General features: G+C 65.2%; 106 protein-coding genes (2 of these 106 cut by a window edge). 41 read left to right on the top strand and 65 right to left on the bottom strand.

Translation table 11 applies throughout. From position 1 onward, the window contains the following. Positions 1-37, bottom strand: partial view of a large conductance mechanosensitive channel protein MscL gene (gene mscL, locus ABIC78_RS13985; protein WP_062788302.1) — the start only. Its footprint begins 404 nt before the window's first position; 37 of the gene's 441 nt are visible here — the first part of the coding sequence; it begins with the start codon at positions 35-37; its stop codon lies beyond the left edge, outside the window. 169 nt (positions 38-206) lie between these two features. Here mscL and ABIC78_RS13980 point away from each other — a divergent pair, with 169 nt between their 5' ends. Genes ABIC78_RS13980 through ABIC78_RS13965 form a run of 4 tightly spaced genes read left to right on the top strand, consistent with a single transcriptional unit; the run spans position 207 to position 2,820 of the window. Further along, on the top strand, positions 207-812 hold the full coding sequence (locus ABIC78_RS13980) for a LemA family protein (protein WP_043609664.1): 606 nt from the start codon (positions 207-209) through the stop codon (positions 810-812). 4 nt (positions 813-816) lie between these two features. Beyond that, entirely contained in the window at positions 817-1,605 is a 789-nt protein-coding gene (locus ABIC78_RS13975; RefSeq protein ID WP_354490323.1) for a TPM domain-containing protein, read from the top strand. Position 1,606: 1 nt separating this feature from the next. Next, entirely contained in the window at positions 1,607-2,278 is a 672-nt protein-coding gene (locus tag ABIC78_RS13970) for a TPM domain-containing protein (protein WP_354490321.1), read from the top strand. Then, positions 2,275-2,820, top strand: a complete 546-nt coding sequence (locus tag ABIC78_RS13965; RefSeq protein ID WP_354490319.1) for an NUDIX hydrolase — start codon at positions 2,275-2,277, stop codon at positions 2,818-2,820. Before ABIC78_RS13970 ends, ABIC78_RS13965 begins: the two co-directional genes overlap by 4 nt. A 49-nt stretch (positions 2,821-2,869) precedes the next feature. Here ABIC78_RS13965 and ABIC78_RS13960 read toward each other — a convergent pair whose 3' ends face one another. Next, positions 2,870-4,174: an MFS transporter gene (locus ABIC78_RS13960; protein ID WP_354490317.1), complete on the bottom strand. Its 1,305-nt coding sequence runs from the start codon at positions 4,172-4,174 to the stop codon at positions 2,870-2,872. Between the two features lie 69 nt (positions 4,175-4,243). Next, complete coding sequence (locus ABIC78_RS13955) at positions 4,244-4,714, bottom strand: Saro_0803 family transcriptional regulator (protein ID WP_022676914.1); 471 nt, start codon at positions 4,712-4,714, stop codon at positions 4,244-4,246. A gap of 77 nt (positions 4,715-4,791) precedes the next feature. Here ABIC78_RS13955 and ABIC78_RS13950 point away from each other — a divergent pair, with 77 nt between their 5' ends. Together ABIC78_RS13950 and ABIC78_RS13945 are read left to right on the top strand one after the other, a co-directional pair. Continuing rightward, positions 4,792-6,261, top strand: a complete 1,470-nt coding sequence (locus ABIC78_RS13950; protein ID WP_354490315.1) for a lignostilbene-alpha,beta-dioxygenase — start codon at positions 4,792-4,794, stop codon at positions 6,259-6,261. 48 nt (positions 6,262-6,309) lie between these two features. Next, on the top strand, positions 6,310-6,771 hold the full coding sequence (locus ABIC78_RS13945) for a DUF3237 domain-containing protein (protein ID WP_354490313.1): 462 nt from the start codon (positions 6,310-6,312) through the stop codon (positions 6,769-6,771). 122 nt (positions 6,772-6,893) lie between these two features. Here the strand turns inward: ABIC78_RS13945 and ABIC78_RS13940 are convergent, their stop codons facing one another. The 7 genes from ABIC78_RS13940 to ABIC78_RS13910 all read right to left on the bottom strand — a co-directional run bounded on the left by ABIC78_RS13940 (position 6,894) and on the right by ABIC78_RS13910 (position 14,941). Next, entirely contained in the window at positions 6,894-8,513 is a 1,620-nt protein-coding gene (locus ABIC78_RS13940; RefSeq protein ID WP_354490311.1) for an MFS transporter, read from the bottom strand. A 2-nt stretch (positions 8,514-8,515) separates the two neighbouring features. Continuing rightward, positions 8,516-9,355, bottom strand: a complete 840-nt coding sequence (locus ABIC78_RS13935) for an NAD(P)H-binding protein (protein ID WP_354490309.1) — start codon at positions 9,353-9,355, stop codon at positions 8,516-8,518. 34 nt (positions 9,356-9,389) lie between these two features. Continuing rightward, a complete protein-coding gene (locus ABIC78_RS13930; protein WP_354490307.1) occupies positions 9,390-10,445 on the bottom strand; it encodes an amidohydrolase family protein in 1,056 nt (351 codons plus the stop codon). Between the two features lie 37 nt (positions 10,446-10,482). Next, positions 10,483-11,169: a DUF2490 domain-containing protein gene (locus ABIC78_RS13925; RefSeq protein WP_354490304.1), complete on the bottom strand. Its 687-nt coding sequence runs from the start codon at positions 11,167-11,169 to the stop codon at positions 10,483-10,485. Between the two features lie 84 nt (positions 11,170-11,253). After that, on the bottom strand, positions 11,254-12,690 hold the full coding sequence (locus tag ABIC78_RS13920) for an NAD-dependent succinate-semialdehyde dehydrogenase (RefSeq protein WP_354490302.1): 1,437 nt from the start codon (positions 12,688-12,690) through the stop codon (positions 11,254-11,256). 10 nt (positions 12,691-12,700) lie between these two features. Then, positions 12,701-13,456, bottom strand: coding sequence for a nuclear transport factor 2 family protein (locus ABIC78_RS13915; RefSeq protein ID WP_022676907.1), 756 nt, complete (start codon positions 13,454-13,456; stop codon positions 12,701-12,703). A gap of 54 nt (positions 13,457-13,510) precedes the next feature. Continuing rightward, positions 13,511-14,941 (bottom strand): MFS transporter, encoded by a 1,431-nt coding sequence (locus tag ABIC78_RS13910; protein ID WP_354490300.1) that lies wholly within the window; start codon positions 14,939-14,941, stop codon positions 13,511-13,513. A 189-nt stretch (positions 14,942-15,130) separates the two neighbouring features. Here ABIC78_RS13910 and ABIC78_RS13905 point away from each other — a divergent pair, with 189 nt between their 5' ends. Together ABIC78_RS13905 and ABIC78_RS13900 are read left to right on the top strand one after the other, a co-directional pair. Continuing rightward, positions 15,131-16,075, top strand: coding sequence for an SDR family NAD(P)-dependent oxidoreductase (locus ABIC78_RS13905; protein ID WP_054132670.1), 945 nt, complete (start codon positions 15,131-15,133; stop codon positions 16,073-16,075). After that, positions 16,072-16,992, top strand: coding sequence for an SDR family NAD(P)-dependent oxidoreductase (locus tag ABIC78_RS13900; RefSeq protein WP_354490298.1), 921 nt, complete (start codon positions 16,072-16,074; stop codon positions 16,990-16,992). Before ABIC78_RS13905 ends, ABIC78_RS13900 begins: the two co-directional genes overlap by 4 nt. Positions 16,993-17,027: 35 nt before the next feature. Here the strand turns inward: ABIC78_RS13900 and ABIC78_RS13895 are convergent, their stop codons facing one another. From ABIC78_RS13895 to ABIC78_RS13885, 3 genes are read right to left on the bottom strand one after another with little or no spacing between them, the layout of a single operon-like run. Continuing rightward, the gene (locus tag ABIC78_RS13895) at positions 17,028-18,338 is read right to left on the bottom strand and encodes a dihydrolipoamide acetyltransferase family protein (RefSeq protein WP_168352544.1); all 1,311 of its coding nucleotides are present in this window, start codon (positions 18,336-18,338) and stop codon (positions 17,028-17,030) included. 4 nt (positions 18,339-18,342) lie between these two features. Continuing rightward, positions 18,343-19,374, bottom strand: coding sequence for an alpha-ketoacid dehydrogenase subunit beta (locus tag ABIC78_RS13890; RefSeq protein ID WP_233251071.1), 1,032 nt, complete (start codon positions 19,372-19,374; stop codon positions 18,343-18,345). Then, positions 19,371-20,666, bottom strand: a complete 1,296-nt coding sequence (locus ABIC78_RS13885) for a thiamine pyrophosphate-dependent enzyme (protein WP_231627797.1) — start codon at positions 20,664-20,666, stop codon at positions 19,371-19,373. Before ABIC78_RS13885 ends, ABIC78_RS13890 begins: the two co-directional genes overlap by 4 nt. A gap of 143 nt (positions 20,667-20,809) precedes the next feature. On the opposite strand from ABIC78_RS13885, the gene ABIC78_RS13880 reads away from it, so the two are divergent. After that, complete coding sequence (locus tag ABIC78_RS13880) at positions 20,810-21,313, top strand: Lrp/AsnC family transcriptional regulator (protein WP_022676900.1); 504 nt, start codon at positions 20,810-20,812, stop codon at positions 21,311-21,313. Beyond that, positions 21,310-21,906 carry an NTP transferase domain-containing protein gene (locus ABIC78_RS13875; RefSeq protein WP_354490295.1) on the top strand — a complete coding sequence of 199 codons (597 nt, stop codon included), beginning with the start codon at positions 21,310-21,312 and terminating at the stop codon, positions 21,904-21,906. Before ABIC78_RS13880 ends, ABIC78_RS13875 begins: the two co-directional genes overlap by 4 nt. A gap of 75 nt (positions 21,907-21,981) precedes the next feature. Here the strand turns inward: ABIC78_RS13875 and ABIC78_RS13870 are convergent, their stop codons facing one another. From ABIC78_RS13870 to gabT, 5 genes are all read right to left on the bottom strand, one after another. Then, entirely contained in the window at positions 21,982-22,953 is a 972-nt protein-coding gene (locus tag ABIC78_RS13870; RefSeq protein ID WP_354490293.1) for a nucleoside hydrolase, read from the bottom strand. A gap of 99 nt (positions 22,954-23,052) precedes the next feature. Next, entirely contained in the window at positions 23,053-23,931 is an 879-nt protein-coding gene (locus tag ABIC78_RS13865) for an XdhC family protein (RefSeq protein WP_354490290.1), read from the bottom strand. Positions 23,932-23,954: 23 nt separating this feature from the next. Next, entirely contained in the window at positions 23,955-25,070 is a 1,116-nt protein-coding gene (gene ald / locus ABIC78_RS13860) for an alanine dehydrogenase (RefSeq protein ID WP_022676896.1), read from the bottom strand. A 135-nt stretch (positions 25,071-25,205) separates the two neighbouring features. Next, positions 25,206-26,687 carry an NAD-dependent succinate-semialdehyde dehydrogenase gene (locus ABIC78_RS13855; protein WP_354490287.1) on the bottom strand — a complete coding sequence of 494 codons (1,482 nt, stop codon included), beginning with the start codon at positions 26,685-26,687 and terminating at the stop codon, positions 25,206-25,208. Continuing rightward, positions 26,684-27,970, bottom strand: coding sequence for a 4-aminobutyrate--2-oxoglutarate transaminase (gene gabT, locus ABIC78_RS13850; protein WP_354490285.1), 1,287 nt, complete (start codon positions 27,968-27,970; stop codon positions 26,684-26,686). Before gabT ends, ABIC78_RS13855 begins: the two co-directional genes overlap by 4 nt. A gap of 110 nt (positions 27,971-28,080) precedes the next feature. Here gabT and ABIC78_RS13845 point away from each other — a divergent pair, with 110 nt between their 5' ends. Then, positions 28,081-29,019, top strand: coding sequence for a LysR substrate-binding domain-containing protein (locus ABIC78_RS13845; RefSeq protein ID WP_354490283.1), 939 nt, complete (start codon positions 28,081-28,083; stop codon positions 29,017-29,019). On the opposite strand, the gene ABIC78_RS13840 is transcribed toward ABIC78_RS13845, so the two are convergent. The 3 genes from ABIC78_RS13840 to ABIC78_RS13830 all read right to left on the bottom strand — a co-directional run bounded on the left by ABIC78_RS13840 (position 28,996) and on the right by ABIC78_RS13830 (position 32,362). Beyond that, positions 28,996-29,907, bottom strand: coding sequence for a LysR family transcriptional regulator (locus ABIC78_RS13840; protein WP_354490281.1), 912 nt, complete (start codon positions 29,905-29,907; stop codon positions 28,996-28,998). The genes ABIC78_RS13845 and ABIC78_RS13840 overlap by 24 nt on opposite strands. Before the next feature lie 6 nt (positions 29,908-29,913). Further along, positions 29,914-31,278, bottom strand: coding sequence for an omega-aminotransferase AptA (aptA, locus tag ABIC78_RS13835; RefSeq protein WP_354490279.1), 1,365 nt, complete (start codon positions 31,276-31,278; stop codon positions 29,914-29,916). Between the two features lie 121 nt (positions 31,279-31,399). Continuing rightward, positions 31,400-32,362, bottom strand: coding sequence for a LysR substrate-binding domain-containing protein (locus tag ABIC78_RS13830; RefSeq protein WP_354490277.1), 963 nt, complete (start codon positions 32,360-32,362; stop codon positions 31,400-31,402). Positions 32,363-32,520: 158 nt separating this feature from the next. Between ABIC78_RS13830 and ABIC78_RS13825 the strand changes: the two genes are divergently transcribed. Then, positions 32,521-32,997: a cupin domain-containing protein gene (locus tag ABIC78_RS13825; RefSeq protein ID WP_022675409.1), complete on the top strand. Its 477-nt coding sequence runs from the start codon at positions 32,521-32,523 to the stop codon at positions 32,995-32,997. A 143-nt stretch (positions 32,998-33,140) separates the two neighbouring features. Here ABIC78_RS13825 and ABIC78_RS13820 read toward each other — a convergent pair whose 3' ends face one another. Further along, positions 33,141-34,208, bottom strand: coding sequence for an ABC transporter substrate-binding protein (locus ABIC78_RS13820; RefSeq protein ID WP_022675408.1), 1,068 nt, complete (start codon positions 34,206-34,208; stop codon positions 33,141-33,143). 103 nt (positions 34,209-34,311) lie between these two features. Between ABIC78_RS13820 and ABIC78_RS13815 the strand changes: the two genes are divergently transcribed. Further along, positions 34,312-36,258, top strand: coding sequence for an NAD(P)-binding protein (locus ABIC78_RS13815; RefSeq protein WP_354490274.1), 1,947 nt, complete (start codon positions 34,312-34,314; stop codon positions 36,256-36,258). A 114-nt stretch (positions 36,259-36,372) separates the two neighbouring features. Here ABIC78_RS13815 and ABIC78_RS13810 read toward each other — a convergent pair whose 3' ends face one another. The 3 genes from ABIC78_RS13810 to ABIC78_RS13800 form a co-directional block, all read right to left on the bottom strand. Continuing rightward, on the bottom strand, positions 36,373-37,776 hold the full coding sequence (locus tag ABIC78_RS13810; protein WP_354490272.1) for a hypothetical protein: 1,404 nt from the start codon (positions 37,774-37,776) through the stop codon (positions 36,373-36,375). A gap of 357 nt (positions 37,777-38,133) precedes the next feature. After that, positions 38,134-38,478: a hypothetical protein gene (locus tag ABIC78_RS13805; protein WP_354490270.1), complete on the bottom strand. Its 345-nt coding sequence runs from the start codon at positions 38,476-38,478 to the stop codon at positions 38,134-38,136. Then, positions 38,478-39,287 (bottom strand): GntR family transcriptional regulator, encoded by an 810-nt coding sequence (locus ABIC78_RS13800; RefSeq protein ID WP_022677634.1) that lies wholly within the window; start codon positions 39,285-39,287, stop codon positions 38,478-38,480. The genes ABIC78_RS13805 and ABIC78_RS13800 overlap by 1 nt, the downstream gene beginning before the upstream one ends. Before the next feature lie 160 nt (positions 39,288-39,447). Here ABIC78_RS13800 and ABIC78_RS13795 point away from each other — a divergent pair, with 160 nt between their 5' ends. Further along, positions 39,448-40,830: an aminotransferase gene (locus tag ABIC78_RS13795; protein WP_354490267.1), complete on the top strand. Its 1,383-nt coding sequence runs from the start codon at positions 39,448-39,450 to the stop codon at positions 40,828-40,830. A 27-nt stretch (positions 40,831-40,857) separates the two neighbouring features. Here the strand turns inward: ABIC78_RS13795 and ABIC78_RS13790 are convergent, their stop codons facing one another. The 3 genes from ABIC78_RS13790 to ligM form a co-directional block, all read right to left on the bottom strand. Then, positions 40,858-41,529, bottom strand: coding sequence for an alpha/beta fold hydrolase (locus ABIC78_RS13790; protein ID WP_354490265.1), 672 nt, complete (start codon positions 41,527-41,529; stop codon positions 40,858-40,860). Positions 41,530-41,541: 12 nt separating this feature from the next. Continuing rightward, positions 41,542-42,417 (bottom strand): methylenetetrahydrofolate reductase, encoded by an 876-nt coding sequence (locus tag ABIC78_RS13785; RefSeq protein WP_054132650.1) that lies wholly within the window; start codon positions 42,415-42,417, stop codon positions 41,542-41,544. Between the two features lie 225 nt (positions 42,418-42,642). Beyond that, positions 42,643-44,043, bottom strand: coding sequence for a vanillate/3-O-methylgallate O-demethylase (ligM, locus tag ABIC78_RS13780; protein WP_171793710.1), 1,401 nt, complete (start codon positions 44,041-44,043; stop codon positions 42,643-42,645). Between the two features lie 124 nt (positions 44,044-44,167). Between ligM and purU the strand changes: the two genes are divergently transcribed. Both purU and ABIC78_RS13770 read left to right on the top strand, forming a co-directional pair. Continuing rightward, on the top strand, positions 44,168-45,022 hold the full coding sequence (gene purU / locus ABIC78_RS13775) for a formyltetrahydrofolate deformylase (protein ID WP_062787543.1): 855 nt from the start codon (positions 44,168-44,170) through the stop codon (positions 45,020-45,022). A 16-nt stretch (positions 45,023-45,038) separates the two neighbouring features. Further along, entirely contained in the window at positions 45,039-45,440 is a 402-nt protein-coding gene (locus ABIC78_RS13770; protein ID WP_022677627.1) for a VOC family protein, read from the top strand. A 129-nt stretch (positions 45,441-45,569) separates the two neighbouring features. Here ABIC78_RS13770 and ABIC78_RS13765 read toward each other — a convergent pair whose 3' ends face one another. From ABIC78_RS13765 to ABIC78_RS13715, 11 genes are all read right to left on the bottom strand, one after another. Beyond that, on the bottom strand, positions 45,570-46,307 hold the full coding sequence (locus tag ABIC78_RS13765; protein WP_022677626.1) for an alpha/beta fold hydrolase: 738 nt from the start codon (positions 46,305-46,307) through the stop codon (positions 45,570-45,572). Positions 46,308-46,324: 17 nt separating this feature from the next. Next, complete coding sequence (locus tag ABIC78_RS13760; protein ID WP_168352526.1) at positions 46,325-47,101, bottom strand: glutathione S-transferase family protein; 777 nt, start codon at positions 47,099-47,101, stop codon at positions 46,325-46,327. 12 nt (positions 47,102-47,113) lie between these two features. After that, positions 47,114-47,863, bottom strand: coding sequence for an SDR family NAD(P)-dependent oxidoreductase (locus ABIC78_RS13755; protein WP_171799589.1), 750 nt, complete (start codon positions 47,861-47,863; stop codon positions 47,114-47,116). Continuing rightward, a complete protein-coding gene (locus tag ABIC78_RS13750; RefSeq protein WP_309806265.1) occupies positions 47,860-48,324 on the bottom strand; it encodes a protein tyrosine phosphatase family protein in 465 nt (154 codons plus the stop codon). Before ABIC78_RS13750 ends, ABIC78_RS13755 begins: the two co-directional genes overlap by 4 nt. After that, complete coding sequence (locus tag ABIC78_RS13745; protein ID WP_022677623.1) at positions 48,321-49,193, bottom strand: amidohydrolase family protein; 873 nt, start codon at positions 49,191-49,193, stop codon at positions 48,321-48,323. Before ABIC78_RS13745 ends, ABIC78_RS13750 begins: the two co-directional genes overlap by 4 nt. Positions 49,194-49,350: 157 nt before the next feature. After that, on the bottom strand, positions 49,351-50,865 hold the full coding sequence (locus tag ABIC78_RS13740; RefSeq protein WP_054132645.1) for an aldehyde dehydrogenase family protein: 1,515 nt from the start codon (positions 50,863-50,865) through the stop codon (positions 49,351-49,353). A 60-nt stretch (positions 50,866-50,925) separates the two neighbouring features. Then, complete coding sequence (locus ABIC78_RS13735; protein ID WP_354490260.1) at positions 50,926-53,085, bottom strand: PQQ-dependent dehydrogenase, methanol/ethanol family; 2,160 nt, start codon at positions 53,083-53,085, stop codon at positions 50,926-50,928. Positions 53,086-53,142: 57 nt separating this feature from the next. Further along, positions 53,143-54,708 (bottom strand): AMP-binding protein, encoded by a 1,566-nt coding sequence (locus ABIC78_RS13730; protein WP_354490258.1) that lies wholly within the window; start codon positions 54,706-54,708, stop codon positions 53,143-53,145. Positions 54,709-54,909: 201 nt separating this feature from the next. Next, positions 54,910-55,293, bottom strand: coding sequence for a hypothetical protein (locus ABIC78_RS13725; protein ID WP_107716971.1), 384 nt, complete (start codon positions 55,291-55,293; stop codon positions 54,910-54,912). Next, positions 55,293-55,718, bottom strand: coding sequence for a c-type cytochrome (locus ABIC78_RS13720; RefSeq protein WP_054132641.1), 426 nt, complete (start codon positions 55,716-55,718; stop codon positions 55,293-55,295). Before ABIC78_RS13720 ends, ABIC78_RS13725 begins: the two co-directional genes overlap by 1 nt. Next, positions 55,715-57,319: an FAD-binding oxidoreductase gene (locus ABIC78_RS13715; protein WP_054132640.1), complete on the bottom strand. Its 1,605-nt coding sequence runs from the start codon at positions 57,317-57,319 to the stop codon at positions 55,715-55,717. Before ABIC78_RS13715 ends, ABIC78_RS13720 begins: the two co-directional genes overlap by 4 nt. Positions 57,320-57,500: 181 nt before the next feature. Between ABIC78_RS13715 and ABIC78_RS13710 the strand changes: the two genes are divergently transcribed. Together ABIC78_RS13710 and ABIC78_RS13705 are read left to right on the top strand one after the other, a co-directional pair. Further along, entirely contained in the window at positions 57,501-58,106 is a 606-nt protein-coding gene (locus tag ABIC78_RS13710) for a hypothetical protein (protein ID WP_354490255.1), read from the top strand. A gap of 328 nt (positions 58,107-58,434) precedes the next feature. Further along, positions 58,435-58,902, top strand: coding sequence for a hypothetical protein (locus tag ABIC78_RS13705; RefSeq protein ID WP_354490253.1), 468 nt, complete (start codon positions 58,435-58,437; stop codon positions 58,900-58,902). Positions 58,903-59,178: 276 nt separating this feature from the next. Here the strand turns inward: ABIC78_RS13705 and ABIC78_RS13700 are convergent, their stop codons facing one another. The 4 genes from ABIC78_RS13700 to ABIC78_RS13685 form a co-directional block, all read right to left on the bottom strand. Then, on the bottom strand, positions 59,179-59,937 hold the full coding sequence (locus ABIC78_RS13700) for a hypothetical protein (RefSeq protein WP_354490252.1): 759 nt from the start codon (positions 59,935-59,937) through the stop codon (positions 59,179-59,181). 145 nt (positions 59,938-60,082) lie between these two features. Next, entirely contained in the window at positions 60,083-60,580 is a 498-nt protein-coding gene (locus ABIC78_RS13695) for a DUF3237 domain-containing protein (RefSeq protein ID WP_022677395.1), read from the bottom strand. 20 nt (positions 60,581-60,600) lie between these two features. Further along, positions 60,601-62,763 (bottom strand): PQQ-dependent dehydrogenase, methanol/ethanol family, encoded by a 2,163-nt coding sequence (locus ABIC78_RS13690; protein WP_354490250.1) that lies wholly within the window; start codon positions 62,761-62,763, stop codon positions 60,601-60,603. A 317-nt stretch (positions 62,764-63,080) separates the two neighbouring features. Continuing rightward, on the bottom strand, positions 63,081-63,938 hold the full coding sequence (locus tag ABIC78_RS13685; protein WP_354490248.1) for a DUF8021 domain-containing protein: 858 nt from the start codon (positions 63,936-63,938) through the stop codon (positions 63,081-63,083). 132 nt (positions 63,939-64,070) lie between these two features. Here ABIC78_RS13685 and ABIC78_RS13680 point away from each other — a divergent pair, with 132 nt between their 5' ends. The 3 genes from ABIC78_RS13680 to ABIC78_RS13670 are packed head-to-tail and all read left to right on the top strand — an operon-like array spanning position 64,071 to position 65,862. After that, complete coding sequence (locus ABIC78_RS13680) at positions 64,071-64,460, top strand: nuclear transport factor 2 family protein (protein WP_022677398.1); 390 nt, start codon at positions 64,071-64,073, stop codon at positions 64,458-64,460. Between the two features lie 11 nt (positions 64,461-64,471). Then, the gene (locus ABIC78_RS13675) at positions 64,472-65,212 is read left to right on the top strand and encodes an SDR family oxidoreductase (RefSeq protein WP_022677399.1); all 741 of its coding nucleotides are present in this window, start codon (positions 64,472-64,474) and stop codon (positions 65,210-65,212) included. 53 nt (positions 65,213-65,265) lie between these two features. Further along, positions 65,266-65,862, top strand: a complete 597-nt coding sequence (locus ABIC78_RS13670) for a GxxExxY protein (protein WP_354490245.1) — start codon at positions 65,266-65,268, stop codon at positions 65,860-65,862. Between the two features lie 3 nt (positions 65,863-65,865). On the opposite strand, the gene ABIC78_RS13665 is transcribed toward ABIC78_RS13670, so the two are convergent. The 3 genes from ABIC78_RS13665 to ABIC78_RS13655 all read right to left on the bottom strand — a co-directional run bounded on the left by ABIC78_RS13665 (position 65,866) and on the right by ABIC78_RS13655 (position 70,371). After that, positions 65,866-67,338 carry an aldehyde dehydrogenase gene (locus ABIC78_RS13665; protein ID WP_370525450.1) on the bottom strand — a complete coding sequence of 491 codons (1,473 nt, stop codon included), beginning with the start codon at positions 67,336-67,338 and terminating at the stop codon, positions 65,866-65,868. 38 nt (positions 67,339-67,376) lie between these two features. After that, complete coding sequence (locus ABIC78_RS13660; RefSeq protein WP_062787565.1) at positions 67,377-67,787, bottom strand: nuclear transport factor 2 family protein; 411 nt, start codon at positions 67,785-67,787, stop codon at positions 67,377-67,379. A 151-nt stretch (positions 67,788-67,938) separates the two neighbouring features. Then, complete coding sequence (locus ABIC78_RS13655) at positions 67,939-70,371, bottom strand: TonB-dependent receptor (protein ID WP_157089016.1); 2,433 nt, start codon at positions 70,369-70,371, stop codon at positions 67,939-67,941. Between the two features lie 245 nt (positions 70,372-70,616). On the opposite strand from ABIC78_RS13655, the gene ABIC78_RS13650 reads away from it, so the two are divergent. Beyond that, a complete protein-coding gene (locus ABIC78_RS13650; RefSeq protein WP_168352514.1) occupies positions 70,617-71,126 on the top strand; it encodes a MarR family winged helix-turn-helix transcriptional regulator in 510 nt (169 codons plus the stop codon). A 130-nt stretch (positions 71,127-71,256) separates the two neighbouring features. Here the strand turns inward: ABIC78_RS13650 and ABIC78_RS13645 are convergent, their stop codons facing one another. Continuing rightward, on the bottom strand, positions 71,257-71,976 hold the full coding sequence (locus tag ABIC78_RS13645) for a nuclear transport factor 2 family protein (protein ID WP_179562271.1): 720 nt from the start codon (positions 71,974-71,976) through the stop codon (positions 71,257-71,259). A 73-nt stretch (positions 71,977-72,049) separates the two neighbouring features. Between ABIC78_RS13645 and ABIC78_RS13640 the strand changes: the two genes are divergently transcribed. Together ABIC78_RS13640 and ABIC78_RS13635 are read left to right on the top strand one after the other, a co-directional pair. Then, positions 72,050-73,009 carry an SDR family oxidoreductase gene (locus ABIC78_RS13640; RefSeq protein ID WP_354490243.1) on the top strand — a complete coding sequence of 320 codons (960 nt, stop codon included), beginning with the start codon at positions 72,050-72,052 and terminating at the stop codon, positions 73,007-73,009. 79 nt (positions 73,010-73,088) lie between these two features. Further along, positions 73,089-73,961 carry a dienelactone hydrolase family protein gene (locus ABIC78_RS13635; protein WP_171797243.1) on the top strand — a complete coding sequence of 291 codons (873 nt, stop codon included), beginning with the start codon at positions 73,089-73,091 and terminating at the stop codon, positions 73,959-73,961. A 135-nt stretch (positions 73,962-74,096) separates the two neighbouring features. On the opposite strand, the gene ABIC78_RS13630 is transcribed toward ABIC78_RS13635, so the two are convergent. From ABIC78_RS13630 to ligR, 10 genes are all read right to left on the bottom strand, one after another. Then, positions 74,097-75,023 carry an NAD(P)H-binding protein gene (locus ABIC78_RS13630; protein ID WP_171793724.1) on the bottom strand — a complete coding sequence of 309 codons (927 nt, stop codon included), beginning with the start codon at positions 75,021-75,023 and terminating at the stop codon, positions 74,097-74,099. Further along, positions 75,020-76,516: a lignostilbene-alpha,beta-dioxygenase NOV2 gene (nov2, locus tag ABIC78_RS13625; protein WP_354490241.1), complete on the bottom strand. Its 1,497-nt coding sequence runs from the start codon at positions 76,514-76,516 to the stop codon at positions 75,020-75,022. The genes ABIC78_RS13630 and nov2 overlap by 4 nt, the downstream gene beginning before the upstream one ends. A 147-nt stretch (positions 76,517-76,663) precedes the next feature. Further along, positions 76,664-79,177, bottom strand: coding sequence for a TonB-dependent receptor (locus ABIC78_RS13620; protein WP_354490239.1), 2,514 nt, complete (start codon positions 79,175-79,177; stop codon positions 76,664-76,666). A 134-nt stretch (positions 79,178-79,311) separates the two neighbouring features. After that, complete coding sequence (locus ABIC78_RS13615; RefSeq protein WP_354490237.1) at positions 79,312-80,103, bottom strand: CmcJ/NvfI family oxidoreductase; 792 nt, start codon at positions 80,101-80,103, stop codon at positions 79,312-79,314. Between the two features lie 91 nt (positions 80,104-80,194). Then, positions 80,195-81,139 carry a Gfo/Idh/MocA family oxidoreductase gene (locus tag ABIC78_RS13610; protein ID WP_022677412.1) on the bottom strand — a complete coding sequence of 315 codons (945 nt, stop codon included), beginning with the start codon at positions 81,137-81,139 and terminating at the stop codon, positions 80,195-80,197. Between the two features lie 184 nt (positions 81,140-81,323). Beyond that, entirely contained in the window at positions 81,324-82,184 is an 861-nt protein-coding gene (locus ABIC78_RS13605; RefSeq protein ID WP_169048868.1) for a class III extradiol dioxygenase subunit beta, read from the bottom strand. A 2-nt stretch (positions 82,185-82,186) separates the two neighbouring features. Further along, positions 82,187-82,660, bottom strand: a complete 474-nt coding sequence (ligA, locus tag ABIC78_RS13600; protein WP_022677414.1) for a protocatechuate 4,5-dioxygenase subunit alpha — start codon at positions 82,658-82,660, stop codon at positions 82,187-82,189. Next, entirely contained in the window at positions 82,657-83,682 is a 1,026-nt protein-coding gene (locus tag ABIC78_RS13595) for an amidohydrolase family protein (protein WP_022677415.1), read from the bottom strand. Before ABIC78_RS13595 ends, ligA begins: the two co-directional genes overlap by 4 nt. Next, positions 83,679-84,521, bottom strand: coding sequence for an NAD(P)-dependent oxidoreductase (locus ABIC78_RS13590; protein WP_354490234.1), 843 nt, complete (start codon positions 84,519-84,521; stop codon positions 83,679-83,681). The genes ABIC78_RS13595 and ABIC78_RS13590 overlap by 4 nt, the downstream gene beginning before the upstream one ends. Positions 84,522-84,583: 62 nt before the next feature. Next, positions 84,584-85,750 (bottom strand): aromatic metabolism transcription factor LigR, encoded by a 1,167-nt coding sequence (ligR, locus tag ABIC78_RS13585; RefSeq protein ID WP_354490232.1) that lies wholly within the window; start codon positions 85,748-85,750, stop codon positions 84,584-84,586. A gap of 123 nt (positions 85,751-85,873) precedes the next feature. Here ligR and ligK point away from each other — a divergent pair, with 123 nt between their 5' ends. The 3 genes from ligK to ABIC78_RS13570 all read left to right on the top strand — a co-directional run bounded on the left by ligK (position 85,874) and on the right by ABIC78_RS13570 (position 88,723). Further along, on the top strand, positions 85,874-86,548 hold the full coding sequence (gene ligK, locus ABIC78_RS13580; protein WP_028657528.1) for a 4-carboxy-4-hydroxy-2-oxoadipate aldolase/oxaloacetate decarboxylase: 675 nt from the start codon (positions 85,874-85,876) through the stop codon (positions 86,546-86,548). Between the two features lie 134 nt (positions 86,549-86,682). Next, entirely contained in the window at positions 86,683-87,744 is a 1,062-nt protein-coding gene (locus ABIC78_RS13575; RefSeq protein ID WP_354490230.1) for a 4-oxalomesaconate tautomerase, read from the top strand. Between the two features lie 109 nt (positions 87,745-87,853). Next, the gene (locus ABIC78_RS13570; protein ID WP_171793729.1) at positions 87,854-88,723 is read left to right on the top strand and encodes an amidohydrolase family protein; all 870 of its coding nucleotides are present in this window, start codon (positions 87,854-87,856) and stop codon (positions 88,721-88,723) included. Between the two features lie 40 nt (positions 88,724-88,763). Here the strand turns inward: ABIC78_RS13570 and ABIC78_RS13565 are convergent, their stop codons facing one another. Further along, a complete protein-coding gene (locus tag ABIC78_RS13565; RefSeq protein WP_354490350.1) occupies positions 88,764-91,037 on the bottom strand; it encodes a TonB-dependent receptor in 2,274 nt (757 codons plus the stop codon). A 334-nt stretch (positions 91,038-91,371) separates the two neighbouring features. On the opposite strand from ABIC78_RS13565, the gene ABIC78_RS13560 reads away from it, so the two are divergent. The 4 genes from ABIC78_RS13560 (at position 91,372) to ABIC78_RS13545 (ending at position 94,669) form a co-directional block, all read left to right on the top strand. After that, a complete protein-coding gene (locus tag ABIC78_RS13560) occupies positions 91,372-91,788 on the top strand; it encodes a secondary thiamine-phosphate synthase enzyme YjbQ (RefSeq protein WP_354490348.1) in 417 nt (138 codons plus the stop codon). A gap of 2 nt (positions 91,789-91,790) precedes the next feature. Continuing rightward, a complete protein-coding gene (locus tag ABIC78_RS13555; protein ID WP_062787589.1) occupies positions 91,791-92,192 on the top strand; it encodes an acyl-CoA thioesterase in 402 nt (133 codons plus the stop codon). A gap of 137 nt (positions 92,193-92,329) precedes the next feature. Further along, on the top strand, positions 92,330-94,093 hold the full coding sequence (locus ABIC78_RS13550; protein WP_354490227.1) for a transferrin-binding protein-like solute binding protein: 1,764 nt from the start codon (positions 92,330-92,332) through the stop codon (positions 94,091-94,093). Positions 94,094-94,141: 48 nt separating this feature from the next. Then, a complete protein-coding gene (locus ABIC78_RS13545) occupies positions 94,142-94,669 on the top strand; it encodes a hypothetical protein (RefSeq protein ID WP_354490225.1) in 528 nt (175 codons plus the stop codon). A gap of 172 nt (positions 94,670-94,841) precedes the next feature. Here the strand turns inward: ABIC78_RS13545 and ABIC78_RS13540 are convergent, their stop codons facing one another. Together ABIC78_RS13540 and ABIC78_RS13535 are read right to left on the bottom strand one after the other, a co-directional pair. Continuing rightward, entirely contained in the window at positions 94,842-97,304 is a 2,463-nt protein-coding gene (locus ABIC78_RS13540) for an FtsK/SpoIIIE family DNA translocase (RefSeq protein WP_054132398.1), read from the bottom strand. 92 nt (positions 97,305-97,396) lie between these two features. Beyond that, on the bottom strand, positions 97,397-97,930 hold the full coding sequence (locus ABIC78_RS13535) for a thiamine phosphate synthase (RefSeq protein WP_179562247.1): 534 nt from the start codon (positions 97,928-97,930) through the stop codon (positions 97,397-97,399). 22 nt (positions 97,931-97,952) lie between these two features. Here ABIC78_RS13535 and ABIC78_RS13530 point away from each other — a divergent pair, with 22 nt between their 5' ends. Together ABIC78_RS13530 and ABIC78_RS13525 are read left to right on the top strand one after the other, a co-directional pair. Continuing rightward, on the top strand, positions 97,953-98,618 hold the full coding sequence (locus tag ABIC78_RS13530; protein WP_054132399.1) for a YggS family pyridoxal phosphate-dependent enzyme: 666 nt from the start codon (positions 97,953-97,955) through the stop codon (positions 98,616-98,618). Positions 98,619-98,762: 144 nt separating this feature from the next. After that, a complete protein-coding gene (locus tag ABIC78_RS13525; protein ID WP_108338589.1) occupies positions 98,763-100,085 on the top strand; it encodes a GGDEF domain-containing protein in 1,323 nt (440 codons plus the stop codon). Between the two features lie 25 nt (positions 100,086-100,110). Here ABIC78_RS13525 and pyk read toward each other — a convergent pair whose 3' ends face one another. Beyond that, complete coding sequence (gene pyk, locus ABIC78_RS13520) at positions 100,111-101,568, bottom strand: pyruvate kinase (protein WP_354490222.1); 1,458 nt, start codon at positions 101,566-101,568, stop codon at positions 100,111-100,113. Between the two features lie 95 nt (positions 101,569-101,663). Between pyk and ABIC78_RS13515 the strand changes: the two genes are divergently transcribed. After that, a complete protein-coding gene (locus tag ABIC78_RS13515) occupies positions 101,664-102,002 on the top strand; it encodes a DUF1244 domain-containing protein (protein WP_169048857.1) in 339 nt (112 codons plus the stop codon). Positions 102,003-102,153: 151 nt separating this feature from the next. After that, positions 102,154-102,390, top strand: coding sequence for a DUF2312 domain-containing protein (locus ABIC78_RS13510; RefSeq protein ID WP_022675853.1), 237 nt, complete (start codon positions 102,154-102,156; stop codon positions 102,388-102,390). A 39-nt stretch (positions 102,391-102,429) separates the two neighbouring features. Here the strand turns inward: ABIC78_RS13510 and ABIC78_RS13505 are convergent, their stop codons facing one another. Further along, positions 102,430-103,125, bottom strand: coding sequence for a CPBP family glutamic-type intramembrane protease (locus ABIC78_RS13505; protein ID WP_158271913.1), 696 nt, complete (start codon positions 103,123-103,125; stop codon positions 102,430-102,432). Between the two features lie 164 nt (positions 103,126-103,289). Here ABIC78_RS13505 and ABIC78_RS13500 point away from each other — a divergent pair, with 164 nt between their 5' ends. The 4 genes from ABIC78_RS13500 to ruvA all read left to right on the top strand — a co-directional run bounded on the left by ABIC78_RS13500 (position 103,290) and on the right by ruvA (position 105,874). Continuing rightward, positions 103,290-104,033 (top strand): YebC/PmpR family DNA-binding transcriptional regulator, encoded by a 744-nt coding sequence (locus ABIC78_RS13500; protein ID WP_022675855.1) that lies wholly within the window; start codon positions 103,290-103,292, stop codon positions 104,031-104,033. A 151-nt stretch (positions 104,034-104,184) separates the two neighbouring features. Then, complete coding sequence (ruvC, locus tag ABIC78_RS13495) at positions 104,185-104,661, top strand: crossover junction endodeoxyribonuclease RuvC (protein WP_062787601.1); 477 nt, start codon at positions 104,185-104,187, stop codon at positions 104,659-104,661. A gap of 49 nt (positions 104,662-104,710) precedes the next feature. Continuing rightward, complete coding sequence (locus tag ABIC78_RS13490) at positions 104,711-105,211, top strand: nucleoside deaminase (protein ID WP_354490346.1); 501 nt, start codon at positions 104,711-104,713, stop codon at positions 105,209-105,211. 45 nt (positions 105,212-105,256) lie between these two features. Then, positions 105,257-105,874 (top strand): Holliday junction branch migration protein RuvA, encoded by a 618-nt coding sequence (ruvA, locus tag ABIC78_RS13485; protein ID WP_062787604.1) that lies wholly within the window; start codon positions 105,257-105,259, stop codon positions 105,872-105,874. Positions 105,875-105,984: 110 nt separating this feature from the next. Here ruvA and ABIC78_RS13480 read toward each other — a convergent pair whose 3' ends face one another. Further along, positions 105,985-106,320, bottom strand: a complete 336-nt coding sequence (locus ABIC78_RS13480; RefSeq protein ID WP_107716998.1) for a GIY-YIG nuclease family protein — start codon at positions 106,318-106,320, stop codon at positions 105,985-105,987. Positions 106,321-106,394: 74 nt separating this feature from the next. Here ABIC78_RS13480 and ruvB point away from each other — a divergent pair, with 74 nt between their 5' ends. Further along, the gene (ruvB, locus tag ABIC78_RS13475) at positions 106,395-107,453 is read left to right on the top strand and encodes a Holliday junction branch migration DNA helicase RuvB (protein ID WP_107716999.1); all 1,059 of its coding nucleotides are present in this window, start codon (positions 106,395-106,397) and stop codon (positions 107,451-107,453) included. A gap of 236 nt (positions 107,454-107,689) precedes the next feature. Continuing rightward, positions 107,690-108,658 carry a PEP-CTERM sorting domain-containing protein gene (locus tag ABIC78_RS13470; protein ID WP_148291674.1) on the top strand — a complete coding sequence of 323 codons (969 nt, stop codon included), beginning with the start codon at positions 107,690-107,692 and terminating at the stop codon, positions 108,656-108,658. Positions 108,659-108,942: 284 nt separating this feature from the next. Here ABIC78_RS13470 and acnA read toward each other — a convergent pair whose 3' ends face one another. Beyond that, positions 108,943-111,612, bottom strand: a complete 2,670-nt coding sequence (acnA, locus tag ABIC78_RS13465; protein WP_022675863.1) for an aconitate hydratase AcnA — start codon at positions 111,610-111,612, stop codon at positions 108,943-108,945. Between the two features lie 376 nt (positions 111,613-111,988). Then, positions 111,989-113,129 carry the 3' portion of a reverse transcriptase domain-containing protein gene (locus tag ABIC78_RS13460; protein ID WP_354490216.1) on the bottom strand. Its footprint extends 179 nt past the window's final position, so only the last 1,141 of its 1,320 coding nucleotides appear in the window; its start codon lies beyond the right edge, outside the window; it ends in the stop codon at positions 111,989-111,991.

Genomic DNA, 113,129 nt, shown 5'->3' with positions numbered 1-113,129 from the left:
GCGCGATGAATGTCTTGAACTCTTCGAGAATGGCCACGGCGCATTTCCCCTCTTTAACCAAACAATCGCGAATGATTGCCACCACCGCCAGCCGGCGGCAAGCGCGCAGGCAAATCGTTTACAGTTCGATCAACGACAAGGCACTGCCCTTGATCCGCAACCATGCCGCGCTATGTCTCTTGCGCATCTGCAACGAGGATCGATCCATGTCCCGCGCTTTCAACCGCTTCCTGCCCCGCTTTGCCTTGGTCGCCGTGGCGGCCGGCAGCCTTGCCGGCTGCGGCGTCAACACGATCCCCACGGCCGAGGAAAACGCCAAGGCCAAGTGGGCCGAAGTGCAGAACCAGTACCAGCGCCGCGCCGATCTGGTGCCCAACCTGGTTGCCACGGTCAAAGGCTATGCCAAGCAGGAACAGGATACCCTGGTCAAGGTGACCGAGGCCCGCGCCAAGGCCACCTCGGTCCAGATCACCGCAGCCGATCTTACCGATCCGGCCAAGGTGGCCGCCTACCAGAACGCCCAGGGCCAGCTGTCGCAGGGCCTGGGCCGGTTGATGGCCAATGTCGAAGCCTATCCCGACCTCAAGTCGAACGAAAACTTCCTGGCCCTGCAAAGCCAACTGGAAGGTACGGAAAACCGTATCGCCGTGGCCCGCCGCGATTACAACGACGCGGTACAGTCCTACAACACCACGATCCGCACGTTCCCGGCAGTGATCGGGGCCAAGGTGATCTATGGTGCCAAGCCGATGGTGCCGTTCCAGGCGACGACGCCGGGCGCCGATACCGCGCCCAAGGTCAATTTCAATTAAGCCGATGAAACAGAGCGCGGCGCAGCGGCTGGCCGCCCTTGCCCTGCTGGTGCTGGCGATCTTCGCCACGCCAGCCTGGGCGCAGACGTTTCCGCAACTGACCGGGCGCGTGGTGGATGATGCCCATCTGCTCAACCCGCAGCAGGTTCAGGCCCTTGATGCCAAGCTGGCCGCGCTGGAACAGCAATCCCAGCGCCAGCTGGTAGTGGCCACCGTGCCCGATCTTCAAGGGTACGAGATAGAGGATTATGGCTATCGCCTGGGCCGCGCCTGGGGTCTGGGTGACAAGCAGCGCAACGACGGCGCGATTCTGCTGGTTGCCCCCAAAGAGCGCAAGGTGCGGATCGAGGTCGGCTATGGCCTGGAGGGTATCCTGACCGATGCCTTGTCTGAAATCATCATCCAGCGCGAGATCGTGCCCCGCTTCAAGGCCGGCGATTATGCCGGTGGCATCAACGCCGCCACCGATCAGTTGATCGCCCAGCTCAAGCTGCCCGAAGACCAGGCCCGCCAGGTAGCGGCGAAGGCCGAGCAGGCGCAGAAACAGGCGCGCGAACCGCATTTCGATGCCGGCACCGTGGTATTCCTGGTGATCTTCGGCCTGTTCTTCGTCCTGCCGTTCATCCGCGCCATGCGCGGCGGCGGTCGCCGCTATGGCGGTGGTGGGCCAGGCGTGTTCATCTTCCCCAGCGGTGGCTGGGGCGGCGGCTCCGACTGGGGCGGCGGCGGTGGCGGCGGATTTTCCGGCGGCGGTGGCAGCTTTGGCGGCGGTGGCGCCTCGGGGAGTTGGTGACATGATCCTGACCGAGGCGGAACAGGCCCGCATTGCCGCAGCCGTGGCCCGGGCCGAGGCTGAGACCGCCGGCGAGATCGTCCCGGTGATCACGCCGGCGTCCGATCCCTATGCCGATGTTGCGCTAGCCTGGGCGGTGTTCATCGCGTTCCTCGCCCTCGCCGCGCTGGAAACAGCCCCGGCATTCTATGTCGCGCTGGTCGATCGCGTGCTGGGCCTGTGGGCCACGCAATGGACCGCGCGCGCCTATTTCGGCCTGGCGCTGAGCGTCGCCCTGCTCAAGTTCACCGCCATGCTGGCGCTGCTGCAATGGCGCGCCTTGCGCCTGTGGCTCACCCCGGCGCCGATCAAGCGGGCACGGGTCCATGCCCGCGCGCTGACCGCCTTCCGCCTGAGCGCGGAAAGCCGCACCACCGGGCGCACCGGCGTGGTGCTCTATGTCTCGCTGGCCGAACGCAAGGCCGAAATCATTGCCGACAGCGCCATCGCCGATCGCGTCAGCCCCGATGTCTGGGGCGAGGCGATGGCCGCGCTGCTCGGCCCCTTGCGCGAAGGGAACCTCGCCGAAGGCATGGAGGCCGCCCTCGCCCAGATCGGCGCCGTGCTGCGCCAAGCCTCCCCGGCGCGGGCGCACGATCACAATGAACTGCCCGACGGACCTATCCTGCTATGAGTCTCGAAGACGAATACCGCGACAATCCCGAAGAAACCCGCTGGGAAGGCCGCTTCATCACCGCCAAGACGCGCGGCCGCTGGGAATATGTCGGCCGGGCGCGCAACATTCGCGCCGCCGTGATCCTGGCGATCACCGACGCGCGCGAGATTATCCTGGTCGAACAGTTCCGCGTGCCGCTGGGCCGCCCGTGCATCGAATTGCCCGCCGGCCTGATCGGCGACGATGACAGCAGCGCCGGCGAAGATGCTGGCTTGGCCGCCCTGCGTGAACTAGAAGAGGAAACCGGCTATCGCGCCACGCGCATGGAACCGCTGGGCGAGTTCTGGTCCAGCCCCGGCATGGTCTCGGAAAGCTTCACCCTGTTCCGCGCCCATGGCCTGGCGCGCGTTTCGGCCGGCGGCGGGGTGGAGGGCGAAGGCATTACCGTGCACCACGTGCCGCTGGATGGCATGGCCGACTATATCGCCGCGCGCCGGGCCGAGGGCATGGCGGTGGACGTGAAGATTCTCACCCTTCTGGGGCCGGGTATCCTGGGCTGAACACGGCAGGCGCGGCACCCCGGGTGCCACGCCCGCGCGCTCACTCCCATCAATCCGCCGCGCGCAGCCGCAGCGCCAGCAAAGTGGCGGCCGCGCCAAGCGACCCCAACGCCATGATGACCGATACGGTCAGCAGCGGCAGGCCGGCGGTGTGGAACAACTCGCCCGCCAGGATCGGTGAACCGGCCGCGCCGATGCGGCCCGCACCGATGGCAAAGCCGGTGCCGGTGGCGCGCACCTTGGCCGGAAAGCCATGGGCAAAGGCCGAATAGAACCCGACAATCGCAGCATTGGTGGTGAACCCGGTGAAGAACACCGCCAGGCGCCAACCTGCCAGGCTCTGCGCCCCCAGCCCGAACAGCGACACCGCCACGGTGCCGGCCACCAGCATGGCGATCGTGGGCCACTTGATGCCAAAGCGGTGCATCAGGAAGCCAAACATCCCGCCGCCGATCGCCCCGCCGATGTTGGCCCAGACCAGCACGCTGGCCGCCTGCGGCTGGGTATAGCCGAAATCGGCCACGATCTTGGGGCTCCACTTGAGGATGTAGTAGAACGTGATGCAATGCAGCGAATAGCCCAGCGTCAGCTGCAGCGTGGTGCCAACCAGGCCGGGCCGCAGGATATCGAGCAGGCTGGCCCGCGGCGCACCTGGCTCCACCGGAGGCAGCGCCTGGGCCGTGGGCAAGCGCAGCGCGGCGAGCGAGCGGTTGGCCCGCGCCAGGGCGTCGGCCGGGCGGCTGACCAGGAACCAGGCCGGCGTTTCGGGCACCAGGAAATAGACCAGCGGAATGAACACCAGGGTGGCGATGGCGCCGAATTCGAACACCACGCGCCAGTCCCCGCTTTTCAGCAGCAGCGCCGCGATCGTGCCACCCACCGTGGCGCCGATGGGATAGCCGATCACCATCAACGACATCGCCAAGCTGCGGCCCTTGTTGCTGCAGATTTCGGCCGTGACCGCGTTGATCGCCGCCAGCATGCCGCCGATGCCCAAACCGGTGAGCAGGCGCCACAAGCCCAGCGTGTAGGGATTGGCCGCCGTCGTGGCCAAGCCCATCCCGATCGCCATGACAACCAGGCAGCCCAGCACAGTGGGACGCCGGCCGAACCGGTCTGCCGCGCCGCCCAGCAGGATCGAGCCAAAGCCCATGCCGATCAGTTCCATCGACAGGACCACGCCTAGCGCATCGCGCCCGATGCCCCATTCCTTGGAAATGCCCGGCGCGGCAAACGCGCTCGACAGCACGTCGAACCCATCGAGCGCGTTGAGGGCGATCATCAGCGCCACGGCGATCCACTGCCGCGTTCCCATCGGGGATTGGCGAATCACCTCGCGCGGATCGTGCAACATCGTATCTCTCCCGTCCGCGCCCGGCTGACGCGTTATTGCTATGGTTTATAACATGCCGGAGCGATCTGGCTACTCGTGAATGCGCGCCAGCAATTCCAGCAGCAGTTTCACTTCCTTGTCGGAAAAGTGGCGCTTCACCCAGGCCTCGTGCTCGCCAATCGCGAACTTGGCGCGCGAGAGCATGGCCTGGCCTTCAGGTTCCAGGAACAGCGCCTGCTTGCGCCCGTCCTCGGCCGATCGGTCGCGCCGCAGATAGTGCTTGGCCTGAAGGCGGTTGATGATCGCCATGGTGGTGGCGCGGTCCATCCGCAGGCGCTGGGCCAGGTCGGTCTGGGCAATGCCGGGGTGATCGTCGACCAGCCACAGCACCGAAACCTGCTTCTGCGTCAGGTCCAGCTCGGTGAAGGTCTCGGTAAAATGGCGCAGGCAGGCGCCATGGGCCAGGCGGATATGGAAGCCCAGGATGCCGTTGATTTCGCCGATATCGGCCTCTTCGCCCGGTGGCGGGGTCACCACATCGGCAAACTTGTCCTTGATCAATGCCTGCTCCCCATTGCCTTGCGCATCAGATAAGCGCAATTGTTAGCCAACCATACAAAACTAGCAGGAGGATGCCAGTGTCTCACTTTCCCGCCTCGCCCAGCTTTACCGGCTTCAACACCCCGTCGCGGGTCGAGGCCGACATTGCCGACCTGGCCCACGATGGGGAAATTCCCCGCGAACTGAACGGGGCGTTTTACCGCGTTCAGCCAGACCCGCAATTCCCCCCGCGCCTGGGTGACGATATTGCCTTCAACGGCGATGGCATGATCACCCGGTTCCACATCCACGATGGGCAGGTGGATTTCCGCCAGCGCTGGGCCCACACCGACAAGTGGAAACTGGAAAAGGCCGCCGGCAAGGGCCTGTTCGGCGCCTATCGCAACCCGCTGACCGATGACGAGAGCGTGCAAGGGCAAATCCGCTCCACCGCCAATACCAACGCCTTCATCCACGCTGGCAAGCTGTGGGCAATGAAGGAAGACAGCCCCGCCCTGCTGATGGACCCGGCCAGCATGGAAACCATCGGTTTTGAAAAGTTCGGTGGCCGCATGACCGGCCAAACCTTTACCGCCCATCCCAAGGTCGATCCGGCCTCCGGCAACATGGTGGCGATCGGCTATGCCGCCAGCGGCCTGTGCACCGATGACGTGACCTACATGGAAGTAAGCCCGACCGGCGAACTGGTGCGCGAGGTGTGGTTCAAGGTGCCCTATTACTGCATGATGCACGACTTCGGCATCACGCAGGACTATCTCGTGCTGCACATCGTGCCCTCGATCGGCAGTTGGGAGCGGCTGGAGGCAGGCCTGCCACACTTCGGCTTTGACACTACCAAGCCCGTCCACCTGGGCGTGATACCCCGGCGCGATGGCGTGACCCAGGAAGACATTCGCTGGTTCACGCGCGATAACTGCTTTGCCAGCCACGTGCTGAACGCCTGGCAAGAGGGCAGCAAGATCCACTTCGTCACCTGCGAGGCGAAGAACAACATGTTCCCGTTCTTCCCCGATGTGCACGGCGCCCCGTTCAACGGACGCGAAGCGATGAGCTATCCCACCGATTGGGTGGTGGACATGGCCAGCAACGGCGATGCCTTTACCGCGATCGAGCGCCTGTCGAACACCGCCTGCGAATTTCCGCGCATCGACGATCGCTTTGCTGGGCGGCACACGCACCACGGCTGGTTCCTGGAAATGGACATGCAGCGCCCGGTCGAACTGCGCGGCGGCAGCGCCGGCGGGTTGTTGATGAACTGCCTGTTCCACAAGAACTTTGCCACAGGCGAAGAACAGCACTGGTGGTGCGGCCCGGTCAGCAGCCTGCAAGAGCCGTGCTTCATCCCGCGCAGCAAGGACGCGCCCGAAGGCGATGGCTGGATCGTGCAGGTGTGCAACCGCCTGGAAGAGGCCCGCAGCGACCTGTTGATCTTCGATGCGCAGGCGATCGCCCAGGGGCCGCTTGCCACCGTGCACATCCCCATTCGCCTGCGCTTTGGCCTGCACGGCAACTGGGCCGATGCGGCCGACATCGGCCTGGCGGCATGACCACACCATGCTATGACGCATAACGATCTGGCCGATGGGAGAGCATGCATGATCAAGCCCGAACTGGAATTCGTCTATGAGGCGAGCGGCGACCTGGAGCCGCCGCGCCAGATCGGCCAGACCTATGACGGCACCCGCCGCATCATTCCCATCGTCGGCGGCGGGCGTGTCGAAGGACCGCTGATCAAGGGACAACTGGTCGGCAATTCCGCCGATTGGCAGCTCACCCGCGCCGACGGGGTAACCGTGGCCGATGCGCTCTATGCGATCGAAACCGACGATGGCGTGCTGATCCAGATCCGCAACAAGGGCCTGCGCCACGGCCCGCCCGGTGTCATGGCCCGGCTTGCCGCCGGCGAGGAAGTCGATCCGGCCGAATACTATTTCCGCACCGTACCCGAATTCATCGCGCCGGTGGGCAAGTATGAATGGATGAACCGCTCGATCTTCGTGTGCAGCGGCGCGCGCTATCCCCTGGGCATCAAGCTGTGGGTGTGGCGCGTACTGTAAGGTTGCTTGTGGTTCCCCCCCTCTGAAGAGGAGGGGGCTTTTCCATCAATGCCTTAACTCCCCCTCCTCTTCAGAGGAGGGGGTCGGGGGGTGGTGGAGGTACGGCACCGACGCTTCAGGTCTTACGCCCGCGCACGCAACCCGGCCTCGTCCCGCGCGCTGCGCCGTGCGATCAGCAGCATCAGCACCACGATGGGAATGGCCACGGCATTCATCGTCAGCATGGCGTGGGTCAGATTGCCCGTGGCATCGGAAATCAGGCCCACGGCATAGGGGCCGATGCCCATGCCCACGATGGTCATCGTCAGCAGATAGAGGCTGGCAGTGATCCCCCGCATGCGCGGCAGCACTTGGTCATACATGATGGCATAGAGCGGTGGCATCCACCCCGTCAGCACCAGGCTGTAGATCGCAAAGTGCCAATAGAACGTGGTCGGATCGGGCGAAAGGTACGTCCAGAACGACAGCAGCGGCGAAACCCCCATGGCAAACAGCGCCACCAGTGCCCGGCCCGAAGACGGCAGGCGGCGGTGCAGCAGATCGGCCAGCGGCCCCCAGATCAGCGGGCCGACAATGCCCATCGCCGCTGACAGCAGCCCGAACTGCAGCGCGGTGTCCTTCATCGAAAGGTGATAGGTCTTGATCAGGAAGCTGGGGTTGAACGCCATCATCCCATAGTTGATCGCCGATTGCAGTGTGCCCACCGCGATCGCCATGATCAGCGTGGGCGATCCGGCAATCACGCGAAAGGCCTGGGCATCATCGGCGCGCATGCGCTGCATCAGGTTGACCAGCACGAACAGGCCAAAACCGATCACGCCCCATTGCAGGCTATGCGCATCGACCGTGACTGGCCCCAGCGGCAGCGGCGGCCGGGCCGACAGGCCCCGGCAGATCACCGCCAGCACGGCCATGACCGCGGCGATCCCGGCCAGCGCCGCCAGGTTGGTGGCAAAGGCCGCCGCCTTGGCCCGACGCAGCGCCATGGCGATCCAGTGCAACCCCGGCGTGACCCCGCCCAAGAGCGCGATGCTGGCGCGAAACGGGTGCGGATCGGCTGGCGCGGGCATGCCATCCATCGCCCCGCGTGCCGGTTCCTTCATCGTACCAACGAATGCGGCAAGGACGAAACCAGGCGCTGCCGCCACCAGAAACGCAAACTGCCAGCCTTTGAGGCCGAGCGGCGCGCTGCCCCCCGCCCAATGCTCGGTCCAGGCTTGCGCGGCAACGCCACCCAGGATCAAAGAGCCGCCCAGCCCCAGCGCAATCGCCGAGGCCATCACCGCCATGACGAAACCGCGCCGATGCTTGGGCCAGAAATCATAGATCAGCGACGTGCCCGCCGGCTGGGTTGCCGCCTCGCCGATGCCCACGCCCAGCCGCGACAGCGCCAGCAGGCCAAAGCTGGTGGCGAGGCCCCCCAGCCCGGTCGCCGCCGACCACAGCACCAGGCTGATGCCCAGCAGCCTGGTGCGCGTCCAGCCATCGGCCAGGCGCCCTACCGGCAGCGAGAACAAGGCATAGAACAGCGCAAAGACAGTGCCATAGAGCAGCCCCATCTCGGCATCGCCCACGCCCAGGTCGTGCTTGATCGCCGGGGCCAGGATCGCCAGGATCTGGCGATCGAGCAGGCTCATCGCATTGGTCAGCGCCACCAGCACCAGGGCATACCAGCCCCCGCACGCGATCGTGCGCGATGGGCCGGCAGCCCCTTCACCAGCCGCGCTATTGCTCTCTGTCATGCTCAGGCCAATGCCGCAGCGATGGTCTGGGCGATCGGTGTGGTGGGCCGGCCGATCAGCGCGCTCAACGTGCGGCTGTCGTCAAACAGCTGGTCCTTGCTCGATTCAAAGCTGGAATTGGCCAGCATCTGCGCCAGGAAGCCGGGCAATCCCACCCCTTCGAGGGCGGCGGCATAGTCGGCCTTGGACATATCGACATAAGCCACCGGCTTGCCCGCCTGCCGCGCCACTTCGGCCGCGAATTCCACCATGGTAAAGGCGGTATCGCCCGCCAGTTCATAGACTTCGCCGCCCTTGGCACCGATCAGCGCCTGGGCCGCAGCCGCGGCATAATCGGCCCGGGTGGCGCTGGCGATGCGGCCCTGCCCGGCCGCGCCCAGAATGGCGCCGTGGGCAATCGCCGGCGCCAGGGCGCCGGTGTAGTTTTCATTGTACCAGCCATTGCGCAGCAGCACGAAAGGCACGCCGCTGGCGCGCAGCAGCGCCTCGGTTTCGCGATGCTCCTGCGCCAGGCCGATGGTCGAGGTATCGGCATGGAGGATCGAGGTATAGGCGATCAACCCAACCCCGGCCGCCTTGGCCGCGTCGATCACGGCGGCGTGCTGCGGCACGCGTGCGCCCACGGCATTGCCCGAGATCAGCAGCAGCCGCTCCACCCCGGACAGCGCCGGCGCCAGCGTTTCGGGCTTGTCGTAATCGGCCACGCGCACGGCCACGCCGCTGCCTTCCAGCTTGGCCGAATCGCGCGCCAGCGCCACGACATTGCCAGCGCCCACCTTGGCCACCAGTTCAGCCAGCACCAGACGCCCCAGTTGGCCCGATGCACCCGCAACAGCGTACATGCTCATTCTCCTTCGGCCTGCGTGATCGACAAGATTACAGCTTGAACCAGCGTTCCGCGTTGGTCTGGAAGAACTTCTTCTTGGTTTCGGGCGTCATGTCCATGGCGTCCATCGCGCGCACTTCATCAGCAACGTACTGATAGGGATAGTCCATCGCATACATCACGCGGTCCGCGCCCATCACCTCCTGGCAGAACTTGATCGCCGGCTCCCACGCCATGCCGGAATTGGTCACCAGCACGTTGGAGCGCAGGTATTCGGCAATGGTCTTCTTGAGCGGCTTCATCCGGGCATAGCGCTGTGACCGCACGCCGGCCTGGTGCATGAAATCAAGGCGATAGAGCCAATAGGGGAGCGCCTCGCCCATATGGCCGACCATGATCTGCAAGCTGGGATACTTGTCAAAGATGCCGATCGTGATGAGCCGCAGCAGGTGCATGCCGGTTTCCACGCCAAAGCCAAAGATGGCGCCATCCAGCCCGGCCTCCAGCATCGGCCCGATCATCGCATCGGGTGGCGTGCAGGGGTGGATATAGAGCGGCTGGTCGACCTCGACCAACGCGCGGAAGATCGGATCGAAGAATTCCTCGTCGAGATAGCGCCCTTGCGTGTGGCTGTTGATCTGGATGCCCTTGAAGCCCAGTTCCTTGGCGCCGCGATGGATTTCGCGGGCAGACCATTCCGGGTCCTGCGGGGCCACGGTGCCAAGCCCGATGAAGCGGTCGGGATAGGCTTCACAGGCGCTCGCCAGCCGATCGTTGGCGCGGGTGGCAATCGCCTTGGCTTCGTCGAGGTTGGTCAGCGGCTGCACCCCGGGCGAGGTCAGCGCCAGGATCGCCTTGTCGATGCCGGTCGCGTCCATGTCGGCAATGCGCCGCTCGCCCAGGTCGAGCAGGCGCTCCATGATCTGCACCGCGCGCTCCGACGGCGATTGGGCGTAAAACCCCCAAAGCGAGACCATGCCCTTGTCGGCCTCGCCATCGCGGATCATACGCAGATAGGCATCGACCTGTTCCTGGGTGGCAAAGGCTTCCTCGGTGGCGATGCGCAAATATCCTTGCGCGCCGCCGGTGTTCAGATCCTGGGTCATGCGGGCCTCTCCTGGTTATGGGCCGGCCCGCGCGCGATCACCTGCGGATCATGAGCGACAGACTGGCAATGTGATTCATGCGATCCTCGCGCGCCGGGCGCGAGACATACTGGCCGGAATAGCCCGCCTCCACGCTGATGCCGCGGCCCACCGGCAGGGCCACGCCGGCAAAGCCGCGCAGCTGGTCGAAGCCCGATTTCTGGCCCCAGCCGGTGCGGTTGAGGCCCACGAATGGTTCGGCCCAGATCACCGCCTGCGGCGCGCCCGGCTTGCCCAGCGGCACGTCGAGCCGCATCAGCTGGCGCAGGCGCCAGCCCGTTCCGCCCTGCCCGTCGACCAGGCGCTGTTCCAGCCGCGTGCGCCCGGTCAGCGTCGGGCGCGTGGTGCCATTGCCCGCCCCGTCGCCAAACGCGCGCCAGGTCACCTGCTCGAACACGCGGTGTTCGTGGCTCACCCGCCCGCCCAGCGGATCGCTGCGGATATAGCCATAGCCGCCCCAGACCGTAGTCGACCGGTCGAGCTTGACCCCAAGCGCCCCGCGCACGATCGCTTGCCCGGCGCGCTGCGCATCGTCGGTCAGGCGCAGTTGCACGTCGGTGAACAGCACGAGGTTCTGGTTGAGGTTCAGGAACGATTGCTGCGCCAGCCACACCTGCGCGTCGTCCTCCGCTGCCAGAGCGGGAGTGGCGGCAAGGACCAGGGCAGGAAAAAGCATTCGGCGCATCGGGCACTCCGGCAGGCAGCAGACAAGCCTGCCCCGCTATGCCGCTTGCCTTTCCCGAATGTTTCCCGCCCATGACGTTGCGCATCAGGCTTCGTGCACGGTCTTGGTCACCAGGCACGCCATCAGGCCTTCGGGGCCGTCTTCGTGCCCGTGGCCCGACCATTTCACCCCGCCAAATGGCGCATCGGCGCCGCCGATCATCGTCGTGTTGATGCCCAGCATGCCGGTTTCCACCTCGGCCGCCACGCGGGCGCGGGTGGCATGGCCCTGGCACCAGGCATAGGCTGCCAGGCCATAGGGCAGGCGATTGGCCTCGGCGATCATCGCATCGGCATCGGCAAAGCGGTTGATCAGCGCCACCGGGCCGAACGGCTCCTCGTTCATGATCGCGGCATCCACGGGAATGTCAGACAGCACGCTGGGCGCAAAGAAGAACCCGGCATTGCCCACCCGCTCACCACCGGTGTGCAGGCGTGCGCCGCGCGCCACGGCGTCGCCGATCAGGCGCTCCATCGCCTCGGGCCGGCGCGGATTGGCCATCGGGCCCATCTGCACGCCATCCTCAAGCCCGTTGCCCACGCGCACCTGCGCCGCGCGCGCGGCAAAGCCATCGCGGAAAGCCTCGAACACCGGCTCTTCCACGATGAACCGCGTCGGGCTGACACAGACCTGCCCGGCGTTGCGATACTTGTGCGCCACCGCCGTTTCGATCGCGCGATCAAGGTCGGCATCGGCAAAGACCAGCACCGGGCCATGGCCGCCCAATTCCATCGTCGTGCGCTTCATGTCGTCGGCCGCCAGCTTGGCCAGATGCTGGCCCACCTGGGTCGATCCGGTGAACGACAGCTTGCGGATCACCGGGCTGCCGAGCAGATGCCGGCTGACCTCGTCGGGCACGCCGAACACGGCCTGCGCCACCTGCGGCGGCAACCCGGCATCGAGCAGGCATTGCAGCACGCCCAGCGCGCTGGCCGGGGTTTCCTCGGCCGCCTTGAGAATCACCGAACAGCCTGCGGCGATCGGCGCACCCAGCTTGCGCCCGGGATTGCCGAGCGGGAAATTCCACGGCGCAAAGGCCGCCACCGGGCCAACCGGCTCGTGCGTGACGGTAGAGCGCATGCCGGTAGGCCGCACCAGCGCGCGGCCATAGACGCGCTGCACCTCGCCGGCATAGAATTGGAACAGCCCGACGTTCATCAGAACCTCGATCCGCGCCTCGGGCAGGGTCTTGCCCTGCTCCAGCGTGGCGATCCGCGCCAGGTCTTCCTGCCGCTCCAGCATCAGCCGCGCCGCGCCATTGAGCACGGCGGCACGCTGCTGCGGGGTGGACTTGCGCCACAGCGCAAAGCCTTGCGCCGCCACATCGAGGGCGGCGTCAAGGTCTGCCGCATCGGCCAGCGGCAGTTCGCCCAGCACCGCGCCCGTCGCCGGGTTGACCACGGCGTGGGTGCGCCGCCCACCCCCGCTCACGCGCTGGCCGTTGATGATCATGCAAAGCGAGGGATAGGTCGTCGTGGTCATGGGCTGGGGCTTACTTCGCAGCGATCGCGGCATCGTGATCGAGGTCGCGCTGCAGGCGCTGCGCCTCGATCGGCTTGCCGGTGATCGGGTGGTTCATGTGGAACGGGGTGATCTTGTGCGTGGGCCACAGCCAGTGGCCTTCGAGCAGTTCATCCGGCCCGCTGGGATCGGTGGGATAGGTCACCTTGGGGAACGGCACGTATTCGGGCGGCGTATGCGCCCAGCCCTTTTCGAAATCACCATGCCAGATCGGCATGTAGTTCAGGATATGCATGCGCCATTTGCCGTCCACCTTCTTGTAGGTGTTTTCGTAAATGCCGCCTTCCCACCACTGCCGGGCCTTGAGGTGCGGGGCGTCGCCCTCGAAATCCTTGTGCCGCCCGGCCTGCATCATCGAGCGCGCGCGCGCCAGCGCGGTGACGCCATCGGGCTGGATATCGATGATATCCTGCAACTGCGGGTGATCGAGCAGGAAGCCATCGATCGGGCCGTTGTTGCCATAGGTGAAGCGCTTCTGGAACCGCTCGACATAGAGGCGGCGAATGCCTTCCTTGCCTTTCCACACACCGCCGAAAAAGCGCACTTCGCCATCGTCGGTGAACAGGTCGACCGTTTCGTTATAGAGGCACTTGTCGATCAGATAACCATAGAGATGCTGGAGCTTGCGCACGTCCAGCTCGTCCTCGCGCACGGTCAGGCGGGCTTCCACCTGGGCCAGCTTTTGTTCAAGCAGCGCAATACGATCGCCTGCCGCTTCGCCCGTCATCGCTCTCTCCATTTTGTATGTGTCACTAACAAATTGCGGATCAGCAAGCGGCTGTCAACGCCCTTGCGCTTCCAGACGCGCCACTTCTTCCCGATAGGGCCGGATCGCCAGGATCATCGACACCGTGGCGATCGGCAGCAGCGCGCCGGCGGTGATCACCAGCGCTTTCCACAACTGCGCTTCCACGCCCACGATGCGCTGCGCCACCACGCCCACCACAAAGCTGCCCATCGCCCCAAAGAAAGTGAACATGAACAGATAGATCGCGGTGACCTGACCGCGCATCTCGTTGGGTGCGATGCGCTGGATCGCCGCGTTCTGCGGCACGGCGCCGGCCAGGCCGAACATCCCGCCCAGCGCCATGACCGCCAGGCTGGTCTCGCCGGTCGGCATCAGCGGCGCGGTAATCGCGCAGATCGTGACCAGCGCAAACAGGATCGCGGCACAGCGCACGTTGGCGTCCTTGTGCCGCTTGGCCATCCATTCCACGAAAACGCCGCCCAGGAAAATACCCAGCAGCGAACTGACCAGCAGCATCGGCGCCATGACCATGCCGATGCGCCCCTCGTTCCAACCATAAGTGCGGATCATGAACGGCACCCGCCAGAACGCCAGGCCAAAGGTTTCGATCGCGGCCAGCGCCAGGCCCAGGAACAGCGGATAATAGACGCGGCCACGCGCATGGATGGCACGCACCGCGTCCAATCCGGTGAACGCCACAACGCGCCGGCCCAGGCTGGTTTCAGCCGCCACGCCGCCCTGGCGCGCGGCCGGTTGATGGCCGCGTCGTGCCGGTTCACGGATCGCCAGCAGCAGCAGGGCCGCCAGTACGCCCGCCACCGCCTCGCCCAGCAGGATCAGCTGCCAGGAATGGATGCGCAGGCCCAGCAGTACCGGATCGGGCCGGCCCGCCAGCCACATGATCAACTTGCCGCCCAGCGCCACGCCCACCGTGGTGCCGCCGATGAAACCCAGTTGTAGCACGGCAAAGGCGCGGGTGATCTTCTTGGGCGGGAAGAAATCGGCGAGCAGCGAATAGGACGCTGGCGCATGGGCAGAGCCGCCGGCCCCCAGGAACATGCGGCTGCCCACGAACTGGCCAAAGCTTTGCGCCGTGCCGCCCAGCGCCATGATCGTGGCCGTCGCCAGCATGCCACCGGCCAGCACCAGGCGGCGCGGATAGATATCGGCCAACCGCGCCAGCGGGATGCCCACCACCACGAAGAAGATAACGCTGGCCGGCCCACCCAGGAACCCGAGTGCCTCGTCGCTCAACGCGAAATCCTGCTTGATGCGCTGGGCCAGCATGCCAAACACGGTCTGGTCGAAGAAGTTGAGGAACGTCGCCAGCACGATGGCGAACAGCGCGAACCACGCCGCGCCCGCCGCTGGCCAGGGCTGCGTTGTCGGCACGGCCGATTCGCTGTCGAACGCTGCCTCTGCCTGAAGGGCGGCTACCCCGTCATCGGGGATCGTGGGTGCCATTGCACCTGCCATCGCGTCTCTCCTCTCCCGGCCGGCCTTTCTTGGAATCGGGCCATTTTCATCCGGATCATTGTTAGTCTTGCATACAATTCTCAGGTAGTGAATAGGGTAGGCACAAAAACAAATGACGGGCTGCGATCAACGCGCACCACCATAACAAACGTTATCTTGCAAAAACGGAGAGGAACCATGCAGAATCTGCCGGGCAAAACAGCACTCGTCACCGGAGGGGCCAGCGGAATCGGCCTGGGAATCGCCAAGGCGCTGCTGGGTGCGGGCATGAACGTGGCGATTGCCGATATTCGCGACGATCACCTGGCGCAGGGTAGCGCCGAACTGGCCGACGTGGCCGGTGGGGCGACCGACCGCATCCTCGCCCTCAAGCTCGATGTGACCGACCGCGCCAACTATGCCGCGGTGGCCGATGCGATCGAGGCGCGCTTTGGCAAGATCCACATCCTGGTCAACAATGCCGGCGTCGCCGTGGTCGGCCCAACCGACCTCGCCACGTTCGCCGATTGGGACTGGGTCATGGGCGTGAACCTGGGCGGCACCATCAACGGCATCGTCACCGTGCTGCCGCGCATCCTGTCCCATGGCGAAGGCGGCCATATCGTCAACACCGCCTCGATGTCGGCCCTCGTGCCGGCGGCGGCGACCACGATCTATTCCTCGGGCAAGGCGGCCGTCACTTCGATGATGGAATGCATGCGCCCCGAACTGGAATCGCGCGGGGTGATCTGTTCCGCGTTCTGCCCCGGCGCGGTGCAATCCAACATTGCCGAAGCCGGCAAGACCCGCCCGGCAGAGCTGGCGGAAACCGGCTATGCCGAAGCCGACAAGCGCCGCCAGGCCGGCGGCAATTTCTCGCACCTCTACCAGACCAAGGAGCAGGTCGGGCAGCGCGTGCTCGAAGGCATCCTCAACGATGAACTCTATATCCTCACCCACTCCGAATTCCTGGTGGGCGTGAAGGAACGCGGCGAGGCGACCACCGCCGCGGTGCAGACCCACCTGCCGGAAAACCCCGAATACAAGCAGACGTTCGCCATGCTGTTCCGCAACCCGGCGATCACCGCCGAGATCGAGCGGCAGAACGCACTCAAGGCCACCCGGATGGGAGTAACCGCATGAAGGATTTTGCCGGCCGCACGGCCTTCGTCACCGGTGGCGCCAACGGCGTCGGCATCGGGCTCGTCCGCCAGTTGCTCAACGAAGGCTGCAAAGTGGCGATTGCCGACATTCGCCAGGATTCGATCGACCAGGCCCTGGCCAGCCTCGACAACCGCGAAGTCATGGGCGTGCAGCTCGACGTGTCGAGCCGCGAAGCGTTTCGCGAGGCGGCCGACCGCGTGGAAGCCGAATTCGGCCCGGTCTCGCTGTTGTTCAACAACGCCGGGGTCAACCTTTTCCAGCCGATCGAGGAATCAAGCTTCGACGATTGGGACTGGCTGCTCGGCGTCAACCTCCACGGCGTGATCAACGGGGTGATGACCTTCGTGCCGCGCATGGTGGAACGGGTGAAGGCCGGCACGCAAAAGGGCGGGCACATTACCAACACCGCCTCGATGGCCGCCTTCCTCGCCGCCGGCACGCCGGGGATCTACAACACCACCAAGTTCGCCGTGCGCGGCCTGTCGGAATCGCTGCACTATTCGCTGCTGCAATATGGCATCGGCGTTTCGGTGCTGTGCCCGGGCCTGGTCAAAAGCTACATCTATGCCAGCGACGCGATCCGCCCCGACAGCCTGAAGGGTGGCGCCAAGCCGGTGAACCAGGAAGCCGTGGAGCGCCTGGCGGGCGTCCACGAATTCGGCATGGAGCCCGACGTGATCGCGCAGCGCACGCTCGACGCCATGCGCGAAAACCGCCTGCACATTTTCTCGCACCCCGATCATAGGCAAGAGATGCGCGAAATCTTTGACGAGATCATCGCCGAATACCGCGATTATCCCAAGGATGCCGGGCACGACCAGCGCGTGGCGTTCGAGGCGTTCCGCCGCGACTCATTCGCCAAGGCCCGCGCCGCCTCGCGCGCGTCGGATTTTTGAAAAGCTGGGGAGCGCTTCGAGCGCTCCCCCAAGCATCACGCCAAAATAAGCGCCGGCGTTTCGATCAGCTTCTTCACCGCCTGGACAAAGCTGGCCGCATCCCAGCCATCGACCACGCGGTGGTCGCAACTGATCGAGATGTTCATCAGCTTGCGCTTGGCGATGCGTTCGCCGCCGAGGCCATCGGGCACGAACATCGGCCGCTCGACAATGCGGTTGGGGCCAATGATCGCCACTTCCGGCCGGTTGATCACCGGCGTCGTCGCCACGCCGCCCAGCGGCCCAAGCGACGTGATGGTAAAGGTGGAGCCGGAAAGCTCGTCCGGCTTGGCCGTGCCGTTGCGCGCGGCATCAGCCAGCCGCGCGATTTCCCGCGCCAGGGCCCAGGGGTTCATCGTCTGGGCATTGCGGATCACCGGCACCATCAGGCCCGCCGGGGTCTGCGTCGCCATGCCCAGGTGCACCGCGCCGTGGCGCGTCACCACGCCGGCTTCATCGTCATAGCGCGCGTTGAGCATGGGGAACTGCGGCAGCGTGCGGCAGATCGCCACGATCAGCAGCGGCAGCATGGTCAGGCGCGGACGATCGAGGCCGCCGGCATTGAGCTGCGCACGCAGTTCCTCCAGCGCGGTGACATCGCATTCTTCCACATAGGAAAAGTGCGGGATCGCACGCTTGGACGCGGCCATGTTCTCAGCAATGCGGCGGCGCAGGCCAATCACCTTGACCTGCTCATCCGCCCGCGCCGCCGCGCCAGGGGCATAGCTGCGGTTGTAAGCCAGGAACTGGTCGAGATCGCCATGGCGCAGGCGCCCATCCTGCGACGGGCGCACCTGGGCCAGGTCGATGCCCAGTTCCCTGGCGCGCTGGCGCACCGCCGGGCTGGCGAGCACGCGGGCGCTCTGGTGTCCGGCAGCAGGTTCTGCGCAAACGGGTGCGGACTTTTCGTGCACAACCTCCGTTCGGGCTGAGCTTGTCGAAGCCCCCTGCGCAACCGCAGAGCCAGGCCCCGGCACTTCGACAGGCTCAGGGCGAACGGGTGCGGGTTCGTCGTGCTCAGGTTCCGTTCGGGCTGAGCCTGTCCAAGCCCCTTCCCTAACCTCGCCGGCAACCTCGATCTCCACCAGCATCGAGCCGATCGGAATGCGATCACCCACTTCGCCGGCGATCGAAACCACGCGGCCCGCCACCGGGCTTTCCATTTCCACGGTGGCCTTGTCGGTCATCATGTCGGCCAACGGGCTGTCCTCGCCTACCGTGTCGCCGGGTTGCACGTGCCAGGCAACGATCTCGGCCTCGGCAATGCCTTCGCCGATGTCGGGCAGGCGGAAGGTGTAAAGCGCCATGGGATCAATCCTTGCAGATACGGTCGAGGGCTTCGCCGATGCGTACGGCCCCCGGGAAATAGGCCCATTCCAGGCTGTGCGGATAGGGCGTGTCGAAACCGGTCACGCGCTCGATCGGCACTTCCAGCTCGTAGAAGCAATGCTCCTGGACCAGGGCGGAAAGCTCTGCGCCAAACCCGCCGGTGCGGGTCGCCTCATGCACGATCATGCAGCGCCCGGTCTTGCGCACCGATTCGCGGATCGTGGCGATATCCAGCGGCACCAGTGTGCGCAGGTCGATCACTTCGGCATCCACGCCCTTGTCGATGCACACCGCATGCGCGACGTGAACCATCGTGCCATAGGCCAGCACCGTCACCGCCTCGCCTTCGCGCACCACGCGCGCCTTGCCCAGCGGCACGGTGTAATGGCCCTCGGGCACCACGCTGTCGGGATGCTTGCTCCACGGCTCCACCGGCTTGTCATAGGCGCCGGTGAACGGCCCGTTGTAGATGCGCTTGGGCTCGAAGAAGATCACCGGATCGTTGTCTTCGATCGCGGCAATCAGCAGCCCCTTGGCATCGTGCGGGTTGGACGGGATCACCGTCTTGAGGCCGGCAACATGGGTGAACAGTGCTTCCGGGCTCTGGCTGTGGGTCTGCCCGCCAAAGATGCCGCCGCCAAAGGGCGATCGCACCGTCAGCGGCGCGATAAATTCCCCGGCCGAGCGATAGCGCAGCCGCGCCGCTTCCGACACCAGCTGATCCAGGCCCGGATAGATATAGTCGGCAAACTGGATTTCGGGCACCGGGCGCAGGCCATAGGCGCCCATACCTACCGCCACGCCGATGATCCCGCATTCGCTGATCGGGGTATCGAACACGCGGGTCTTGCCATACTTCTTCTGCAGGCCGGCAGTGGCGCGGAACACCCCGCCGAAATAGCCCACGTCCTCGCCCATGATCACCACGGCGGGGTCGCGCTCCATCATCACGTCGAGGGCGTCGTTGATCGCCTCGATCATCGTCATGCGACGGCTCGTTCCCTGGTCCGTCATGGCATATCGTCTCCATCTTCGGGCCGCCAGTCGGGCCACTTGATCCGCCGCTCGCGCATGGCCTGCTCGCTCTGCTCCTGCAGGTGCCAGGGCAGCGTCTCGAACACGTCTTCGAACATCGTGTGGAACGGATGGTGCAGGCCGTGGCCCAGCACGCCGTTGGCCTCGGCCGCGCGCGTGGCGGCCTTCACCGCCTCGGCCAGTTCCTGGTCCATCGCTGCCTGGCGATCCTCGTCCCATTCGCCGAGCGCGATAAGGTGGTTCTTCAGCCGGACGATCGGGTCGCCCAGCGGCCAGGTGCTCCGCTCCTGCGCGCTGCGGTATTGCGAGGGATCGTCAGAGGTCGAATGCCCCTCGGCGCGATAGGTGAAATGCTCGATCAGCGTCGGCCCGGCATTGCTGCGGGCGCGGTTGGCCGCCCAGCGCGTGGCGGCATAGACCGCCAGCGGATCGTTGCCATCGACACGCAGCCCGGCCACGCCATAGCCGATCGCCCGCGCGGCGAAGGTCTGGCGCTCACCCCCGGCAAAGCCCGAAAAGCTGGAAATGGCCCACTGGTTGTTGACCACGTTGAGCACCACCGGCGCGTTATAGACGGTGGCAAAGGTCATCGCCGAATGGAAATCGCCCTCGGCGGTCGATCCCTCGCCCACCCAGGCAGCGGCAATGCGGGTATCGGCCGAAATGGCGCTGGCCATGGCCCAGCCCACCGCCTGCGGCAGCTGCGTGGCCAGGTTGCCCGAGATGGTGAAAAAGCCATAGTCGCGCGCCGAATACATGATCGGCAGCTGGCGGCCTTTCAGCTTGTCGGCCTTGTTGGAGTAGATCTGGTTGATCATCTCGATCAGCGGATAGCCGCGCGTGATCAGGATGCCCTGCTGGCGATAGCTGGGAAACACCATGTCATCGGCCGCCAGAGCCATGGCCGGGGCCACCGAGGTCGCCTCTTCGCCGGTGCACTTCATGTAGAAGCTGGTCTTGCCCTGGCGCTGGCCGCGAAACATGCGCTCGTCGAACGCGCGGGTCAGCGCCATGTTGCGCAGCATGGCGCGCAGGGTTTCGGGATCGAGCCGCGGATTCCACGGGCCCAAGGCCTGCCCGCTTTCATCGAGCACGCGGATCAGGTCGGTGCACAAGGGCCAGGTATCGGCAGCGGCGCAGGCCTCGTCCGGGCGGGGCTGCGCGCCCACTGGCGGCAGGTTGAGGCCGCTCCAGTCCGGCTCGGCGCCGGGCCGCGCCTTGGGCTCGGGCACATGCAGCGCCAGGGGCTGCTGGTTGGCGAATTCTGCCACGATTATCCTTTCCCAGGCCTTTCGGTTTCCCTGGCAGCATAACGCGAAAGGGTTGGAAAGGGTTGCCAATTGCGGGGCAGGTAAAAGCACAGGAGTGCACTTTGCACTACCGGCTTGGCAAAATGTAGTGCATTCACGCTCGCATGTCGGAAACCACCGCACCGCCCGAACTCGACTCCTGGGATATCCGCATCCTGCAATGCCTCACCCGCGATGGCCGGATGAGCTGGCGCGACCTGGCCGAGGAAATCGGCCTCTCGCTCACTCCCACGATTCGCCGCGTGCGCCAGTTGGAGGCAGCCGGCCTGATCACCGGCTATTTCGCCCGGCTCGACGAACGCGCGCTGGCCGGCAAGATGAGCGTGTTCGTCTCGGTCACGCTGGAACGCCAGCAGCGCGAGGCGCTCGACCGGTTCGAGGCGCAAGTGGCGCAGCTGCCCGAAATCATGAGCGGCTTTCTGATGTCGGGCGGGTCAGACTTCCTGCTGCGCTGCGTGGTGCGCGATCTTGATCACTACCGCGAACTGCTCGAACGGCTGACGCAGATCGAGGGCGTCGCCCATGTGCAAAGCAGCTTTGCGCTCAAGACATTCATCAACCGCCCGGCCCCGCTGATCAGCGAAAGCCGCATCCGGCGCGCGCGATGAGCCGGAACATCGCCCTGGTCCTGCTCGCCGCCGGGCGCGCCAGCCGCTTCGGCGGGGGCAAGCTCGCGGCCCTGCTGGCCGGCAAACCGGTAATCGAACACGTCGCCGCTGCCACCGCCGCCCTGCCCCTGGCGCAACGCATCCTCGTCGCCGCGCCCGATGTGCCAGCCCTGCCAGGCTTTACCCGCGTGGCACTCGATCCGCCCCAGGCGCCGCAATCCCGCTCGCTTGCGCTGGGCATTGCCGCCGCGCCGGGGGCAGACGCCGTGCTGATCGCGCTCGCCGATATGCCACTGGTGCCGGCGGCGCACTTTGCCGCGATGCTGGCCGCATTCGATGGCGATCGCCTGACCAGCAGTTGTAACCGCCAGCCGCTGCCGCCGGCCCTGCTCGGCGCGCAGCACTTCCCCGCGTTGCTGGCGCTGACGGGAGATCGCGGCGCAGGCGCCTTGTTGCGCGATGCGCCCGCGCTGGCGCTGACGGCCGAGCAGGCACTGGACATCGATACGCCCGAAGACCTGGCACGCGCACAAGCGCTGCTTCCCCCTCCGTCAGCCCTACGGGCTGCCACCTCCCCCGAGGGGGGAGGATAACCCAGCCAGATCCTCCCCCCTCGGGGGGAGGTGGCGGCCGCAGGCCGTCGGAGGGGGCGTCAGCAGCCCAGCGCGTCAATGCCCCTGCGCATGCTGCCGCATCAAGGCATAGAAATCCGCAAACGTCAGCCGTGCATCGAGCGTCTCATAGACGCGCACGGTTCGTCCCGCGATTTCTGCCCCGTATGTGCCATCGGCATTGATCCGGCGCGCAGTCCGATCAACAAAAGTGCTGCTCTCGGGCGAGATCGCCGTCAGCAACACCGTAGGGCTGTCTCCCAGCGGCCAACTGCCCCCCACGTTGATAAAGGCAGGCGGCGTGGTAAATCGATCATAGAGCCACGCTCCGAACGGCGAGATCGGTCGGAGCTGGTCGCCCAGTTCGGCCACCGAGGCCTGCATCTGCCGATAGGCCGCCTGTGGAATCTGCCACAAGGGAACGGCGGAGCGCTCGACAACCTCTTGCGCCGCCGCAACATCGGTTGCCAGATTGTATTCCCAGTTGCCATTGGGATAGCTGCCACCGCCGATCCACACCACCGTCATCCGCTGGGCAATCCGCGGTTCGATGCGCAGCGCGGCGGCAAGGTTGGTCAACGGCCCGCCACAGGTAAAGAACAGCGGCAAGGGATCATCGCGCATTGCCTCTGCCACGATCGCCAGCGCGGCCTTGGACGCCGGCGCCTTGCTGTTGCCCATATCCTCGCTCCCGGCAAACACCGGCGGCGGCGCAGCGAGGCCGGCCTGGCGCATCAGTTCTTCGGCAATATCCTTGCCGGCGGCAGCGGTCTTGCCGGCAATGGCTGGATCGGTAAGCTTGGGGTTCAGCGCCGAGCTGGTGATCAGCACCGTCCGCGTCTTGGGCGTCAGCAACTGATGCGCAAGCGCGACAAGGCCATCGGGATCGCCGGCAAAATCATTGTCGACGATCACCCGCGCCGATGGTCTTTGCGGGATGGCCCGAAAATTGGCGGCGCCGGCACGGCCCGCCAGAACCGATGCACCCGTTCCTGCCAGCGAAACTGCAAACGCCCGTCTTGTCAGCATCTTTGCCCTCAATCCCCTGTGGTGCGCCAAGGCGGGCACCATCGTTGGGGCTGTCATATGGCAATCGGCAGGTGTGCAACAGGGCCACCGCCTGGCGCGTTACGCCAGCGGATGCAGCGCCTCGTAAGCGCCGAGGATTTCCGCCAGCGCCGACAGCGCCAGCACGCCGGGCTCGCGCGTGCGAGGGATCAGGCCGATCGGGCTGGTCACCCGCGCCAGCTGGGTTTCATTCACCCCGTCGCGCGCCAGGTCATCCAGCCGCGCCATCCGCGCGCGCATCCCGCCCTGCGCGCCGATGTAGAACGCGGGCGTGTCGAGCGCCCAGCGCAGGATCGTGCGTTCCCATTCGTGATCGTGGAACAGCAGCAGGATGGCGGTCCAGGCATCGGCCTGCGCGCCCTGCGGCACCCCGCCCAGGCGCAGCGCGCCAGTGTCTTCCTTGGCAAAGACCTGTGTCGCGATGCCCATCGTGCGGGCCAGCGCCGCCGTCGCGGTCAGCTCCGCGCCCTCGCCCAGCAAGACCAGCGAGAGCGCGGGAATGTAGGGCCGCGCACGCAGCAGGTGCGGCGGCGCATCGCCCGGCACGGGCAGCGGCAGGCTGGCCGGCTGGCGCGCGTCTAGTGCCTGCACTACCTGCGCCAGCGCGGCGCGATCGGGCGCGGGATCGAGCAGGATGTCGAGCCCGCCGCCACAGGGCAGGCGAAAATCGATGATCGGCGAACCCCGGCCATAGCGTTGCAGCGCCGGCACCACGCCCGGCGCCATCTGCGCCAGGTCTCCGACCAGTTGCCGTTCCAGGCAGACATCGGCCAAAGAGCCGGCCACGGATGCATCCGCGCCGGCTCCTTGCTCGGCTCCTTGCGTCGCCATCTGCGCGCCCACCCGGCGCGAAAAGCTGCCATCGATCCCCACCACCGTGCACAGCCCGGTGCCCCCAGCATGGGCGGCCCGCAGCGCGGCATGGTCGGTGTGGATCATCGCATCTCCAGGTGGGCTTGGCGTCAGCCGATCAGGTCGGCCGCCGGGGTATAGGCATAGCCCAGGTCGTTGGCCACCGCTTCATAGGTCACCTTGCCAAACGCCACGTTCAGGCCATTGGCGAGGTGCACGTTGCGCGCCAGCGCGGCCTTCCAGCCCAGGTTGGCAATGGCCAGGGCATGGGGCAGGGTCACGTTGTTGAGCGCATAGGTGCTGGTGCGCGCCACGCCGCCCGGCATGTTGGCCACGCAATAGTGCACCACGCCATCGACCACATAGGTCGGCTCGGCATGGGTCGTGGCATGGCTGGTTTCGAAGCAGCCGCCTTGGTCGATCGCCACGTCCACCAGCACGGCGCCGGGCTTCATCGTGGACAGCATCTCGCGCGTGACCAGCTTGGGCGCAGCGGCGCCGGGCACCAGCACCGCGCCGATCACCAGATCAGCCTCGGCCACGGCGGCGGCGATGTTGGCCTTGCCGGCATAGAGCGTCTTGGCACGGCTTTCGAAATGGGTGGCCAGGCGTTCCAGCACTTCGGGGCTGCGATCGATGATCGTGACATCGGCACCCAGGCCTGCCGCCATCTGCGCGGCATTGAAGCCGACCACGCCGCCACCGATCACCGCCACCTTGGCCGGCAGCACGCCGGGCACGCCGCCCAGCAGCACGCCGCGCCCGCCATGGGCCTTTTCCAGGGCGGTGGCGCCGGCCTGGATCGCCATGCGCCCGGCCACCTGGCTCATCGGCTTGAGCAGCGGCAGGCCACCGGTTGCGTCGGTCACGGTTTCATAAGCGATGCACACCGCGCCCGACTTCACCAGGTCTGCGGTCTGTTCGGGATCGGGCGCCAGGTGCAGATAGGTATAAAGGATCTGGCCTTCGCGCAGCATGGCGCGTTCCACCGCCTGCGGTTCCTTGACCTTGACCACCATGTCGGCGCGGGCAAAGACTTCGGCCGCGGTGCCCACGATCTGCGCGCCGGCCGCCACATAGGCTTCGTCGGCAGCGCCAATGCCGGCGCCGGCACCGGTTTCCACCAGCACGGTGTGCCCATGCGCCACCAGTTCATGCGCGCTTTCGGGGGTCAGCCCGACGCGATATTCGTGGTTCTTGATTTCCTTGACGGTGCCGACAAACATACGTGATCTCCCGATGCGATCGATTACGATCCCAGTGGGATGATATGGGAAAACGCTGGACGATTTTTCCCTATTTTTGGCGCGAAATCGCCGGATATCAGGATTTTTTCCCGACCATCCGGCGATCTGCGCAATTTATAGCGCCGGCACCGCGATGCAGGCCAGCTTCACATCGAGATAGTCATCCGCGCCAAGGTGCGAACCTTCGCGACCCAGGCCCGATTCCTTTACACCACCGAACGGCGCCACCTCGGTAGAGATCAGCCCAGTGTTGATGCCCACCATGCCGTATTCCAGCGATTCGGTCAGGCGCCATTGCCGCGCGGCATCGGCGGTGTAAGCATAGGCCGCCAGCCCGGCGCGGGTATCGTTGGCCAAGGCCACGGCTTCCTGCTCGCTCGAAAAGCGGACCAGGCCGGCCAGCGGACCAAAGGTTTCCTCGCGGTTGAGCAGGGCATCGGCCGGCACATCGGCAATCACCGTCGGTTCGAAAAAGCGCGCGCCGATGGCCTTTGCCTGCTTGCCGCCGGTCAGGATCTTGCCGCCCTTGGCCACGGCATCGGCGACATGCGCGGTGATCTTGGCCACGGCGCGATCGTCGATCAGCGGGCCCTGGTCGGTCGGCCCATCAAGCCCCGGCCCGACACGATAGGCGGCCACCCGCGCGGCCAGCTTTTGCGCAAAGGCATCATGCACGGCATCATGCACCAGCAGGCGATTGGCGCAGACGCAGGTTTGCCCGGTATTGCGGAACTTGGAAGCCAGCGCCCCTTCGACCGCCGCATCGAGATCGGCATCCTCGAACACGATGAACGGCGCGTTGCCGCCCAGTTCCAGGCTCACCCGCTTGACCGTGCCGGCGCACTGCGCGGCCAGTAGCTTGCCCACGGCGGTCGATCCGGTAAACGTGAACTTGGCCACGCGCGGATCGCCGGTCAGCACTTCACCGATCGGCTTGGCCTGCCCGGTGATCACGCTGAGCAGACCATCGGGCAGCCCCGCTTCCTGCGCCAGCGCCGCCAGCGCCAGGGCCGAAAACGGCGTGAGTTCCGACGGCTTGATCACGATCGGGCATCCCACGGCCAGCGCCGGGCCGGCCTTGCGCGTGATCATCGCCAGCGGAAAATTCCATGGCGTGACGGCGCCGACCACGCCCACCGGCTGGCGGGTGACGACCAGGCGCCGATCGCCCTGGTGCGGGGCGATCACCTCGCCACGCACGCGCCGTGCCTCTTCGCCAAACCATTCCAGGAACGATGCGGCATAGCCCACTTCGCCCTTGGCCTCGGCCAGGGGCTTGCCCTGTTCGGCGGTCATGATCGTGGCCAGATCGTCGGCATGCTCCAGCATCAGCGCGGCCCAGCGCTTGAGCACGGCGCCACGCTCCTTGGCGGTCTTGGCCTTCCACGCGCCGAACGCGGCATGCGCGGCGGCCACCGCCTCGCGCGTTTCGGCCGCGCCCATGTCCGGCACGTGGCCGATCACCGCGCCGGTGGCGGGGTTGTCCACTGCGATGGTCGCCGCCGCGCCGCGCCATTGCCCGGCCACGAACGCCTGTTCGCGCCACAGGTCGGCGCGCTTGAGCGCGGGGCGGGTCACTTCCAGAATGTCACTCATGCCATCACCTTGCCGGCCACTGTCGCCAGGGCCTGTTCCACCAGATCGAGCCCTTCGTCGATCAGTTCGTCCGAAGCGGTCAACGGTACAAGCACGCGAATGGTTTCGCCTTTCGTCCCGCAAGACAGCAGGATCAGCCCACGCTCCAGCGCGGCAACGGTCACCGCCTTGGCCATGGCGCCATCGGTTTCCCCGGCGGCATTGGTCACGTCAAAGCCGAACATCGCGCCCAGCCCGCGAATGTTGGCCACCGGCAGGCCGGCGGCGGCAAAGCCTTCCACCCGCGTACGCATGCGCTGCCCGATCGCAGCGGCGCGGGCGCAGAGGCCGTCTTCCTCGATCACCTCGAGCACGGCGAGCGCAGCCGCGCAGCCGATCGGCGATCCGCCATAGGTGCCGCCCAGACCGCCAGGATCGAGCGCATCCATGATCGGGGCGCGGCCGATCAGCCCGGCCAGCGGAAAGCCGCCGGCGAGCGACTTGGCCACGCAGACCAGATCGGGTTCCACCCCGGAATTTTCGATGCCGAACATCTTGCCGGTGCGGGCAAAGCCGGCCTGCACTTCATCGGCAATCAGCAGGATGCCGTGCTGGTCAGCCAGGGCGCGCAGCGCTTCAAGGAATGCCGGCGGCGCCACGTGAAAGCCACCTTCGCCCTGCACTGGCTCGACGATGAAGGCCGCCACGCGCTCGGGCTCCACATCGGCGGCAAACAGGTATTGGATCGCCTCCAGCGTGCGCTCCACCGTGTTGCCGTGAAGGCCGGTGGGGAACGGTGCATGGAACACCTCGCCCGGCATCGGGCCAAAGCGGCGCTTGTAGGGGGTGGTCTTGCCAGTCATCGCACTGGCCAGCAGGGTGCGGCCATGAAAACCGCCGGTAAACGCGATCACCGCCGAACGCCCCGTTGCCGCGCGCGCCACTTTCACCGCGTTTTCCGTGGCTTCTGCCCCGGTGGTGAGCAACAGGGTCTTGGCCGGGCCAGAAAATGGGGCGGCAGCGTTCAATTTTTCCGCCAGCGCGACATAGCTTTCATAAGGGCAGACCTGGAACGCGGTGTGGGTAAAGCGTTCCAGTTGCGCCTGCACCGCGGCCATGACCTTGGGGTGCCGGTGCCCGGTATTGAGCACGGCAATGCCACCGGCAAAATCGACGAAGCGGCGCCCTTCCACGTCCCACAATTCGGCATTGTCCGCGCGATCGGCAAACACCGCGGTGGACGATGCCACGCCGCGCGGCACAGCCTGTTCACGGCGGGCAAGAAGAGACGCGTTATCAGCCATGGCGGCATACTCCGGGCAAGAGAAACAGATGCCCACGCTTGTCGCACCATCGGCTTGCACGCAAAAGCCCACAAATGCTACCCGGATGGTGACCAGGGGTTACCATTGCCATGCCAGATCGTCCTCACCTGCCGCCCTTTGCCGCGCTGCGCGCGTTCGAGGCGTTTGGCCGCCATGGTGGGGTGCGCCGCACGGCCGCTGCCTTGGGCGTCAGCCATGCCATCGTCAGCCGCCATTTGCGCGCGCTGGAAGACTGGCTGGGGGTCATGCTGGTCGATCGCCACGGCGGCGGGCTGACCCCGGCGGGGGAAAGCTATCACGCGCTGATCGGCCCGGCGTTCGACCAGTTGTGCACCGCCACTAGCCAGCTGCGCGGCGGCGCGGCGGGTGGGCGGCTCGATGTTTGGTCGGTGGCGGGCCTGGCCTATCTCTGGCTCACCCCCAACCTGCCCGGCTTTGGCCGCCGCTACCCCGGCATGGCGCTCGATCTGCGGCCCAGCGACAGCCCGCCCGATCTGGTACGGCGCGAGGCGCAGGGCGATATCCGCTGGTATCTCGACACGGCCCCGGCGCTGGCCACCCCACGCAACCTCACACGCCAGGCGATCGTGCGGCCACGCCTGTTTCCGGTGGCGCGGGCCGATGCGCCCTGGCTGGCCGGCGCCCGCGTCGCCACCCCGCGCGATCTCCTGGCCCTGCCCCTGCTGCACGAGGATTCCGACGCCGAATGGCGCGCCTGGTTTGCCGCGCAAGGCCTGGAAGAAGCCCAGCCGCCACTGGCCGCCCGGTTGTGGCAGGCGCACATGACTCTGGCTGCGGCCGCCGATGGCCAGGGGGTGGCGATCACCAATGGCTTCCTGGCGGCAGAGCACCTGCGCAGCGGGCGCCTGGTGGAACTGGGCGCGGGCAATCCGGCCTTTTCCCCCTGCGCGCCAGGCGCCTATTACTTCACCGCGCGGGCAGACATGTGGGACGCCCGGCCGATCGCCCGCTTCCGCGCCTGGCTGGCAGAGGCCGTGGCCGCCTCACCGGTCGATTGGCTGGCCTGACGCGGCAGCCGCACGCAGCCAATCGGCCAGGGCATGGACATGCGCGTCGCCCCGCCCTTTGGCCCGCACCACCATGGTCAGTTGGGCGGCGCCCAGCCAGATGCGGTCACCCACAGGCACCAGCTCGCCACGCGCCACCCATGGCGCGGCATAACCCTGCGCCGCCAATGCCAGTCCCAGCCCATCGGCGGCCGCGCCCAGCAGGGCGGGCACGGCGGTAAACGTCGGCCCGGCGATGAGCGCGTCGCCGCCCGGCATCGCCAAGCCGAAGTGGGCATACCATGCCGCCCAATCCATCGGCCCTTCATCGTGCAGCAGCGGCACGGTGCCCCGCCCTTCGAGAAACCCAGCCGCCGCCCCGGCCAACCCCGGCGCGGCATAGACGGCATAGTCCAGCCCCAGCAGCGTTTCACTGGGCAGGCCTGTATCGCCGCCATCGGGCGCGTCGGTTAGAAAGATATCGAGTTCGGTCGTCTCGAAATCCACCGCCAGACCGCGGCTGTCGAGCCACAGGTCCATCCCCGGCAGATCCGCCATCAGGCGCGGCAGGCGCGGCTGTAGCCAGCACCCGGCAAACCCGGCATCGGAATAGACGATCACCGAATTGGCCTTGCGATAGGGCGCCAATCGGCTCACCCCGCCGCGCAGCACCTTGAGCATGTCGCGCACCGTGCGGTGGAAATCGCGGCCGGCATCGGTCAGGACCACCTGGCGATAGACGCGGCGGAACAGGGCATGGCCCAGCGCCTCTTCCAGGTTGCGCACCTGGTGGCTGATCGCCGATTGCGTCAGCCCCAGTTCTTGCGCCGCCGCGGCAAAGCTGCCCAGCCGCGCCGCAGCCTCGAACCCTTCCAGGGACTTGAGCGGGGGAAGCCGGTCACGCGCCATGGCCGATCACGCCAGGTCGACAAGAATCTCGCGCAGCATGCCAAAGATCGTGTCGATCTGCGCGGCGCTGATCATCAAGGGCGGAGACAGCGCGATGATATCGCCGGTCACGCGGATCAGCAGCCCGGCATCGAACGCGCGGTGGAACGCCTCCATCGCCCGCGCGCCCACCTTCCCATCGCGCGGGGCCAGTTCGATCCCGGCCACCAGCCCCAGATTGCGCACGTCGATCACATGCGGGCAATCAGCCAGCGCGTGCGCCGCCGCTTCCCAATGCGCAGCCAGCACGTCGGCATTCTCGAACAATCCCTCGTCGCGATAGAGCCCCAGCGTCGCCAGCCCGGCCGCTGCCGCCACGGGATGGCCGGAATAGGTATAGCCGTGGAAGAATTCGATGCCCTCTGGGCTGCCGTTGACCACGGTATCGTGCACCTCGCGGCTGGCGATCACTGCCCCCATCGGCACGGTGCCGTTGGTCAACCCCTTGGCCGTGGTGATGATATCGGGCGTCACGCCAAAGTATTCCGCCGCCGTGGCTTTGCCCAGGCGGCCAAAGCCAGTGATCACCTCGTCAAAGATCAGCAGGATGCCGTGCTTGCGCGTGATATCGCGCAGCGCCTGGAGATAGCCCTGCGGCGGCACCAAGACCCCGGTGGAGCCGGCCACTGGCTCGACAATCACCGCCGCGATCGTTTCGGCGCCGTGCAGCGCCACCAGTTCTTCCAGTTCCTCGGCCAGGGCACCATTGCCCGGCTGCATGCCCCGGCAAAACCGCACGGCCTGGCCATGGGTGTGCGACAGGTGATCCACCCCCCACACCTGGCTGACAAAGCGGCGCCGGTTGCCGCCGATACCGCCCACCGAAAGCCCGCCGAAATTGGTGCCGTGATAGCCGCGCTGCCGCCCGATCAGGCGAAAGCGCGTGTGATCGCCGCGCGCATGGTGATAGGCCAGCGCCATCTTGAGCGCGGTATCGGCGCTTTCCGAACCCGAATTGGTGAAGAACACGCGGTCCATCCCCGCCGGCATGATCCGCGCCACATCGCTGGCCAGGCGGAACGCCAGGGGATGGCCCAGTTGGAACGTCGGCGCGAAATCGAGCGTCTGCGCCGCCCGGGTCACGGCATCGGTGATCGCCGCGCGCCCGTGCCCGGCGTTCACGCACCATAGCCCCGCCGTGGCATCGAGCACTTGGCGTCCATCGGCCGTGGTATAGTGCATGTCGCTCGCCGCCACGAACAGGCGCGGGTTCTGCTTGAAGAACCGATTGTTGGTGAACGGCATCCAGAAATGATCAAGATCCACGCCATCCATGCTGGCGAAATCGATCGACGCTGGGGCCGCTGCGGGCGACTGGGTCTGGCTGGCCATGAAAGCTCCTGCAAACGGCGATGCCGTGAATCTTTTTCAGGTTACCTTTCGAAAATGGCACGCCGACGCGGGAGGGGGAAAAGCGATCGTCGGTGGTGCATGGGGCGCACCACACATCGGCTCACTCCACCTGCTGGCGCAGGAAGCGGCGCAATTGCGCGATGGCCGGATTGTTGGCGCGATCGGCGCGCGTCACCATGCAATAAGACCCGATCGCCACGGCCTGCGCGCCCGGCACCGCCAGTTCCACCAGCGCGCCACTGGCCAGGTCATCGGCCACCAGATAGCGATTGGCCAGGGCCAGCCCGCGTCCCGCCCGCGCCGCAGCCAGCGCCAGGTGGGCATGCCACAGCAGCGCGCCGGGCAGCGGCTGGCGCCCCAGGTCCAGCCCATTGCCGCGCAGCCAGAACCGCCATTGCTCGTGGTGCTCCTCATGCAACAGCGGCGCGGCCAAGAGATCGTCCACCCCGCCGATCCCGACCATCGCCTGTGCCACGCCCGGGCTCGCCACGACCAGTAGCGGCGGTCGCGCCAGCACCAGCGTGTGCAGCCCCGGCCCGCCCGGCTGCGGCAGCCAGCCATCGCCGTAGTAGCGAATGTCCACATCGGCTTCGAACTGGATCAGGTTGGCCGGCCGGTCGGTGGGGCGCAGTTCCACCTGGAAACCCGGCCCAGTCTGCTCGAACGCGGCGATCTGGGCAGACAGCCACTGCGTGGCAAAGCCCGGCACGCACCACAGCCGCAGGTCGTGAATCTGGCCCTGGGCCATGATCTCGCGCGTGGCAGATACCACGTCGAGCATCGCTGCCGAAACCCGCGCGTGATAGGCCTGCCCCGTCTCGGTCAGCGTCACGCGGCCGCCCTGGCGATCGACCAGCATCACCCCCAGCCATTCCTCCAGCGCCTTGAGATGGCGGCTGACCACCGTGTGATCGAGCCGCAGCAGCGCGGCGGCGCGGCGGACCCCGCCGACGCGGCCCACCACCTCGAACGCCCGGAGCGCGGCAAACGGCGGGATCGCCTTGCCCGACAGGAAATCGCCGGAATTCAGGTCTGCGGAAGGCAGCGGATCGGGCACAGACATCCTCATTGCTGGTGCGATCGCATGATATCACCAATCGAGCGGTGCACCAGATGCACCAATACTCGGAAATTGACAACATTTCCGGCCTCACGTGCAGTTGACGCCCTGACATCCAACCGCAATTGTGATCGCAGCACTTTGCAACAGGAGACCGTCCGATGCGCGTCCACATCCGCTCTGCGCGGCATTTTGCCCTGGGCCTTGGCCTGGCGCTGGCCCTGCCCGCCACCGCAGCCCTTGCTGATACTGGCGCCGCCAGCATCGCCAAGCCGGCCAAACTGGCAAGCAGCGCGGTCACCGCCGCCCTCGCCAGCAGCGCCGCACACCACAGCGACGAAGGCGGCGCGGCCGTATCCGACCTGCCGCAGCTGCATTCGGCCGACAAGAAGTTCATGAGCGGCGCCTATGCCGTTGCCGGCCCCAACCACGACAGCTTCACCGGTGCAGGCTACCCGGTGAACGAATTCATGGTCTTCCTTTCGGGCGGCGTCACCCTCACCTCGGCCGATGGCACCGTGCTGGAGGTGAAGGCCGGCGATGCAGTGTCGATCCCCAAGGGCTGGCTCGGCCGCTGGGATTCCAAGGGCTATGAAAAGTTCTACGTGGTCTATGACCCGGAAAAGCCGGTGGAATAACGCCAACTTAAGCCCTCTCCTCTTCAGAGGAGGGGGTTGGGGGGTGGTGCGAAACCTTGCGCTACGCCTCCACCACCCCCGGCCCCTCCTCTGAAGAGGAGGGGAGAAAACCTCCCCTGCCCGCCCCGGCTTTCCCCCTCCGCCTATGCCGCACGCACGCGGGTGATCACGTCCTGAAACGCGCGATAGGCATCTTCGCCCAGGTAGTTGGCGTATTGGCACTTGGCGAGCGCCGCCTCGGGCGGGAAGATCGCGGGGTTATCGCGATATTCAGCGTCCATCTGCGCCAGCGCGGCGCCATTGGGCGTGGGATAGCGAATGGTGCGCGAGATATCGGCGCCGGCGTCTGCGCTCAGCAGGTAGTTGATGAACGCGTGCGCCGCATCGGGATTGGGCGCGCCGGCGGGGATGCACAGCTGGTCGGACTGCAGGATGCTGCCCTCCTTGGGCACCACGAACGCAAGGTCCTTGTCCTCGCGCATCACCTGGGCAATGTCGCCATTGTATTCGATCACGATATCGCAATCGCCCGACAGCAGCAGATCCTGGCCATTGTCGTCATGGAACGTGGCGATGTTGCCCTTCTGGCGGATCAGCAGGTCCTGCACCTTGGCGAGCGTCGCCTTGTCGAACGTGTTCATATCGGCGCCGAGGTAGATTTCGGTCAGCCGGCACAGGTCTGCCGCATCGGAAAGCACGGCAATGCGGCCCTTGTATTGCGGCGAATCCAGCACCCATTTCCAGCTGTCGGGCACGCCCTGGATCTTTGACTTGCGATAGCCGATGCCCAGCACCAGCCAGGTATAGGGCATGGCATATTTGCGGCCCGGATCGAACGGCGCATCCTGGAAGCGCGGCAGGATGTTCTTCATGTTGGGAATCTTGGCGTGATCGAGCGGCATCAGCATGTTGGCCTTGGCCATGCGCTGCACGAAATCGTTGGCTGGCACCACCACGTCATAGCCGGGATTGCCGCCGCGCAGCTTGGCAAACAGCTCGTCGTTGTTGGAATAGAGGCTCATGTTCACGCCGATGCCGCTGGCCTGCTCAAAGCCCGACAGCGTATGCTTACCGACGTAGGTATCCCAGTTGTAGAAATTGACCATCTGCGAAGGATGCTTCTTGCACCCCGCCAGCCCGGAAAACGTGATGCCGACCGCTGCCGTGCCCAGGCCGGCCAGGAATCCGCGCCGCGAAGGGGTTGCTTGCATGATTGCCCTCATGGTTGGCCCGGTTGGATTTTCGGGCATTGCTTTTGCGCACGATATGTGATCACAGGATACAGGTAAAGCCTTTCATCACGGGGAAACGACAATGGCACGCGATGGCTCACCCAAAGGCATGCCCGGCGGACGGCTGACGCGGCGCGCCTTCGTGCAGACCGGCTCGGCCACGGCGGCCGCCGCGCTGGCCACACCCGCCGTTGCCGCCCCGGCCAAGCCTGCCTCCCCCACCGCCGCCCTGCCCGTGCATCCTGGCGAACCGGGGGGTTACTATCCGCCGCTGCGCACCGGCCTGCGCGGGTCGCATGCAGGTTCGTTCGAAGTGGCCCATGCCCTGCGCGATGGCCAGGCAGTGGGCCAGGCGCTGGCCGGCCCGGCGCACGAAAGCTATGACCTGGTCGTCGTCGGCGGCGGGATCAGCGGCCTGTCTGCGGCGCTGTTCTACCGTGATCGCAACCCGGCCGCGCGCATCCTCATCCTCGAAAACCACGATGATTTCGGCGGCCATGCCAAGCGCAACGAATTTCGCGTGCGCGGCCATACCCTGCTGATGAACGGCGGCACCGCCGGCATCGAAAGCCCCACGCCCTACAGCAAGGTGGCCGATGGCCTGCTGCGCCGCCTGGGGATCGACGTGCCCGCGCTGGCCAAGGCCTATGGCGGCGATACCGAGGTGGAGGAAGGCACCTTTGCCGGGCTCAAGCTGGGCCGCGCCGCTTTCTTCGACAAGGAAAGCTTTGGCAGCGACGCGCTGGTGCGCCTGCCCGATGATGTGCCACTGGCCGATGCCCTGGCCAAGTCGCCGCTTTCGGCCACGGCGCGCAGCCAGATCGCCGCGCTGGAGGCTGGCGCCACCGATCCGCTCGGCACCATGGCGATGGACCAGCGCAAGGATTACCTCGCCACCATCAGCTATCGCGACTACCTGATGAAGCATGGCGGCCTGGGCGAAGAAGCCATGCTGTTCTACCAGAACCGCCCGCTCGGCTGGTGGTGCGTGGGCGCGGATGGGATCAGCGCGCTCGATGCCTGGGGCACCAGCTTCTTCCCCGGCTTCAAGGGCCTCAAGCTCGATCCCGGCGGCACGATGCGCATGGGCTATACCCCGCGCGGCTTTGCCAGCACCGGCGGCAGCTATGATTTCCATTTTCCCGACGGCAACGCCACGATCGCCCGCCGCCTGGTCGCCCAGTTGATCCCCGGCTTCATGGCGCCGGGCCTTACCGTGGAACAGTCGATCCTGGCCCCCACCGACTATGCCGCGCTCGACCGGCCAGACAACGCGGTGCGCCTGCGCCTCTCCAGCATCGTCGTCCACGCCGTCAACCGCGCCCAGGCCGGGGCCGACGTGGTCTATTCCCACGCCGGCAAGGTGCACAAGGTGGCCGCGCGCCACGTGGTCATGGCCTGCTACAACATGATCATCCCCTACCTCGTGCCCAGCCTGCCCGCCGCGCAGAAGGAAGCGCTGCACGAACTGGTCAAGGAACCGCTGGTCTATGTCAGCGTCGCACTCGACAACTGGCGCGCCTTTGCCAAGGCCGGGCTTTCCGGCATCCAGTTTCCCCAGGCCTGGTTCCAGAACGCCGGACTGGACAAGGCCGTGCCGATCGGCGGCTATGCCGGCCCCAAATCACCCGACGATCCCATCGTCCTGCACATGACCGGCATTCCCCACCAGCCCGGCCTGCCCGAACACGACCAGAGCCGCGCCGGCCGCATGGAACTGCTCGGCACCGACCTCGCCACCTACGAAACCCGCGTCCGCGACCTCCTCACCCGCGCGCTCGGCCCCTATGGCTTTGACGCAGACAAGGATATCGCCGCGATCACGGTGAACCGCTGGCCACACGGCTATGCCCCGGAATACAACGCCTTGTGGGACAAGCACCAAGACGACGACCCCCAAGCCCCCAACAAGATCGCCCGCCAGCGCTTCGGCGCGATCACCATCGCCAACTCCGACAGCGGCCGCGCCGCCTATACCGACAGCGCCATCGACCAGGCCTGGCGCGCGGTGGGGGAATTGCTGGGATAAAGGGCGACGCGCAAAGCCCCCTCCTCTTCAGAGGAGGGGGTTGGAGGTGGTGCGAGGCGTGGCAAGAGGCTTGAAGAAAAGGAAAAACGCAGGGGCCATCGCCCCTGCACCCCGTTAGTTTTGCGGAGCGCTTGCAAACGTGGGAGACCTATCACGCCGTTCTTTGATCCAGTTCCACCACGGTAGCAGTCGCGCCATATCGTCGCGGAACGGGAACGGCTTGCGATCAGGGTTTCCAGGTCTAACTTCTTGATGACTGCTAGAAAGTGCCCAGCCGTGACGGTGCTCGTCCACTGCCTTGGAAATTGCATTGGCGAAAGAATCCTCGGTTGCTGTAGCTAAGGTGCTTTCAAGGTCAGTGCTGGCGCAAAACAGAATCGGCAGGCGATCTTCTTCAATGATTTCAGCATCCCTTTCAGCAGCCATCTGAGTTGCCGCCGCTAGAACATCTTGAATGAGGGCGTTAGCCATCAACAACCAGCTATCGAGGGTCAAGACCAGCCCCGTTACGTTGTTAGCCAACGACACACCGGTTAATCCGCGACGACAATGCGAGAAGTAGCGCCACAGCTGGAACACCGCCTTGATCAGATCGTCATAGCCCCGCACGGAAAGCGGGTTATCGGCGTAGCGCGCCTCGACCGACATTCGTGTGGCCTTGCATTCAATCGCTAGTCGCAGCCGCCGACCATCCGTCCAAAGAATGTCGGGGGTTTTGAACTCCTCCTTGCGAACCCGGTAGGTGTGTTCCGACTGCCAGTTGATGCCTGGCAACGATGCTTGCAGGTAGCGCAAGGAATAGTCCTCAAACCTCCGTCCGTATTCTTCCCGGACTTTCCGGCCAGCGCCTACGATGTCGTAGAACACGCCAGCGGTGACCCTTTCGAGGATCAGCTGCGGCAACGGAGAGCGAATACGCTCATTTTGCGCCCCGAAACTGATGCAGGGGAATTGGCGCAAGACGCTCGGTTGATGGGCGATGGACTGAAACCGGCGGTGAATCCCGGAAGCCTTCTGGCGTGTGTCCACCACTGGCGAGCACAAAAGACGCAGCGCGCGCTCGAATTTCTCACTGGTTAGTGGAATCGACGCCCAGTCAAAACTGCGCATAAAAATCGGGTATTCCCAGAAGTATGTGTGTAAAACGAAGCCGATCAGGGAAAACTCGTTGATGGTGAGCCCATGGGTAGCCTCAAAGTAATCGGCACTGGCACCTTGCCCGTAGATGAAAGTCGACCGGTAAAACTGGGGGATGTTGAACCAGCCACGCTGCCAGTCAAACTGGCGAGCGGAGATGCGCGGCATCTCCTCCAGCACGTTCTTTCGTTTTAGCCGCACTCCAGCGTCGGCATTTTCAAGCCGCCTCAATACGCGTACCATATCCTGCAACGCATCGTAACGTGAGCAATCGAGTTCACGCCATTGTCCCTTGATACGCCGCTTTCGTTTTGGGACGATCAGCAATTCGTTGACCAACGTCTCCAGCTCCCATTTGTAAATAGTGAGCTTTGAGGTCATTTCTGTCGTCACAGCCTCAGGCGGGACGTTTCTGAGGTATCGGCGTGCCGCGTCAGGCTGATCTGTCTGAATTGCGTTAGCAGCCCAAATTAGCTGCATCGCGGCCTCGTCCGGGGCCAATTCGAGGTAGCGATTCAGCTTCTTCCGGTAAATTTCTCGCACACATACCTCGGGCTGAGATAACCGCATTGGGAGTGAGAGCTTCGGTTATTAGGAAATAGTATCATGTAACGCTCGTTTTGCGACGCCGCTTGTCTCACCGCGAAGGTCTGAAATTAGGACACTCGGCCGACTGCTCCCATTGGGATGCTGAATCGGCAGCTTTTGTCTAAGGCAGTGTTTCCTGGTCGATATCCCTCACCGCCCCTTCTTCGTCACACTCGCCGTAAAGTCCGGGTCCTTGTTCGCCACCCAGTCCACGAACTTGCGGATCGGCGGGTGGGCGAGCAGCACATCGACGTCGAGGCCGGCGCGTTGCAGTTCGGAATTGGTGAAGTTGGCGATCAAGGTCTGCTGGCAGATGCCGTGCATCGGCACCACGTCGCGGCCGCCGCGGCTTTTGGGCACGGGGTGGTGCCACACGATGGTGGTGCCGGTGGGCCGGCCGCACAGCCAGCAGGGAACGGGCGGCGGGGCTTCGTCTGCGGCCGCTTCGGGTTCGTCGTCCGTCCAGCCGCCGCGCTTGGCGTGTTTTCTTGCCATTACAGGTTCAGCCGTTCCCAATCCTGCATCAGATCGGCGCAATCGCCGATATCGCCGGCGATGGCATCGTGCAGTCCCTGCGCATCGCCCTTGGCGATCGCCTTGGCCGCGGCCTGGTGGTGATCGACCATCGCCGCCGTGCCATAGCGGCCATAGACCACGCGCATGAACGGGCCGAACTGCATCCACAGGCTTTCGATCATGCGGTTGGCCAGCGGCATCGGCGCGGCGCCATAGATCAGCGAGTGGAAGCGGAAGTTCGATTCCATGTAGGCGTTCACGTCACCCTCGCCCAGCGCCGCGTCGGTCGCCTCGTCGGCGGCGCGAATGTCGCGCAGGCGCTCGGCGCTGATGTGCGGCAGCGCGGCCACGGCGGCCACCGGTTCGAGCAGGGTGCGCAGGCGCATGATCTCGTCAAAGCGTTCCAGCGTCATCTTGGGCACCATGACCGCGCGCTTGGAGCGGATATCCACGGCCCCTTCGGCGGCGATGCGGCTGAGCGCATCGCGCACCGGCATCTGGCTCACGCCCAGTTGCTGCGCCAGACCGCGCGTGGAAATGCCCACGCCCGGCGCGATCTTGCCGGTGATCAGGCGATAGCGCAGGTCTTCATAGACCTGTTCGCGCAGCGACGAAGTCGCTTCGCCCTCGTCAGCCTGGGCCACCGCCACCTTGGCCGCGCGGGCCGCCCGCGCGATGGGCGCCTTGGCCGCTGCCACCTTGGCAGCGCCGGTTTTTGCGGCGGATTTGGCCGCGCTCTTGGCCACTGCCTTGGCCGGGCTCTTGGCCGTGCCGGCGCCGTTTTTCATGCCTGTCTGTTCCAAATGAACCTGTCTGCCGTGATCTTGGGCCATGCCCGTTCAATTGCCCACCGTGATGAACCTTTTGCACGCCAAGGCCAAGGCTTTTCGTTTGACGGCCCGATCGGGCAACCGTATCTGTGATCTTAGAATCCATCAGGACCGTTTCATGACCACCGTTCGCAATCACGATATCGCCACCCTGCGCCAGCTTGACATGGCGCACCATCTGCCCGCGCAATCCAGCTATGCCCTGCAACAGCAACTGGGCGGCAGCCGTGTGATCACGCACGCCAGGGGATGCACGATCACCGATGGCGAAGGGCACAGCCTGCTCGATGGCATGGCCGGGTTGTGGTGCGTCAACGTGGGCTATGGCCGCGAGGAACTGGCCGAAGTGGCACGCACGCAGATGCTGGAGCTGCCGTTCTACAACACCTTCTTCCGCACCGCCACGCCGCCCCCGATCGAGCTGGCTGCGCGCTTGGCCGGCCTGCTCGGCGGCAACCTGCAGCATGTGTTCTTCAACAACAGCGGATCGGAATCCAACGATACGGTGTTCCGCCTGGTGCGCACCTATTGGGCGCTCAAGGGGCAACCCCAGCGCACCGTGTTCATCAGCCGGCGCAATGCCTATCACGGCTCCACCGTCGCCTCGGCCAGCCTGGGCGGCATGGATTTCATGCACGTGCAGGGCGGCATGCCGATCCCCGGCGTGGAACACGTGATGCAGCCCTATCATTTCGGTGAAGGCTTTGGCGAAGACCCCGAAAGCTTTGCCGCCCGCGCCGCTGCCGCGATCGAGGAACGCATCCTGGCGGTCGGCCCGGAAAACGTTGCCGCGTTCATCGGCGAACCGGTGCAGGGCGCGGGCGGCGTGATCATTCCCCCGCCCACCTACTGGCAACGGGTGGAGGCGATCTGCCGCAAGTATGGCATCCTGCTGGTGTCTGACGAGGTGATCTGCGGCTTTGGCCGGCTGGGCGCCTGGTTCGGCTTCCAGCATTTCGGCTTCACCCCCGATATTGTCTCGATGGCCAAGGGGCTGTCATCGGGCTACCTGCCGATTTCGGCCACCGGCGTCAGTCGCGAGATCGTCGAGACGCTACGCGCTTCGGGCGAAGAGTTCACCCATGGCTACACCTATTCCGGCCATCCGGTCTGCGCCGCTGTCGCGCTGCGCAATCTCGATATCATCGAGCGCGAAGACCTGGTCGGCCGCACCGCGCGCGACACGGGCCCCTACCTTGCCGCCGCGCTGGCAGAGCGGCTGGCCCCGCACCCGCTGGTGGGCGAGGCGCGCTCGCTCGGCCTGATCGGCGCGGTAGAGATCGTGGCGGAAAAGGGCACCAACCGGCGCCATGGCAAGGGCGGGCAAGCCGCGCCGGTCGTGCGCGACCATTGCATCGCGCGCGGGCTGATGGTGCGCGCCGTGCGCGACACCATCGTGATGAGCCCGCCGCTGGTGATCAGCCATGCCGAGATCGACCAGCTAGTGGACACTATCAAGGCCGCGCTCGACGCCGCGCAAGCCGAACTGGCCACGCTCTGAACCGCACAACGCCGGCTGCGCTTGCGCTCAGCCGGCCATGCCCAGCACGATATCGCGCAGCGCGGCGGGTGCATCAGCCATGACGAAATGGCCGCCGCCGACCTCGTGGTATTCCCAGGTAGGATCGGCGCGCGCTGCCTCGGCAAAGCGGGCAAACGGCGTGGGCTGCCACCCGGTGGCGAAGATATAGCTGCGCCGCGGCACCTTGGCCTCTTCCCCGGTCAGTTGCACCGCTTCAACCAGCGTCAGCAGCGGATGCGGTGTCAGGCGCGGATCGGCAAAGCCGGGCAGCGGGGCGATCGCGCCAGGGCTGTGCTTCTGCCCATCGATATAATGGGCATGTTCCCATTCGCCGGTCAGATCCCACAGCGACTGGCCATCGCCCGGCACGAAGGCATCGACATAGACCAGCGCATCGATCCGCGCGCCCAGCCGCGCCGCCACGCCGGTGATGACCATACCGCCATAGCTGTGCCCGACCAGCACGAAGCGATCGCAGCCGGCCCGCGCCACTTCGTTTTCCACATGGGCAATATGGTCACGCAGCGAAATGCCGGGATGGAACCGGGCGGCATCAGCCCCCAGCCCCGGCAGGTCGACCGCCACCACGCGGTGGCCGGCGGCGCGCAGTTCGCCCGCCAGCCGATCATAACACCAGGCGCCGCACCAGGCGCCATGCACCAGTACATAGTCGGTCATGATCGGCGCCTTTCAGGCGGGATGGCGGCGGCGATAGTCCTCGATCCACTCAACGGTCTTGGCGAGGCCACCGAACGGATAGAAATGCAGCCGCACGCGGCCATGCTGCGGCCCCAGGCCACTGGCAAAGGCATCGACCAGCTTGTCTGGCCCGGCGCTGCCGAGCAGATTGCCCAGCGAAATGCCGTACTTCTTCATCACGCTGGCCGAGGCACCCACGCCACAGCGGGCGGCAAAGCCCAGCAGGCGCTTGATCCCGGCCGGGCCCGGCACGCCAATCCGTACCGGCGCATCGATGCCGCGCGCGCGCAGCTTTTCCAGCCAGACCAGGAAGGAATCGGCATCGAACCCGAACTGGGTGACGATCAGCGGCGCCATGCCGCGCGCCGTGATTTCGGCCACCTTCTTGTCCAGCACGGCCCAGCATTCCGCCTCGGTCATGTTGGGGTGGCCATCGGGGTGGCCGCCGATGCCGATCGCGGTGATCCCGGCGCGTTCGAACGCGCCAGTGGCGATCAGCGCAGAGCTGTCGAAAAACGGCCCCTGCGGCTCTGCCGGGTCACCGGCCACGATGAAGCAGCGGCGCACGCCAGCCTGTTCCACCACGGCCTTCAGATAGGCTTCGAATTCGGGCACATCGATGATCCGCCGCGCCGAAAAATGCGGCATCGGTTCAAAGCCCAGCTCGCGCACGGCCACGGTGGCGGCAATGCGGGCCTGGGCTTCCTCGCCCGGCAGATAGGTGACGGCAACGGGCGTTTCAGGGGGGATCAGAGGCGCCGCCTCGCGCAGGGACGCAATGTCCTTGGCGGTCATTTCCAGCGAATACCCATCGGTAATCCCGGCGGGTTCCTTGTCCCAATTGGGATGAATCTGTGCGTATGCCATCCTCTGATCCCTCGCCCATTCGTGTTGTTATGCTTGGGGTAGTGCCCCTCCCCGCCAAGCGGCAGGGAGAGAGCTGTGACGAGGTCCGGTCGCCATTGTGGCCAGACCGAGCCGAGAATGGTGCTGTTTCGGGAGCCGGAGCGCAGCGTACTTTAGGTACGTGAGCACCGGAAGCGCGAAACAGTGCCGTTCGCAGGCCGGTATGGGCGCAATGGCGGCTGGGCCTCAGCGACCGGTGCGCCAGCCTTCTGCATAGGCTTCGCGGGCCACGCGGCTGTACGGCACGGGCGATACGATCGCGCGCACTTCCAGCTGCTTGTGCGGTTCAACGGTGGTCTTCTTGGTGCCGCCGTTTTCTTCGCCCCACACCACGCGCACTTCGGTGCCGACCGGGATTTCCGGATCGATCGTGGCGAGGCTCAGCGCCTGCTTTTCGTTGTAGGAATAGCCGGTGAACATCGACAGGCCCACGGTCTTGCCGCCGGCATCGACCACGCGGTCATAGTTCGACGAGGCATAGTTGGCGAGCGGCACGTCGAAGAACTTGTACTGGTCACCATCGGGGTTGAACAGCGAAGCCATGATCTTGGCCATGTCTTCGGGATGCCAGGCCAGCGTGACCTTCTTGCGCTGGTCAGCCGGGTTCAGCGCCTGCAGCGCTTCCTTCCCGTGGAACTCGTGGTCGAACTTCACGAACGAGCCATAGCCCAGTTCCCACGGGTTGAGGTAATAGTCCTCGATGTTGTCCGACACGAACGAACCGCCGATCGAGCCGGTGGCTTCATAGCTGTCGGCACCGAGCCATTCGCGGAAACCCTTGAGCTTTTCGCCGGTGTAGATGGCGGGCAGCGGCGAGGGAATCCAGCCCGATTCCAGCGTGTTCGACGGATAGGCGCGGCTGCCGCACGCGATCAGGCCGAATTCCTTGCCGGCTTCGAGAATGGCGGCGCGGATTTCGTCCTGCTCTTCATAGGGGCCCCAGATTTCCAGGCCCGGCGCGCCCGACATGCCGTGGCGCAGCGTGCGCACGGTCTTGCCGGCGATGTTCATCGTGCTCATGTTGAAGAACTTGAGCTGTTCCAGCGGGCCGCCGTGCAGCTTTTCGATCACGGCCCAGGCATTGGGGCCCTGGATCTGGAAGCGCCATTCCTTGCGCTTGGCCGGCTTGCCCATCAGGCGCATGGGCGAGCGGTCGTCCAGCTCGATTTCCACGTCATAGCCACCGGTGGCGGCGTGATAGCGCAGCCAGTTCGAAGCCGGCGCGCGGCCGACATAGGTGAAGCTTTCTTCTTCTTCCCAGAAGATGATGCCGTCACCAATCACGTGGCCATAGGGGGTGGTGGGCACATACTGCTTGGCCTTGTTCACCGCCCAGCCCTTGGGGCTGTTGATCATGGTGTCGGACAGCAGCTTGAGCGCGTCCTTGCCGCGAATGTAGAGGTTCACCATGTGGTGCGACTGGTCGAACAGCACCGCCGAGTGCTGCCATGCCCACTGCTCCGAACGCCAGTTGGAAAATTCCGGTGCTACCACCGGATAGACATAGGCACCCAGCTGCGAGTTGCGCAGCATGCCGACGATGTCGCCATTTTGCTGCAGCAGCTGGTCAAGGTTGGTCGCGGCCATGCAATCTTCTCCCGACTAAAAATGCTTGGTTGAAATTTGTATGCAACACATACAATATCAAATCAGATTCGCAATGGCAAAATCGACAGGCCGGCGCGAGACAACGACGGGAGAGACACTGACCATGGCCGCACCGCTGATTCTCACCATTTCCTGCACCGACGTGCCGGGAATCGTTGCCCGCGTATCGGGCACCCTGTTCGAACAAGGCGCCAACGTGCTGGAGGCGCAGCAGTTCGACGACCTTGAATCCGGGCGCTTTTTCATGCGCGTGGTGTTCGATCCGGGCGAAAAGAGCGCGCAAATGCTGCGCGATGCCCTCACCCCGGTGGCGCAGCAATATGGCATGGACTGGAACCTGCGCGACACCGCGCAAAAGCGCCGCGTGGTGATGATGGTGTCCAAGTTCGACCACTGCCTGGGCGATCTGCTCTATCGCGCGCGAATCGGCGAGCTGCCGATGGAAGTGGTCGCCATCCTGGGCAACCATCCCAAGGAAGCGCTGTCGATCTCGCTGATCGGCGACATCCCCTATTACCACCTGCCGATCACCAAGGACACCAAGCCGCAGCAGGAAGCGGAAGTGAAGCGCATCGTCACCGAAACCGGCGCCGAGCTGGTCGTGCTGGCCCGCTACATGCAGATCCTGTCGGATGACCTGGCCAGGTTCCTGTCGGGCCGCTGCATCAACATCCACCACTCGTTCCTGCCCAGCTTCAAGGGCGCCAAGCCCTATCACCAGGCCCACGCGCGCGGTGTGAAGATGATCGGCGCGACGGGGCATTATGTGACGGCAGACCTCGACGAAGGCCCGATCATCCATCAGGATGTGGAAACCGTGACTCATGCCGATCGGCCAGATGATCTGGTGCGCAAGGGCCGCGATATCGAACGCCGCGTGCTGGCCGAAGCCGTGCGGCTGCACCTGGAAGACCGCGCGCTGCTCAACGGCAACAAGACGGTCGTGTTCAAAAGCTGACGGGAAAGGAAGCAAGATGCAGGTCAACGCCCTCGATCATGTGAACATCATCACCGACCGCCTGGGCGAAACCTGCGCTTTTTACGTCGCGCTGCTCGGGCTTGAGCAGCGCGACGCGCCCCCGCCCTTGACCCCGAAAAACGCGCAGTGGCTCTATGACAAGGGCGGGCGGGCCGTGCTGCACATCAACAGCACCGATTGCCCGCGCACCTATGACCGCGCAGTGGAGCCGGGCCGGGTGACTGGCGCGATCCACCATGTCGCGCTCAACTGTTCCGGGCATGACACCGTCAGCGCGCGGATCGCGGCCATGGGGCTGGAGGCCAAGACCAACTTCGTGGCAGCGATCGGCCTGCGCCAGATTTTCGTGGCCGATCCCAACAACGTGCTGCTGGAATTGAACTTCTTCGCCGATTAATCCTCCCCATGTTGGGGAGGGGGACCAGCCGCAGGCTGGTGGAGGGGCGTTTCTACCTTGAACGCCGCTTCAGGTGGCCAATCCCCATCACCACGCTTCGCGCGGTCCCCCTCCCCGACACGGGGAGGATCAGATCGCCGCTTCGAGCGCGTCGGCCAGGGCCTCTGGCATCGACAGGTAGGGGCTGTGGTCCGCCTCCAGCGTGATGACCTGCGCACCGGGCGACATGGCGATCATGCGGCGCTGGCTGTCGATCGGGATCGTGCGATCCTGCGTGCATTCCACATAAGTGCGCGGCTTGCTGCCCCAACGCTCGGGCGTGACGACGATCTTCTGCCGGCGGGGCTCGCTTGGCTCGGCCATCAGGCGGGGCAGAACGGCGGCCACCGCGTCAGGCGGGGAAAGCTGGGCAAACACATCGCCTGCCCCGTCGAGTGGATCGATCACCGTGGCAATGCTGCCATGCAGGGGCTTGATGATCGCCTCGAACGGCGCATTGGGGCCAACGATCTCCTTGAATTCCGCGCGCGACAGGCCAGCGGGCAGCATCATCGCGCAGATATAGGCCAGGCTGTCCATCGCCTCGGGATGGCGTTCGGCCGCCGTGCTCACCACCAGCCCGCCACGGCTGTGCCCGCCCAGAACCACCGGCGCGCCACCCAGCCGGGCCTTGAGATCGGCGCAATGCTGCGCGGCAAAATCGCCCCAGTCCTCCAGTGTCACCGCCGCCATTTCCTCGGCCGTGCCCCCCATACCGGGCAGCGTCGGCGCCACCACGGTATGCCCACGCGCGGCCAGGATCGCGGCCACGGTGTCAAAGCACCAGCCACCATGCCACGATCCATGGATCAGAACGAAACCGGCCATTTTCCTGCAATCCTCTCTTAACGCGCGTGCCCGGTCCAGGTGCGCAGGCCGGGCGCGGTGCGATCTTCGCCCGCCAGCGCGGCGGCCACGGCGGGCCGTGCAGTCATGCGATCACGCCAGGCCACCAGGCGCGGCGCGCGCACGGCGATATCCAGTTCGGGGAACATACGCTCCACCATCATCCCGCAATGGGCATAAAAGTTGATGTCGGCAAGGGTATAGCTGTCCCCGGCGAGCCAGGCGGTTTGCCCCAGCTGGCGTTCCACCTTGTCCACCGCATAGGTGATCTTGTCCAGGGCATGGGCCAGGTCGCTTTCGGAAAAGCCCGATCGCGCCGTCGCCCATTTCTTGCGCTGGTCGGGCAGCGGGATGTTTTCCAGCAGCTTTTCGAATTCGCCGTTCTCGATGTTGCGTGCAATGATCCCAACCATGCGGTGCCAGCCATGCATCGACACGTGGTTCATCACATGCTCGTCAACAAACTTGTTCCAATAGCGCATCCGCGCCGCGTCCACGGGGTCGCGCGGTCGCAACGGGCCATCGGCCGGCTGGGCATCGGGGAAGGCATCCTCCAGGTATTCGTTGATCACGGTGGTGTGCGTGATGATCGTGCCATCGTGATCGAGCACGGGCACCTGTCCTTCGGGATTGATCGCGGTGAACCACGGCTGGTGCTGCTCGAACTTGTGCAGATCGACATAGCGACTGGTATAGCCCAGACCCTTTTCCTTGAGCGGAATCATCGATTTGAGCGAGTTCGCCACGGGTTCGGCGTGGTAATAGGTCAAGGCCATGGTCGCACTCCGTTACAGCGACAGGGTTCCCAAAAGGCCGCCATCCACGGCCCAGCTTTGCGCGGTGACATGGGCTGCGGCATCTGACAGCAGAAAGGCGGCGACCTGCGCCAGTTCATCGGCACTGCCGGTGCGGCCCTGCGGCACGCGGGCGGCCATCGCCGTCGCGGCATCGGGTGGCAGGGCATCGAGCATCGGGGTTTCGATGAAGCCGGGCACCACGCAATTGCAGCGCACGCCGAACGGCGCCAGTTCCAGCGCGACCGCGCGCGACAGGCCCAGCACCGCGTGCTTTGACGCGACATAGCCCGCGTTCATCGCCATGCCGCGCTCGCTCGCCAGGCTGCCGGTCACCAGGATCGCGCCGCGCCGGCGCTGCTTCATCGCTGGAACGACATGGGCAATAGCGTGGAACACCGCCGTGACATTGACCGCCATGACCGCCGCAAACGCCGCGTCGCCATAGTCTTCCACTGCGGCAAACGTGCCGCCGATGCCGGCGTTGCAGAACAGGCCGTCGATGGCGCCGCGCGCAGCCACACCCGCGTCCAGCGCCGCCAGCAATTGCGGCTTGTCAGCTACGTCTGCCACTGCCCATCCGGCCGCGCCGCCCAGTTCTGCCACCGCCTCTTCCAGCAAGGCGGCGCGCCTGGCAATCAGGGTTACCGTGCCGCCGCCGGCCACCACGCGCTGCGACGTCGCGCGGCCGATCCCGCTGGAAGCCCCGGTGATCACCACATGGCGGCCGGCGAAATCCGTCATGCCCGCCCGCCTGCGATGAACGCGGCCCAGACCTGCGCCTCGGGCCGGTCAGACCCTTCTGGCGTCCATTGCCGGGCCATCAGCGCGCGCGCCTGCCCCTCGCCCATGCCGGCCACGTCGCAGTGCCAGCGATAGAAGAACGCCGCCACCCGCCAATTCATGATGCAATGCACGTGCACCGGGCGCGGCGTTGCATCGAGTGCGGCACAGAACGCGGCGAAATGCCCGTCATCGGGCGCATCGAACGGCACGGGGATATGGGTATAGCCGATGCCCGCCGCCGCCAGCCGCGCGCCCTCTTCGGGAAGGGCTTCGGGATGGGTTTCCAGCGCCAGGTTGATCACATGGGCCACGCCCAGCCCGGCCAGCCGCGCCACGTCGCGCGGCTCCAGCCGGCCCGACGTGGTGATATCGCCCCCCAGCCGCTGCCAGGCGCGGATATCGGCCGGATCGGCGGTCATTCCAGGCCCAGCAACCGCACGGCGTTGTCCTTCATGATGCCCGGCAGCACGTCGTCGCGAAAGCCGACCTGGCGCGCGGCATCGAGCCACTTGTCGGGTCGGATCAGCGGGAAATCGCTGCCGAACAGCATCTTCTTGCGCAGCTGCGTATTGGCATACTGGATGATCTGCGGCTGGAAATACTTGGGGCTCCAGCCCGACAGGTCGATGAACACGTTGTCCTTGTGCAGCGCCATCGACAGGCTTTCATCCACCCACGGCCACGAGGGATGCGCCAGGATGATCTTCATGTCGGGAAAATCCACCGCCACATCATCGACCAGCATCGGCTGCCCGTATTTCAGGCGGATGCCCCCGCCGCCGCGCATGCCGGTGCCCATGCCGGAATGCCCGGTGTGGAAGATCGCCGGCAGCTTGTAGTGGTTGATCACCTCATAGATGGCATAGCCGACCTGCTCGGCCGGATGGATGTTCTGGCAGATATGGTGGAACTTGAAGCCCTTGACGCCATAGTTCTCGATCAGGTCCCGCGCTTCTCGCGCGCCGTACTTGCCCTTGTGCGGATCGATCGAGGCAAAGGGGATGCACACGTCATCGTTCTGCGCGGCAAATTCGGCGATTTCATAGTTCGACACGCGCTTGGCGCCGATGCCGCTCTCGCAGTCCACCGTGAACAGGCAGAACGCAATGTTCTGGTCGCGATAGATCTGCGCGATCTCGGGCATCTTGGGCCGCTCGCGCGGCGCCTTGAAATAGCTCGATGCCGCATCGAAAAACTTGCCCATCACCGGATCTTCGGGATCGTGGCACGAAACTTCGGCATGCACGTGCACGTCGATGGCGGTGATCTTGGACAGGTCTATGGGCATCAATGCAGTCCTTGCGATGTGCGCCTCATCTTTCGTCACCCCGGACTTGATCCGGGGTCCCGCTTGGCACCTAAACCGGCACTGCGGAACGAAGAAGCGGGACCCCGGGTCGAGCCCGGGGTGACGAAGAGAAAAAGGCGCGCTTTAAATCAGCGCCTTACAGCTGAATGATCACGGTCTTGGTTTCGAGATAGGCCTCCACGCCCTGGCGGCCCTGTTCGCGGCCCAGGCCCGATTCCTTGTAGCCGCCGAACGGCAGCGCGGTATCGATCATGGCGTGGCAATTGCCCCAGACGGTGCCCGATTTGATCTTGGCCGCCAGCTTGTGCATCGTCGCCACATCCTTGGTCCAGATGCCGGCGCCCAGGCCAAAGCAGGTGTCGTTGGCCATGCGCGCCACTTCATCCAGGTCTTCAAAGCGCTGCGCCACCACGACCGGGCCAAAGATTTCCTCGCGCACCACGCTCATCTGCGGGTTCACGTTGGCCAGGATCGTGGGGTTGACGTAATAGCCGCCATCGCTGGCCGGCACGTCGCCGCCCATCACCACGCTGGCACCATCGCGCTTGCCCGCTTCGATATAGCCCATCACCCGCTCGTGCTGTTCCTTGCTGACCAGCGGCCCCATGTGCGCCTCGGGATCGAGGCTGGGGCGCGGGCTCCAGAACGGGGCGGTGGCGGCCATGCCTTCGAGAACCTGATCGAACACCGACTTGTGCGCGAACAGGCGCGAGCCCGCCACACAGACCTGGCCCGAATTGAAGAAGATCGCACCCGCCGCGCCCGGCGCTGCCTGCGCCACGTCGACATCGGGCATCACCACCACCGGGCTCTTGCCGCCCAGTTCCAGCGTCACGCGCTTCATGCTGGCAGTGGCATTGCGGTTGATCAGCTTGCCGATCTCGGTCGATCCGGTGAAGGCCACCTTGTCGACATCGGGGTGCTTGACCATGCGATCACCAGCAGTGTGGCCATTGCCGGTGATGATGTTGATGACGCCGGCGGGGAAGCCGGCTTCCACCACCAGATCAGCGAGCTTGAGCGCAGTGAGCGAGGTCTGCTCGGCGGGCTTCAATACCAGGGTGCAGCCCGCCGCCAGGGCTGGCGCGATCTTGAGCGAAGCCATCAGCAGCGGGAAGTTCCACGGCACGATCTGCGCGCACACGCCCACCGGCTCGCGCACGGTATAGCTGAATACCTGCCCGCCGGGCATGGTATAGGGCTGCGTGGTTTCGCCCGAAATCTTGCTGGCCCAGCCGGCCATGAAGCGCAACTGGCTGATCGCACCGGGAATATCGATGGCGCCGGCCATGGTCTTGGGCTTGCCGTTGTCGATCGCTTCGAGTTCGGCAAAGAGATCGGCATTGGCTTCGAGCAGATCGGCCAGGCGGTTCATGGTGCGATCGCGCACCATCGGCGGCAGGCCAGACCAGCGGCCATCATCGAACGCGGCGCGCGCGGCAGCGACGGCGCGATCCACGTCCTTGTCCGATGCATCGACCACGTGGCCCACGATCTTGCCGCTCGAGGGGTCTTCCACGTCGATCACGGCATCGTGGCTGCTGTCCACCCATTCGTTGTTGATGAACAGCTGCGGCTTGCGCGCCAGAAAGGCCGACGCTTGCGGGGAATAGGCGCGCTGCTCGCGCGAAATCGTCGTCATCTCGTTCATGGCCGACTCCTCTCCATTATTTGTAATGTATCATAACAGTTTCACCGGGCCAAGCGCGCGTCAATTGCGCGCCGTGCCCTTGCCGATGCGCTGGCCGGTCTTGGCCTCCAGCGCCTTGTCCTGGTTGGCGCGCGCGATCAGGTACTGGCGGATCGCCTCGGCATCGTCGGCGGTCAGCACGCTCTTGAACGAGACCATTCCGGCCTCGTGCAGCGCGCCATCGAGCACGACCATCTTGATGCCCTCGGCCGAACCGATCGCACCCGAATGGCGCAGATCCGGGTTCACCCCACCGGCCACCGCAGCGTCGCCATGGCAGACGTTGCAATAGCGGCCATAGAGCATGCCGCCATGGGCGACCTGCTCGGGCGTGCCGGTCAGCGGCGGCGGATCGAGCGGGCCGGCATTGCTGGGTGGCGGCGGCGGCAATTGCCCCTTGGCGCCCAGCTTGAACACCATCAGGCGGCTGATGTTGCGCGATGCCCCACCCTTATGCGCGAGAATGCCGGTGGCCACGTCCCACACGCCGCCCCAGCCGACCATCACCGCCACATATTGCTCGCCGCCGATGGCATAGGTCATCGGCGCGGCAACGATGCCGCTCTGCGCCGGGAATGACCACAGCTTGTGGCCCTTGTCGGCGCTATAGGCGACGAACTGCCCCTGGGCATTGCCCTGGAACACGAGGTTGCCGGCGGTCGACAGGATGCCGCCGTTCCATGGCGAAACCTGGTCCACCCGCCAGGCCACCTTGCGATTGGCCACGTCCCAGGCGATCAGCGCGCCGGTCGTGCCGGCGAGCGCACCGGCCTGCACCTTGGGATCGGCCGGCATCGCGGTGGTATAGCCATCGATCCCAGTCTGGAAGCCCATGCCGCTGGGCTTCCAGTCCTTGGCCGCGAAATAGGGGAAGCCGGCGACGTTGGCCGGAATATACAAGAGGTTGGTCTTGGGGCTGAAGCTTTGCGGCTGCCACGAATGGGCCCCGCCCGCACCCGGCAGGCCTATGAACGGCTTGCCGGTCTTTTCATAGCGCGCCTCGGGGTTGATCGTCGGCCGGCCGGTCTTGGGATCGATCCCGGTGTTCCAGTTCACCGGCACGAAGGGCGTGGCCGAGAGGAACTGCCCGGTCTGCGCATCGAGCACATAGACATGGCCGTTCTTGGGCGCATGCAGCGCGACATGACGCGGCTTGCCGTCGATCGTCATGTCGGCCAGCGTGATCTGCGCGTCGGAATCGAAATCCCAGCGGTCCTCGGGCGTTTCCTGATAGTGCCAGGCATAGGCGCCGGTATCGGCATTCACCGCCACGATCGACGAGGTGTAGAGCGAATCCCCACTGCGCCCGGCGGGCGCCGGGTTCCACGGCTCGGCATTGCCGGTGCCGAACAGGATCAGGTTGGTCTTGGGATCATAGGTGATCGAATCCCACACCGTGCCGCCACCGCCCAGCGTCCACCAGTCGCCGGTCCAGGTCTTGGCGGCGGCTTCCATCGCCTTGTTCTCGAACCCGTCCTTGGGGTTGCCCGGCACGGTGTTGAACTTCCACACCTGCGCGCCGGTCTGCGCGTCATAAGCCGCGATATAGCCGCGCGCGCGGTATTCCCCGCCGCCCGAACCGATGACGATGCGCCCCTTCACCACGCGCGGCGCACCGGTGATGGCATAGTTCTTGGGATCGGGCACGACGACCTTGTCGAACACGACATGGCCGGTCTTCTGATCGAGTGCGATCAGCCGCCCATCCAGCGTGCCGACATAGATATTGTCGCCATAGAGCGCCGCCCCGCGGTTGACCGCGTCGCAGCAGGCCGAAACCAGGGTTTCGCGCGGCACCTTGGGATCGTATTGCCAGATCACCTTGCCGGTGCGCGCGTCATAGGCTTTGACCATCGACCAGGCGGTGGTGGTGTAGAGCACGCCATCGTGCATCAGCGGCGTGGCTTCCTGGCCGCGCGCGGTATCGAGATCGACCGACCAGGCCAGGCCCAGTTGCCCGACGTTGCCGGTGTTGATCTTGTCGAGCGGCGAGAAGCGCTGCTCGCCGTAATCGCGCCCGTAGCTGAGCCATTCATCCTGCGGGGCCGCGGCAATCAGGGCATCGGTCACCCCGCTTGTCGCCGCACCCGCCGGCGCATCACCCACCGCCTTGCCACACCCTGCCAGCGCCAGCGCCGCCAGCGATGCGAGGCCCAACCCAGCCACGAACCCGTTCCGCATCACTCTCTCCATGTCACGTCGTTCTTGCGCCTGATTTTTCAGGTCAGTTCACTGTGTTCAGTTCACCATGCGCTGGGCATTGCCCCAGTATTTCGTGCGCAGGGCCTTCTTGTCCATCTTGCCGGCCGCCGTGCGGGGAATGGCGTCGACAAACTCCACCGACTTGGGCGCCTTCACCCCGCCAAGGCGAGCCTTGGCAAAGCTGATGATGTCCGCCTCGCTCACCCCTTGGGCCACGACCACGGCATGCACCTGCTCGCCCCACTTTTCGTGCGGGATGCCAAACACGCAGGCCTCGCGCACCTGGGGCAGTTCGGTCACGGCCGCCTCGACTTCGGCGGTGAAGACGTTGAACCCGCCAGAGACCACCATGTCCTTCTTGCGATCGACGATATAGAGGTAGCCGTCAGCATCAAGCTTGCCCACGTCACCGGTGTGGTGCCAGCCGAACTTGCGGATCTCGGCGGTTTCCTCGGGCTTTTCGAAATAGCTGTGCGTCACCAGCGCGCCCCGCACGCAGATTTCGCCAGCCTCGCCCAAGGCGACCGGCTGCCCATCATCGTCGAGCAGCGCCACCTTGATCGAGCGGGTCGGCTTGCCGCAGGCGGCCAGCTTTTCGGGCGCCTCCTGGGCAAAGCGGGCCACGTCTTCGGGTGGGAACCAGGCCACGATCATCGGGCATTCCACCTGGCCATAGGCCTGGCACATGCACGGGCCAAAGATTTCCACCGCCTGGCGCAGCTTTTCGGGCGAGCAGGGCGACCCCACCAGGATGAAGATCTTCAGGCTCGAATAATCATGCGCGCCGATCTGCGGCGAGGCCATGAGCTGGTACAACGCCGTGGGCGGCAGGTACATGTGGGTGACCTTGTGCTCCTCGATCGCAGCGAGCACGGCTTCGGCATCGAAGCCGGGCAGGATCACCTGCGTCGCGCCCAGGCTGAGCGTGGACAGCGCGATCGGCCCGGCGGCGTGGGTGATCGGGGCAGACACCAGCGCCACAGGATCGGCGGTGCGCCCGCCCATGCCATCGGCCGCCGTCTCGATCATCGTGCCCCAACCCAGGTTGGTGACATTGGCACCCTTCGACGGGCCGGTAGTGCCACCGGTGGGAAAGATGCCGACCAGATCGAACAGGTTGCCGAATGCGTCGATCTCGGGCTCGACGAAATCCTGCGCGGTCACCCCGGCGATGAATTCCTCCAGGCTGGGATCATCGCCCATGCGCCGATCGAGGCAGACAAAATGCTGCATCACCGGGCACAGCGCCTTCAGCTGCGCCACTTCATCGGCCTTGCTGGAATGATAGACCAGCCACTTGCAGCGCACGTAGTTGATATAGGCCGCGTTGGCATCGATGGCATTGCGGGTGTTGACCGGGATCCACTTGCCATTGGCGCGCCACATCGCCAGCAGCACCACCAGGAGCATGCCATCGTTGGGGCCATAGAGGCCCAGCAGGTCCTGGTTTTCAAAGCCGTGGCGTTGCAGCGCGGCGGCGATCTGCTCGCTCAGTTCCTTGGTCTGGGCAAAGGTCAGCTTCAGGCCGGTTTGCGTATCGACAACTGCCAGCCGCGCGGGATCGCGGTCATGGCCCCGGTCGAAGTAATCAATCGCACGCATGGCTTCTCCTCATCCGCATATCGGCGGAACCGGGAAGCGCCAGGTTGGCGGGCAAAAACCACAGGCGAACACGCGGCTATGGCATCGACTCTCCCGATTCCGGTTACCCCGGTATTTGTTAGTGTTGCATACTAAATGCGGATTGCCGGCGGTCAAGCCGCCATCTGCGTGCGTTTCACGTTTGCTGCCTCAAAGGGCAGATCAACTCCGTGCTGCCATGCTCCAGCGGAACAGGTGCCGCTTGCCCGAAAGCGGCGCGGCCACCGCGCGCTCGGCCGTGGGGCGCAAACCCTGTCCGCGCGCGGCACCGCGCAGCATGACCCAGTCGCTCCACCCGGTCAGCCCTTCGACGCGCCCCTGGTCCAGCGTGGCCAGGCGGCGGCGCAGCGCCAGGGGGCCAAGCGCCAGATCATGGCGCGCGGCCAGTGGAAAGCCAGCGGCAAAAGCGCGGCTTTCTGCCACGCGGCTGTCAAACACCACCAGCGCGGGTGGCACCATGGCCTGGGCACCGGCCGGCAGGGCCACGCCGGCAGCCCCCAGCGCGCCGCTGCGCAGCAGCGTGCGGCGATCGAGCCTCACGCGCATCAGCCCGCCTTCCCCAGGTACTTTGCCACGGCATCGAGTTCGGCATCGGTGATATCGACGCGGGTCTGCGTAGGCATGGCGCCCTTACCGCCGCGCACCACGGCCTTGACGTAATCGGCGGTAAGATCGGTGCGGTTGGCCAGCAGGCCCTGGTCGGGTGTGCGGCCCATCATCATCTGCTGCTTGGTCACCAGGTTGGTGCCCATGCCCCCGGCCAAGTGGCAATAGCCGCAGTGTGCCTCGAACAGCACCTTGCCATTGCCGCCCGCGGCGGTGCGATCGCCCGCCGGATAGGCCGGGCGCAACTGATAGGGTGGCGGCGGCCCCGGCGGCGGCCCCATCGGCGCATGCGGCGCCCCGGCCTGCGCCAGCGCAACCGAGGCGCCCAGAACGATCGCCGCAACGGCGAGAATGGTGCGCGTCATGCCTTGCCTCCCTTGGTCACGCTATCCTGCGGCGCGGAATGGCGCTGCGCGGCATAGGCGGCGGGCCACACGCCCTGCTTGCCCGGGGCGATGATGCCGTTGGGATCGAGCGCGTTCTTCACCCGCTCGTCGAACCGGCGCAGCGCGTGGTTGTTGTAATCGAACGTGTCCATCACCGGGTCCATCCAGCCCAGGTGCGTGCGGTATTCGCCATAGCCAGCCTTGGCCGTCTCGCTGATCAGCGCGTTGAACAGCGCCTTCATGTTCGAAACCATCGCGGCATCGTCGCGATCGTACATCAGCATGTTGATGTTGTTGGCAAAGCGCCCGCCGATGGTGAAGCTGGCATAGAAATCCACGTCGTGATCGGCGATGATCTTGCGGCTGCGCTTCAACTGCCCCAGCACATGCTCGCTGCTCGCCGGCACCACCGGGGAAAAGCCCATGTGCGCGCCGCGCCCGCCGATCCAGTCAGACATCTGTAGCGGCACAGCCGAGGGCACGCCCATGGTGATCTCGTACTGGCCGATGGCGTCGCCCTGGCGCCACCAGTTTTCCTGCGGCGGCGCGGCCAGATGGCGCTTCATCGCCGCCTTGACGATCTCGGCCTTGGCCTTGATCACGCTTTCCTCGCCATAAAGGCGCAGCGCCACCTGCCAGTAGCCCAGCTTGTACTGCTTGAGCAGCTCGGCCACGCGCCATTCGGGGATGGCGCCGGGCTTGTCCCAGAAATCGTGGCGCTGGCCTTTCAATACCATCTTGCCCAGCCAGCTGGGGATGAACACGTTCTGCTCGATCAGCCCGGAAATCTTGAGCGGGGCGATGGTATCGACCACCCAGCCGATATCCCCCTCTTCGGGAATGTCGAAGATCAGCTCGAGCGAGGCTTCGGGCGCGGGTTGCAGCCACAGCCCGGCCTTGGTGACCACGCCCAGGTTCGACTGGGTGAACGCCAGGTCATAGGTCGGGCCATAGCTGAACGGAAACAGGTGCCAGGCCGGGTTGCCGGTCATCGCCCCCATGCCGGTGCGCAGCAGGTCGCCATCGGGCAGCACCACTTCCAGCCCGCACAGGTTGCGGGCATGGAGGCCATAGGGGGTATAGCCGATGCCGTGATCGAGCGCGTTGCCGATCACCGAGCCCCAGCCATTGCCCGGCACGCTCATCCACAAGGGGTGGTTGCCGCGCAGGATGGCATCGTGCAGGTCAAAGAACCCCACGCCCGGCTCCACCACGCAGGTCGCCAGCTTGGGATCGATATCGATGATCTTGTTCATGCGCCCCAGATCGAGCACGATCGACCCGGCCATGCGCGGCGCGGCCGTGCCATAGCCCAGGTTCTTGCCGCGCGCGACCGGCCACAGCGGGGTCTTGTGCTCGTTGGCGAGGCGCACGACCGCCCGCACTTCCTCCACATTGGCCGGCGCCACGGCGGCGCTGGCGGCCCATTGCTCGGCATCGCCGGGGGCATAGATATCGGAATAGGCGTCACGGTCGCTTTCGCTGGCCATGACCCAGTCCTTGCCCACCACGCCTTCATAGGCCTTGAGCGCGGCGGCAAAGCCCTGGGGGCTGACGCGGGGCGGCAGGTGCAGTTTCACCGGCAGATCTCTCCCATCATGGTCCCGCAACCGGGACTCATTTTCTAACAATTGTTATTGTTCTGCCTGTAATCCTGCGGTCGGTCAAGCCGCCATCACATGTTTTGTATCGCCAAGCCGCCCAGCCCCGGCTATCATCGCAGGCGGGGACCAGGACTTTGCAGCGAGCCAAGCACCTGGCATGAAGACCAAGCCTTTCGTCACCATCACTCTCGCCACGGCCGTGCTGGCCGGCACCACTGGCTGCAGCCAGCTGTCGCGGCTGTTCTCGCACGATGGCGATACGCCCGATATCGCCGGCACGCTCGATGCCGAGCCGTCCGGCGCCGGCAGCCAGGCCGGCATCTTCTCGGCGGCGACACCCGATGATCCCACCGCATTTCTCAAGGCCATGTTTGCCGACGATGGCCTTGGCGGGGCGGTTTCCACCGTGGGCGACCTGCGCCACCGCTATTTTTCCGAGGAAATGGCCGGCCTGCTGGCCGATACCACGCGCAGCACCGGCTCGTCGCTGGCCGGCAATCCGCTCTGCCTGTGCAACAACCCCACCGATCTGCAGCAGACCATCATGATCACCCATGCCGATGCCCACAAGGCCCTGGCCCACGTCACCGTGACCCGCAGTGGCGTGGCCGATGGCCCCACCGTGCACCTGGTGATCGCCATGGCCCGCAAGGAGGAAGGCTGGAAAATCACCGACATCCGCTATCCCGACGAAAACGTCGGGCTGCGCGATATCCTGGCCAAGGCCAACGCCCCGTCGCTTGATGTCAACGCGGCCTATTAGGTGGAATGGCCAATTCGAATGAGCGGTTTCGCCGACTTTCTGACGATAAGCAGCGTTCCGGACACGATGATATTGCGGACATTGGCTGTCCGTGCACCAACCGGGCGTAAGGCGCAGTAGGCGACACTGCTGCGGAGGGTAGAAAAGCCGACGCCGACTGCTACTGTTCGCGTAAGGGGGGCCAATGTTACCGAAGCGGACGGAATGGAAGAAATGGGGAGCGCTAAACCGAGCAACCTATTTGGCTCAGTTGCTTGCCCCAGTGTCACTCATTGTTACGAGCGTGTTCTCATATCTAAGCTGGCGCGAGGCGCGACATTCAAGCGAGTTGCAGCAGACCCTTTTCGCCGCACAGAACGGCCCGAGACTCACGCTCGCCAATGTGCGTGTGTCATCGACGGCCGGCAAAGACTCGGCGCCGGTGCTGCTTTTCGCGTTGAAGAACGAAGGTGAATCCGATGCGCAATCAGCATGCCTCGATTTGCTGGATAATGATCTTAGGCCATTGACCGCCAACTGCGAAAAGGAGGGGCCGTTTGGTGCTTGGTTCCTCGGTAAACAGGAAGTCTTCACGTACGCTCTTCCGATCTCTGCGAACATTGGCCGTCGGCTCGGCGTCACTCCGCGTGAATCACGGGTATTGAAGCAGGACCGGTCCGTCGTCCCATGCGCAGCGCACGAGGAAGGTCGCGTCATCATCGCGAGCTATCGATACTCGGACGTGCTGGGCACGAAGCGGCAGATGGTGGAGCAAGTCTTGTTGTGCGGCGATAAGCCCGCCCCCGAGGCCGGCTAGAAGGGCAACCAAACTCGCTGCTTCGCTTTTACCTGCTTTCTGACAAATGTTCGGGTTCTGGTCTGCGTGCCAGTTAGCGAGCTACGATCCCAGCTGCCACGCCGATCCCTTTTGGCAAGGCGTCCTTTTGGGATAATGCTGTGCTTGCTTCGCGCACGTTTCCGAAGTGACTCTTCCGCGGATCACATGGTCTTTCGGACAAAGTTGAGGCTCTGCAAGCGACTGCTAACCACCAATCTAAGTCGTTCCGCTCACCATTGAAGCCGCCCACACGCCCTAATCAACCGCGTTGCGCCGCCCCAGGATGCGCTCGAACGGCAGGCTGACGATGGCCTTGACGATCGTGGTATCGGCATTGGTGCCATAGCCGTGGCCAACCCCCAGGTTGAGCGCCCAGCGCCCGAGGTCCACGTCGGCCACGGCAAAGATCGACTGGTCGCTGCCGTGCAGGTTGCCGAAATGGGCGAAGCTGCCCGTGCCGTTATAGCTTTCGATGCCCAGCGAGACCTTCTTCGTCATCGCATAGGCGACGCGGGTGTCGAACTCGACTTCGGGCGAATGGCCGACCGGGCCTGACACCACGAAATCGACATTGGCGTTTTCGGCCAGGGTCCACTTGCCCAGCCGCGTGCCGACGATGCCTTTCAGCTCGGCATTCCACGGATTGATATCGAGCTTGTGATCGACGTGGCCGATCTCGAAATTGGCCCCCCACCACCAGTTCTGCCCCGGGCGGCGCGGCGCGATGAACTTGAGCCGGGTCTTGACCCCGCCGGGATCGAGCCGGCCCTGCCCATCGAGCGTGGCCAGCGGCAGATAGAGCCCCGCTTCCAGATAGGGCGTGATGCCATAGGAGAACTCGGGCGTGACGCGCAGGCGGTGCAGCGCCTGCTGCGCGCCGGCATAGTCATCGGTGGTGGTGCCATCAGCCACATAGTTGATGTGGGTATCGAGGCCGAAATGGCCGGGCTGGTCCATCTCGTCCATGTAGACCTGGATTTCCTCTGGCGCGGCCAGGGCCGGCTGCGTTGCCAACGCCCCGCCCGCTATTGCCGCGAGGGCCACACCCTGCCTCATCACACGCCACGCCATGCCACACGCCCCTCAAAGGAGCGCCGCCGATAGCAAAGCGGCCATCGCGAAGATAATTACAAAATGCCAACGTGCCCCCGTGAGCGGCTCACGTCAGCGCGTAATACTTCACGTGGTTGCCGTCCGGGCGCCGCTCGCCCACGCCGATGAACACGTGCCGCGTCAGCCAGTCGTGCGGGCCCTTGCTCGTCTCGAACGTGGGCTGCGCGCGCAGATAGTATTCGGCATGGGGAACCGGCGCGCCACCGGCAAAGGCCCAGGCGCGCAGGCGATCCATCGTGCCGGCCTCGCGCCCCCACAAAAAGCCCTTGTTCTGCATATAGATCAGCGTGCCATCGTCCACTTCCAAGACATAGCGCGCATCGAACACGGCGGTGTCATCGCTGCGGAAGAACGCATAGTCCCCGCCCGAATTGGGCACTGCCCGGCCTTTCAGGCGCGGCCCTTCGAACACGCCTTCGTCGACATAGACCGCGCTGCGCATGCCGCCGCTGGGCAAGTCGGGGATCATCTGCACCCGCGTGAATTTCAGCGTGCAGGCAAAGGCAAACTCCAGGCGGGGATTGTCGAGCGTGGAAAAGTCCATGAGGAAGCGGCCCGTTCGGTTCAATAGTTGGAAAGGATGGTCAGGCTCGGCCCGTCGAGCGGCTTGCCGGCCTTCTGCTTGGCCAGTTCATCGGCCCGCGTCTTGCCCTGCAGATCGATCAGGTAGGCATGGATCGCATCGGCATCATCAGGGCGCAAGACATCGTCCCAGCGTGGCATGCCGGCCGGCAGCAGCGCGCCTTCCAGCACGATCTGCTTGAACGCCTCGTGCGTGCCGGGCTGCATGCGGCGCAGGTCTGGCGCCATCGAGCGGTGGATATTGGCATGGCAGATCGCGCAATTGGCAAAGAACAGCCCCTGCCCGCGCGCAATCGTCGCCGCCGTCACCCCGGGCGCCTGGGCCGGCGGTGGCGGCGCCACTTCCAGCGGGGGCAGCAGCGGCGGCAGCGGCACTTTGCCCCCGTCCAGGCGGAAGACCAGCAGGCGGTTCTGGTTGCCCCGGCTATAGGCGGCCGAATAGCGCGGGGTAAAGGCCCAGCCGCCCCCGCCCCAGCCGGCCTGCACGGCAATGTATTGCACGCCGCGCAGGGCATAGGTGATCGGCGCGGCCATGATCGGGCTGCCGGTCTCAATGCTTTTCAAGACGGCGCCATTGCGCGCATCGCGCACCACCAGCTTGCCCGAAAGCGTGCCCTGCACGATCAGGCCCGATGCCGTGGCCAGCACGCCGCCACGGTCCTGCCAGCCTTCGCTGTCCACCGCCCACACCGTCTTGCCGGTAAGCGGATCGATCGCGCGCAACTGGCTCTTGCCGGGATCGGCCTTGGCCTGGGCATAGGCCGGCAGCGCCTTGACCGCTTGCGCCATGGGGGGCGGCAGCGTTTCCGTGGCAGCGACCACATCGGGGGTAAAGATCAGCGCGGCATCGTTGTTGAGCGCGCGGGCGCGATAGGGCTTGGCGCCGGGCGTCATGAAGATCAGGTTGCCGATATCAGCCACCGATCCGTAATAGAGGCCGGTCTGCGGGCTATAGGCCGCCGGAAACCAGTTGCGTGCCCCCACGGTGGAGGGAAACACGATCTTGGGCCCATCGGTATAGTCTGCAGCTTCCCTATTGAGGATCGGCTTCATCGTGCCCGGCTCAAAGCCCTTGATCCAGTTGGCCCGCGCAATGGCATTGGCGCGCAGCACCTGGCCGGTCTTGCGATCGATCACATAGAGAAAGCCGTTCTTGGGCGCATGCAGGATCACCCCGCGTGTCTGCCCGTCCACCGCCATGTGCGTCAGGATCATCGGCTGGGTAGAGGTGAAATCCCAATTGTCTTCGGGTGTTTCCTGGTAATGCCAGACCATCCGCCCGGTCTTGGGGTCGAGCGCGACGAGCGAGCCGAGATAGAGATTGTCGCCGCCGGCAGGCGAGCGTTTCGAGCGCGCATAAGGGCCGCCATTGCCGGTGCCGACCAGCACGTAACCGGTTTCAGGATCATAGTTGATCGCATCCCACGGCGCGCCACCGCCGCCCACGTCCCAGCGGCTCTTGGGATCCCAGGTCTTGAGCGCGGCTTCCAGCTCCGGCGTTTCCTGCGGGCCGAGCGCGGGATCATGCGGCACCACGTGCCAGCGCCAGCGGATCGCCCCGGTCTTGATATCGAGCGCCGTGACATAGCCGCGCACGTCATACTCCGCGCCGCCCATGCCGATGACCACCAGATCGCCGGCCACTTCGGGCGCGCCGGTGGAATTGTCGCCGCGCTTGCGGTCCTCGATGAAATCGGTCTTCCACACCACGGCGCCGGTCTTGGCGTCGAGCGCGTACATCCACCCGTCGAGCGCCGCGATGAACACCTTGCCGCCTGATACGGCCAGCCCGCGGTTGACCATGTCGCAACACGCGGTGCGGTTGCGCTGCATGTCCACCTCCGGCTCGAACCGCCAGAGTTCGCGGCCACTTGCCGCGTCATAGGCATAGGCGCGCCCGGCATTGCCGGCGACATAGAGCACCCCGCCCACCATCACCGGGCTGGCTTCCTGCCCGCGCGCGGTGCCCAGGTCTGCTTCCCAGGCCAGGCCCAGCCGCGCCACATTGGCCGGGTTGATGGCATCGAGCGTGGACCAATGCGTCTTGCCTGCATCCCCGCCCGGCTCGACCCACTCGCTGCCAGCGCCTTGCGTCAGCGGCGCGGCGGCAGCCAGCGTCAGGCTTGCCGTTGCCAGGATCGCCATATTGCGCCAGCGCCCTCTGCCAAACCCCAGGCGAACGGAGACGGCATTCTTCTCCCCCTCCTCTTCAGAGGAGGGGGTCGGGGGGTGGTGGATACCTGGCGCAAGATGTCCACCACCCCCGGCCCCTCCTCTAAAGAGGAGGGGAGAGTGGGCCAGCTTCCGCCCGTCCCCGTTCGGGCTGAGCTTGTCGAAGCCCCCCGCAGTCGCGCGCCCCGCACGGCCCTTCGACAAGCTCAGGGCGAACGGGAACCAGGTAAAGTGAGCCGTTCGGGCTGAGCCTGTCGAAGCCCCCCGCAACCATCCCCAAACCCCGCGCATCACAGCGCATCCCATGGGCTGGGCATGCGATAGGGCACGGTGATGAAATTGGCCTCGATCTGCTCGATCATGCCATGGTCGATCTTGAACAACTCGGAGATGTAGAAGCTGTGGGGCCGGCGTACCGGGCTTTTCACAGTGCGACCATCGGTCAGCTGATACTCGTCGATCCGGCCGGAATGATCGATGAAGCCAAACGCCAGCACCAGCCCGCGCTCTTCGTCCACCAGGGGGAAGCGCCGGGCGCGCAGTTCGTCGTCATAGCGATAGTTGCCCATGCGGAACTGCTCTTCGCAGCCCAGCGCCGATACCGGCACGATCTTGGCGAATTCCGGGTTGCGCGTGGTCTGCACGCCGTTTTCCACCCGCTGGCAATCGGGGTGGAACCGGGTGTGGATCGTGCCATCGTTCTGCTGCAGCGTGTCGAAATAGCCGTTGGACAGCCGCACCATTTCGGCCCGATCGACCGGGCTTTCCGGCTCGCGGTGCAGGATCGGCTTGTCCCAATAGCGCGGGTTTTCAAACTTGATGCCGCTGTCCGACTGGCGCACGATCAGCAGCTCGGCCTCCGCCACCTCGCCCGCCTCGTTCAGGGCCAGCCGCACGGTCAGTGCCGATTCCTCGATCGCCTCGATCAGCGTGCCGAAATAGCCGACCTGGCGGGTCCGCACATCGGCAAAGCGCAGGCGATAGTCGCCCAGCCCCTGCACCGTGCCCCACACGCCATCGTCGGTGGCCAGCATAACATTGTTTTCGGAAAACAGCGCATCGCTCGCCCAGTTGACCTGGGCCGAAGCCCCTTGGCCGAGGGCAGCCAGAAAGGCATCGAGTGCGGCATAGAGGGCCTCGCGGTCCATCGTCTCTCCCTTTTCGCGGCCTTGGGACAACAAGCCTTTGACGCGGTTATGCAACCGACATATCCTATCAATTGTTAGAATGAAAGGGGGGAGATACCCTCTTGCCGCAGATGCAGCCCGGGAGAAATGCCAATGTCCAGAACGCCCGCCGAACAGGCCCTGCTCGATCGCGTGCTGGCGATGTACCACGATGTGCTGATCGCGATGGATAGCGGTGCGGTCGATCGCTACATCGCGCCCAGCTATGTCCAGCACAGCTCGCTGGCAGAGCCGGGCGTGCCCGCGCTCAAGGCCTTTCTCGACCGCGTCCGCCACGAATCGCCCGATGCCCGGCAAACCATCCATCGCAGCTTCGTCGATGGCGACCACGTCGTGGTGCACACCCATGTGCAGCGCTGGCCGGGCGATCCCGGCTTGGCCGTGGTCGATATCTTCCGGTGCGAAGATGACATGATCGTGGAGCACTGGGACGTGATCCAGGACGTGCCGACCGCACCGGTCAATCCCCTGCCGATGTTTTGAAAGGCCCCACGATGCGCTTTGACAACACCTGCGTCGCTATCCTCGGCGGCAATTCCGGCATCGGCCTTGCCGCCGCGCGCCAGTTCGCGGCAGAGGGCGCGCGCCTGGCGCTGACCGGCCGCAACCCGCAAACCCTGCACGAGGCGGCCGAGGAACTCGGCGCGCTGGCGGTGCGCGCCGACATGGGCGATGTGGAGCAGACCCGCGCTGCCCTGGCCGAGATCGAGCAAGTGCTGGGCGGCATCGACGTGCTGTTCGTCAACGCCGGCGTCGGCGGCTTTGCCATGGTGCCCGAGGTGACCGAGACGTTCTGGGACGATATCCACACCGTCAACCTGCGCGGCGCGTTCTTTGCGATCCAGAATGCGCTGCCGCTGATGCGCGATGGCGGCGCCATCGTCATCACAGGCTCGATCGGATCGCTGGCCGCCGTGCCGGGCAACGTTGCCTATGCCGCCGCCAAGGCAGGTCTGCGCGCCATGGCGCGGATCGTGGCCAAGGAACTCCTCCCGCGCCGCATCCGCGTCAACCTGATCAGTCCCGGCCCCACCGAGACCGAAATCTTCAAGCGCGATGCCAGCCCCGAACAAATCGCCGGTATGCGCGACATGCTCTCGGCCGTGGTGCCGATCGGCCGCATGGGCACAGCCGAAGAAGTCGCCAGCGCCGCGCTGTTCCTGGCCAGCCGCGAGGCCAGCTTCATCAACGGCGTCGATCTCTATGTCGATGGGGGGTGTCTGGAGTTGGGGTGAGACGCGGAGTCTTTAACGATTATTTTCACACGAAGCCACGAAGGCACGAAGAAGTGAAAGACGGATATCCGGCTCCGCCGGAATTATTAAATTTCTTCGTGTCTTCGTGTCTTCGTGTCTTCGTGTCTTCGTGTGAAAAATCCAAAAAATGCCGAATGCCAAAATGGCAGCATCCATGCTTTACGAATTTCCCCAAATCACCGACCGTAGCAATCATGCACAATCTCAGCGCCTCGGCAGATTTGGAGAAGCTGGCTACCACGGTGATTGATTGCGGATACAGGCTGCATGTCGAACTCGGCCCAGGCCTGCTGGAGTCCGTTTACGAAACAATCCTGTGTCACATGCTTGAACAACGCGGATTGCAGGTCCGCCGGCAGCAGATGATACCCGTGGTATGGCAAGGAATACATCTGGGCGATGGTTTCCGTGCCGATCTGATCATCAACGATGCCTTGCTGGTCGAAGTTAAATCGGTCGAGAAATGCGCCCAGGTGCATGGCAAGCAAGTGCTGACTTATCTGCGCCTGCTCGCCATGCCTCTTGGCCTGCTTCTCAATTTTGGCGGCGCCACCTTCCGCGAGGGCGTGCGCAGAATTGCCAACGATTATTATGGCGTGTGGCAACAGGACGGAAAGACCCGCGCGTGACGCTCAAAGCCCCTCGGGCAGGGCATCGAGCAGCATGGTTTTGGTTTCGACGTAGGGCATCAGCCCTTCGGGCCCGCCCTCGCGGCCCACGCCCGATTGCTTGAAGCCGCCGAACGGCAGGCCAAAATCCATGCGCAGGCCGTTCTGGCCAAAGCCGCCGGTGCGGATGCGTCGGCCGATCGTCCAGGCAGCCTGGGCATCGTGCGTCAGCACCGAACCGTTGAGGCCATAGGCACTGGCATTGGCCACCGCCACAGCCTCTTCCTCGTCCTCCACCGGGATCAGCGCCAGCACCGGACCAAAGATCTCTTCCTGGGCAATGGCATCGGCATTGTTCACATTGGCAAACAGCGTCGGCTCGATGAAATAGCCACGGTTGAGATGGCTGGGGCGGCTGCCGCCGGTCACCAGGTCAGCGCTGGCCTTGCCTTGCGCGATATAGCCCTCGATCCGCTCCAACTGGCGCTGCATTGCCACCGGGCCCAGCTGGGCGGCGGGGTCATCGCTGTGACCGATCACCACGCCGCGCATTTCCCGGGCGATGGCATCGGCCAGTTCATCATGGCGCGCGCGCGGCACGATCACCCGGCTCAGCATCGCGCAGACCTGCCCGCTCATCATCGTGATCGTGCCGGTCAGCAGCTTGGCCGCATGATCGATCGCGAAATCGTCGCGCACGATCGCGGCAGACTTGCCGCCCAGTTCCAGCGTGCAGCGCGCCACGCGGCCGGCGCAGACCTGGCCGATGCGCTTGCCCGCCACGGTCGATCCGGTGAAGCTCACCTTGTCCACACCAGGATTGCTGACCAGGTGATCGGCTGCCTCGCGGTGGCTGGGCACCAGGTTGACCACGCCGGGCGGCAGGCCCGCCGCCTCGGCCGCCTCGGCAATGAGATAGGCTTCCAGCGGGGTTTCAGGCGATGGCTTCATCACCACGCAGCACCCCGTCAGCAGGGCATAGGCCACCTTGTTGGCCATGATGCCGAACGGGCCGTTCCACGGCGCGATGGCCGCCACCACACCCACCGGTTCCTGCACGATCAGCGCGGCCGCCGCCGCATGGCTGGGGCGCTGCTCGATAAAGCGAAAGTCTTGCGCAAAGCCGGCGATACCATCGAGCGCTAACAGCGCGCCCTGGTGCATCGGCCCGGCAAAGCTGGCCAGCCCGCCGATCTGCGCGGTCCAGGCGCGGGCAAGTTCATCGGCGCGCGGGCGCAGATGATCGATCATCGCGCGAAATGCCGCAATGCGCTGCGCCGGGGGCGTGGTAGGCCAGGGGCCATGGTCGAACGCCGCGCGCGCCGCCGCGACGGCCGCATCCATGTCTGTCGCGTCCGCCTCGGCCACGCGGGCCACCACCTGCTCGCTATCAGGCGAAATAATCTCGATCAGGCGACCGCTGTGCGCGGGCACCCATTGCCCGCCGATATAGAGGCGTTCGGGATGGGCGATATGAACGCCGTGGGGAAGCAGCATGGACAATTCCTTTGATCGAACGCGGCAGGCCAAATGGTTCAGGCGGCAAGCGGCGGTGGCAAAGCGCATTCCACTTTTTCGATCCGCCCCTGACGCGTGGTATAGAAGATGAACTGGCGGATTTCCTGGACCTCGCCCGCGCGGATGGGAAAGAAGCCGGTTGCGCCCTTGGCGTCCAGTTCGTCGCGCGTCAGGTCGCGCAGCGCTTCGATCCGCACGATCGCATCCACCGCAGTTGCCGTCTCACTGGCGGCAAAGTTATGGATCGAAACGGTTTCCTTCACGCAGGAATGCAGCCAGGCATAGAATGCCTTGAGCTCTTCCCGGGTGGTGATGACAATGCCGAAGAATTCCATGCGCGGTGGATCGACATAGAAATCGGCAACGCCGTCATAGTCCCTGGCGTTGAACGCGGCGAGATAGCGTTCATAGCCGGCGCGATCGAGCATCGGTCTCTCCCCTGGCCTGGCCGGATTCGGCCTTTCGTCAACGCTAACAAATGATACGGTCAGGGCAAGCACAATCCGTGCGTTTCATCTACCAAACGAAAAGGGGCAGCCCGCAAAGGCTGCCCCTTTCCCCTCATGACCGGAAAAGCGATCAGAACTTCTTGGCGACACTCAGCGCCCATTCGCGCGGACGGCCCACATTGCTGTAAACCGTGCCAGCCGAGGCATAGAGCGCCGAGAAGCGGATCGGCAGGTAGTAGTACTTGTTGAACACGTTCTGCACTTCGAACGCGACGGTGAGGTCTTCCTTCTCGTTCCGCCACGTCAGGCGCGCGTTGCCCAGGGCAAAGGCCGGGTTGTAGTCCAGCGCGCTGGTGGGCGTGAGGCGGCCGATGTTCTGCTTGCCGGTATAGGCAAGGTCAAACCGCGGGGTGAGCGAGCCATGGCCTTCCACCGGGATGCGGTACTGGATGCCCAGACTGCCGCGCCAGTGCGGGGTAACGATCGGATCCTGCAGCTGGATGGACTGGCCCACCGTCGGCCCCAGGCGCTTCCATTCGCCGTCGATCCAGCTCAGCGTGGCGTCGATGTCCAGCCCTTCGACCGGGCGTGCGGTCAATTCCGCTTCAGCGCCCCACATCTTGCCGTCGCCAGCATTGCCCACCGCGGCGCACGGGAACGGATCGGTACCGATCGGGAACCCGTCAAGCACCGAACAATCGGCGAGGTTAAGCTGGATATTCTTGTAATCGTTCACAAAGCCCGAAAGGTTGAAGCGCACCTTGCGATCGAACAGGTCAGACTTGATGCCGATTTCATACGCAGTGAGCGTTTCGGGCGTGAACGTGCCGTTGACCGCCTGGTTCTTGGTGAACGGCCGCGCCGTCACGCCACCGCCCTTGAAGCCGGTGCTGACCGTGGCATAGGCCAGCAGCTGCGGATTGAAGCGATAGTCAACCGACAGGCGCCAGTCCAGCTTGCTGCCATTGTAGTTGGCGACCGAGCCATTGAGCGCGCCCACGCCGAACGGATCGACCAGCGGGCCGCCGGCCCAGTTCTGGCGCACGAAGGTATAGTCCTTGTGCTCCTTGGTATAGCGCAGGCCACCGGTGACGTTGAGGCCCGGCGCCGGGTGCAGGATCAGCGTGCCGAACGCGGCCTTGCTGTTGGCGTTGACCGGGTCGTTGCCCTGGAATTGCAGGAACAGGAACGGCGCGCCATGGCCGATGTAGCGGATGTCTTGCCGCGTGAAGTAGACCGAGGTCTGGTCGTTGTAGAACCCGCCGACCGTCCAGTCCGCCAGATCGCCGATCTTGCCGTTGAGGCGCAGTTCCTGGCTGAAGAAGTGGAAGCGCAAGTCGTTGTAGCCGGCGCCGGCAATGTTCGGATCGGGGGTGAAATCGTCGTCGGTGCCGAACGTCTGCTTGTATTTGCGATAGGCGGTGATCGACACCAGCTTGAGATCGTCGGTCAGGCCCACGGTGAGGTTGCTGGAAACGCCCCAGCCGCTGAACACGGTGTTGCGCGGCATCGAATAGCTTTGCGCTGCCTGACCGCCGGCCCCCATGTACCAGCTGGCATAGGTGCAGCGCGGGCCGCACATGAAATTGATGCCGTCGGTCTTGGTGGTATCGTCCACCGTCACCACGCCGGCCGCGTTGGAGCGGTTTTCGTAGGTATAGTCGCCGGTGACGACCCAATCGATGCGATCATTGGGGTTGTAGCGCAATGATCCGCGCAGGCCCGAATAGTTCTTTTCGCCCAGCTTGCCGGTGACGCAGTTGGTTGGCACGTTGGCCCCAGCCGTCAGGCCCAGGCTGTTGCCGGGGTGCGCGCAGCCATAATCGACCACGTCGACATAGCCGTCCTGGCGCTTGTACACGCCCGACACGCGGGCATAGAGCCCATCGGCCAGCTGGAAGTTGAGGCTGCCACGAAGATCGACGCGGTTGCGCGCGCCATAGACCGCTTCGATCTGGCCGGAATCGCCGGGCTGCGGCTTGACCGAGAACATCTTGATCGCGCCACCGATGGAGTTGCGCCCGGTCAACGTACCCTGTGGCCCGCGCAGCACTTCCACCCGCTCAAGATCGAGCAGGTCCATCACCGAGCCGGTCAGCGTGGCATAATAGACATCGTCGACATAGATGCCCACGCCCGGTTCATAGGCGGGGTTGAAGTCAGCCTGGCCGATACCGCGAATGTAGGCCGCCATCGACGAGCCATAGGCGCCGCCCATCTGCGTGAGCTGCACGTTGGGCGCCTGCGCGGCGATCTGCGAGATATCGGTCTGGTTGCGCGCGGCGAGCAGCCCGGCGTCGACCGCAGTGATCGACAGCGGCGTATCCTGCAGGCGCTGGTTGCGGAACTGCGCGGTCACCACGATTTCGCGGATGCCCTGGTCATCGCCAGCGGCGGCGGCCTGCGCATCCCCCTGGGGCGACGCGGCCTGCGGCGCTGGTGCCTGGGCCTGGGGTGCCGGCTCTGCAGCGTGCGCCGCAGCGCCGAGGGCCAATGCCATGGCAGTAGCGCTGCCGGCGGCAAAAAGCCGCACCAAATGCGTGTTGGGAATCATGCTGGCCATAAGCCCCTCTCCTGGATCGGCCCGTTATCGAGCCTCGTTCTGTTTGTTAGTTAGGCATACTAATTAGCAGAGCGCAAGAGGGCGTTTTCAGCCGCACCCGGATAATAACATCTGATGCAATCCAACAACAAGCCCTATCGCGTGCCGCGCCGGAAAAACCCGCAGAAATCCGGGCCGTTTACCGTGCGGCGCAGCAATTCATGCGGCCCCTTGCCGCGCTTGCCAAGGTTGTCATAGTAAGTGCCATGACCAGCCGCACGCCGCCGCCAGCAGCCCCCGCCGAACCACCCCGCAACGCCATGGATGGCGTGGACGAAGATGCCGCCCTGCTGGTGGACCTGTTGAAACTTGCCACCTTTGTTTCCAATCCCATGCGCACCGGCGTGGCTGAGCCGCTGGACCTGGCGCCCACCGATCTGCGCATCATCCTGGCGCTGGGCGGGGAAGGCGAAATGGCCGGGCACGAGCTGTCAGAGATCATGGGCGTGCCGCCGATGAACGTCAGCCGCGCGCTTGTTGCGCTGCACCAAAAAGGCCTGGTCGAACCGGGCGAAGACCTGCGCAACCGTCGGCGCAAACCCTTCCGCCTTAGCGCGGCCGGCCAGGCCATGTTCGATCGCACCGTGCCGGCCATGGCCCAGGTGAGTCGCCAGCTGTTCGCCGATTTCAACGCGCGCGACCGCGCCGCCTTCCGCCGCGCCGCCGGCCGCCTGCTGGCGCGGATGACGCAGTGGGAAGGCGTTAGCGACGGCTGACACCACGACCGCACTTGCCGCACCGAAGGAAGCGGGACCCCGGATCAAGTCCGGGGTGACAGTAAGTTGATAGATTGGTTCTCTTTTTTCGTCACCCCGGACTTGATCCGGGGTCCCGCTAGTGCATCGCTCAGGGCCACTTCTTCTGCATTGGCGCGAAATCGCCCACAGCAAAGGCGGCGGCCAGCACCGGGTGGGCAAAGCTCATCGGCACTTCCTGGCGGTGCGGCCAGGTCTCGCGCACCTGCGTTTCGGGCAGTATCACATCAGGCCCGATCGGATTTTCGGGATAGCACATCACAGCCGGCTGCAGGTGGGCCGTGGTCTTGGCCCAGCCGGTTTCATAATCGGCCTGCCACTGCATCATGTAGTCCAGCCGCTTGATCTTCCAGACGCCGTCTTCCTTGACGTAATCGTTTTCGTAAATGCCCGATTCCCAGAATTGCTGCGGCATGCCTTCGGGCTTGGCATCCAAGATCGCATCGTGCCAGCCGCCGGCGAGGATGCCACGGAAGCGGCCCTTGGCGGTCTGCCCATCGGGCGCCACGGTGATCACGTCCTGCAACTGGAAATGGTCGAGCAGCAGGCCTTTGACCGGCCCGCGCCGCCCGCCGGTGAACAGGTTCTGGAACCAGGTGCCATAAAGGCGCATGATCCCTTCATAGCCGCGGTATTCGCCCGACAGGAACACCACCGCGCCATCGCGGGCAAACAGCCCGGCCACTTCCTCGGGCCGGTTATAGTCGATGTAATAGCCATAGGCCCATTGCAGGCGGCGGATGGCGTTGACATCCTCGATCTGTGTCACCCGCGTTTCCAGGGCGGCAAGGCGCTGTTCCAGGTCGCTCACGATAGGCTCTCCCATTCTCTTTGTTAGTATGCAACACTAACGATTATAACATGGAAGGCGAGAGGAAAAACCCATGCAAGCGCAAGACAACGCAGTCGGTCAGGCCGGCGGCCAGGCGGATGGTTGGGCCGGGCAGGTGGCGCTCATCACCGGCGCAGGCACCGGCATCGGCCTGGGCGTGGCCCGCGCGTTCAGCGACGCCGGCCTGGCGCTGGCGCTGACCTATCGCAACGAGGCGCAGCGCACCGCCGTGGCCGCGCAATTCGCCGCCGAGGGCCGGCCGGCGCCGCTGTTCCTGCCACTCGACGTGACCGACCGCGCCCGCTGGGCCGAGGTCGTGGCGCAGACGGTGGCGCATTTCGGCGCGCTGCATGTGCTGGTCAACAATGCCGGCGTGAGCGTGTTCGGCAACACCGACGAAGCCAGCCATGCCGATTACGACTGGATCATGGGCGTCAACTTTGGCGGCGTGGCCAATGGCCTGGTCGCCGCCCTGCCCGCGATCAAGGCGGCCAGCGGCAAGCGCAGCGTGGTCAATATCGCCAGCATGGCCGCCTTCCTGCCCGGCCCGCAGGCGGGGATCTATACCGCCAGCAAGTTTGCCGTGCGCGGCTTGACCGAATCGCTGCGCTATAATCTGGCGCCGCATGGCATCGGCTGCGCCTTGTGCTGCCCCGCGCTGACCCGCACCAATGCCTGGGACAGCGCACTCAAGCGCCCCGATGCATTCGGCCAGAGCGGCTTTGCCCCGGTGAGCGAGGCGGAGCTGCGCCAGTTCGGCACCGCGTTCGAGGCCGGCATGGACCCGTATGAAGTGGGGCAAAAGGTCTTTGCCGGCATGGCGCGCGGCGATGGCCTGATCCTGACCCACCCCGAATTCGCCGACGATTTTCGCGAGATCTACGAAGCCAGCCTGGCCGCGCTGCCCGACGAAGTGGCGCCGCCCGCCCGGCTCGAAATCGAACGCCTGCGCCGCGCTGCCATGGCCCAGGCCAAAGCCGGCATCGCGGTGGGCCTCGCCGATCTGACCTGAACCAAATACCGATACCGCTTCCCCGCCGGTCTGCGCTAGACCACGCGCGGACGGGGAACAGGTTCTGGAGAGACGCGCCATGTGCGACAGCTTGACCGAAGACGACAACGCCCAGTGGCTGGCGATCAACCGCCGGCAATTCGCCGCCATTGGCGCTGGCGCCGCCACCCTGGCGATCGCGCCGGGCTGCGTGGCAGCAGCGCCTGCCGGCCTTGCCACGGAGTCGCGCCCGGTCACGATCGAAACCGCTGACGGCACCGCCGATGGCTTTTTCGTCTATCCGGCCAAGGGCAAGCACCCGGCCGTGCTGCTCTGGCCCGATATCGCCGGCCTGCGTGAAGCCTATCAGACCATGGCGACGCGCCTCGCTGCAGCGGGCTTTGCCGTGCTGGCGATCAACCACTATTACCGCAACAGCCCGGCGCCGGTGCTGCCCGATTTCGCCGCCTGGCGCACGCCCGAAGGCCAGCAAAAGCTGCAGCCGATGATCCAGGCGCTGACGCCTGAAAAGATCCAGGCCGATGCCGGCAGCTATGTCGACTGGCTCGATCGCCAGCCGCAGGTCGATACCGCGCACAAGATCGGCACCCAGGGCTATTGCATGGGCGGCCCCTACACCGTGTTTGCCGCCTATGCCCGGCCCGCCCGCATTGGCGCGGCGGTGTCGTGCCACGGCGCCAACCTGGTCAACGATACCGCGCAAAGCCCGCACAAGCTGCTCGGCCAGACGCAGGCCTCGTTCATCTTTGCCATCGCGCAAAACGACGATGCCCGCGCCCCTGGCGACAAGACCGCCCTCAAGGACGCAGCCGCCGCGGCAGACCGCCCGGCTGACGTGGCAGTCTATCCCGCCCAGCACGGCTGGTGCACGATTGACGCGCCGGTCTATGACAAGATCCAGGCCGAAAAGGTCTGGAGCAAGCTGCTCGCGCTCTACGCCAAGGCGCTGTGATCTAAGGTCCAAGCCCCTCCACCACCCGCTGCGCGGGCAGTCCCCCTCCCCATCACGGATGGGGAGGATTGCCAAGCTCCTCCCCACAACGTGGGGAGGGGGACCAGCCGCAGGCTGGTGGAGGGGCCCCGCCCCCTACTTCCCCGCCGCCGCGCGCAGCATGGCCACGTTGGCCTCCACCATCTCGCGCGTCGATCGCGCCGGGCGGCCGGTCAGGCGCTCCACGTCGTCAGTGCAGATTTCCAGGAAGCCCTCGCGGATGGCGCGGCCGAAGGTGACCATGTCGTCGCTGTTCCACGGCACGCCGGCCACGGTCTGATCGTCCACCGGGCGGCGCGGAATGCCCAGGCTGTCAAACAGCGCATACTGCGCTTCGTCACTCAGATCGTGGTAGGCCACCGGGCAGCCGGTCACCTCCGCCATCATCGCGGCCACCTCGGCAAAGGTTTCGAGGTGTGGCCCGGTGATGTTGTAGATCTGGTTTTCGTGGCCCGGGGTGGTGAGCACGGCCACCGCGCTGGCAATGCAATCGTCGCGCCAGACCATCGCCTCGCGCCCATTGCCGGCATTGGCATACCAGGCGCCGCTTTGCATCACCTGTGGCCCGGCCATCAGCAGCATCGCGTCGGCATAATGCGCGTCGCGCAGGAACGTGAAGGCGCAACCCGAGGCGCGGATCAGGCGTTCGGTCTCGATATGGTCGTGCCGCACTTCGGCCGGGTTGGCCGGATCATCGATGCCGATGAAACTGGTATAGACGATGTGGCGGATACCGGCCGCCACGGCCGCATCGATCGCCGCCTGATGCTGCACCACCCGCGCACCGACGCGCGTGCCCGAAATCAGCAGCAGCACATCGCCGCCGGCCATGGCCGCGGGCAGCGTGGCGGGATGATCGAAATCGCCCTGCCGTACCACGCAGCCCTGCGCTGCGCGCGCAGCCAGCTTGTCGGGCTTGCGCGTGATCAGGATCAGGTCTGCGGCGCGGCCCATCGCCACCAGGGCATCGGCGACGCCGCGACCATAGTTGCCCGATGCGCCGGTGATGACGATCCGGGTCATGCCGCCACGCCTGTGCGCACGGCATCGAGCTGTGCCTGGGGCACCCACCAGCCATGCACCTGCGGGCGCAGGCGGGTGGGGATCTGCACCGTCGCCACCGGCCCTGCCCCCAGGTTGCCGGCATCGATCACCCAGGCAAAATGCTCGAACGCATCTTCGCCGATCTGGTGGTCCACCATGGTCACCAGCCAGCCATCGTGGCCCGGTGTGGCGCTGGGCACGTGCACCGGCTCATTATAGCACCAGCCCGGCTCCATCGGCAGGGCCTGGGTGATCTGCGGGCTGGCGGTGTCCATCCCGTCCAGCCGCACCAGCATATCGAACATGCCCAGCACCGGCCCGCCCATCACCGGCGGCCCGCGCCGATCGGGGTTCATCGTCAGCATCCACCCCGTCTTATAGGGACGGCCCTGGCTCTTGGCCGGAATGATCGGAAAATCGCCCGGCGGGCCGATCACCGTTTCCGTGACCGGGCCAGCCGGCCCACGCGGATCGACCGTCCAGCGGGTGAGGCCGCCGGTAATCTCCCAGGGTTGCAGGAACAGGCCGGCCGGCTCGCGGATAAAGGCAAAGGCATTGCTGCTCGACAGGCACTGGTCGAAATGCAGCAGCCCCTCGGCATCCTCCCAGGCGTTCATCATGTGATAGCAATAGACCCCCTTGGGCCCCTGGAACCACTTGATGTCCTTCACATCGCCATCGCGCGGCATCACGCCCAGCCACGATTCCAGGCCCTGCTCGTGGTGCCAGTGTTCGCCGCCGGCCTGCATCCGCTCCAGCTCGGCCGTGGTCGGATAGACCGGGAACAGCGCCCAGTTCCGCGAAATGGTGAAATCATGCATCATCGCGCAATAGGGCGCATCGAACCACTGTTCCGACTTGAGCGCGCCATCGGCCCCCACGCGGGCATAGGCCACCTTGGTAGAGGCCAGGCCATCGGCCTCGTAGCCATAGAAATAGAGGTCGCCGCTATCAGGATCGATGCGCACGTGCGCGGTCATCGTTTCGGACTTGAGCAGGCCATCGAAATCGAACGAACCCAGCGTATCGAGCGTGTGCGGATCGATGCGATAGGGCCGCCCGTCTTCCTTGGTCATCAACAGCCGCCCGGCGTGCCACACCGGGGTGGTGTTGGCCACGGTGCGATCCACCCCGGCCATATCGGGATCGTCGGTAAAGGGATTGCGATAGCGGCCAAAGCGCGCACGGCCCGCCGCCTTTTCCGCCTGGTGACGCGCGGTTTCGACAAAGCGGATGGCATAATCGGCCGTGCCATCGGCGTTGAACCGCACGCGGCTGATCATGCCATCGCCCGACAGGGTGTGATCGTCGGCAAACTTGGGCGCAAAGGCCGGATCGGGCACGGCGCGGAAAAAGGCGCCGCGCACCTCGGGGGGCAAGGTGCCTTCGACGGGCAGCCCTTCGAGCGCCAGTTCAGTGCCCACGGGCGCGTTCAGCCCGATGAAATAGGGGGTTGGCGGAAAGTCGCCCATGGCATCCTCACGTTATCAATTGTTAGAATTGTTCTACCACGCGACGCCCGGTTTTCAAGAGCATTCGGCCAAACAAAAGGCCTCCTTCCCGGATGGGAAGGAGGCCCAGCATGCGCCGTCAGGCCGGCACATTTCGGTAACGCTTGATCAGAAGTTGCGTTTCACCGTCACCGCCCAGGTGCGCGGCAGCCCCGGCGCACCGGCGCTGGTGCCGATCGGGCCGAAATTGGCCGTCATCGACGTGAAGTAGTACTTGTTGGTCAGGTTGCGCACTTCGGCGCTGACCGACCAGGTATCGGCATCGCTTTTCCAGGTCACGCGGGCGTTGGCCAGGAAATAGTCGTCGATCCGGTTGGTTGCAGTCTGGAATGCCAGCGGGCTGGGCGTGGCGGCAGGGATCGGCGCGGTATCGACATTGGTGGGATCGACATAGATGTGCGACTGGTAGCTGCCGTCCAGGCGCACGGTGACCAGGCCCTTGAGCACGTTGGGAATGTCATAGGAAAGCCCGGCGTTCCATTTCCATTCCGGCGTATAAGGCGGCACCATGCTGGCCGTCACGCCAGTGTTGGCAGTATCGACCGTGGTATACTTGAACTTGAGCCACGAGAGCGAGCCATCGATCGACAGGTGGTCGATCGGGCGGATGGTCGTTTCCACCTCGATCCCCTTCACATGGGCAGAACCCACGTTCTTGGGCTGGAGGCAGGGCGTGGTCGGGAACCCGGCGGTGTTCGGGCAATTCAGCACCGTCAGAATGATGTTCTTGTAATCGTTGAAGAATGCCGAAACGTTGAAGCGCAGGCGGCGATCGAACAGGTCCGATTTGAAGCCAACTTCATAGGCCGTGATCGTCTCGGGCCGGAAATCCTCCACCTGGCTGGGATAGAACGGACGCGGGTTGACGCCGCCCGAACGATAGCCGGTGGAAACCTGGGCATAGGTCATCAACTGGGGCGAGACGCGATAGTCGGCCGCCACGCGCCAATCGAGGCGCGAGGCATCGAAGGTCTTGTACAGCCCGTTGAGCGCGGCGAGCGCGCAGTTGGGCGGCTGGTTCACGCCAAACGGATAGCCGGTGCACGGCTGGATGGTGGAGCCATCGGGATTGTGGCGAACATAGCCATATTCCTTGTGGTCCCACGATTCGCGCAGGCCCCCGGTCAGCGTGAACGCTTCGAACGGCTTCCAGCTGGCATTGGCAAAGACCGCCTTGTTTGTGGCCGGCGTGGGATCGGGGCCGTGCAGGAAATCGATGCCGGCATAGTTCAGGTCGATGCGGCCGGTGAACATGCCCTTGGCGTGGAAATAGAACCCGCCCAGCACGAAATCGAGCGTGTTGTTCAGCGCCTTGCCGGTCAGGCGCAGTTCCTGGCTCCACTGCGAATTGCTCTGCGCCTGGTTGAGCATCGAGGGCACGACCGGCGCGCTTTCGGCAAACGACCAGTCGGAATCATAGTGGCGATAGGCAGTGATCGATTTCAGCGCCAGGCTGGGCCCAAGCGTCCAGTCGATCGTGCCGGCAAAGCCATAGTTATCGAGGTTGGAATGGCGGTTGAGCGCCAGGGGCTTGTACGGCACCTGGTGATCGGGCCGCGCCGCATCATAGAACGTGGCATAGCTGACATAGCGCTTGTCATAGCCGCTGAGCGTGTCGCAGCTGTTGCGGCCATTGGGCACGAAGCGGCAATCGAGCGGGATCGGCGCGCCATTGGTGCCATAGAGCCAGGCGCGGTTGGGGTCCTTGGTCACCGGCGATCCGGCGAACTGGGCGATGTTGTTGCCATAGATCAGCACCGAAGCGCCCGGCTCGTCACGCTCGCGCGTATAGTCGGCCGACACGTTGACCTCGACATTGGCGTCGGGCGTCCAGCGCAGCGCCACCTTGCCGGCGGCAAAGCTGGTGCCGCCCAGCGTGCCGACCTGGGGATTGGCGCCGGTGGCCATCGTCGGCACATTGGTGCCCGGATGGGTCAGCGCGTAGTCGAGAATCTTGACATAGCCATCGCGGTTCTTGCTCACGCCCGAGACGCGCATGGCCAGGTTGTCGGTCAGCTTGAGATCGAAATGTCCACGCAGATCAACGCGATGATAGCTGCCATAGGTGGCTTCGAACGAACCGGAATTGTCACCCTTGGGCTTGACGCCATAGAGCTTGATCGACCCGCCCAGCGAGTTGCGCCCGGCCAGCGTGCCCTGCGGCCCGCGCAGCACTTCGACGCGGTCGAGGTCCATCAGATCGAGCAGCGAGCCGGTCAGCGTGGGAAGATAGACATCGTCCACGTACATGCCCACGCCCGGTTCCAGGGCAAAGTTGGGGTCAGACTGCCCGACGCCGCGGATGAAGGCGATGATGCCGGGGCCAAGGTACTGGTTTTGCGGGGCCAGCGTCACGTTGGGGGTTTGCGCCGCCACTTCGGAAATGTTGGTCTGCCCGCGCGCGGCCAACATGGCACCGTTGACGGCGGTGATGGCCAGCGGCGTATCCTGCAACTTTTGGTTGCGGAACTGCGCCGTCACGACGATTTCAGGCGTGGTGTTGCCGGCCGTTTCGGCGGGTTTTTGCGGGGTTTCGGGCGCTGACTGGGCCAGCGCGGGGGTGGCGACGAGCGACAGCAAAGCGGCTGCCGAGCACAGCAGATCGCAGCGTGAAAACGCCATTTCGGTATCCTCCCAAGGATAGCAGCCGGATGGTTCCGGTCTGAAATCTTAGGTATCACATATGCGAAACGTTCAGCAATGCGAAATAACAGTAGGACGATTATAATTCATAACTGTTGCACAAGTGCCTCGCCTCACACCTCCCAGAAGGCAGTGGCGCGCATTTCGATGCTGACGCGCGGCGGCGCATCGGTGGGGCAGCCGGGCAGATCGAAAGCGACGTGCGGCACATGGGTGGCGCGGCGTGGATCGCTGTCGAAGGTCTTGAACACGATCGCTTCATCGGCGGTGAGGTTGGAAAACCAGTTCCAGCGATGCGCGGGATTTGCCGCGATCACATAGCTTTCGAACGACCATTCCGGCGCGCCGTCGGGCGGATCGAAGATGGCATCGGCGACGATGCAGTCTGCCGGGGACAGGCTGCGCGCATCGCACAGCGCCAGCGGCACATCCTGCGGCGGGGCGGAGAGCGCGCGCCACACGTTGTATTGCGCCACGCGCGCATGCGGGCGCCCGGCCGCCAGGCGCTGGGTCATCGACAGGGCCGTGGCAGGCGACACGTCGATATGGGCAAAGCGTGCGGGCATCGAATTGTCGAGGCTGCCGGCCCGGCCCGAGCGTTCGGAAAAGCGCAAGAGCCCAGCGCCGGTCACCTCCACCCGGCTGGCCCCAGTCAAGTCCTTGATCAGCCCGGCGATTTCGGGAACGTGGATGGCTGCAACCTGCGCGCGATCGGCAAAGTCGGTCACCGCGCTGCGATCGCGCACCAGTTCAAAGCCTTCAACGTCGAGGCTGGTGCCGCGCCCGCGCGCGTCGCGGATAGGCATGGCCAGCGGCGCGATCTCGACTTGGTCGCGGTCATGGGCATTGGCGTAATAGCGCGGACGCGCCAGGCCGCGCCCGGAATAGGCGATTACCGCTTCCATCCTTGCATCCTTTCCCAAGGCCCGGCGCCATGATTGCGCCGTGGCCCCAACAAAAAAGGCCCGCCACGATGGGCGGGCCTGATCTTGTAGCTTAACCGGCAGCGAGCTGCTTTTCCAGTTCGCCCAACACCCGATAGCAATCGAGCACCTTGCCTACCGAGCTGTTGGGTTCGCGCCCTTCGCGGATCGCGGCGACGAATTCGCGGTCCTGCAACTCGATGCCGTTCATCGACACATCGACATGGCTGACATCGATCGGCTCTTCCTTGCCGTTCACCAGATCATCGTAGCGCGCGATATAGGTGGCGGTGTCACCGATATAGCGGAAGAACGTGCCGAGCGGGCCGTCGTTGTTGAACGAGAGCGAGAGCGTGCAGATCGCGCCGCTTTCGCTCTTGAGCTGGATCGACATATCCATGGCGATGCCCAGTTCCGGGTGGATCGGCCCTTCGACGGCATTGGCCTTGACGATCTTGCCGGCCTGGTAGGCGAACAGGTCCACCGTGTGCGCCGCATGGTGCCACAGCAGGTGATCGGTCCACGAGCGCGCTTCGCCCTTGGCGTTGATGTTCTTGCGGCGGAAGAAATAGGTCTGCACGTCCATCTGCTGGACGTTGAATTCGCCGGCCTTGATCTTGTTGTGCACGTACTGGTGCGAAGGGTTGAAGCGGCGGGTGTGGCCGACCATGCAGACCAGCCCGGTTTCCTTCTGCTTGGCCACCACCGCTTCGGCATCGGCCCAGCTATCGGCGAGGGGGATTTCCACCTGGACGTGCTTGCCCGCGTTCATGCAGGCGATCGCCTGCTCGGCATGCATCTGCGTGGGCGTGCACAGGATCACCGCATCGACATCGGGCAGTGCCAGCGCTTCTTCCAGTTCGGTGCCGGAATGGCGCGCGCCATACTTGGCCGCCACGGCCGCAGCCTGATCGGCGCGGCGGCTGATCACCGAAACGATTTCGACGCCATCGATATTCTTGAGGCCGTCGAGGTGCTTTTCGCCGAAGGCGCCGGCACCGACCAGGGCAATACGCATGGGGGTAACTCCTGTTAAGCGCCCCGCGTGGGCAGGGGCTCTGCAATCTCCCCTCCCGCTGGCGGGAGGGGGTGGGGGAGGGATTGCTCATCCCTCCTGGAAACGTGGCTTGGGGGAGCGCACTGGAACATGCCCTCCCCCGGCCCCTCCTGCGCGCGGGAGGGGGGATTATGGCGAGCCTGGCTTAGGCCGGCACGGTTTCTTCTTCGACCGGTTCGAGCACGAGGTGCCCGATCGCGGTGTTGGAGCAGGGAATATGGTAATGCTTGTGCAGCAGGCGGGTCTTGTCACCCAGCGCGCCGCGCATGATCAGCCACATGACCATCTCGATCCCTTCCGAGCCGGTTTCACGCAGGTATTCGATGTGCGGAATCCAGCGCGCGGCGTCGGTATCGCCCACCAGCAGGTCCATGAACTTGTTGTCCCACTCGCGGTTGAGCAGGCCGGCGCGCTTGCCCTGGAGCTGGTGGCTCATGCCGCCGGTGCCCCAGATCTGCACGTTGAGGTCTTCGGGGAAGCTTTCCACTGCGCGCTTGATCGCCTCGCCCAGCGCCCAGCAGCGGTTGCCCGATGGCACCGGATAGGTCACGACATTGACGGCCAGCGGGATGACCTTGGCCGGCCAGGCCTGGGGCTGGCCGAACATCATCGACAGCGGCACGGTCAGGCCGTGGTCCACGTCCATCTCGTTGATGATCGTCATGTCGAATTCATCGAGGATCAGGCTCTGCGCGATGTGCCAGGCCAGATCGGGATGCCCTTCCACTTCGGGCACCTGGCGCGGGCCCCAGCCTTCATCGGCCGGCTTGTAGCGTTCGCCACAGCCGATCGCGAACGTGGGCACGATCTTCATGTCAAAGGCCGAAGCATGGTCGTTGTAGACCAGGATGATCACATCCGGCTTCTGTTCCTTTTCCCACTGCCGGGTCCATTCATAGCCGGCAAAGATCGGGCCGAAATAATCGTCACCCGTCTTGCCCTGGTCCACCGCCACGCCCAGCAGGGGCACGTGGCTGGAACCGACGCCTGCGGTAATCCGCGCCATGGTCAGTTGTCCTTCCCGGTTTCCTGGGCCCGCGCGGCGGCGGCCAGGTTTTCCTTGATCGAGCGATTGCCTTCGGGCGAGCGGCCGCCTTCCAGCATCATCTGGCGGTATTCCGGCCAGGTCATGTCGGTCATCGTCGACACCGCCTCGGCAAAGGGCAGGCCATCGGACGAGAACAGCTTGGAGAGGAAATAGACGTTGCCGCCCATGTCGAGCAGCGTGTTATAATCACGCGCCAAAAGCGCCTGCTTGCCTTCCTCGCTGATCTGCCATTCATCGAGATAGGCGCGCTCATCAGCCTTGAACCGCGCGCGGTTTTCGGCCTTCATCAGGCTCATCGCGAACTGGTTGATATGATAGCCCTTGCGCGCCCGCGCGGCGGTATAGACGCGGGTGCCGGGGATATCGTCAAATTCGGCCAGATAGGCATGAATATCGCGCGGCTTGGCGTCCGGCGCGCCCTTGGTGGTGGTCACAGGCCTCTCTCCTTCAGCTTCTCGTCAAGGCGCGGGAACACGCGGCGGGCATTGCCTTCGAAGATCGCGTGGCGCTGCGCGTCGGAAATGTTCAGCGCATCGACATAGCGCTTGGTATCGTCGAAATAGTGGCCGGTCTGGGGATCGATGCCACGCACAGCGCCGACCATTTCCGAACCGAACAGGATGTTCTTGGTCTCGATCACCTCGGCCAGCAGGTTCACGCCGGGCTGGTGATAGACGCAGGTATCGAAGAACACGTTGTTCATCAGGTGCCCGTCGAGTGCCGGCTTTTTCAGCATGTCGGCCAGGCCGCGATAGCGCCCCCAGTGATAGGGCACCGCGCCGCCGCCATGCGGGATGATGAAGCGCAGCGTGGGGAAGCGGCTGAACAGATCGCCTTCCAGCAGCTGCATGAACGCGATGGTATCGGCCGCGATATAATAGGCGCCGGTGGCGTGCATCGCCGGGTTGCAGCTGCCCGAGACGTGGATCATCGCCGGCACATCAAGCTCCACCATCTTTTCATAGAAGGGGAACCAGAATTCATCCGTCAGCGGCGGATGCTTGAAATGCCCGCCGCCCGGATCGGGATTGAGATTGCAGCCGATGAAGCCCAGCTGCGTCACGCAGCGCTCCAACTCGGCGATCGAGCTGGTCATGTCTGCCTCGGGCGACTGGGGCAGCATGCACACGCCGGCAAAGGTTTCCGGGTAGAGCGCCACGACCCGCGCGATCAGGTTGTTGCAGGCCTGGGCCCAGGGCACGGCCACGCTCTGGTCGCCAACGTGGGGGGCCATGGCGCTGGCGCGGGGCGAAAAGATCGTCATGTCCGCGCCGCGTTCCTTGATCAGGCGCAGCTGGTTGGCTTCGATCGTCTCGCGGATGTCGTCATCGGAAATGTCGGGATAGGGCGGCGCGGGCTCGCCCGCCTTGAACGCGGCCTTCTGCGCCTCGCGCCAGGCGTCGTGCGCCTTGGGCAGCACGGTATAGTGGCCGTGGCAATCGATGATCATGGTCATTCCGCCGGTTCCTTGGTGTTGGCTGCCATAGGCGTTTTGCTTTCAAACGGGATGGTGTGGCCGGCCTGGCTGCGCTGGCGCGCGACGGTGCCGGTGGTCATCAGCGGCTCGACGCCAAGGCCGATCAGGGTCTTGGCGGATTCCTCCATCTCGGCCGCGCGGCGCAGGCCGTGGGTGGTCATCCGCTCGATATTGTAGGCGGCGCGGGTGAACCAGCTGTCACCCTTCTCGCTGGCGTCGAGCGAGGACAGCACCTCTTCGACCACGCCGGCGCGGGTGGCGGCCAGCATCATCTCGGCGGTGAGTGCCTCGACACCCTTGACCATGATCGAGCGGATCATCTTGATCGCGCTGGCGCGGCCCACGTCATCGCCCACCACGCGCACATTGGTAAAGCCAGCCTCTTGCAGCGCGGCGGCAGCGTCGGGCGCGGCCGGGCCGGAGACCAGCAGCGGCACCTTGAGCCGCGCGGGATTGACCGGGGCCAGCACCGCCACATCGACATAGCGCGCCCCGGCCGCTTCCACCGCCCGGGCGGCAGCGCGCTTGGTATCGGGAGCGACCGAGTTCATGTCGCAAAACAGCGCGCCGGGGGCGAGCATGGCGGCATGTTCCTGCGCGACGGGCAGCGCGCTATCGGCCGTCACCAGGCTGAGCACCAGGCCGGCGCCGCCCAGGGCGCTGTCGGCGGTGGCGGCGGCCATCACCCCGGCTTCTTCCATGGCGGCGTGGCGGGCGGGATCGATGTCAAACGCGCTGGCCTGGGATTCCCAGCCAGCGGCCTTGGCAAAGGTCGATCCGGCTTCGCCGAACCCGATCAGGGCAAGTGTTCTCTCCATGGCGCACCTGTTGCGGCCCTTGTGCAACGCATACAAATGCAAAGAGCGCGGTGGCCATAAATTTATGCGAAACCTTTCATCGCCACTTCGCGCAGCAGGGCGACGAACGCGGCCTGCGGCGCGGTGGGCCGCCACAGCGCGCGGTGCGTCATCCCGATCGTGCGCCGCACCGGCACCGGGGTGGGCCGCGCCGCCAGCAGGCCCACGTCCAGCTCTACCGCCAATTGCGCCGGGCTGAGCAGGGTGAGCGCATCAGACCCCACCAGCAATTGCCGCACGGTGAGCACCGAGCCACATTCGATGCCGACATGCGGCGGCGGCGCGCCGGTGGCGGCCTGCATCATCGCCTCCCAATAATGGCGCAGCGGGGTATCGCCGCCAGGCAATATCCACGGATAGTGCTGCAGGGCGGCCGGATCGAGCGACTGGGCCGGATCGGCGAGCGGATGGCCGGCACGCATGACCAGCGCGGGGCGATCCTCGAACACGGCCTCCTGCTCCAGATCATCGAGTGCGGTGGTTTCGCGCAGGGCGCCGAGCATGAAGTCGATTTCGCCATCGCGCAGCGGCCCGACCAGTTCGGCATGGCTGCCTTCGACCACGGCCACGTCGACACCGGGATAGGCGGCGGCAAAGCGCAGCAGCGTTTCGGGCAGCCAGCGCGCGCGCGACAGCGGCATGGCGCCGATCACCACGCGGCCGGCTGCCTTGCCCTGCCACGCCGCCACTTCGGCCAGGCCGCTGCGCAATTCGGCCATGGCCAAGCCAAAGCCGCGCGCGCGGCGGGCGCCGGCCGGGGTGAGCAGCACGGTGCGCCCGCGCCGGTCGATCAGCCGCTGACCCAGCGCCACGCCGAGATCCGCCACGGCGCGGTGCAGCGACGCGGCGGACAGCCCGGTATCCTGCGCCGCCCCGGCATAGGACCCGGCGCGCGCCAGGGCGAGGAACGCGCGCACCTGCGTGCCGGTGACGCGGGGGGAGCCGATCTGCTCGATCGCCGCCTCGGCCCGCGGCGCCAGCAGCAGCGCCGGCTCGGTCGCGGTCATGCCCCCCGCCCCGCGTTCGAACAGCAGACAGCCCAGGTCTGCCTCGAGCCGGGCGATGGCCTGGGTCAGCGCGGGCTGCGTCAGGTTTACCGCACGCGCGGCGCGGGTCACGCTGCCATGGCGCACGGTGGCGGCAAAGGCGGCGAAGTGACGAATGTTGAGCGCGGGGTCGGGACGGGCCATCCATCCAGACTTAGCATTTCCTTATGGCACATGCCAAACATTGCATTTGGCGCTTTCCGCCCCCGGTTCCAAATGCAGGCCATCCGTGCCGAACCGGCCAGCCATCATAGGGAGACAAGCGCCATGTCGGGTATCGTCGTGCAGAACATCGAACGGGCCGATCCCGCCGTGATCGACGGCCTGGCCGCCTGTGGCGTGGCCACCGTGCACGAAGCGCAGGGCCGCACCGGCCTGCTCGCCAGCTATATGCGCCCGATCTATCGCGGCGCGCGCATCGCCGGATCGGCCGTGACGATCAGCGCCCCTCCGGGCGACAACTGGATGGTCCATGTCGCGATCGAACAGCTGCAGGCCGGCGATATCCTGCTGCTGGCCCCGACCTCGCCCTGCGAAGACGGCTATTTCGGTGACCTGCTCGCCACCTCGGCCCAGGCGCGCGGCTGCCGCGGCCTGGTCATCGATGCCGGGGTGCGCGACGTGCGCGACCTGACCGAGATGCAGTTCCCGGTGTGGTCCAAGGCAATCTATGCGCAAGGGACGGTCAAGAACACGCTGGGCAGCGTCAACGTGCCGGTGGTCTGCGCCAATTGCGCGGTAAACCCGGGCGACGTGATCGTGGCCGACGACGATGGCGTGGTGGTGGTGCCGCGCGCCAAGGCCGCAGAAGTACTGAAAGCCGCGCAGGCCCGCGAAGCCAACGAAGGCGAAAAGCGCGAGAAGCTGGCCAACGGCGTGCTTGGCCTCGACATGTACAAGATGCGCGAGCGGCTGGAGAAGGAAGGCTTGAAGTACGTTTGAGGCTTTAACGCAACTAGCCCCCTCCTCTTCAGAGGAGGGATTGGGGGTGGTGCGGGGCCTGACGCCAGATTTCCACCACCCCCCGACCCCTCCTCTGAAGAGGAGGGGGAGCATTGACGGCAGGAGTGTTGTTCATGACCACCGGTTTTTCCGCCCCCTGCATGTGGATGCGCGGCGGCACGTCGAAGGGCGGCTATTTCCTCAAGAGCGATCTGCCCACCGACGTGGCGGCGCGCGATGCCTTTCTGCTGGCGGTGATGGGCTCGCCCGATCCGCGCCAGATCGACGGGATGGGCGGCGCCGATCCGCTGACCAGCAAGGTGGCCGTGGTGAGCAAGTCCACGCGCGAGGGGATCGATGTCGATTACCTGTTCCTGCAGGTCTTCGTCGACCAGGCGATCGTGACTGACGCGCAGAACTGCGGCAATATCCTGGCAGGCGTTGGCCCGTTCGCGATCGAGCGCAGGCTGGTGGCGGCCGCCGGCGATGAAACTCGCGTGGCGATCTTCATGGAAAACACCGGGCAAGTGGCCGTGGCGACCGTGCAGACGCCGGGCGGCGCGGTCAGCTATGCCGGCGAGGCCGCGATCGATGGCGTGCCGGGCACCCATGCCCCGGTGCCGCTGGAATTTCGCGATACCGCCGGTTCCTCGTGCGGGGCGCTGCTGCCCACCGGCAACGTGGCCGATACGATCCAGGGCGTGGCCGTGACGCTGATCGACAATGGCATGCCCTGCGTGGTGATGAAGGCCGAAGACGTGGGCATCACCGGCTATGAAGACCGCGAATGGCTGGACAATGCGACCGACCTCAAGGCGCGGATCGAGGCGATCCGGCTGGAAGTGGGCCCGCTGATGAACCTGGGCGACGTGAAGGAAAAGTCGGTGCCCAAGATGATGCTGGTGGCCCCGCCCAGGCACGGTGGCGCGGTGACCGTGCGCAGCTTCATCCCGCATCGTGCGCATGCCACGATCGGCGTGCTGGGCGCAGTGTCGGTGGCGACGGCCTGCCTGCTCGAAGGCTCGCCAGCGGCCGAGGTGGCGCAGGTGGGCGAAGGCAGCCGCAAGACCCTGTCGGTGGAGCATCCCACCGGCGAAATGAGCTGCGTGCTGGAGGTGGACGAGAGCGGCGCGGTCAAGACCGCCGCCCTGCTGCGCACCGCACGCAAGCTGATGGATGGGGTGGTGTTCGGGTGAACATGTGCTTCTCGCCCTGCGACAGGCTCAGGGCGCACGGCGTGCGAGATTTCCAATAGGTTGCCGTTCGGGCTGAGCGTGTCGAGGCCCGGTTTTCAAGGACAAGACCATGACCGACCGTATCATTTCCTGGCACGGCAACCCGTCGAAGCCGCGCTATACGCCGCCGGCCGGCGCGATCGATGCGCACTGCCATGTGTTTGGCCCGATGGCGCAGTTTCCGTTCAGCGCCAAGGCCAAGTACCTGCCCGAAGACGCCGGGCCGGACATGCTGTTTGCGCTGCGCGATCATCTGGGCTTTGCCAAGAACGTGATCGTGCAGGCGAGCTGCCATGGCACCGACAATGCAGCGACGCTCGACGCCATTGCCAAGAGCAACGGGAAAGCGCGCGGCGTCGCCGTGGTCGATCCGGCGATTTCCGAGGCTGATCTCGCCGCGCTGCACGTGGGCGGCATCCGTGGCATCCGCTTCAATTTCTTGAAGCGGCTGGTGGATGATGCGCCCAAGGACAAGTTCCTGGACGTGGCCAAGCGCCTGCCCAAGGGCTGGCACGTGGTGATCTATTTCGAGGCCGATATCCTGGAGGAACTGCGCCCGTTCATGGACGCCATTCCCGTGCCCTTGGTGATCGACCACATGGGCCGGCCCGATGTGACGCAAGGGCCGGACGGGGCCGACATGAAGGCGTTCCGCGCGTTCCTCGATTCGCGGCCCGATATCTGGTTCAAGGCGACCTGCCCCGACCGGCTCGACCCATCGGGTGATCCGTGGAATGCCTTTGCCGATGCGGTGGCGCCGCTGGTGGCGGACTATCAGGACCGGGTGCTGTGGGGCACCGACTGGCCGCATCCCAACATGCAGGATGCCATTCCCGATGACGGGCATCTGGTCGACATGATCCCGCGCATCGCACCGACCGAGGAATTGCAGCGCAAGCTGTTGATCGACAATCCAACCAAGCTCTATTGGGCGGACTGAGCAACGAAGGGGGCGAGATGATCGCCCCCTTTCTTGTGGGTCAGAATGCATAGCCCAGGGTGAGCACGGCCGAGCGCCCCTCACCCGGCACGGCCCAGCCATTGTTGCGGATCGACGTGTAGTACTTCTCGTCGGTCAGGTTCTGCACGTTGATCTGGGCCGAAAGGCCGTTGTCCAGCTTGTAGCCCAGCGAAATGCGGTGGGTGAGGTATGACGGCGCCTTGTACATCGGCGCGCCGGTGGAATTGGTGAGATACCAGCTGCCCTGGTAGGTGAGGCCATAGCCCACCTCCAGCCCGAACGGCAGGTGATAGCTGGTGTAGAGACTGCCCGACCAGCGTGGCGTGTTGGTCACCGGGTTGCCGGCCTGGACATCGCTGGTTGGGCACGTGACGGTGCCGCCCGTGGGCAGCGTCTGCGTGGCGCCCAAGTGGTTCTTGCAGTAATTCGAGATCGACTGCTTGATCACGCCATCAAGGTACATGGCGTTGGCAAAGATCGTCCAGGCGGGCGTGATCTTGCCCGACAGGCCGAGCGACACGCCATCGACCTGGCTGCGCCCATCGAGCACGTTGGTGGTGCCGACCAGCGGATCGTTGGCGGCGACGGGATAGTTGGTGCGCTCGTTGCGGAACACCGAGGCGGTCAGTTGCAGCTTGCCCTGCGCCAGATCGACCTTGCCGCCCAATTCGAAATTGACGGCGGTTTGCGGGGCCACGTTACAGGGGTCGCCCAGCAGAGTCGTGCTGGTCACGCCACAACCGCTGCGCACGGTGGACGAGGCCGGTGTCTTGCTGTTGCCGTAAGCGACATAGAGGCTGGCGTTGGCCACCGGCTTGTAGACCAGGCCCAGGCGATAGCTGAACAAGTCGTCGGTGTTGTTCTGCGGCGCACCGGTGGTCACCGCGCCGCTGACCGCCACGGTGTCGCTGCGATAGCGGGCGCGGTTGTTTTCCCAGCGAATGCCGCCATTCACTTCGAACCCGCCGCCCAGCTTGACCGCGTCAAACGCATAGAGCGCGATGTTGCGGGTGGAGCCATGGGCAATGGCGGTGGTGATGTAGTTTACCGGCCCGGTATAGATCGCATTGGGATTGGCGATGTTGATCGCATCGAGTGTGGGCGTGGTGCCATTGGCATTGCGCAACCCGTTGCCGGAATCGACGTCATAATCTTCCTGCGAGTATGCCGCGCCCAGTGCCAGGGTATGTTCAAGGCCGAAAGTGGAGACCTTGGCGGAAAGATCAACCTGATCATACCAGATCGAGGTGTCGGTCAGGCGGAACAGCCCGCGCGGACCGCTGGGGTAATAGGTGCCCGCCGCCTGGGTTGACGAGCAGGCCGTGGCCGCGCCGGTCGAATTGGCCAGCGTGCCGTTGGCCAGGCACCAGGCACCCTGCGGCGGATCGACGAAGGTATCCTGCTTGACCTTTTGATAGCGTGCCAGATTGCGGATCGAGACCGCATCGGAAAAGCGGTGATCGAGGATGGCGGTGGCCTGGTCCACCGTCTGTTCCTGGCGATCGTAGTTCTTGTATCCGTAATAGCCGGCATAGCTGGCGCCGGGCAGCAAGCCGCCATAGACCGCGTAATAGGGCACGCCATATTGCGGGATATTCTTGTCACGCTGGTGCAGATACAGCAGCGTCAAACTGGTATCGCCGGTCAGCCCGAACTTGACCGACGGCGCCACGCCCCAGCGGCGGCTGTATTCGAAATCGCGGCCGGGCACATCGGCGCTGTGGCCCATGGCATTAAGCCGCACGGCGACCTCGCTGCCCAGCTGCCAGTTGCTGTCCACCGTGCCGCGCCAGTAATTGGCCGTGCCCACCCCGCCCTGCACAGTGGTGCTGGTTTCGTCCTTGGGCCGCTTGCTGACCAGGTTGACTGTTCCGCCGATCGAGCCCGAGCCGCTGAACACCGAATTGGCGCCGTTGGTCACTTCCACCTGTTCGATATTGAACAGGTCGCTGCGGGAATACTGCGCGCTGTCGCGCACGCCATCGATCTGGATATCGGTGTTGGCGCTTTGCCCACGCAGATTGATGCTGTCACCATAGCCACCGCCGCCTTCGCCCGCGCCCAAGGTAATGCCGGGCAGGATCGACAGCGCATCTTTCAATGACAGCAGGTTCTGCGCCTCGATCACCGCGCGGCCGACCACGGTGACCGTCTGCGGCGTATCGAGCAGCGGGCGCACGTACTTGGGCGATTCCGCCCGCTCTACCTTGACCGGAGCTTGCGCGATCGCGGTATCGGTCACGGTCACCCCGCCCAGCACGGTTTGCGCGGCATCCTGGGCCTGGGCCGGCATGGCGGCGATCACGCCGATACAGCCGGCGGCGAGAAATGCGGGACGCAAGGGCGAGGTGGCAGGCACGTGCCCGCTTGGCATGGGTGACGCGCGACGAGACCGGGATGCATTGATCATGATGGAATTTTTCCCCTTTGCTCGGATCGGGCAGCGGCGCCCGGTCCGGATGGGTAGCGCTTTATTGCGAGTGATTTTCATAATCAACCATGTTGATAATGATTCTCATTTTTTATTGTACCGCGCAAAACCGGGTGACATGGTCGGCGCCCCATGCCAGGCTGATGCGGTCATGAGCCAAGCCCTTCACCCCGCCGACGCGGTGCACGCCGCACCGCTGCGCCAGGCCAGCACCACGCTGACCCTGCATACGCCCGGCCCCGGCCTGCACGAATTCACCCGCGAAACCGCGCAGTGGGTGGCGGCCCAGGGCATGAATAGCGGGCTGCTCACGCTGTTCTGCCGCCACACCTCGGCCTCGCTGTGCATCCAGGAAAATGCCGCGCGCGAGGTGCGTGGCGATATCGTGCGCTGGCTTGATCGCCTGGCACCGGAAAGCACCGCCTATGCCCACGACGATGAAGGCCCGGACGACATGCCGGCCCATTTGAAAAGCATTCTGACCGGGGTGAGCCTGTCGATCCCGCTGGTCGGTGGGCAGCTCGCGCTTGGCACCTGGCAAGGCATCTACCTGTGCGAGCATCGCCGCATGGCGCATCGCCGCCAGATCGTGCTGCACCTGGTGGGCGCCTGATCATGACGGCACGGTTTTCTTGCACGTTCACCGCCCTGCCCGAGCATATCGACGAGCTGGGCCATGTGAACAACGCGGTGTGGGTGCGCTGGATGGAACAGATCGCCACGCGGCATTGGGAAACGGTGGCGCCACCGGAACACGTGGCGGCCTATGTCTGGGTGGTGACCCGGCACGAGATCGATTATCGCGGCAATGTTGGCCAAGGCGAGAGCGTGGTGGCCACCACCTTCATTCCCGATCCGCCCCACGGCGCGCGGTTCGACCGCTGCGTCGATTTCGCCAACGCGACCGGCAAAGTGATCGTCAGCGCGCGCACGACCTGGGCCCTGATCGATAAAAGCAGCGGACGCCTGGTTCGCGTTCCTGCAGAAGTGGCAGCGCCCTTTTACTCTCAGGCGTAAAGCATTGCTGGAACAATATGTAAAATAGCGTATTATAGCGCCAAGTTGGATCTATTCTGTTTTTTGACAAGGATCGAATCATGGCGCGCGCTGGTCTCCAACGGTGTTGCAGAGCGACACGGTATTCGGCACTTGTGTTGGCGGTTCTGCTCGCCGCGTGTGGCGATGGCGGTGGCGTTGCCAGCACGAACTCTCCCAACCCGCCGCCTTCTCCCCCGCCCAAGCCGACCAACGACGATCTGGTGGGCAGCCTGGTCAGCGAGGCCTTCGTCAACGATGCAAAAACCCAGACGGCCTATCAACCGATCACGTCCGCCCAGCCGAACACGGTTACAAGCAAGCCTTTGACGATCGAATACAAGGCATCCACGCAGACCTACACGATTGCCACGCAAGGGCGGACACAGGATTTCGGACCGGCGCAAAAGGATGCCACGCTCAGCAATGCCGCAGCCACGGTTTACAAGCGCAGCGAAAGCGCGCTGACGGAGACACTGTCGCTCAGCACGAATACGACCGATCCCGGCACGCCCGACGCCCCCCTTTTCCGCTATGTCGGTGCCGGCCTTTGGCAACGGACGCAGACCGATGGGCCGAACGCCACAACGACCATGGACTATTTCACCTATGGCGTCCCCACGCCCGCATCGGCCATGCCGACCACCGGGACAGCCACATTCGGTGTGCGCCTTGATGGGCAGGCCGGCTATCCTCAGCAGAACTATGTGCTGACAGGCGGCGGTCGCTTCCAGGTGGATTTCGCCAGCGGCGGCCTGGTTGGCAGCGGCACGATCGATCGTTACAGGAATAGCCTGTATGAAGGCACTTTAAACTGGACGTCACAGGCAAAGCTGAAAGCAGGTAGCACGACGTTTTCCGGCAGCTTCAACTTCGGCGCGCGGCCGGGCGCGATCGACGGCCGCTTCTATGGCCCCCATCATGAAGAGTTCGGCGCAGTCTGGAGCACCAACCTTTACGACAACGTGGTGGCGAGCGGCACGATCCTGGGCCGCGACACCGCGACGATGCCATCCAACAACGGCCTGGCGAACCTGGTAATCAACGAAGACCTGGGCGGGGCAGCCGTGGCCGTCAGCTATGGCCGCTCCACACGGTGGGACCAGCAAAACCTGACAACGCGCTCGTTGTACATTACCTATTCCGAAACGCAGAAGGCGCTGACGATACGTGCCGGGATCGACGGATATTCCGGAAATCCGCGTGCGCTCACGCCCGCGATCCGCGACGCGGCGCACAGCGACGCCACGTACGATGCCTATTCCGTTACGACGCAAGCGAGTTCGTTGAGCGCGGGCACGTTGCGCGTTTCGCGCCCCGGCCCCAGCAATCCGCTGATTGCGTTGACCTATACCGGCTTTGGCACGTCTGAAACGGTACTGGCACCGTCGCAACACTCCACATTCCCCTACACCGATTTCGCCTATGGCTTTGGCGAGGCGACGCCGGCCTCGGCGGTGCCGAGCAGCGGCAGCGCTACATACAATGGCGTGATCCTGGGCTATTCCGGGGTTCCGTCTGATGGCAACACCCGGCCATATGCGATCAGCGGAGACGCGCGCATGGCGTACAATTTCGGCGCGGCAACCTTGACCGGCACGCTCAACCCCGTGGCGACAGACCGCGATACCGGAACGTCCTACGCGCTTGGCGCCTATGCTTTTTCCGGCACGGGCGACGCAGGCAAGGCAACGTTTGCGGGCACCTTTGACAAAATCATCAACCTGCCATTCAGCGGCGACACCCGCGGTTCGATCAAGGGGCAGTTCACCGGCCCGCATGCTGAAGAGTTCTATGCGACCTGGCTCATCGGGATGCGCGATCCCAAGGGTGGCAGCAATATTCCCGTGGGCGGCGTGATCGTGGGCAAGCAGGGCAAGTGATCCAGCCCCCCTTTGCCTAGGACCGCTTTGCGCCTAAGGGCCGCGGTCATGACCGCATCGCTTGCCCTGACCCGCCTCTCGCGCCTGATCGCCGCCAGCCATTCGTGGGAAACCGCGCGCACGTTCAAGGCGTGGAGCCCGAGCGAGGACGACAAGGCGCTGATGGCCACCCGCGCGCAGGACGTGCTCAAGGTTATGGCGGGCAAGGACGTGACCGCGCCGATGCTGGGTGCCGCCTATGCCGTGCACCTGGCCCGCGCCCTCACTGCGCCGATCATGGTGGTCGAAGGCACGCTGAGCGTGGCGGGCGAAGTGGTGGCCGATGACCATGGCTGGGTGATGATCGGGCCGTGGGTGGCCGACATGGCGCTGTTTTCGCGCGCCTATGCGCCCGACGCGCCGCCACGCCTGGCCGGCCATGTGCTGCGGGCGTTTGGCCCCAACAAGGGCCTGTTCTGCGACGCTTGGCGCCGCACCGCGCGCCTGGGCCTGGGCTATGACCCGCGCCGGGTGTTGACCGAGGCAGAGGTGACCGCGCTGGTGGGCGAGGCGACCGCGGCGCTGCGGGCGGCCTGAGGGAACACCCCTCCACCACCCGCTGCGCGGGCGGTCCCCCTCCCCGTCGGTGACGGGGAGGATCTATGGCCCGACAGCATCCCCAACGGGTAACAAGCCTTTTCCCAGGCCGTTCGCCCTGAGCTTGTCGAAGGGCCCTGCCCAGTGACCGGGCACTGCAAGCAATCGCCGATTACAGCGGGTTGCCATCCTTGTCGCGGTAGATCTCGCGGCGGCCGACGTGGTTGGCCGGGCCGACCAGGCCATCCTGCTCCATGCGTTCGACCCACTTGGACGCGGTGTTGTAGCCCACGCCCATCTGGCGCTGAATCCAGCTGGCGGAGGCCTTCTGGCTTTCGAACACGAGCTGGCAGACCTGGCGATACTTGCGGTCTTCGGGATTGTCGGAGGTATCGAGTTCGTCGAAGCCGTACGAGCCTTCCTCGGGCTCCTCGGTGACCGAATCGACGTATTCCGGCTTGCCCTGGCCGCGCCAGTGATCGGCCACGCGCTCCACTTCCTCGTCGCTGACGAAGGGACCATGGACGCGTTTGATCGGGTCGGTGCTGGGCTTGTAGAGCATGTCGCCCTTGCCAAGCAGCTGTTCGGCGCCCTGTTCGCCCAGGATCGTGCGGCTGTCGATGCGGCTGGTCACGGCAAAGGAAATGCGCGTGGGCAAGTTGGCCTTGATCACGCCGGTGATGACATCGACCGAGGGGCGTTGCGTGGCCATGATCAGGTGGATGCCGGCGGCGCGGCTCTTTTGCGAGAGGCGCTGGATCAGGACTTCGATTTCCTTGCCGACGCTGACCATGAGGTCGGCCAGTTCGTCGACGATCACCACGATCTGCGGCAGCACCTGGTATTCGAGCTGCTGTTCCTCGAACAGTTCCTCGCCGGTCTCGGGATCGAAACCGACCTGGATTCGGCGGCCGAGCGGCTTGCCCTTGGCCTGCGCGGCGCGAACCTTTTCGTTGAAGCCCGACAGGTTGCGCACGCCGATCGACGACATCTGGCGATAGCGCCGCTCCATTTCCTCGACCGCCCACTTGAGCGCGCGCACAGCCTTGGCCGGCTCGGTCACCACGGGCGAGAGGAGGTGCGGGATATCGTCGTAGGACTTGAGTTCGAGCACCTTGGGATCGACCAGGATCATGCGGCACTGCGCCGGGGTAAGCCGGTAGAGCAGCGACAGCAGGATGCAGTTCAGGCCCACCGACTTGCCCGAGCCGGTGGTGCCGGCGACGAGCAGGTGGGGCATGGTGGCCAGATCGGCGACGATCGGTTCGCCGGCAATGTCCTTGCCCAGGATGATCGGCAAGAGGCCCTTGGCATTGACGAACTTGTCGCACGCCACCAGCTCGCGGAACGAGACCATGTCGCGGATCTGGTTGGGCAATTCGATGCCCATCACGGTGCGGCCGGGAATGGCCGAGACGCGTGCCGACACCGCGCTCATGTTGCGGGCGATATCGTCGGCCAGGCCGATCACGCGGCTGGCCTTGATGCCGGGCGCGGGTTCGAGCTCGTACATCGTCACCACCGGGCCGGTGCGCACGGCGGTGATCTCGCCCTTGACGTTGAAATCGTCGAGCACGTTTTCGAGCAGGCGCGCGTTGCGTTCCAGCGCGAGCTTGTCGATCTTGGGCTGGGCCGAGGCGGGAATTTCCTCGAGAATGTCGATCGCGGGTAGCGCGAACTTGTCGAACAGGTCGCTTTGCCGGGCCTGCGCCTTGGCCGCAGGCGCAGGGGTGCGCTGCGGATCGCTGATCTCGGTCGGGCGGCGGGGCGCGGCAGCATCCGCCGGGATCACCGGCGCGCGGGTATCGAACGGCGGCGCGTCATCATCGGCGCCATCGTCATCATCGGCGAGCAGGGCGTCACCGCCGGCTGCGGCCTTGGCCTTGGGCGCGCGGCGCTGGCGGGCCGGGGCGCCGTCGGCCGCCGCCTCGCGCGGAGTGCGGCGCAGGAACGCCGGGATCGACAGCAGCCGCGCCCAATCGAGCGCAAAGACGCGCCCGGTCAGGAACAGGCCGCCGCCAAAGGCGAGCAACGCGATGGCCAGGATGATCCAGCCCTGCGCCACCGGCACCAGGCCAGCCAGCGCGCGCACCCCGGCCGCGCCGAGCAGGCCGGTGGCGCCGCCAAACCCGGCGGGCAGGCTGCCGCCCGGGCCGGTGAACGCCAGCGCCAGCGCCGTGCCCGACAGCATCATCGCCACCGACAGGCCAAGCGACAGGCGCCACCAGGCCGGTTCGGGCGCGGGCGCTTCTTCATCCTCGTCCACGTCGATCAGGTCACCGGCGGCATCCCACAGGCGACGGGCGAACACGAACAGCAGCGGCACCAGCAGGCCGCCGGGCAGGCCGAACAGCACCAGCACGCGTTCCGCCGCCCAGGCGCCGGGCAGGCCCATCCAATTGTCCACCGGGCTGCCCGAGGCGGTGCTGCCGGAAGGATCGGTCTGGGTATAGCTGACCAGCGCCAGCGCGAGGAACACCATGGCGCCAAACAGCGTGGCGCCGCCGATCAGCTCGAAACTGCGGCGAAAGCTGCGCCGCAGCACGGCGCGCCAGTTGGGGTTGCCCCGGCCAGGGCCGAGTTTCCCGCCGCCAGGCGCGGTCGAACGGTTGGGGGTGAGTGCCCGCGAAGCCATGATGCTGAATATTCCCTTCTGGCGCCATCATCGCCCCAAGCGCTGCCGGGGTCAAGAATCGCCCAAGAAAACCCACGGAATTGCGCGGATTTTCACGACAGTCCGTCGATTGCGGCCCAGCCCTGCACGGCACCCTGGCGTGGCAGGCGGCGCGCGGCGGCGCGGTTCATCCCGCCCAGCGCCAGGACCGGCACCGGGCTGTGGCGCGCCAGCAGCAGGAAGCGCACCATGCCCAGCACCGGCGCGCCGGGATGGCTGCGCGTGGGCAGCACGGGAGACAGCAGCACGGCATCGGCACGCACCCGCGCCGCCGCCGCGATTTCGCGCAGGGAATGGGCCGTGGCCAGGCGCAACCCGGATTCGCGCCCCAAGGCATCCGGCGCGCCATAGCGCCCCTGCCCGCCCCGGCCGCAACGCGCGCCCGCTGCGATCAGCGCCACGCCGCGCGGCGCCGCCAGGCGGCGCAGCGCGGCCCAGCGCTGGCGGCGCGCCTCGGGCGCCAAGTGGTAGTGGCGGAACACCAGTGCACTACCGCGCGGCAGGCGCGCCAGGGCGCGGGCCAGCACGGCATCGTTGCGCGCATCGCTGAGCAGGACCAATCGCGGCACGGGGTAGCGCTTTGCCATGACGACGCTATAGCACCGCGCCATGACCGGACCAGAGCATACCCCGCTTGAAGACATTCGCGCCCGCATCGCCCAGGCTGCGCGCATTGCCCGCCGCGCCCCTGCCGAGGTGACGCTGGTGGCCGTTTCGAAAACCCACCCGGCCGAGGCGATCCGGCCGCTGATCGCCGCCGGGCAAACCGTGTTCGGCGAAAACCGCGTGCAGGAAGCCCAGGCCAAGTGGGCGCCGCTGCGCGAGGAGCATGCCGGGCTGGAACTGCACCTGGTCGGCCAGCTGCAATCGAACAAGGCCGAAGAGGCCGTGGCGCTGTTCGATTGCATCCATTCGCTCGATCGCCCCTCACTGCTGACCGCGCTCGCCCGCGCGATGGACAAGGCCGGGCGCCGCGTGCCGCTGTTCGTGCAGGTCAACATCGGCGCCGAAGAGCAGAAGGGCGGCTGCGCCATTGCCGATCTGCCTGCCTTGCTGACCGAGGCGCGATCGGCCGAACTGCCGGTGATCGGGCTGATGTGCGTACCCCCGGCGGGGATCGAGGCCGCGCCGTTCTTTGCCCTGCTCGACAAGCTGGCCGCCGACAATGGCCTGGCCGGCCGATCGATGGGCATGAGCGACGACTTTGAAACCGCGATCCAGCTGGGCGCCACGCATGTGCGCGTCGGCTCTGCCCTGTTTGGCGCGCGCGGCTGATCATCGTTAGCGGCCTGCGCCACCCATCATAGGCATTCATGCGCAGGCGCGCGTTCAGCCTGCTCCACCTGCCCTGTCCGTAAGAATGGCCGTGCCCGGCATCCCCCGGGACGGTGCAGGTTTTGGAACGGGAGCTTTCTGAGCGTGGTGGACGAGCAAGCGCCATTCCTGCGTCGGCTGCGCCTGCCGGAATGGCGCGGCACCACGCGGCAGCGCCTGGGCCTGATGTATAATGGCGCGATCGCGCTGCAGCTGCTGTCGATCGCCCTGGTGGCGGTGCACGAAATGCTCGACCGCTGGCAGCCTGGCGGCAACGACATGCTGCTGGTGCTGGCGCTGGGCTTGCAGGTGGCCGTGGCCACATCGCTGCTGGGCTTTCGCACGATCCTGATCACCCATCACAACCACGAACAGCACATGCGCGCGGATTCAGAGGCAGCGCGGCGGCGCACCGCCGAACTCTTTGCCATGACCGACATGTTGCAGGCCGCCGAAACCAACGAGGAAGCCGGCGCAGTCCTGATGGTCACCGCGCGACGCCTGCTGGGCGGGCACGGCGCGGCGCTCTATGTGCTCAACAATTCACGCGATCGGTTGGACCTGGCGCGCCAGTGGGACTTGCCGGATGGCTATGTCGCACCCGATTCGTTGGCGCCGAGCCACTGCTGGGCGTTGAAGCGCGGCAAGGCGCACGTGAATGCGCCGGTCGAAGGCGGGCTGTGCTGCTCGCACCATGGCGGCGACAATGCCGTGCTGGAAATCCCGATGATGGCCGGTGGCCAGGTGCAGGGTCTTCTGGTGCTGGCGCGCAGCGATGCGCCAGTGGCGCTGGCGGGGGGCGAGGAACTGGCCAACTTGCGCCACCTGGGCACGGCGCTGGCGGATTCGATGTCGCTGGCTTTGTCCAACATCGCGCTGCGCGATCGGCTGCGCACCCAGTCGCTGCGCGATTCGCTGACTGGCCTCTATAACCGGCGCTATATGGAAGACACGCTGGAGCGCCTGATTGCGCTGTCGCAGCGATCGGGCAATCCCACCGCAGTGATCATGATCGATCTGGATAACTTCAAGGAACTCAACGACAGCTATGGCCATGCCAAGGGCGATGCGGTGCTGCGCGATGTGGCGGCGCAGATCGTTGGCGCACTGCGCCCCACCGACGTGGTCTGCCGCTATGGCGGGGAAGAGATCATCGCCATCCTGCCCGATTGCGCGCTGGCCGATGCCGTGGCCAAGGCCGAGCAGATCCGCCTGCGCGTGCTGGGCGTGACCGATATCCAGGGCTGCCCGGTCAGCGCGTCGCTGGGCGTGGCGGCCATGCCGGAAACGTCCGTCAGGGGCGAGGAACTGATCCCCGATGCCGATGCCTCGCTCTATCTGGCCAAGGCATCGGGCAAGAACTGCGTGTTCGCGGCCGAGCGCGTCACCTCGGGCCTGACAGTGGCCCGGGTGACGGACAAGACCTGAACGCGCCAGGTCTTGTCAGGGCTGCTCAGTCGGCCTGGTGCTGCTTGAGTTCGTCGCCGGTGAGGGTGACGACATGCAGCAGGTTGGTGGCCCCCGGCGTGCCGAACGGCACCCCGGCCAGCGCCACCAGCTTGGACCCGGCGGTGCCGAAATCGTGGCGCAGGGCCATGCGCTTGCCCTTGGCGATCATTTCCTCAAAGCTGCCGATGTCCTTGGTGGCAACCGCGTGGGCGCCCCACAGCAGGCCGACCTTGCGCGCGGTCTTCTGGCTGGGCGTGAGCACCAGCATCGGCACGCCCGGCCGTTCACGCGCCACGCGGCGGGCGGTGGAGCCCGAACCGGTGAACACGATGATCCCCGAGATCGGCAGCGTTTCAGCGATCGAGGCGCAGGCCTGGGCCAGCGCGTCAGCCGTGGTGGGATCAGGCAGCGTTTCGATGAAGTGGACGCGGGCGGCATAGCCGGGATCGCTTTCCACCTGCACGGCGATGCGGTTCATGATGCTGACCGCTTCTTCCGGCCAGGCGCCGGCGGCGGTTTCGGCCGACAGCATGACCGCGTCGGCGCCGTCATAGACCGCGTTGGCCACGTCCGACACTTCGGCGCGGGTGGGCGTGGGCGCCTCGATCATCGATTCGAGCATCTGCGTGGCCACGACCACCGGCTTGCCCTGGCGGCGCGCGCTTTCGACGATGCGCTTTTGCAGCGGCGGCACTTCTTCGGGGTTGAGCTCGACGCCCAGGTCACCACGGGCGACCATGATGCCGTCGGACAGTTCGATGATTTCTTCCAGGCGCGAGATCGCGGCCGGCTTCTCGATCTTGGCCATCAGCGAGCCATAGCCGCCCATCAGGCGGCGCGCCTCGGCCACGTCTTCGGGGCGCTGCACGAACGACAGGGCGATCCAGTCGGCGCCATGCTCCACGGCGAAGGCCAGGTCGCGACGGTCCTTTTCGGTGAGCGCGGGCACCGGCACCACCGCGTCGGGCACGTTGACGCCCTTGCGATCGGAAATCACGCCGCCCACTTCGGCCGAGCAGAGGATTTCGCTCTCGCTGGCGCGGATCACGCGCAGGCGCAGCTTGCCATCGTCGATCAGCAGGCGCTGGCCCTTTTGCAGGATGCCGAACAGTTCGGGATGGGGCAGGCAGACGCGGTTTTCATCGCCCGGCCCGGGATTGCGATCGAGCGTGAAGTGGCCCGAATGGCGGATGACGGCGCGGCCTTCCTTGAACGTGCCGACGCGCAGCTTGGGCCCCTGAAGATCGCACAGCACGGTGATCGGGCGCTTCACCCGTTCTTCCAGCGCGCGGATATTGGCGATGGTCTCGGCATGGATGGCGTGTTCGCCATGGCTCATGTTGACGCGAAAGGCATCGGCGCCGGCCAGGAAAAGCTTTTCCAGCATTTCCGGGGAACGGCTGGCCGGCCCCACCGTTGCGAGGATCTTGACCTTGCGTTCGCGCTTGTCAGGCTGGCCCATGGTGCAAAAAACTCCTCTTCACTATCGAACCCGGCAGGCTTTCATTCGGCCTGCCCTATGGCCTATGCCGGGGCAAAACCCAAGGGATGATAACCATGGATACGAATGCTTCGACCGGCCAAACCACCCATTCTGGCGCTGATCCGCTCGATCAGCTCGATGATGCAGTGGCCGCGGCTGCCTTTCGCCACCTGGTGCGCCATTTGCGCCACCGCCACGATGCCCAGAACATCGATCTGATGGGCCTGGCGGGCTTTTGCCGCAATTGCCTGGCCGACTGGATCATCGAGGCCGGCGCCCCGCTGGACAAGGCCGCCGCCCGCGAGGCGATCCACGGCCTGCCCGCCGATGAATGGAAGGCCCGCTACCAGAGCCCGGCCACGCCCGAACAACTGGCGCGGATGGACGAGAGCATGAAGCGCAACCCGCGCTGACACCGGCCAGAACCCGGACATAACCCGGCCCGCGCCCGACAGCGGCACAATCTTTCCACAGGATCGGCTTTGCCAGCGTGGGCGTGGGCGGCTATTTGCCCGCGGCTGAAGGCCGCAACGGCCGCCCACACAGAGATTCGGAGCTTATCCCATGGCCGACGCCGCCGACGACCGCCTGCGCCTCTTGATCGAGCGCATCGAACGCCTGGAAGAAGAAAAGAAGGGCATCGGCGACGACATCAAGGATGTCTACAGCGAAGCCAAGTCGGCCGGCTATGACGCCAAGATCATGCGCCAGATCGTCCGCCTGCGGAAAATGAAGCCCGACGATCGCCGCGAAATGGAAGCGATTCTCGACGTTTACAAGAACGCCCTGGGCATCGACTGAGCGCCAGGGACTGAGCAACGCGGCGCTTGGCCGCCCCGCTCACTGCACCAGGAATGCCACGGTTACCGCCGCCAGATTGCCCAGCGCGTGGGCAAGCATGGCGGCGGGCAAGCTGATCCGCACACGGATGAAGCCGAACACCAGCCCGGCCCACAGCTGCGGCAGCACCATCGGCACCAGCGCCAGCGTGATGCGCGGATAGTTGCTGAGGTGAAACAACGCGAAGACCACCGCGTGCAGCATGAACAGCACCGGAAACGCCGCGACGAACCACGCCGGGGTTTCCCGCCGGCGCAGCACGAACCAGCCCAGCGCCGCACCTAGCACGCCCAGCAGCAACAGCAGCAGCGCCACGGGGTGGGCCGCGCCATCGCGCACCGTCCATAGCGCGGCAGCCGCTACAACCAGCCCCGCGATCAGCGCGAGTGCGCGGGGCCGGCCCGAAAGCCAGCCCCGGAACACACATTCCTCGGCCACCGGGGCCAGGAGGGTGACGGTGGGGAGCAGCAGGGCGGGCGGCACTTTGCCAAAGGCGTCGGGTGAAGGCAGGCCCATCGCCCGCTGCCACAAGTGCAGAACCAGCGCGAGCACCAGCAGCCCGGCCAGATAGAGCCCGGTCGCCCCGCGCCACAGCGCCCAGCTTTCCGCGCTGCCCAGACCCATCGGGCGCGTCCAGCGTGGATGGCGCAGGAAGTGGGCCAGGGATTGCGCAGCGGGCAGGGACAGGCGGACCATGGCAAGGGCCATACCGCGCCAGCGGTTAACGCCGCGTTTGCCGATCTGCTCCGGTTGCTGGGCCGCCCCGTTGTTGGCCCGCCGCGCATTGCCGTTTTGCGCCGGTTGGTCTAGGGGCCGTGGCAAACCCCAAGTTCCCACCATCAGCCGCAAGAAGCAGATCCATGGCAGGCCATTCCAAATTCAAGAACATCATGCATCGCAAGGGCGCGCAGGACAAGAAGCGCTCGGCCATGTTCTCCAAGCTCTCCCGCGAAATCACCGTCGCGGCCAAGATGGGCATGCCCGATCCGGACATGAACCCGCGCCTGCGCGCCGCGATCAACGCCGCCAAGGCGCAGTCGATGCCCAAGGACAACATCCAGCGCGCCATCGACAAGGCGAGCAAGGGCGACGGCGAGAACTATGAAGAAGTGCGCTACGAAGGCTATGGCCCGGGCGGCGTGGCGATCATCGTCGAGGCGCTGACCGACAACCGCAACCGCACCGCCACCAACGTGCGCACCGCCTTTGCCAAGAACGGCGGCAACCTGGGCGCTTCGGGCGCGGTCAGCCATGGCTTTGAACGCCTGGGCCTGATCGAATACCCCGCCAGCGTGGGTGACGAGGAAAAGGTGCTGGAAGCGGCGATCGAAGCCGGCGCCGACGACGTGGAATCGGACGACGATACGCATCAGATCTGGACCGCGATCGACAACCTCCACCCCGTCAGCCGCGAGCTGGAAAAGGCGCTGGGCGAAGCCGAAGCGGTGAAGCTGGCGTGGAAGCCCAGCCTCAAGACCACGGTTTCGGCCGATGATGCCGCCACCCTGCTCAAGCTGATCGACGTGCTGGACGACGACGACGACGTGCAGACCGTGTGGGGCAACTATGAAATCCCCGACGACGTGATGGAAAAGCTGGGCTGATCAGGCCCGTGGCGGTGCGCGCTGGCGATCGATCCTCCCCCTCGCAGAGGGGGAGGTGGCGGCCGTCAAGCCGTCGGAGGGGGCTTCCCCTCCACCACGCGCTGCGCGCGCGGTCCCCCTCCCCCGCGATGCGGGAGAGTATCTTGCAGTCATGATCATCCTGGGCATCGATCCCGGCCTCACCTGCACCGGCTGGGGCGTGGTGGCCAAGTCTGGCAGCCGGCTTAGCCACGTTGCCAACGGCCAGATCCGCACCGATGCCAAGGCCACCATGGCGCAGCGCCTGGTGGAACTGGATGCGGCGCTGACCGACGTCATCCTGGTCCACCGGCCCGACGAAGGCGCGGTGGAAGAAGTCTTCGTCAACGTGAACCCGCAATCCACGCTCAAACTGGGCCAGGCCCGTGGCGTTGCCATGCTCAGCCTGGCGCGATCGGGCATGCATGTGGCGGAATACCCCACCAAGGTGATCAAGAAAGCGCTGGTCGGCACCGGCGGCGCCGAAAAGCAGCAGATCCAGCACATGCTCAAGATCCTGCTGCCCGGCGTGAAGCTGGCCGGCGAAGATGCCTCTGACGCGCTGGCCGTGGCGATCACCCATGCCAACATGCTCGGCAGCCACCGCTGATCCCGAACGGGCACGGGAACGCCAGCCCTCGCGCGGCGTAGCGTTCTTCATGAACATCGCCGCCACCGACGAAGCCTGGATGGCCCGCGCCATCGCCCTTGCCATCCGCGAAAAGGGTGATGACCCGGCCAATACGCCGATTGCCGCCCTGGTCGTGCGCGATGGCAGCCTGGTCGCCGGCGCGGTCAACCGCACGGTGGAACGGTGCGACGCCACCGCCCATGCCGAAGTGGAAGCGCTGCGCGCGGCCGGCCAGGCGGTGGGCGACATGAAAATCGACGGCGCCACGCTCTATACCACGCTGCAGCCCTGCGGCATGTGCACGATGGCGGCGATCTGGGCCGGGGTGACCCGCATCGTCTATGGCGCCGGACGCAACCAGGTGCACGAGATGTATTTCGAGGACCGCCACCTTTCGACGGTCGATTACATCCGCGATGCCTTCAAGGACGACCTCGCGCTTGAAGGGGGCGTGGCCGCGCATGATTGTGCCAAGCTCTATTACGGCCCCGACGATGCCGTGCCCGAGGATCAACAGGCCAATACCTGAACCCCGGTTGCGCGCGGGAAAGTTCCCTGTCATAGGGAACAAACCATGATCGCCAAATTGACCGGCATGCTTGACGACACCGGCCCGGACTGGGCGATCATCGACGTGAACGGCGTCGGTTATCTGGTGCAATGTTCCGCCAAGACGCTCACGCACCTGGGTGTGCGCGGCGACAAGGTGGTGGTGCACACCGAAATGCAGGTGAGCGAAACCGACCAGCGCCTGATCGGCTTTGCCAGCGCGGGCGAACGCGCGTGGTTCCGCCTGCTTACCGCCGTCCAGGGGGTGGGATCGAAAGTGGCCCTGGCCATTCTCTCGGCCCTGTCGGTGGAGGAATTGCAGCGCGCCTGCGCCGGTGGCGATGCCGCCATGGTCGCACGCGCCAACGGGGTGGGGCCAAAGCTCGCCAGCCGCATCGTCAACGAACTCAAGGACAAGGCCGGGGGCCTCGCCGGCATGACCGGCGGCCTGGGCGTAGCGGCAGAGGCAGATGTTGCGCTGCCGGCCGGCTCGGCCAGCGCCGACGCGATTTCGGCCTTGCAGAACCTGGGCTTCAAGCCCGCCGTGGCCGCCAGCGCCGTGGCCTTTGCGATCAAGGACCTGGGCGAAGACGCCCGCCTCAACGACCTGGTGCGCGTGGCGCTCAAACGGGCGACGGGGTGATGGCCGTTACGGCGGGAAAGGCGGCATGCTGGACCCCGGATCAAGTCCGGGGTGACGGGGATTTTGAAGTCAAACGTTGCCTGCAGAACGGTCGTCACCCTGAACTTGTTTCAGGGTCCAGGGTGAGGCTTGCCCTGCCCCGACGGCGGAAAACCGAGGTCGATAGCAAGATCGCGCCAATCCGGATTGGCCGCATGGACCAGATTGAGCTTCCAGTCACGGCGCCAGTTCTTGAGTTGCTTTTCGCGGACGATCGCCTGCTCCATATCGGCGAAGATCTCGAAGTGGACCAGGCGGTAGACACCATAGCGCGCGGTGAAACCGCCGGTGATGCCTTCGCGGTGCTGCCACAACCGCTGCATCAAGGCCGACGTGACCCCGATGTACAAGGTGCCACGCACCCCGCTCGCGAGAATGTACACGCATGGTTGCCGTTCCCGTCGCATATCCCATCGTGGCCACGGGCAGATCAGTGGACAATGACCGTTGCTGCCGAATTGGCCGAAAGCCCTGATCCCGCATGACCGAAAACCCGCTCCTTTCCGCCCAGGCCCAGGCCGAAGACCTCGACGCTGCATTGCGGCCCAAGACGCTGGCCGAGTTCGTTGGCCAGGAGTCCGCGCGCGAAAATCTCAAGATCTTCATCGAGAGCGCCAAGCAGCGGCGCGAGGCGATGGACCATGTGCTGTTCTTTGGCCCGCCGGGCCTGGGCAAGACCACGCTGGCGCAGATCATCGCCCGCGAGCTGGGGGTGAATTTCCGCGCCACCTCTGGCCCGGTGATTGCCAAGTCGGGCGATCTGGCGGCGCTGCTGACCAACCTCGAATCGGGCGATGTGCTGTTCATCGACGAAATCCACCGCCTCAATCCGGTGGTCGAGGAAGTGCTCTATCCCGCGATGGAAGACCGCGCGCTGGATCTGATCATCGGCGAAGGGCCTTCGGCACGCTCGGTGCGGATCGATCTGCCGCCGTTCACCCTGATCGGTGCGACCACGCGGCAGGGCCTGTTGCAGACCCCGCTGCGCGATCGTTTCGGCATTCCGGTGCGCCTGCAGTTCTATACCGTGGCCGAACTCGAACGCGTGGTGACGCGCGGCGCCACGCTGATGGGTGTGGGCATCGATAGCGAAGGCGCGCGCGAGATTGCCAAGCGCGCGCGGGGCACGCCGCGCGTGGCCGGGCGCCTGCTGCGCCGGGTGCGCGATTTTGCCCAGGTGATGGGCGATGGCACGATCACCCGTACCCTGGCCGACCAGGCGCTGACCCGGCTTGAAGTCGATGCGCTGGGGCTCGATCTGCAGGATCGGCGCTATCTCATGATGATCGCCGATATCTACAAGGGCGGCCCGGTGGGGGTGGAAACGCTGGCCGCCGGCCTTTCGGAACCGCGCGACACGATCGAGGAAGTGATCGAGCCCTATCTGATCCAGCTGGGCCTGGTGGCGCGCACCGCGCGCGGGCGCTGCCTTAACGATCGGGCCTGGCAGCACCTGGGAATCACCCCCCCGACCGCGCAGATGCCGGGCGGCCTGCCCGGCACCCTGCCCGGCCTGTTTGCCCCCGACAGCGGCGAATAGGCGGATTTGCCTGTCGGAATCGGCAACACCCGGGCCGGCAAAAGTTCCAGATTGGGACAGAGTTAACACACCGGCGCGAAAAGTGACGAAATATGGCCCGCTGCCGTGCCGATTTCAGGTTAACGCGATGGACGCTGACGCTATGATCTGCGTTGTTCATCTGCGGGAAAGGCCGGCAGCCACCTGTTAAGTGGTTTCTGCTAGGCCGGCCCCGGGATTTAGCGAGAGCAACGATCATGTCGGTTAGGATGGCATTGGCAAAACTGGCGGCCTGCGCGGCAGGCGGCGCAGTTCTGGGCGGGGGCGCGGTGCACGTGTCCGAAGCGCCATCGACCGGCGAGATTCACCACACCAAGCCGATCAAGATCAAGCAGGCCAAGCCCCGCCGCGTGGTGCGCCGCGCGCCGCCGCACGTGGTGCACCGCCAGCGCAAGATCGTCACCACGGCCACCACCAAGGTGTGCGATCCGCCGCAGCAATATGCCATGGCGCCGGTGCCCTACATGGCGCCCCTGCCGCCCCAGGCGCAGGGCGGCGGCGGTGGCGGCGTTCCGGTGGTGATCGGCGGCGGACCGGTGGGCGGCTTTGGCGGCGGGTTCTTCGGCGGCTTCTTTGGCGGCAGCGGCGGTGGCGGTGGCAACGTGGTGGTATCCTCCACCAGCACTGGCTCCACCTCTACCTCGGGCGGCTCAAGCTCGACCTCCGGCGGATCGACCTCGACCTCGGGTGGCTCGACCTCCACGTCGAGCGGCAACGTCTCCACCTCCAGTGGCAATGTCTCGACCTCGTCGGGCAGCGTATCGACGTCCTCGGGCAGCGTTTCCACCTCGAGCGGGAACGTGAGCACCTCGTCCGGCAATGTCTCGACCTCTTCCGGCAACGTCAGCACCTCGTCCGGCAACGTGTCGACCAGTTCCTCGACCTCGACCTCGTCGGGCAATGTCAGCACGTCGTCCTCGACGAGCAGCAGCACCTCCTCGTCGACGTCGTCCTCCACCTCCTCGTCGACCTCCAGCTCGACGAGTTCCTCCAGCTCCACCAGTTCGTCCAGCTCCACCTCGTCTTCGTCCAGCGGATCGACGAGCAGCGGGACGACCACTGGCGGCACCGACGTGCCCGAACCATCGATGGTTCTGCTGTTCGGCGCCGCAGCCGCCGCGCTGGTTGCACGCCAGCGCTGGGGCCGGAGCCGCAAGCCGGCTTGAAACCACGGTCAAGCCCGGTTCTGTCGGGCTCCACGGAAGGGGCGGTCTTCGGGGGGAGGCCGCCCCTTTTTCGTGGGCTTAATGGCCCCTCCACCACCGCTTCGCGGTGGTCCCCCTCCCCATCAAAGATGGGGAGGATCTTGGTTATCCTCCCTGCCGCAGGCGGGGAGGGGGACCGCCGGCATAGCCGGTGGTGGAGGGGCATTTTCGCCCCCGCACCAACGAAAAAGGGCGGCCCCGGTGGGAGCCGCCCTTCTAGCATTCCGGCGTGATGCCGGCGGCGATCAGGCCGCCAGCTTGCGCAGCACGTAGTGCAGGATGCCGCCGTTCTTGAAGTATTCCAGCTCGTTGGCGGTATCGATGCGGCACAGCGCATCGAACGTGAACGTGCTGCCATCGGGGCGCGTGACCTTGACGGTCACGGTCTGGCGCGGCTGGAGATCGGCGACGCCTTCGATGGTGAAGGCATCGTCGCCGGTCAGGCCCAGGCTCTGACGGGTCTGGCCATCGAGGAACTGCAGCGGCAGCACGCCCATGCCGACGAGGTTCGAGCGGTGGATACGCTCGAAGCTTTCGACGATCACGGCGCGCACGCCGAGCAGGTTGGTGCCTTTGGCCGCCCAGTCACGCGAGGAGCCGGTGCCGTATTCCTTGCCGGCGATGACCACCATCGGCGTGCCATCGGCCTTGTACTTCTGCGCCACGTCATAGACCGCACCCACTTCGTCGCCATAGCGCGAGAAGCCGCCTTCGGTGCCGGGGACCATTTCGTTCTTGATGCGGATGTTGGCAAAGGTGCCGCGCATCATCACTTCGTGGTGGCCACGGCGCGCGCCATAGGAGTTGAAGTCAGCCTTGGCGACCTGGTGATCCTGCAGCCACTTGCCCGCCGGGCTATCGGCCTTGATCGAGCCGGCCGGCGAGATGTGGTCGGTGGTGATCGAATCGCCCAGGATCAGCAGCGGCTTGGCGCCGACGATGTCGGACACCGGGGCCGGCGTCATGGTCATGCCTTCGAAGTACGGCGGGTTGGCGACATAGGTCGACCCGGCGCGCCACGAGTAGGTTTCCGAACCCGTCACGTTGATCGCCTGCCAGTGCTTGTCGCCCTTGTAGACGTCGGCATAGCGCGCCTGGAACATCGCGCGGTTCATCGCGCCCGACATGACCGAGTGAACCTCGGCGTTGGTCGGCCAGATGTCCTTGAGATAGACGGCGGCGCCGTCCTTGCTCGTGCCGATCGGGGTGGTGGTGAAGTCTTCGACCACCGTGCCCTTGAGCGCATAGGCGACAACCAGCGGCGGCGAGGCCAGGAAGTTGGCGCGCACGTCGGGGCTGACGCGGCCTTCGAAGTTGCGGTTGCCCGAGATCACCGAGGCGGCGACGATGCCGTTCTCGTTGATCGCCTTGCTGATCGGCTCGGCCAGCGGGCCGGAGTTGCCGATGCAGGTGGTGCAGCCGTAACCGACCAGGTTGAAGCCGATGTTGTCGAGGTGCGACTGGAGACCGGCCTTGATCAGGTAGTCGGTCACCACCTGCGAGCCCGGTGCCAGCGAGGTCTTGACCCAGGGCTTGGGCTTGAGGCCCAGCTCGTCGGCCTTCTTGGCAACCAGGCCGGCCGCGATCAGCACGCCGGGGTTCGACGTGTTGGTGCAGCTGGTGATGGCGGCGATCACCACGTCACCGTCGCCGATGTCATGGTCCTTGCCTTCGACGGCCACGCGCGACTGGGTCTTCTTGTAGACGTCGCCCAGATCCTGGTTGAACACGTCGTCCACCTGCGGCAGCTCGACCTTGTCCTGCGGGCGCTTGGGGCCGGCGAGCGAAGGCACGACGGTCGACAGGTCGAGTTCGAGCGTGGAGGTGAACACCGGCTCGACCGAAGGATCGATCCAGAAGCCCTGCTCCTTGGCATAGGCTTCGACCAGCGCGATCTGGTCTTCATCGCGGCCGGTCAGGCGCATGTAGTCCAGCGTCTTTTCATCGATGCCGAAGAAGCCGCAGGTGGCGCCATATTCCGGCGCCATGTTGGCCAGCGTGGCGCGATCGGCCAGCGTGAGGCCAGCCAGGCCCGGGCCGAAGTATTCGACGAAGCGGCCGACCACGCCATGCTTGCGCAGCATGTTGGTGGCGGTCAGCACGAGGTCGGTGGCGGTCACGCCTTCCTGCAGCTGGCCGGTGAACTTGAAGCCCACCACTTCGGGGATGAGCATCGAGACCGGCTGGCCGAGCATGGCCGCTTCGGCTTCGATGCCGCCCACGCCCCAACCCAGCACGCCCAGGCCATTGACCATGGTGGTGTGGCTGTCGGTGCCGACGCAGGTGTCGGGATAGGCCACCAGGTTGCCGTCCTGATCTTCGCTGGTCCACACCGTCTGGGCGATGTGCTCCAGGTTGACCTGGTGGCAGATGCCGGTGCCCGGGGGCACGGCGTGGAAGTTGGAGAGCGACTTGGAACCCCACTTGAGGAAGTCGTAGCGCTCGCCATTGCGATAGTATTCGATCTCGACGTTCTGTTCGAACGCCTTGGGGTGGCCGAATTCATCGACCATGACCGAGTGATCGATCACCAGGTGCACGGGCACCAGCGGGTTGATCTTGCTGGTGTCACCGCCAAGCTTGGCGATGGCGTCGCGCATCGCGGCCAGATCGACCACGCAGGGCACGCCGGTGAAATCCTGCAGCAGCACGCGCGCCGGGCGGTACTGGATTTCCGCGCTGCTCGACGGGTTGTGCTGCCAATCGACCAGAGCCTTGACGTCATCGGCCGAAACCGTGAAGCCGCCGTCTTCGAAGCGGAGAAGGTTTTCCAGCAGCACCTTCATCGAGAAGGGCAACCGCGAGACATCGCCGAACTTTTCGGCGGCCTTCTTGAGGGAGTAGTAGGCGACGTTCTTGCCGCCGACGGTAAGCGTGCTGCGCGTGCCGAGCGAGTCCTGTCCGACCTGGGTCATGGCTAAGCGAAATCCTCCTGCCGTTTGCGAGGGACCGCGGGCGCGAAGGCCGCTACCTGTTCCGGGGGCAAAGCCCATGTCCGGGGGCAACGAAAGCCAGCGGGCCTCTCGTGAACGGCGCCGCGATGCGCTGTCAGGACCGACTCGTCAAGGGCGGGAAATGGCTAAATTTGCGGGATTTGCCTTATTGCGACGCAATAGCAGAAGTATTGTCTCGCGTGGGGTGCAGTTCGTCGATTTGGGGCGGGTGTGAGGTTGGAGCGGCAACCGCAAGCGGATTTGCTTGCGGTTGCATAGGATTTGGTGATCCGACTTTGAGCCGTCCAGCCCTGCTTGGACGCATTCACCGTTTAATGCGCTTCAACCCTGCAACCACCTAACCGATCTTGGGGTAGCTAAATGGTTCACGAGCAATTCGGCTTAACTCGGAAACACCAAGCAATCCCATTCTTCGCTCCTCAATAGCTTCATTACGAACTTTCCTATAGACACCAAGAAAGTGCAAAATCTTGGAGTTGATTTTAGAATCCACATTTTTCCAAATTTGTTCGTCATTGCAGAACCAGTAATGCTTCCCCCAACCTTCGATCATCCCATCAAGCCGCTTAAGTGTGCCAAGCAGAGTATGTGGACGCATGTTGCGTTCTCCATCTTTCATCAAATTAAGTGACTTCCGTCCTTCTTCAAAAATTTCGTCGATAGATGCTAGAAATTTCATTTGGGCTTTCTGTGTCGGACGCACGGCCCCAGGACAGAAATTGATGCCTAGAAAATCAAAACCAGCACTGACCGATACTGCCTGAGATGATGTTTTATCAGGAGATAGCTTCATCCCAAGCTCACCAAGCAGAGCATCCGCCTTCCGCAATCGTGCGTTCGCAGCTTTAGCATTTGGCGCTAGTATTATGATATCATCTATGTAACGAATGCAACGGCAATCCCCAGCATTCATTTCCCGGTCAAACTCAGCAAGTACGATATTACCGAGAAGTGGGGAAAGCGAATTACCTTGCGCAACGCCGATTTCTTCGATCGGCCAATCTGCTCCATGCTTGCGAAGTTGATCAAGATTTTCAAGTTCAACGCGTATCGCTGCCGAAAAAAAGGCGGTGAACTCAGCATCACCCGTCGCATCAGCGATGATTTCTGTAACCGCTGCCTTGGAGATTTTTGTGAAAAATGACTGAATATCGCCACACGCAACGAAGCGCGCACCCTGCGCTATGGCATCTAGAACCGCTTTCACTGCAGCAGGCACCGCCGACATGCGTTCAGCGCGGGGTACTTTTTCGCCGGTCGTTGTCTTCTTCGGCTTTTCCGACCTAATGCCGCCAAAGCTGAATTCGGTTTTCACAGACGGCTTAAGAGCCGGAATCTCCACTAGCACGTTCAGGATAGCCCGCTGAACAATGCGGCTTTCTACGGAGGCAAGTACTATGGGCCGGACTTTACCAGTCTTTTTGCCTTTCGTATCCAGCTTATGGATAGGAACGCCTTTTGCAGGCGGAAACTTGAAC

This window comes from Novosphingobium sp. 1529 (genome assembly GCF_040544855.1).
Taxonomy (GTDB): Bacteria; Pseudomonadota; Alphaproteobacteria; order Sphingomonadales; family Sphingomonadaceae; genus Novosphingobium; species Novosphingobium capsulatum.
The sequence above is the reverse complement of the archived record's forward strand: the minus strand, read 5'-3'. Positions and strand labels throughout refer to the sequence as shown.

Excerpts from the sequence above, each read along its gene's own strand:
- ABIC78_RS13890 (WP_233251071.1), bottom strand. The coding sequence starts at position 19,374 with ATGACGGACCAGGGAACGAGCCGTCGCATGACGATGATCGAGGCGATC.
- ABIC78_RS13895 (WP_168352544.1), bottom strand. The coding sequence starts at position 18,338 with ATGGCGCTTTACACCTTCCGCCTGCCCGACATCGGCGAAGGCATTGCC.
- ABIC78_RS13915 (WP_022676907.1), bottom strand. The coding sequence starts at position 13,456 with ATGACGGGCGAAGCGGCAGGCGATCGTATTGCGCTGCTTGAACAAAAG.
- ligM (WP_171793710.1), bottom strand. The coding sequence starts at position 44,043 with ATGGCCGCGACCAACCTTGACCAGCTGCTGCAGCAAAATGGCGACATC.
- ABIC78_RS13660 (WP_062787565.1), bottom strand. The coding sequence starts at position 67,787 with ATGCTCGATCGCGCCGGCTATGAACGCTATCTCGCCGCGTTCAACGCC.
- ABIC78_RS13750 (WP_309806265.1), bottom strand. The coding sequence starts at position 48,324 with ATGACCGCCGATCCGGCCGATATCCGCGCCTGGCAGCGGCTGGGGGGC.
- ABIC78_RS13800 (WP_022677634.1), bottom strand. The coding sequence starts at position 39,287 with ATGAAAAACGGCGCCGGCACGGCCAAGAGCCCGGCCAAGGCAGTGGCC.
- ABIC78_RS13820 (WP_022675408.1), bottom strand. The coding sequence starts at position 34,208 with ATGCAAGCAACCCCTTCGCGGCGCGGATTCCTGGCCGGCCTGGGCACG.
- ABIC78_RS13490 (WP_354490346.1), top strand. The coding sequence starts at position 104,711 with ATGAACATCGCCGCCACCGACGAAGCCTGGATGGCCCGCGCCATCGCC.
- ABIC78_RS13805 (WP_354490270.1), bottom strand. The coding sequence starts at position 38,478 with ATGGCAAGAAAACACGCCAAGCGCGGCGGCTGGACGGACGACGAACCC.
- ligK (WP_028657528.1), top strand. The coding sequence starts at position 85,874 with ATGTCGGGTATCGTCGTGCAGAACATCGAACGGGCCGATCCCGCCGTG.
- ABIC78_RS13970 (WP_354490321.1), top strand. The coding sequence starts at position 1,607 with ATGATCCTGACCGAGGCGGAACAGGCCCGCATTGCCGCAGCCGTGGCC.
- ABIC78_RS13810 (WP_354490272.1), bottom strand. The coding sequence starts at position 37,776 with ATGACCTCAAAGCTCACTATTTACAAATGGGAGCTGGAGACGTTGGTC.
- ABIC78_RS13880 (WP_022676900.1), top strand. The coding sequence starts at position 20,810 with ATGTCGGAAACCACCGCACCGCCCGAACTCGACTCCTGGGATATCCGC.
- ABIC78_RS13825 (WP_022675409.1), top strand. The coding sequence starts at position 32,521 with ATGCGCGTCCACATCCGCTCTGCGCGGCATTTTGCCCTGGGCCTTGGC.
- ABIC78_RS13640 (WP_354490243.1), top strand. The coding sequence starts at position 72,050 with ATGCAAGCGCAAGACAACGCAGTCGGTCAGGCCGGCGGCCAGGCGGAT.
- ABIC78_RS13935 (WP_354490309.1), bottom strand. The coding sequence starts at position 9,355 with ATGTACGCTGTTGCGGGTGCATCGGGCCAACTGGGGCGTCTGGTGCTG.
- ABIC78_RS13720 (WP_054132641.1), bottom strand. The coding sequence starts at position 55,718 with ATGACGCGCACCATTCTCGCCGTTGCGGCGATCGTTCTGGGCGCCTCG.
- ABIC78_RS13610 (WP_022677412.1), bottom strand. The coding sequence starts at position 81,139 with ATGCGTATTGCCCTGGTCGGTGCCGGCGCCTTCGGCGAAAAGCACCTC.
- ABIC78_RS13685 (WP_354490248.1), bottom strand. The coding sequence starts at position 63,938 with ATGGACCGCGAGGCCCTCTATGCCGCACTCGATGCCTTTCTGGCTGCC.
- ABIC78_RS13575 (WP_354490230.1), top strand. The coding sequence starts at position 86,683 with ATGACCACCGGTTTTTCCGCCCCCTGCATGTGGATGCGCGGCGGCACG.
- ABIC78_RS13785 (WP_054132650.1), bottom strand. The coding sequence starts at position 42,417 with ATGGCATACGCACAGATTCATCCCAATTGGGACAAGGAACCCGCCGGG.
- aptA (WP_354490279.1), bottom strand. The coding sequence starts at position 31,278 with ATGGCCAGCCAGACCCAGTCGCCCGCAGCGGCCCCAGCGTCGATCGAT.
- ABIC78_RS13540 (WP_054132398.1), bottom strand. The coding sequence starts at position 97,304 with ATGGCTTCGCGGGCACTCACCCCCAACCGTTCGACCGCGCCTGGCGGC.
- ABIC78_RS13755 (WP_171799589.1), bottom strand. The coding sequence starts at position 47,863 with ATGACGGATTTCGCCGGCCGCCATGTGGTGATCACCGGGGCTTCCAGC.
- ABIC78_RS13925 (WP_354490304.1), bottom strand. The coding sequence starts at position 11,169 with ATGCGCCGAATGCTTTTTCCTGCCCTGGTCCTTGCCGCCACTCCCGCT.
- ABIC78_RS13515 (WP_169048857.1), top strand. The coding sequence starts at position 101,664 with ATGGATACGAATGCTTCGACCGGCCAAACCACCCATTCTGGCGCTGAT.
- ABIC78_RS13905 (WP_054132670.1), top strand. The coding sequence starts at position 15,131 with ATGCAGAATCTGCCGGGCAAAACAGCACTCGTCACCGGAGGGGCCAGC.
- ABIC78_RS13480 (WP_107716998.1), bottom strand. The coding sequence starts at position 106,320 with ATGCGACGGGAACGGCAACCATGCGTGTACATTCTCGCGAGCGGGGTG.
- ABIC78_RS13555 (WP_062787589.1), top strand. The coding sequence starts at position 91,791 with ATGACGGCACGGTTTTCTTGCACGTTCACCGCCCTGCCCGAGCATATC.
- ABIC78_RS13620 (WP_354490239.1), bottom strand. The coding sequence starts at position 79,177 with ATGGCGTTTTCACGCTGCGATCTGCTGTGCTCGGCAGCCGCTTTGCTG.
- ABIC78_RS13980 (WP_043609664.1), top strand. The coding sequence starts at position 207 with ATGTCCCGCGCTTTCAACCGCTTCCTGCCCCGCTTTGCCTTGGTCGCC.
- ABIC78_RS13830 (WP_354490277.1), bottom strand. The coding sequence starts at position 32,362 with ATGTCTGTGCCCGATCCGCTGCCTTCCGCAGACCTGAATTCCGGCGAT.
- ABIC78_RS13510 (WP_022675853.1), top strand. The coding sequence starts at position 102,154 with ATGGCCGACGCCGCCGACGACCGCCTGCGCCTCTTGATCGAGCGCATC.
- ABIC78_RS13745 (WP_022677623.1), bottom strand. The coding sequence starts at position 49,193 with ATGCCCATAGACCTGTCCAAGATCACCGCCATCGACGTGCACGTGCAT.
- ABIC78_RS13565 (WP_354490350.1), bottom strand. The coding sequence starts at position 91,037 with ATGCCGGCCCAGGCCCAGGATGCCGCGCAAACCGTGCTGGGCGGGGTG.
- ABIC78_RS13655 (WP_157089016.1), bottom strand. The coding sequence starts at position 70,371 with ATGGCCAGCATGATTCCCAACACGCATTTGGTGCGGCTTTTTGCCGCC.
- ABIC78_RS13570 (WP_171793729.1), top strand. The coding sequence starts at position 87,854 with ATGACCGACCGTATCATTTCCTGGCACGGCAACCCGTCGAAGCCGCGC.
- ABIC78_RS13505 (WP_158271913.1), bottom strand. The coding sequence starts at position 103,125 with ATGGTCCGCCTGTCCCTGCCCGCTGCGCAATCCCTGGCCCACTTCCTG.
- ABIC78_RS13605 (WP_169048868.1), bottom strand. The coding sequence starts at position 82,184 with ATGGCGCGGATTACCGCAGGCGTCGGTTCCAGCCACGTGCCCCTGCTG.
- ruvA (WP_062787604.1), top strand. The coding sequence starts at position 105,257 with ATGATCGCCAAATTGACCGGCATGCTTGACGACACCGGCCCGGACTGG.
- ABIC78_RS13665 (WP_370525450.1), bottom strand. The coding sequence starts at position 67,338 with ATGCTGCTTCCCCACGGCGTTCATATCGCCCATCCCGAACGCCTCTAT.
- ABIC78_RS13470 (WP_148291674.1), top strand. The coding sequence starts at position 107,690 with ATGTCGGTTAGGATGGCATTGGCAAAACTGGCGGCCTGCGCGGCAGGC.
- ABIC78_RS13760 (WP_168352526.1), bottom strand. The coding sequence starts at position 47,101 with ATGGCCTTGACCTATTACCACGCCGAACCCGTGGCGAACTCGCTCAAA.
- ABIC78_RS13630 (WP_171793724.1), bottom strand. The coding sequence starts at position 75,023 with ATGACCCGGATCGTCATCACCGGCGCATCGGGCAACTATGGTCGCGGC.
- ABIC78_RS13900 (WP_354490298.1), top strand. The coding sequence starts at position 16,072 with ATGAAGGATTTTGCCGGCCGCACGGCCTTCGTCACCGGTGGCGCCAAC.
- ABIC78_RS13855 (WP_354490287.1), bottom strand. The coding sequence starts at position 26,687 with ATGAGTGACATTCTGGAAGTGACCCGCCCCGCGCTCAAGCGCGCCGAC.
- ABIC78_RS13535 (WP_179562247.1), bottom strand. The coding sequence starts at position 97,930 with ATGGCAAAGCGCTACCCCGTGCCGCGATTGGTCCTGCTCAGCGATGCG.
- ruvC (WP_062787601.1), top strand. The coding sequence starts at position 104,185 with ATGATCATCCTGGGCATCGATCCCGGCCTCACCTGCACCGGCTGGGGC.
- ABIC78_RS13590 (WP_354490234.1), bottom strand. The coding sequence starts at position 84,521 with ATGGAGAGAACACTTGCCCTGATCGGGTTCGGCGAAGCCGGATCGACC.
- ABIC78_RS13910 (WP_354490300.1), bottom strand. The coding sequence starts at position 14,941 with ATGGCACCCACGATCCCCGATGACGGGGTAGCCGCCCTTCAGGCAGAG.
- ruvB (WP_107716999.1), top strand. The coding sequence starts at position 106,395 with ATGACCGAAAACCCGCTCCTTTCCGCCCAGGCCCAGGCCGAAGACCTC.
- ABIC78_RS13740 (WP_054132645.1), bottom strand. The coding sequence starts at position 50,865 with ATGAACGAGATGACGACGATTTCGCGCGAGCAGCGCGCCTATTCCCCG.
- ABIC78_RS13710 (WP_354490255.1), top strand. The coding sequence starts at position 57,501 with ATGAAGACCAAGCCTTTCGTCACCATCACTCTCGCCACGGCCGTGCTG.
- ABIC78_RS13735 (WP_354490260.1), bottom strand. The coding sequence starts at position 53,085 with ATGCGGAACGGGTTCGTGGCTGGGTTGGGCCTCGCATCGCTGGCGGCG.
- ABIC78_RS13675 (WP_022677399.1), top strand. The coding sequence starts at position 64,472 with ATGCGCTTTGACAACACCTGCGTCGCTATCCTCGGCGGCAATTCCGGC.
- ABIC78_RS13530 (WP_054132399.1), top strand. The coding sequence starts at position 97,953 with ATGACCGGACCAGAGCATACCCCGCTTGAAGACATTCGCGCCCGCATC.
- ABIC78_RS13965 (WP_354490319.1), top strand. The coding sequence starts at position 2,275 with ATGAGTCTCGAAGACGAATACCGCGACAATCCCGAAGAAACCCGCTGG.
- ABIC78_RS13845 (WP_354490283.1), top strand. The coding sequence starts at position 28,081 with ATGCCAGATCGTCCTCACCTGCCGCCCTTTGCCGCGCTGCGCGCGTTC.
- purU (WP_062787543.1), top strand. The coding sequence starts at position 44,168 with ATGGCCGCACCGCTGATTCTCACCATTTCCTGCACCGACGTGCCGGGA.
- ABIC78_RS13500 (WP_022675855.1), top strand. The coding sequence starts at position 103,290 with ATGGCAGGCCATTCCAAATTCAAGAACATCATGCATCGCAAGGGCGCG.
- ald (WP_022676896.1), bottom strand. The coding sequence starts at position 25,070 with ATGTTTGTCGGCACCGTCAAGGAAATCAAGAACCACGAATATCGCGTC.
- ABIC78_RS13695 (WP_022677395.1), bottom strand. The coding sequence starts at position 60,580 with ATGGACTTTTCCACGCTCGACAATCCCCGCCTGGAGTTTGCCTTTGCC.
- ABIC78_RS13770 (WP_022677627.1), top strand. The coding sequence starts at position 45,039 with ATGCAGGTCAACGCCCTCGATCATGTGAACATCATCACCGACCGCCTG.
- ABIC78_RS13725 (WP_107716971.1), bottom strand. The coding sequence starts at position 55,293 with ATGCGCGTGAGGCTCGATCGCCGCACGCTGCTGCGCAGCGGCGCGCTG.
- ABIC78_RS13865 (WP_354490290.1), bottom strand. The coding sequence starts at position 23,931 with ATGATCCACACCGACCATGCCGCGCTGCGGGCCGCCCATGCTGGGGGC.
- ABIC78_RS13690 (WP_354490250.1), bottom strand. The coding sequence starts at position 62,763 with ATGGCGATCCTGGCAACGGCAAGCCTGACGCTGGCTGCCGCCGCGCCG.
- acnA (WP_022675863.1), bottom strand. The coding sequence starts at position 111,612 with ATGACCCAGGTCGGACAGGACTCGCTCGGCACGCGCAGCACGCTTACC.
- ABIC78_RS13960 (WP_354490317.1), bottom strand. The coding sequence starts at position 4,174 with ATGTTGCACGATCCGCGCGAGGTGATTCGCCAATCCCCGATGGGAACG.
- ABIC78_RS13975 (WP_354490323.1), top strand. The coding sequence starts at position 817 with ATGAAACAGAGCGCGGCGCAGCGGCTGGCCGCCCTTGCCCTGCTGGTG.
- ABIC78_RS13545 (WP_354490225.1), top strand. The coding sequence starts at position 94,142 with ATGACCGCATCGCTTGCCCTGACCCGCCTCTCGCGCCTGATCGCCGCC.
- gabT (WP_354490285.1), bottom strand. The coding sequence starts at position 27,970 with ATGGCTGATAACGCGTCTCTTCTTGCCCGCCGTGAACAGGCTGTGCCG.
- ABIC78_RS13790 (WP_354490265.1), bottom strand. The coding sequence starts at position 41,529 with ATGACCGACTATGTACTGGTGCATGGCGCCTGGTGCGGCGCCTGGTGT.
- ABIC78_RS13945 (WP_354490313.1), top strand. The coding sequence starts at position 6,310 with ATGATCAAGCCCGAACTGGAATTCGTCTATGAGGCGAGCGGCGACCTG.
- pyk (WP_354490222.1), bottom strand. The coding sequence starts at position 101,568 with ATGGGCCAGCCTGACAAGCGCGAACGCAAGGTCAAGATCCTCGCAACG.
- ABIC78_RS13920 (WP_354490302.1), bottom strand. The coding sequence starts at position 12,690 with ATGACCACGACGACCTATCCCTCGCTTTGCATGATCATCAACGGCCAG.
- nov2 (WP_354490241.1), bottom strand. The coding sequence starts at position 76,516 with ATGGGCGACTTTCCGCCAACCCCCTATTTCATCGGGCTGAACGCGCCC.
- ABIC78_RS13870 (WP_354490293.1), bottom strand. The coding sequence starts at position 22,953 with ATGCTGACAAGACGGGCGTTTGCAGTTTCGCTGGCAGGAACGGGTGCA.
- ABIC78_RS13930 (WP_354490307.1), bottom strand. The coding sequence starts at position 10,445 with ATGACCCAGGATCTGAACACCGGCGGCGCGCAAGGATATTTGCGCATC.
- ligR (WP_354490232.1), bottom strand. The coding sequence starts at position 85,750 with ATGGCCCGTCCCGACCCCGCGCTCAACATTCGTCACTTCGCCGCCTTT.
- ABIC78_RS13765 (WP_022677626.1), bottom strand. The coding sequence starts at position 46,307 with ATGGCCGGTTTCGTTCTGATCCATGGATCGTGGCATGGTGGCTGGTGC.
- ABIC78_RS13635 (WP_171797243.1), top strand. The coding sequence starts at position 73,089 with ATGTGCGACAGCTTGACCGAAGACGACAACGCCCAGTGGCTGGCGATC.
- ABIC78_RS13875 (WP_354490295.1), top strand. The coding sequence starts at position 21,310 with ATGAGCCGGAACATCGCCCTGGTCCTGCTCGCCGCCGGGCGCGCCAGC.
- ABIC78_RS13680 (WP_022677398.1), top strand. The coding sequence starts at position 64,071 with ATGTCCAGAACGCCCGCCGAACAGGCCCTGCTCGATCGCGTGCTGGCG.
- ABIC78_RS13615 (WP_354490237.1), bottom strand. The coding sequence starts at position 80,103 with ATGGAAGCGGTAATCGCCTATTCCGGGCGCGGCCTGGCGCGTCCGCGC.
- ABIC78_RS13650 (WP_168352514.1), top strand. The coding sequence starts at position 70,617 with ATGACCAGCCGCACGCCGCCGCCAGCAGCCCCCGCCGAACCACCCCGC.
- ABIC78_RS13595 (WP_022677415.1), bottom strand. The coding sequence starts at position 83,682 with ATGACCATGATCATCGATTGCCACGGCCACTATACCGTGCTGCCCAAG.
- ABIC78_RS13840 (WP_354490281.1), bottom strand. The coding sequence starts at position 29,907 with ATGGCGCGTGACCGGCTTCCCCCGCTCAAGTCCCTGGAAGGGTTCGAG.
- ABIC78_RS13730 (WP_354490258.1), bottom strand. The coding sequence starts at position 54,708 with ATGCGTGCGATTGATTACTTCGACCGGGGCCATGACCGCGATCCCGCG.
- ABIC78_RS13815 (WP_354490274.1), top strand. The coding sequence starts at position 34,312 with ATGGCACGCGATGGCTCACCCAAAGGCATGCCCGGCGGACGGCTGACG.
- ABIC78_RS13795 (WP_354490267.1), top strand. The coding sequence starts at position 39,448 with ATGACCACCGTTCGCAATCACGATATCGCCACCCTGCGCCAGCTTGAC.
- ABIC78_RS13940 (WP_354490311.1), bottom strand. The coding sequence starts at position 8,513 with ATGACAGAGAGCAATAGCGCGGCTGGTGAAGGGGCTGCCGGCCCATCG.